Source organism: Azonexus sp. R2A61 (assembly GCF_021401135.1).
In the GTDB taxonomy this organism is placed as follows: domain Bacteria; phylum Pseudomonadota; class Gammaproteobacteria; order Burkholderiales; family Rhodocyclaceae; genus Azonexus.
Map to the genome: position 1 here is coordinate 112,037 of NZ_JACBFO010000003.1, position 111,794 is coordinate 223,830.

Sequence of the window (111,794 nt, forward strand, 5' to 3'; positions counted from 1 at the left end):
GGCCGCGCCTGGCGCGTGGCCAGTGCCGCAGGCGCGGCCGGTGGCAGGCATTCGGCTCGTGTCGGCGGTGGTGTCGTCCGCCCCAGTCCTTTGCGTCCCTTCAGCGCTTGAGCTTGAGCCCGGGCGCGCTGCCCGGGATTTCCGCCAGTTTGCCCGGTAGCGCCGGCAGCGGCGGCTCGTTGCGAACCAGGATGTCGTAGTAGCTGCGGATGTTCTCGACCAGGATCACCGCCTCGCCGCCGCGCGCGCGGCCCGATTTGAGCCGGCTGTAGTACTGCGGTTTGGCGAGCAGCGGCAGGATGCGTTTCATGTCGTACCAGGCGTCGGGATCGGCCTTCTGCTGGCGGGCGATGGTGCGCGCCGCACTGAGGTGGCCGGGGCCGATGTTGTAGCCGGCCAGCGCCAGCCAGGTGCGATCCGGTTCTGGGATGTCGGCCGGCAGCATGTCCTTCAGCAGATTCACGTAACGCGCGCCGCCGATGATGCTGTCGCGGGTGTCGAGCCGGTTTTCCACGCCGAGCCGGTCGGCGGTTTCCTCGGTCAGCATCATGATGCCGCGGACGTTGGTGTAGCTGGTGGCGAACGGGTCCCAGTGCGATTCCTGGTAAGCCAGCGCGGCCAGCAGTCGCCAGTCGATGCCGGTCAGTCGCTCGGCGGCGTGGAAATGCGGGCGCAGCCGCGGCAGCGTGCTTTCGATCTGGCCGAGGAACTTGACGATGTCGGCCTGCTTGAGTCGCCGGACATGGCCGAAATAGCGTTCTTCCAGCCGATCGAGCGTGCCGTCGCTGCGGATGCGTTCGATGAAGGCTTCGATGCGCGCCTTCATCTCCGGATTCGGTGCCGGTCCGAGCAGCCAGACGATCGGCGCCGGTTCGCTCAGCGCCAGCGTGGCGCGCAGGTTGGGCACGTACTGGTTGGCCACGTCTTCGAGCCGGGCATCCATCGCCACGTAATTGACCTTGTGCTCGCCCAGCGCTTCGACCAGGTCGAGTACGTCGCCCTGACCGACTTCGACCAGCCGCAGCTCGGGAATCGTCGCGGCCAGCCGGCGGATGGTGGCCGCCTGGCGCGAGCCGGCCATCGCATGCACGGTCTTGCCGGCCAGTTGCGACAGTTCGGTCAGCGGCAACGAGGCTTCGTTCTGGGCCAGCACGTCGTGCGTTTCGAACAGCGGCAGGCTGGCCTGCTGGCTGCCGTCGTCCGGCGGGGACAGCCAGGCGGCGGCCAGGTGGTACTGCTCGTCTTGCAATTGGGCCTGCAGCGTTTCCGGCGTTGCCAGCTGGTGCTGCACCCGCACACCCAGGTCGGCGGCCAGGGCGCTGACCAGATCGTGCTCCAGGCCGCTGATGTTGCCGGCCTCGTCGCTGAGGTAGCTGAGCGGGCCGGGGCGGGTCAATACCACCAGGTCCTGCTTGCCCGGCGTCGGGAAAGGCAGCGGCGTCCGGTTACAGGCGAGCACCGGCAAAAGGGCGATCAGCAGGAAAAAGCTATGAATCCGGCGCATTTGTTGTGTTATGATTCGCCCCCGCCGCGGAGAGGTGGCAGAGTGGTCGAATGTACCTGACTCGAAATCAGGCGTAGGTGTGAGCCTACCGAGGGTTCGAATCCCTCCCTCTCCGCCAGCGGCCCTACGAACAAGCGTCCTCCGGGACGCTTTTTTGTTTTCTGCTGCACTGTATTCATCGGGTCGGTCCGGCGTGAGACGAAGCGGGGCGATTATGCCTGATCAATAAGATTCCCGGCGCTTGGCCGGGCCGCTTTTACCATTTTTCAGAATTTGCCGCGAACGGGGCGTCGACCGCAGGATCAGCGCGAGCCGGCCGGTGTTGCGCCGGCCACTGCCGCGATTTCGTCGGATAGCCGGGCCAGCGCCTGGTTCATCGCTGCGACGGTGGCCGCGGGCGTCGCGCCGTCGGTGGCGATGCGGATCCGGCTTTCGTGGGCGTCGGCCTGCTGCTTGCCGCGGCTCAGCGTCCATCGTGCATCGAGTCGGAGTTCGTTGTCCGGGCCGGTATCGAAACGCGAAATATCGACCTGCAGGCGCTGGCCGATCGACAGCCCCGGGGGCGGCGGCAATTGCTGGACCTGGCCGGGACCGAGCCGGCGGCCGAGGTTTTCGGCGAGGACCCGGCGCACGCCATCTTCCAGCGGTTCGCTCCAGCGATCCTGTTCGTGGAGTTGCAGCCGGGCACCGTCGCTGCGGGCGACGATCTGCGGCCGGGCAAGGTATTCGGGCAGGCGCACGATGCCGATGCCCAGGCTGCCGGTGTCGATGCGGCTGCCGGCCGCCGGCTGGGCCAATGTGTCGAGGACGTAGTAGCGGCTGGGCGGCGTCGTCGAACAGGCAGCAAGCAGGGTGACGGCGAGGGCGCCGAGGATGGCCTTGGTCATCTCATTCTCCGGTGCGGCCGCGCAATAGCGACTCGGGTTGGCGTTCGATGGATTCCGACAATTGCCGGACGGCAGTGGCGGCCCGGGTGGTTTCCTTGAGCGCACGGTGGATGTTCTGCTGCAGCAGCGAGTTGTCGGCAGTGCTCTCGCGCATTTCGCTGGCCAGCGTCGAGATGTTGCGCATGGCTTCCTGCGCCGAGTGCATGGCCTGGCGGGTTTCCTTCAGCGTGTCGTGGGCGTCGGCGAGCAGCGGTCCGCTTCCCTGTTCGAGGCGGGCGGTCAGCTTCTCGATGTTGTCCAGCGTCCTGGCCAGCGTCGCCAGGCTGCGGTCGAGTTCCTTGCTTTCGCTGCGGCTGCGCAAGCTGGCGGCAACCGCCGAAATGTCCTGCACCAACTTCTCGACGTCGATGTTTTCGAAATGCCGCTTCAGCCGTTGCACCGGCGTCGGGACGGTGGGGATTTCCGGGATGCCGTCGTCGCCCTGCAGGCGAAGCGTGTCGGCGGTGTCGGTGTGGAAATCGAGGTCGATGTAGAGTTGTCCGGTCAACAGGCTTTGCATGGCCAATTGCGCGCGCAGGCCGTTCTTCACCAGTTGCTCGCCGGTGATCACGCTGTCGATTTCCAGCGTGCGTCCCTCGAGGTCGGAAGCCGAGGTCGAGAAGAGTTCGGCCTCGACCGGGACGTAGAAGGCCCGCGATGCCGTGTCGAGCGCGATGCCGATGTGTTTGACGGTACCGATCGTCACGCCGCGGAAGACGACCGGCGCGCCGACCTGCAGACCATAGACCGAGCCTTCGAAATACATCACGTAGCGCGATTTCTTCTTCCACAGATCGCCGCCGCTGAGCAGGAAGATGGCGGCCATGGCCAGCGCCAGCGCGCCGATCACGAAGCCGCCGATCAGGGTCGAATGGGTTTTCTGGCTCAAGTGGTTTTCCCCCTGCTGAGAAAGGCGCGCACGGTATCCGGTCCGGATTCGGCGAGGATTTTCGGGTCGCCGGTGGCGATCATCGTCCGGCTGTCGGCGTCGAGAAAGACGGCGTTGTTGCCGATGGCGAAGATGCTGGGCAGTTCGTGGGTGACGACGACGATGGTGGCCCCCAGGCTGGCCCGCAATTCGAGGATCAGTTCGTCGAGGTGGGCCGAGCTGAGCGGGTCGAGGCCGGCCGAAGGTTCGTCGAAGAACAGGATGTCCGGGTCGAGCGCCATGGCACGGGCCAGTGCGGCGCGCTTCTTCATGCCGCCGCTGATTTCCGACGGATAGAACTCCGCAAAACCGGCCAGCCCGACCAGCGCCAGTTTGACCTCAGCCAGTTCGCGCGCCAGTGCATCGTCGAAGCCGCCGATGCGCTTCATCGGCAGCATGATGTTTTCGATCAGCGTCAGCGAGCTCCACAACGCACCGCTCTGGAACAGCACGCCGCAGCGGCGCTGGATGGCGTTGCGCGTTGCCTCGTCGCTGTGCCACAGATCGCGGCCGGCGAAGCGTACGCGGCCGGCGGCCGGTTCCTGCAGGCCGATCAGGTGGCGCAGCAGCGTGCTCTTGCCGCAGCCGCTGCCGCCCATGATGATGAAGATGTCGCCGCGCGCAACGGTGAAGCTGAGGTCGCGCTGGATCAGGCGGTCGCCGTAGCGCATGGTCAGCGCGTCGACTTCGATGGCGGCGTCGATCGCTTGCATCTCAGATTCCCAGCCGCTGGAACAGGATGGTCAGCAACGAGGCGGAAACGGTGATCAGCAGGATGCCGAGCACCACCGCCGCCGTCGTCGCTTCGCCCACCGCCTGTGCGCTGCGTCCGCAGCGCATGCCGCACAGGCAGCCGGCGACGGCGACCAGTGCGCCATAGACGGTTCCCTTGATCAACCCGACCGCGATGTGGGTCAGCGACAGGGCCTGCAGGGTTTGCGTGTAATAGGCATAGGCGCCGACGTCGAATACCGTGGTGGCAATCAGCATGCCGGCGACGATGCCGACCAGGCCGGCGTACAGCGTCAGCAGCGGGGCCATGGCGACCAGCGCCAGGAAGCGCGGCAGTACCAGGAAGTCGCTGGCCGGCAGGCCGAAGGTCCGCAGCGCGTCGATTTCCTCGTTGACCTGCATGGTGCCCAGCTGGGCGGCGTAGGCGGCGCCGGTGCGGCCGGCCAGGATGATGCCGGTCATCAGTGCGGCGATCTCGCGCACCATGCCGACGCCGACCAGGTTGGCGATGTAGATCTGGGCACCGAACATGGCCAACTGGGCGGCGCCCATGTAGGCCAGGATGGTGCCGACCAGGAAACTGATCAGCGAGACAATGGGCAGCGCGCGCGGTCCGGCGTCTTCGAGGAAGAGCAGCAGGTCGGCGCGCTGGAAGCCGGCCTTGCCGCCGGCCAGCCGGGCCAGCGAGCGGCTCAGTTCGCCGACGAAGGCCAGGGTCTGCGGGATTCTCGACCAGATCGCCAGCGCCACCCGGCCGACGTGGTCGAGCACGCCGTTTTCATGGACGGGGACAGGCTGTTCCCGACGCGGGACGGCTGCCGCCAGCCGGACCAGCCGCGCCAGTCCGCCCGGCAACCCAGCCAGATCGACCTGGCAGCCAGCCGCGCCGGCGGCGCCGGCGATCTGCAGCACGCGGGCGAGCAGGCTGCTGTCCCACTCGCCGAGGGCGCTGCAGTCGAAGTCGAGCGCCGTGCCGGCCTGCCACGACGGTGGCGCGGTCTCCGGCTGCCGGGCGTCCGCCCGCCAGTCGCCGGCCAGCAGGCAGGTCGTCCGTTCGGGGGTTTGCCGGTAGGAAAGGGCGGCGGCCGTGGCCGTCATGGCGGGGGTGTCCTCGTGTTTTTCCGGCGGTCATTGTGCCCGAAGTCGGCGGGCTGGCAAAAATCCGCATTTCCGCGCGGCCGGCGGTGCGCCGTACGGCCGGCGAGTTCTGCCATAATCCGGCCGATGCTCGCCTATCTCGTCCGTCGCCTGCTGTACGCGATTCCGATCCTGATCGGGGTGAACCTGATCACCTTCGCGCTGTTCTTCGTCGTCAATACGCCCGACGACATGGCGCGCATGCAACTCGGCGTCAAACGCGTGACCCCGGACGCCATTGTCCAGTGGAAGGCGGAGCGCGGCTACGACAAGCCGCTGTTCGTGAATTCTGCCGCCAGCGGGCTGTCGACCGTGACCGACACCATCTTTTTCGAGAAATCGGCACGCATGTTCGTCGGCGATTTCGGGCGCGCCGAAGACGGCCGCGATATCGCCCGGGAAATTGCCACCCGGATGGGGCCGTCGCTGGCCATCGCCCTGCCCACTTTCGTGCTCGGCCTGTTCGTCGCCGTCGTCAGTGCGCTGGCGCTAGCCTTCTTCCGCGCCACGCCGCTCGATGTCTGGGGTGTCGTGCTGTGCGTCGCGGCGATGTCGGTGTCCGGGTTGTTCTACATCATCGGCGGCCAGTTCCTGTTCGCCAAGCTGTTCCGGCTGGTGCCGATCTCGGGTTACGCCGATGGCCTCGACGCCTGGCGTTTCCTGGTGCTGCCGGTGCTGATCGGCGTCGTGTCGGGCATCGGCGGGTCGACGCGCTGGTACCGGACGATCTTTCTCGAGGAGGTCGGCAAGGATTACGTACGCACGGCGCGCGCCAAGGGGCTGGGCGAACATGCGGTGTTCTTCCGGCACATCCTGCGCAACGCCTTGATTCCGATCCTGACCGGCGTGGTGGTGGTCATCCCGACGCTGTTCATGGGCTCGCTGCTGACCGAATCCTTTTTCGGCATCCCCGGGCTCGGCAGTTACACGATCGACGCGATCGGCGCCCAGGATTTCGCAGTCGTGCGTTCGATGGTCTTCATCGGCTCGCTGCTCTATATCGTCGGGCTGATCCTGACCGACATTTCCTACACGCTGGTCGATCCGAGGATCCGCTTCTCATGAAGGACTGGCAGTTCGTCATGCTGTGGTCGGACCTGCTGGTCTGGCTGCTGGTCGCGGCGGCCGTCGGCATTGCCGTGCTGATTGTCCGCACCCCGCCGCTGCTCGCTGCCTGGCGACGGGTCGGCGCCAACCGCCTGGGCATGGCGGCGGCCACCGTGCTGCTGGCTTTTGCCGCAGTCGGCCTGCTCGATTCGCTGCATTACCGGCCGGCGCTCGATGGCCAGCCGGGCGAGCCGTTGCGTTATTCAGTCGAGGTGCTGTCGGCGCTCGATGCATTGGCGGTGCGGTTGCGGACGCAGCAGGAGAAGAGCTATTCGGCGCCTTTCGCGACGCATGCCTTCGCCAGGGAAACCGTCGATGTGCCGGGCGTCGGCAGCGTCCGCGAGTTTCCCCGGTTGAAGCATGGCGGGGCGCATCTGGCCGATCCCCGGCTGGCCCCGGCGGACATCGCGCTGACCGCCGGCCGCGCCACGCTGTTCGCGGTGCTCGCCTGGCTGGCCGTGGCGGCGGCCGTGGCTGCCCGGCAGGGCGGCTGGCGGCAGGTCTGGCAGGGACGCACGCCGTTTGCCTGGAACGCGGTGCTGGCGGCGCTGGGCGGGTTGCTGCTGGTGCTCGTGCCCATGTTCGCGCTGGCCGGCGACTACCATGTGTTCGGCACCGACAAGGTGGGGCAGGATGTGCTCTATCAGATTCTCAAGAGCGTGCGCACGGCGTTGATCATCGGTCTGGTGACGACGCTGGTGATGTTGCCGCTGGCCGTGCTGCTGGGCATCGTTGCCGGCTATTTCCGCGGCTGGGTCGACGATCTGATCCAGTACGTCTACACGGTGCTCAACTCGATTCCCGGCGTGCTGCTGATCGCTGCGGCGATCCTGATGATGCAGGTGCTGATCGACACCCATCCGCAATGGTTCGCCACCGCCGCCGAGCGGGCCGACCTGCGCCTGCTGGCCCTGTGCCTGATTCTCGGCGTGACGTCGTGGACCGGCCTGTGCCGGCTGCTGCGCGGCGAGACGCTGAAGCTGCGCGAGCTCGAATACATCCAGGCAGCGCAGGCCTTCGGCGTGTCGAGCGGGCGCATCATCCTGCGCCACATCCTGCCCAACCTGATGCACATCGTGATCATCTCGCTGGTCATGGACTTCTCCGGGCTGGTGCTGGCCGAGGCGGTGCTGTCCTACGTCGGCATCGGTGTCGATCCGACCACCAACAGCTTCGGCACGATGATCGACAACGCGCGCATGGAGCTCGGCCGCGAACCGGTCGTCTGGTGGTCGCTGACCGCCGCCTTTGCCGCCATGTTCCTGCTGGTGCTGGCGGCCAACCTGTTTGCCGACGCGGTGCGCGACGCGTTCGATCCGAGGGCCGCCTGATGTTGAAGATTGCCGACCTGCGTCTGGGCTTTTCGGTGGGAGAACGCACGCTGCTTGCGGTCGACGGCGTTTCTTTCACGATTTCGCGCGGTGAAACCTTTGCTCTGCTTGGCGAATCCGGGTGCGGCAAGTCGGCGACCGCGCAGGGCATCCTGCGTCTGCTGCCGCCGGCCGGCCGGGTCGCCGGCGGGCGTGTCGAATTCGACGGTGTCGATCTGTTGGCGCTGCCGGAAGCCGAATTGCGCGACTATCGCGGCGGCCGGCTGGCGATGATCTTCCAGGAACCGGGCACCAGTCTCAACCCGGTGCTAACCGTCGGCCGGCAGATCGGCGAGGTGCTCGAACGCCATCGCGGCCTGCGCGGCGACGCGGCCCGCGGACAGGCGCTGGCCTTGCTGCGCCAGGTCGGCATTGCCGATCCCGAGCGACGGCTCGACGAATATCCGTTCCAGCTGTCCGGCGGCATGAAGCAGCGGGTGATGATCGCCATCGCGCTGGCCGGCGAGCCGGAACTGCTGATTGCCGACGAGCCGACCACCGCGCTTGATGTCACCGTGCAGGCGCAGATCCTCGATTTGCTGGCCAAACTGCAGGTCGACCGCGGCATGGCCATGCTGCTGATCACCCACGACCTCGGCGTGGTCGCCCGCATGGCCCGGCGCATCGGCGTCATGTACGCCGGCGAGCTGGTCGAGGTGGCCAGCCGCGAGGCCTTCTTCAGCGCGCCGCGCCATCCCTATACCCAGGCGCTGTTCGCCGCCTTGCCGGAGGTTTCGCGCCGGGGCGCGGCGCTGGCGACGATTCCCGGTCAGGTGCCGTCGCTGGCGGCGATGCCGGCCGGTTGTCGTTTTGCCGAGCGCTGTCCGCAGGCGATGCCGGTCTGTCGCACGCAGTCGCCGGCCTGGCGCGAGGTGGCGGACGGCCATGTCGTGCGCTGTCACTGGCAGGCACCGCCGGCGACCGGGGAAAAAGCCGCCATTGCTGCGGTCGACCGCAGCAATCCCTCGGAAATTCCGCCTCAGCCCCTGCTGGCGATCAATGCGCTGCAGGTGCATTTCCCGATCCGCAAGGGCATTCTGCAACGGACGGTCGGCCAAGTGCGTGCGGTCGACGGCGTGTCGCTGGCCATTTCGCCGGGGCGCACGCTGGCGCTGGTCGGCGAATCGGGTTGCGGCAAGACGACGGTCGGCAAGGCGCTGCTGCAGTTGATCCGGCCGACCGCCGGCAGTGTCCGCCTGGCCGGCCACGAACTGGTCGGGGCCGACGCCCGCCGGTTGCGCGATGCCCGGCGCCTGGCGCAGATGGTCTTCCAGGATCCGTTTGCGTCGCTGAATCCGCGTTTGCGCATCGGCGAAATCATCGGCGAGGGGCTGACGGCGCTCGCCGTCGGCGGCAAAAACGCCGCCGGGCCGCGCGTGGCGATCGCCGCACTGCTGGCCCAGGTCGGTCTGCCGGCCGATGCGGTCGACCGTTTCCCGCACGAATTTTCCGGCGGCCAGCGCCAGCGCATCGCGATCGCCCGCGCGCTGGCCGTGCAGCCGCAACTGCTGGTCTGCGACGAGCCGACCTCGGCGCTCGACGTCTCGGTGCAGGCGCAGATCCTCAACCTGCTGAAGACGCTGCAGGCCGAGCTGGGCGTCGCCTACCTGTTCATCACGCACAATTTCGCCGTCGTCGAGTACCTGGCGCACGACATCGCGGTGATGTACCTCGGTCGTATCGTCGAGCAGGGCGGGGCGGAAGAGGTGCTCGGCCGGCCGCGCCATCCGTACACCCGGGCGCTGCTGTCGGCGGTGCCGGTGCCGCGGCTGGATGGTGGCGGGCAGCGTATTGCGCTGGCCGGCGAAACGCCGTCGCCGGCAAAACCGCCGGGCGGCTGCCATTTCCATCCGCGTTGCCCGAAGGCCGATGCGCGTTGTCGCGAGGTCTATCCGGCGGTCGTCATGAGCTCGGCGACCCACGCGGTCGCCTGCCATCACCCGGACTGAGGGCGCTTATTTCCGCTTGACGGGTTTCTTGTCGGCGCTCTTCTTGGCGGCCGGCTTGGGGCTTGCGGCCGACTTGCCGCTGGCGGCAGATTTGCTGCCGGCGGTTTTCGCTTTGCCCGCCGGGCTTTCCTTGGCAGCGACCTTGCCTTTGCCCTTGCCGTCCCTGGCGGTGGCCTTGCCCTTCTTGCCGCGTGGCGCGGGTTCGGGCTGGATGATGGCCGGCGACGATTCCATGCCGAGCATGCGCTGCAGGCTTTCCTGGTTGCCGTGTCCCGGCACCAGCAGCTTCGATCCGGCGGCCAGGCGGACGTTACCGGGCAGGCTGTTGGCGCGGATCAGTTCGCTGGTCGAAATGTTGAAGCGGGCGGCGATCTGGTCCACGCGCTCGGTCGATTTGACGGCATAGGCCTGCCACTGGGTCAGCGGGGCATCGGTGCTCTGCAGGTTGCGGCGGAACAGCGCGACGCGGTCGGTGGGCAGCACGACCGCGGTGTCCGGCTTGATGATCGGCCGGTTGTGCGACGGATTCAGCCGGCGGAACTCGTCGAGCGACATGTCGGCCAGCCGGGCGACGGTGGCCACATCCATCGGCCGGTGCGTCGAGAAAGTCGTGAAATAAGGCTCGTTGGCGATGTCCGGCAGGCCGAGACGGGCGAAGGTGACGGGATTGCCGAGGATGTTCTTCAGCGCCTGCAGCTTGGGGACATAGTGCCGCGTCTCGTTCGGCATCGTCAGGTTCGGGTAGTCGGTCGGCAGGCCGCGCGCCTCGTTCTTCTCGATCGCCCGTTTGACCGCGCCTTCGCCCCAGTTGTACGAAGCCAGCGCGAGGTGCCAGTCGCCGTGCATGTCGTAGATGGTCTGCAGATAGTCGAGGGCGGCGTTGGTCGAGGCGACGATGTCGCGCCGATCGTCGTTCCACCAGTTCTGTTCAAGGTTGAAGCGTTTGCCGGTCGAGGGAATGAACTGCCACAGGCCGGAGGCCTTGGCCGGCGAATTGGCCATCGGATTGAAAGAGCTCTCGACCATCGGCAGCAGCGCCAGTTCGGTCGGCATGCCGCGGGTTTCCAGTTCCTCGACGATGTGGTGCAGGTAAGGCCGGCTGCGCTCGATCATCCGGCGCAGCGCTTCCGGACGGTTCTGGTAGTACTGCTGATAGTAGAGCACCAGATCGTCGTTCAGGTTGATCATCGCAAAGCCGTTGCGGATGCGCTCCCACAGATTGCTGGTCTGGGCGGTCAGATCGATCGTGCTGGGCAGGATCGGGACGACCGGCAGTTCCTGAACGACCAGGCCTTCGCCGGCGGACGGCGGCATCGATTTGAGCAGGCTGTCGAAGGTGGCCTGGGCGCGGAGCTCAAGGTCGGCTCGGGCCGGGCCGGTCGCCAGCAGCAGGAATCCCAGGCAGAGTCCGGTCAGATAACGGTGCAGCGACCGAACGTGGGATGACGGCATGGGCGGGGCTCCTGACGCTTTCGGAAAACGGGCGAAGGGGCGATTATAACCGGGCAGCGATCCCTGCTGCCCCGCCTAGGGAGAAAACGGGAGATGAAAAGAAAAAAACCAGCCGAAGCTGGTTTTTTTTAAGGGTTGGCGGAGTGGACGGGACTCGAACCCGCGACCCCCGGCGTGACAGGCCGGTATTCTAACCGACTGAACTACCACTCCGCGCTTTGACCTGCTGGCGTCCCCACGGGGATTCGAACCCCGGTTACCGCCGTGAAAGGGCGGTGTCCTAGGCCTCTAGACGATGGGGACCCGGACTTCTGCAACTTGTCGGTTCGGTTGCCTGGTGGAGGTAAGCGGGATCGAACCGCTGACCTCTTGCATGCCATGCAAGCGCTCTCCCAGCTGAGCTATACCCCCAACGGAGAACAGCCGAACCTTCTGCTTCCGGGGCGATCGCTTTTGCGGTCGACCCGAAAAAAAAACCGGAAACTTCCGGTTTCGGTGAAACTGGCGGAGTGGACGGGACTCGAACCCGCGACCCCCGGCGTGACAGGCCGGTATTCTAACCGACTGAACTACCACTCCGCACTTTAACCTGTTGCTACCAAATTCTTGGCGTCCCCACGGGGATTCGAACCCCGGTTACCGCCGTGAAAGGGCGGTGTCCTAGGCCTCTAGACGATGGGGACCCGGACGTTTTCTTTCGCGCTTTGGTGGAGGTAAGCGGGATCGAACCGCTGACCTCTTGCATGCCATGCAAGCGCTCTCCCAGCTGAGCTATACCCCCGCCGCGAAAGAAGGCCGCATTATAGGGACCGACTTTCCCCTTGTAAAGGGCCTTTCACGTTTTTCAGAGATATTTTTTCAGGGCGGTCAGCACGGCATCCCGACCGATCAGTTCGATCACTGCATCGACCGACGGTGTCTGCGTCTGGCCGACGAGGATGGCACGCAACGGCATGGCCAGCTTGGGCATTTTCAGGCCGTGCTTGCCGATGGTTTCCTTGATCAATGCCGAAATGGCCGGAATTTCCCAGTCGACCGCAGCGATGCCGGCGGCGAAGTCGGCCAGTGCCGGGCGGGTTTCGTCGGTCAGGTGTTGAGCCAGCAATTCGGCCGACGGCGCCACTGGCTGGTAGAACACCGCAATCGCATCGGCCAGCGCGTTCAGCGTATTGCTGCGGTCGACATAGAGCGCGACGGCTTTTTCCAGATCTGCACCGGTACTGCTGTCGATGCCGCGTGCCGTCAGGCGCGGCTTGACCTTTTCTGCCAGCGTCGCGGCCGGCAGCGCCTTCATGTATTGCTGGTTCAGCCACAACAGTTTTTCGGTGTTGAACTGAGCGGCAGAAGCGGTGATGTGATCGAGATCGAACCACTCGACGAACTGCTGGCGCGAGAAGACTTCGTCGTCGCCGTGCGACCAGCCGAGGCGGGCCAGGTAGTTGATCACCGCCTCGGGCAGGAAACCGTCCTCGTCGTACTGCATCACCGACACCGCGCCGTGGCGCTTCGATAGCTTGGCGCCGTCGTCGCCGAGGATCATCGACAGGTGAGCATAGGTCGGCACCTCGGCGCCCAGCGCCTTGAGAATGTTGATCTGGCGCGGCGTGTTGTTGACATGGTCGTCGCCGCGGATGACGTGCGTGATACCCATGTCCCAGTCGTCGACGCAAACGCAGAAGTTGTAGGTCGGCGTGCCGTCGGCGCGGGCGATGATCAGGTCGTCGAGCTCGGCATTGGCGATCTCGATGCGGCCCTTGACCGCATCATCCCAGGCGACGACGCCGTCCTTGGGATTCTTGAAGCGGATCACCGGCGGCATGTCGGCCGGTGGCGTCGGCAGCGTCTTGCCGGCCTCCGGACGCCAGCGTCCGTCGTAGCGTGGTTTTTCCTTGCGCGCTTCCTGTTCGGCACGCAGCGCGTCGAGTTCCTCGCGCGTCGTGTAGCAGTAATAAGCCGTGCCGGCCGCCAGCATCTCCTGGATCACCGCCTTGTAGCGGTCCATCCGCTGCATCTGATAAAACGGGCCTTCGTCGTGCGTCAGTTCCAGCCAGGCCATGCCGTCGATAATCGCCTGCACCGCTTCGGGCGTCGAACGGGCGACGTCAGTATCCTCGATACGCAACACGAAAGTGCCGCCATGACGACGGGCGTAGGCCCACGAGAACAGCGCGGTGCGGGCACCGCCGATATGCAGGTAACCGGTGGGGCTGGGAGCGAAACGGGTACGGACGGGCTTCATGAGGCGTTCTGTGATTACGTGAAAAGATCGCTATTCTAGCCGACGCAGGGTTTGACCGGCCCGCCGTCTTGTGGTTAAATGCGCGCCTCTCAAGGGGGCGGTTAGCTCAGCGGTAGAGCACTGCCTTCACACGGCAGGGGTCACTGGTTCGATCCCAGTACCGCCCACCAGGGACACCTTCTTGAGAATTGATTTGGACCCGCTCAGCTATTGGCTCGGCGGGTTTTTTGTTTGCCGTTCACTTGTTTTGCTGGTGTCGCCAGGGGGTTCCTGCACCCCTTTCTCTTGCTCGATTCAGCAAACTGAAGTGAAGGCGCAATAGCGAATTTCCTTGGCGAGATTGGCTCCTGCATGGTGTCCGAAAGCCTCCTGGTTGATCTGGTTTCGCTGAACATGTCCGGTAACTGCGTGCTGGGCCTCGCCCCTGTTTATTTGGGTTTTCTCATGTCATTTTCTATGGCAATAGTATATTGAATTGCAAAAATTAATTGGCGAAAATCAAAAAATCAACAATAATATTTGTTGTTTTTGATGAATTTTGGAGCCAAAAATGGACGCCAAGGTTGCACATCTTCCTGTGGAATGCTTCCTCGAACCGGGTAAGCCCATCGTGACGAAAACCGATCTGCAAGGGCGGATCATCTATGCGAACGACTCTTTCGTCCGGATCAGCGGTTTCTCCCGGGAGGAGCTGATCGGAGCGAATCACAATATCGTCAGGCATCCTGACATGCCGTCCGAAGCTTTTGCCGATCTATGGCGAGTGATCCGCCTGGGGGCGCCGTGGCGCGGTCTGGTCAAGAACCGCACGAAAGGCGGCGATTATTACTGGGTGGAAGCGTTCGTCACGCCGATTACCGAAGACGGCAGGATCGTCGGCTTCATGTCGGTCCGTAGTACGCCGGAACGTCAGCAGGTGGATGCCGCGGAACGTCTGTATGCCGAACTGCGCGCAGGTCGGGGGATGTTGCCGGCGACGCGTCTGCCGAGGTCATTCAACGGCTTGCGGCGTGGCGTGTTTGCGATTTGCCTGGCCGGCGGCGCCAGTGCCGTTGTGGCGGCGGCGCTGGGGCAGGGTGCAGCGATGCTGGGCGGTGTTGCGGCTGCATTGAGTTTTCCGCTACTTGCCGTTGTTTGTGAGTTTCAGTTGTTCCGGCCATTGAACAATGTATCCACCGCAGTTCGGCAACTCGACGAAGGCAAACTGGATCGTCCGATCCGGCTCGGTGGTTTTCTGGATGGTCTGTCGGCGCAACTCGAGGCGACACGCATTCATCTGCGTGCCATCTTTGCCGATGTGCTGGTTTCCGCACGGGCGGTTGAAGATCGGGCGCACAGCCTGGATTCGGCGATGGCGACACTGATTGCCGAGTCCGGGCGGCAGCGGGAACGCATCATGCAGATGGCTGCGACCATGGAGCAGATGAGCGTCTCGATCAACGAAATATCGAGCAACACGCAGTTGTCTCTGGATGCTGCCACGCATACCGAGACCGAATCGACGTCGAGCATGAACAGCATGAATGAGGGGGTGCGTCTGAGTCATCAGGTGACGGCAACGGTCGAACAGTCGCAGGCCCGGATAGGCGAAGTCAATACGTCGATTCAAGGAATCACGCGTGTGTCGCAGATCATTCGGGATATCGCCGATCAGACGAACTTGCTGGCGTTGAACGCCGCAATCGAGGCTGCGCGGGCCGGCGATCAGGGGCGGGGATTTGCGGTGGTGGCCGACGAGGTGCGCACGCTGGCCGAAAGAACGGCGACCAGTACGCTGGAAATCGGCCGGCTGGTGTCGGACATTTCCCGGCAATCGGAAGTGGCGGTCGAAACCATGCGTCAGGTGGTGAGCAATGCGACGATGAGTCGCGAAGCCATCGAGGAAAACGGCGGGCATCTGGCGTTGATTCAGGAAGCCAGCCGACAGGCGACAAAATTCGCGCAGGAGATCACGCTGATGCTTGAAGAGCAGTCTGCCGCGTCGCATCAAATCGCCAATTCCATGGAAGAGATTTCATCGTCGGTGGAAACGAGTAGCCACGAAATTTCCACCGTTGGCACAGCAACCCGCGACCTGCGGGATACTTCCGTCGAATTGCGATCCTTGGTCAAGCATCTGGAAGCTTCGATCAGTGCCTGAATCCGCCAGCCGCAAAGTGACTCGCGGCTGGCAAGATTCCGGAAATGGTGTAAAGTCAAAGTGTGTTTTCAGGTTTTGTGGAGGCAATCATGGAAGTCGCATCCGTTGGCGCATCCGGCGCCTACAGCAACAACACCGTTCAATCGGCCCGCCCCCAGCCTGCCGCTCAGGAGCAGCAGCAGGTCGAGCGTCGCGAACAGCAACGTCAGGAACGCCCTGTCGAGCAGACCGAGTCCACCGCACGTCCGGTCACGAACGCCCAAGGACAGCAGACGGGCACGACGATCAACGTGACGGCCTGAGGTTTCGGGATTCCAGGGGCGCATCATGATTTCCAGTGCGTCGACGGCCGGCGCTGCTGTCTGGGGCCAGATGCAGCAACAGCAGGCTCAGCGTAGTGCCGAGCAGGCCGAGCAGCGTGCGCGTTCACTGCGAGCCGAGGCCCAGAATGCCCAGGGCGAAGCTGATCAGGCTCAGGCCAGGGCCCGCGACCTGAATGTCCGCTCGGATCAGGCGCAGAACGATGCTTCGTCGGCCAAGCGCAATACCGTTGCCTTGGCCTCGCTGAACGAAGTTCAGCAGGGACTGGGAGAAATGCGGACCCAGATTGGCAAGGTGGTCAGCGATCTGTCGAGCGGGGTTTATTCAGCGTCGGGAACCTCGGGCAGTGCCGGGGTGTCCGAGTCGCAGGGTTCGGCGGGGGCATTGATCGACGTGACCGCCTGAGTTGCCTGAAATATCGTTTTCCCGCGGCGCGCAAGCGCTTTTTTTTCGTCTGGCCGCAGACTTGCGGTCGACCGTCTGTCGAGGAAAAAATGCAGGACAATCACTGGTGTGCATCGGTGGATGCGACCATCCAGTTGCGGACTGGTTGCAATCCGCTTGAACAGCATGGGCCGCAGGCCGTCATCGTGCATGCCGATGCCTGGGCGCCGATCGAATCGGTCGGGAATCCGCACGACATTCGCGAAGTCGTCGACTATGAAGTGATCTTCCTGGCCATCCGCGCCCTTGAGGCCGACCCGCATGCCGAATGTCTGGAATCGAGCATCCTGAAGGTCATGGATGCCATCTTTTCCATTTCCATCGTCAGTTCCGCTTTCGTTTCAATGCACAAGCCCCATGTTTATAACGGCCAGGGGATGCCGGCGATTTCGCTGAGGCTGACGCGCGAGCGCTGGCGGAAGATGCGTTCGTGATTGCCGCGATTGCCGCTGTTTCGGCCAACGGCATGCTTGGGCTGGAAAACTGGCTGCCTTGGGATATTCCCGAAGAACTGGCGTATTTCGAGCGCACCGTAGCCGGTGCCGCCTTGGTCGTCGGCCGGCTGACCTATGAATCGATGCCCGAAGTGCCGCCGGATACCTTCGTCATTTCGTCGAGGGATGATTGGGTGCCGCGCACCGGTTGTCGGCGCGAGTCGTCCGTCGAAACAGCGTTGCTGGCGGCGCTGGCAACGGGGAAAGCAGTGTTCGTGATTGGCGGAGCATCGGTCTATCGGGCAGCCTGGCCGTATTGTCAGCGCTTTTATCTGACTCGCATCGAACGCGAGTTTTCGGGCGATACCCTGTTTCCCCAGGAGATTCCGCTGCACGAATGGCAGGTGCTGGACGAGCGGGTCGAGACCTATCTCGAGCGAAAGTCCGCGCAGCCGGTTCGTTGCCGCTTTCTTTGCTACGCCCAGAAATCCCCCCGAAAACCGGGTCGACCGTGATTGATCTTTGCCGGTTCGTTGCGCAGAATGGGGGCGCCAATTCCTGGGAAGATTCAAGGTGTTGCCGACCTGGCTGAAAATCCGTATTGATCGCCGTCTCTGGGGCTTGCTCGCTGCGCTGGTGGTGGGCGGTTTCATGCTGCTTGCCTATGTTCTGTGGACGTCTTACCGGGACGCTGCGGACGAAGCCGGCAAGCGGGCGCTTGCGCAATCGCTGGCTTTCGAGACTTATTTCGATGCGACCTTGCGCCGGATTGACGCCACCCTGGGCCTGGTTGCCACGCGCAAGCAATTGCCCCAGCTGCTGGCCGGTCACGATGAAGCTGGACGTGCCCTTTTCGAACAGGAAATGGGCGCCTTGCTGAAGGGCTTTCCCGAGCTTTCCAATCTCCGGGTCATGGATCGCGAAGGGCGGGTCAGCTTGCTGGCCGGCGAGGGGGCGTACATTCAACTTGCGGACCGGGGGTATTTCCGGGAATTGCAGGAGTCTTCCGGCGACAGACTGGTTTTTTCCGGTGCGGTTGCCTCGCGGATGAACGGTCGGCATACCTTCGTCGCGGCCCGTGCCTTGCGCGATGCCGGCGGGGATTTTGCCGGCGTGGTGGCGGCTGCCATCGATATCGCTTATCTCGAACAGCGGATGGAAACGCTGCGTGAGCGACCGGCCGGCTTCATCGCCATCCTGGGCGGCGAGCACGAACTGCTGGTCCGGCAGCCATCGCGTCCCGGTCTGCATGATGGCGCCCAGCCCGACCCGCAAGAACTGGCCGGACGGATCGCCCGCGGCGAGCATGCCGGAGTGCTGCGCTCCGTGGGGCAGGGGGACGATGCCGGCGCGCATGTGCTGGCGTTCAGACGTCTGGCGGCCTATCCCTTCGAGATTGTCGTCGGCGTATCGCGTGCCGATGGATTGCCGGATTGGCGCAACCGTGTGTTGCTGTCGAGTTTCGTCGGCATCGTCCTGTTTGTCGCGCTGGCCGGGCTGGTCGTCTGGATGGCGCGGGTGCTGCGTCAGGAGCGGCGGGCGCTTGACGAGTTGAAGACGCATCGCCGCCAGCTTCGCGAAGCCCAGCGGCTGGCTCAGGTAGGCAGTTGGGCGCTGGATATTCCGGCGGGTCGGCTTATCTGGTCGGACGAGTTGTACCGGATATTCGAGACCGATCCGGCGCTCGGTCCCTACAGCTATCAACGCTTTCTCGACAGCATTCACCCGGAGGACCGGCAGCGGGTCGACGATGCCTATCGCTGGGCCTTGAAACATCGCCAGGCCTACGAGGTGGAACATCGCATGATCATGCCCGACGGGCGGATCAAGGTGATCCGGGAGCGTGGGGAAACCCAGTACGACGATGCCGGCAATCCCTTGCGGACGATCGGCACCACGCAGGACATCACCGACCTGCGCCGCATGGAATCCCAGATGGAGCTGCTGGGCAGCGTGTTCGAGTACAGCGGTGAAGCCATCGTGATCACCGATCAGAACAACAACATCGTCGCCGTCAATCCGGCCTTCACCCGGCTGACCGGTTATGTGCTCGACGAGGTGCGCGGCAGCAATCCCCGGGTGCTTTCCGCCGGCCGGACCAGCGAGGCCGAGTACGAGCGGATGTGGACGGCGATCCGTGAGACCGGGTTCTGGCAGGGCGAGGTCTGGGATCGACGCAAGGATGGCGCGGTCTACCCCAAATGGCTGTCGATTTCCGTCATTCGCAACAAGGATGGCGGTGTCCGTCACTACATCGCACATTTCACCGATATCTCAGCGGAGCGAGCGGCCGAGGCCAAACTGCACCACATGGCGCACCACGACATGCTGACCGGTCTCTACAACCGTTTCAGCCTGAAGGACAGCCTCGACCATACGCTGGCCGTCAGTCGTCGGCAGGGCGGCCGTCTGGCGTTGATGTTCATTGATCTCGATCGTTTCAAGGTGATCAACGACACATTGGGGCATCACGTTGGTGACGAACTGCTGATCCAGGTGGCCAATCGCCTGCGTTCCGGCGTTCGCGAAAGCGATGTGGTGGCCCGCCTCGGCGGTGACGAATTCGTGGTCATGCTGTGCAACATCGAGCACACCAGCGCTGTTGCGCTGATCGCCGAAAAGCTGATCGGCAGCCTCGGCGAGCCTTACGTGGTGTCCGGCCATACGCTGTATGCAACGCCGAGCATCGGCATTGCCATTTTCCCGGTCGACGGCAACGACGGCGATGCCTTGATGAAGAATGCCGATGCGGCGATGTATCACGCCAAGACGGCGGGACGGAACAACTTCCAGTTCTTCGACGCGCGGATGAACGATGCAGCGCTGGAGCGACTGAGCATCGAGCATGCGCTGCGCCAGGCCCTCGGGCGGGACGAGTTCCGGTTGCATTTCCAGCCGGTCATCGACGTCCGCAGCGGCCGGGTGGAAGGCGTCGAGGCCCTGGTTCGCTGGCAGCATCCCGAGCGTGGCCTGTTGCCGCCGGGCGTGTTCATCGGTGTGGCGGAAGAAACCGGGTTGATCCAGCCGCTGGGTGAATGGGTGTTCTGGGCGGCCTGTCGCCAGTTGGCCGATTTCCGGGCGGCCGGAATCGACGATGTCCGCATGGGCATCAATATCTCGGCAGTGCAGATGCGCAATGGCAACCTGCCGGTACTGGCCAGGGGGGCCATCGAGGCGTTTGCGCTGAATCCGGGCGATCTGATGTTCGAGATCACCGAATCGGTGGCGATGGAGCAGCCGGATGAAACCGTGCGTGCACTCGATGTCCTGCACGACATGGGCGTGACGCTGGCGCTGGATGATTTCGGTACCGGCTATTCGTCGCTGAGTTACCTGCGCATGTTCGCCCTCGATCATCTGAAGCTGGATCGCAGCTTCGTCGAGGAAATCGGCCAGGACATCGATGGTCAGGTCATCTGCGATGCAACCATCGGTCTTGCCCACAACCTCGGGCTGCGGCTGATCGCCGAAGGCGTCGAGACCGAAGCCCAGCTGGCCTACCTGAAGAACAAGGGTTGCGATCTGGTTCAAGGTTATCTGTTCAGCAAGCCGCTGCCGGCCGATGAGGTGCTGGCTTTCATCAGGCAACGAAATTTCTGAGCGAAAGGGCTTGCGTTGCCGGGCTGCTTTTCCTATGATTCAAACGAACGTATGAATCACTTGAGGAAAGCATGGCCGAAGTCCGCAACATCGATACCCGCGAACGCATTCTGGATACCGCCGAGCGCCTGTTCATGGCGCACGGCTACGACGGCACGTCGATGCGTCAGATCACCAGCGAAGCCAACGTCAATCTGGCGGCGGTGAACTATCACTTCGGCTCCAAGGAGTCGCTGATGCAGGAGGTCTTCCGGCGGCGGCTCGACTGGCTGAACGACGAACGGATGCGCGTGCTCGACCACCTGGAAGCCGAAGCCGCCGGCCAGCCAGTGAAACCGTCGCTGATCGTCGATGCCTTTTTCGGCACCTTGCTGCGCATGGCCGACGACAAATCGCGGGGCGGCATGACTTTCCTGCGCCTGCTCGGTCGTACGCTGACCGATCCGTCGGAATTCATCCGCGCCTTTCTGGCGCACGAATACCAGCACGTGATGGATCGCTATAAAGAGGCGCTGTTCCGCGCGCTGCCCGAGGTGCCCAAGGCCGAGATCGTCTGGCGCTTCCATTTCATGCTCGGTGCCACGTCCTACGCCATCGCCGGGACCGATGCGCTGCGCCTGGTCACCGACTGGCAGATCGAGGCCGAAGACTCGGTCGACCGGCTCGATCGCCTGGTGCCGCGCCTGATGTCTTTCCTGATCGGCGGCCTGCGCGCGCCATTGCCGCAATTTTCATGAATTTCTGCGGTCGACCGTAGAAATCGATAAAAAAGACCTGAAAAAGGAGACAAACATGCAAACCCTGCTGATCGGACTGCTTGCCCTGCTGATCACCGTGCTGCTGATCCTGGCGCTGCCAGCGCTCCGTCGCGCGTTACTCACCCGGTCCATTTTTTCCGCCTACCGCAAGGTCCTGCCGCAGATGTCCGACACCGAGCGCGACGCCCTCGAAGCCGGCACCGTCTGGTGGGAAGGCGAGTTGTTCCAGGGCAAGCCGGACTGGCGGAAGCTGCATGCCTACCCGGTGCCGACGCTGACCGCCGAGGAGCAATCCTTCCTCGACAAGGAGTGCGAGGAAGCCTGCCGTCTGGTCGATGACTGGAAAGTCACCCACGAGCTCTACGACCTGCCGCACGAAGCCTGGCGCTACATCAAGGACAAGGGCTTCCTCGGTATGATCATCCCGAAGAAGTACGGCGGCCTGGAGTTCTCGGCCTACGCCCATTCGCAGGTGGTGACCAAGCTGTCCACGCGCTCCTCCGCCTTGTCGGTGTCGGTGATGGTGCCGAACTCGCTCGGCCCGGCCGAACTGCTGCTGCACTACGGTACCGAAGCGCAGAAGAACCACTACCTGCCGCGTCTGGCCAAGGGCATCGAGGTGCCGGCCTTCGCGCTGACCAGTCCGTGGGCCGGTTCCGATGCGGCGTCGATTCCGGATAGTGGCGTCGTCTGCAAGGGCATCTACCAGGGCAAGGAAGTGCTCGGCATGCGCGTCTCCTGGGACAAGCGCTACATCACGCTGGCACCGGTGTGTACAGTGTTCGGCCTGGCCTTCCATCTTTATGATCCGGACGGCCTGCTCGGCGACAAGAAACATATCGGCATCACCTGCGCGCTGGTGCCCTACGATCATCCGGGTGTCGATACCGGTCGCCGCCACTTCCCGCTCAACGCCATGTTCATGAACGGCCCGACGCGCGGCAAGGAAGTCTTCATGCCGCTCGATTTCATCATCGGCGGCCCGGCGATGGCCGGGCAGGGTTGGCGCATGCTGATGGAGTGCCTGGCCGCCGGCCGCTCGATCTCGCTGCCGTCGTCGAACACCGGCATGGCGCAGATGACGGCGCGCGCCGTCGGCGGTTACGCCCGCGTGCGTTCGCAGTTCAAGATGGCGGTCGGCAAGTTCGAAGGTGTCGAGGAAGCGCTGACCCGCATCGGCGCCTACACCTACATGATGGACGCGGTGCGCAAGATGACGGCTGGCGCCGTCGATCTTGGCGAGAAGCCGTCGGTGGTCTCGGCGATTGCCAAGTACCACGTCACCGAGCGCGCCCGCGTCGTCGTCAATGACGGCATGGACGTCATCGGCGGCAAGGGCATCTGTCTTGGCCCGTCGAACTTCCTCGGCCGCGCCTACCAGCAGATTCCGGTGGCGATCACTGTCGAAGGTGCCAACATCCTGACCCGTTCGCTGATCATCTTCGGCCAGGGTGCGATCCGCTGCCATCCGTATTTGCTGCCGGAAATGCGCGCCGCGCAGAATCCGGACGTTCGCCAGGGGCTGGTCGATTTCGACCGGGCGTTGTTCGGCCACATCGGTTTCACCATGAAGAACGGCTGGCGCGCTTTCCGCCAGGGCCTGACCGGTTCGCACTTCGTCACGGTCAACACCGACGTGGCGCCGGAAATGAAGCGTTACTACCAGCAACTGACGCGCTTCTCGGCCGCCTTTGCCTTCCTTTCCGACGTCTCGCTGCTGGTCCTCGGCGGCAGCGTCAAGCGCCGCGAAAAGCTGTCGGCGCGCCTCGGTGACATCCTCGCCCAGATGTACCTGATTTCCTGCACGCTCAAGCGTTACGAAGCCGAAGGCCGCAGGCAGGAAGACGCGCCGCTCGCCCACTGGGCGATCTGGGACGCGATGTACAAGGCGCAGCAAGCCTTCGACGGCGTCATTGCCAATTTCCCGGTGCGCTTCATTGCCGCCGCCGTCAATCGCCTGATCTTCCCCTGGGGCCACCCGTATGTCGTGCCGTCCGACGAAGTCGGCCACCAGGTGGCGAAGGCGCTGATCGCGCCGTCGGCGACGCGCGACCGGCTGACCGCCGAGTGCTATCTGCCGCTCCAGGAAAACGAGCCGGTCGGTGCCATCGAACTGGCACTGAAGGCAACGCTGGAAGCCGAGCAGATCGAGGCCAAGATCCGCGCCGCCGAGAAGGATGGGCGCTTTGACGGCAATCCGCAGGCCAATGTCCGTGACATCGCCATCGTTGCTTTCGAGGCTGGGGTCATCAACGCCGCCGAATACGAGGTGATGAAGCGGCGCAACCACCTGCGCGACATCGTCGTGCATGTCGATGATTTCCCCTTCGATTACGGCGTGGCGACGGCCAACAAGCCGGCCGAATGCCGGATGGCGGCGTGAGCATGAGCAAAACGATTTACGTGGTGGACGGCGCCCGCTCGCCATTTTTGAAGGCCCAGAAAGGGCCGGGCGTCTTCGCCGCCTCCGACCTCGCCACGCAGGCCGGCCGCGCCTTGCTGCTGCGCCAGCCCTTCGCGCCGAGCGATCTCGACGAGGTCATCCTCGGCTGTGCCGCGCCGTCGCCGGACGAAACCAACATCGGCCGCATGGTCGCACTGCGTCTCGGCTGCGGCAAGAAGGTGCCGGGCTGGACGGTCATGCGCAACTGCGCTTCCGGCATGCAGGCCATCGATTCGGCCATCGCCAACATCCAGTGCGGGCGTTCCGAGCTGGTGCTGGCCGGCGGCGTCGATGCGCTGTCGCGGGCGCCGCTGCTGTACTCCGACGCCATGGTGCGCTGGTTCGCCGGCATGATGTCCATGCGCACGGTGAACCAGAAAATCGGCCATTTTTTGAAATTGCCGTTCGGTGAACTGCTAAAGCCGGTGATTGGTTTGATGAAGGGCCTGACCGATCCGGTCGTCGGCCTCTTGATGGGCCAGACGGCGGAAAACCTGGCCTGGAAGTTCGGCATCGACCGCAAGCAGATGGACGAATTCGCCGTGCGCAGCCATCAGCGTGCGATGGCCGGGCGGCAGGCCGGGCATCTGGAAGAAATCGTCCCGCTGGTCGATGGCGACGGCAAGGTCTACGCCGAGGACGACGGCGTGCGCGCCGATGCCGACCTCGCCGGCATGGCCAAGCCCAAGCCGTTCTTCGACAAGAAATACGGCAACATCACCGCCGCCAACAGCTCGCAGATCACCGACGGCGCCGCCTGGGTGCTGCTGGCTTCCGAAGAAGCGGTGCAGCAATGGGGCCTGCAACCCATCGGCAAGATCGTCGACAGCCAGTGGTCCGGGCTGGAACCGGAACAGATGGGCCTCGGTCCGGTGCATGCGTCCACGCCGCTGCTGCAGCGCCACGGCCTGACGCTGGCCGACGTCGATTACTGGGAACTCAACGAAGCCTTCGCCGCGCAGGTGCTCGGCTGCCAGGCGGCCTGGAACGACGAGGCCTACTGCCGCGAGCAGCTCGATCTGCCGGGCGCCTTCGGCAAGATCGACGAGGACCGTCTGAACGTCGACGGCGGCGCCGTGGCCATCGGCCACCCGGTCGGCGCCTCGGGCGCGCGCATCGTGTTGCACCTGCTGCACGTGCTGCGGCGCAACCAGGCCAAGCGCGGCGTCGCGACGATCTGCATCGGCGGCGGCCTGGGCGGCGCCATGCTGGTGGAGGCCTGCCAATGACTATTTTTTGCCTATTTTTGCGGTCGACCGCAGGATTTTGCCGCCACGCGGCCACTCAGCCCGGAGGCCGCGCATGAAACACTGGCAACTGAACAAGGAAGACAGTGGCATCGTCGTCGCCGTGCTCGACCGCGCTGGCGAGTCGACCAACGCGCTGTCCACCGAAGTCACCGACGAATTCGCGCAGATTCTCGACCAGCTCGAACTGTATCCGCCCAAGGGCCTGATTGTCCGTTCGGCCAAGGCGGCCGGTTTCATCGCCGGCGCCGATATCGGCGAATTCTCGCAACTCGACACGCCGGAAAAGGGCAGGGCGCTGGTCGCCCGCGGCTGGGACCTGTTCAACCGGCTGGCGGCGGTCAAGTACCCGACGCTGGCGCTGGTGCGCGGCCACTGCCTTGGCGGCGGCCTGGAGCTGGCACTGGCCTGCCGCTACATCCTGGCCGTCGATGAACCGGGCACGAAGATGGCGCTGCCGGAAGTCATGCTCGGCATCTTCCCCGGCTGGGGCGGCATGCTGCGCCTGCCGCAGCGCGTCGGCCCGGCGGCGGCGCTGGACATGATGCTGACCGGTCGCACGGTCGACGCCAAAAAAGCCAAGAAAATGGGGCTGGTCGACGACTGTGTACCGCCACGCGTTATGGAGATGGCGGCGCGGCAACTGCTGCTGTCGAACCAGCCGCGCCGGCCGCTGCCCTTCATGCAGAAGCTGCTGGCCGGTCCGCTGAAAAGCGTCGTCGCCAACGGCGCGCGCAAACAGGTGGCCAGGAAGGCACGGCCGGAACATTACCCGGCGCCCTACGCGATCATCGACCTGTGGCAACAGCACGGCGGCAACGCGCTGGCCGCGCCCGAGGTGGTCGACCGCATCATCTCCTCGCCGACGGCAAAGAACCTGCTGCGCGTCTTCCGCCTGCAGGAACGCCTGAAGGGCTTCGGCAAGGATGGTGACTTTGCGACGAAGCACGTACACGTCATCGGTGCCGGCGTCATGGGCGGCGACATCGCCGCCTGGTGCGCGCTGCGCGGCCTGACGGTGACGCTGCAGGACCAGAGCCTGGAGCGCATCGCGCCGGCCATCCAGCGGGCCAACACGTTGTTCAAGAAGAAGCTGCGCGAACCGCTCAAGGCACGCGCCGCCTTCGACCGGCTGATTCCCGACCCGACCGGCTCAGGCGTCGCCCATGCCGACGTGGTCATCGAGGCCATTTTCGAGAACGTCGAGGCCAAGCACGCGCTGTTCCGCTCGCTGGAACCGCGCATGAAGCCGGGCGCCATCCTCGCCAGCAACACGTCCAGCCTCAGGCTCGAAGACCTGCGCACGGCGCTGGCGCGGCCGGAGCGCCTGGTCGGCATCCACTTCTTCAACCCGGTGGCGATGATGCCGCTGGTCGAGGTCGTCGAGGCCGAAGGCGCCGATCCGGCCGCCGTGCGCGCCGCCTGCGCCTTCGTCAAACAGATCGACAAGCTGCCGCTGCCGGTGAAAAGCACACCGGGCTTCCTGGTCAATGCGGTGCTGGCGCCCTACATGCTGGCGGCGATGCGCGCCGTCGACGAGGGCGTCGCGCCGGAAACGGTGGACGAAGCCATGCTGGCTTTCGGCATGCCGATGGGCCCGATCGAACTGGTCGACACTGTCGGCCTGGACATCGCCATGGCCGCCGGCCGGCAGCTCGCCGACGGCGCCGAAGCGCCGCGCTGCCTGCTGCAGCGGGTGGAGAAAGGTCAGCTCGGCAAGAAAAGCGGCCAGGGGTTTTATGCCTGGCAGCAGGGTCGACCGCAGAAGGGGGCGACGGCTGCCGTGCCGGCCGGCCTGGCCGAAAAACTGGTGCAACCGCTGGTTGACCGCACACAGCGGCTGGTCGCCGAAGGCATCGTCGCCGACGCCGATCTGGCTGACGCCGGCGTCATTTTTGGCACCGGTTTTGCACCGTTTACGGGAGGGCCGCTGAACCGCCTGAATTCGTCCCGCTGAGCTTGTTGTTTTCAAACAACATCCCCAGCGGGTTTTTTTGAATCAAACAATATTTCAAACGTTTGTTTGTTGTTCAATCAAGCCAGCAGTACCGGGAATCATTCCCGAATAAACATAACGAGGAGACTATCAATGAAACATCACACCTTGCGTCTGTTGCCGGCCCTGGTCGGCATGGCTTTTTCCGGTAGCGCCCTGGCCGCCGGTTTCCAGTTGCAGAACCAGAACGGTGCCGGAACCAGCACTGCCTATGCCGGTGCTGCGGCCAGCGCGGAAGATGCCAGCACGATCTTCTTCAACCCGGCCGGGATGACCTATCTGCCGCTCGGACATAGCCTGTCGCTGGGCGGGACGGTGATCGACCGTTCGGTGAAATTCCGGGACACGGGGACGACCCCGATGCCGGTGATCAACCCGCTGACCGGTTTGCCGACCGGCGCCTTCCACCCGGTCGGTGACAACGGCGGCGATGGTGGCGGTGCATCGCTGGTGCCGGCCTTCTTCTACAGCTATGCGATTTCTCCGGCCTTGCGCGCCGGTCTTGGCGTTTCGGTGACCTATGGCAGCGAAACCGAGTATGGCGATAATTTTGCCGGGCGTTTCTCCGGGCGCTATACGTCGATTCATCAGATCAACATTAACCCGTCGCTGGCGTATCGCATCAACGACATGATTTCGATCGGCGGCGGCATCAATTTCGCCAAGAGCGAAATCGAGTTTCGCCAGAATGCGCCTTTCGTCGGCGCGCCGCTCGGCGTTCTGAAAGGGGACGATACCGCCTGGGGCTACAACCTGGGGGCGATGTTCCAGTTGACGCCGGAAACCCGGATCGGCGTGAGTTATCGCTCGAAGATCAAGTTCAAGCTGGAAGGCAATCAGACGGTCGAGGCGCCGATCAACCTGCACCAGGCGATCACTGCCGAACTGGAAACGCCGGACAACTTTTCGCTGGCGATCAGCCAGAAGATCGGCGATCGCCTCGAATTGCTGGCCGACGCCACCTGGACCGGCTGGAGTTCGGTCAATGCCTTGACGCCGATCGTTGCGGCAACCGGTCAGCGGGCGACTGCGCCGCTGCGCTACAACTTCAACAATACCTGGCGTTTTGGTCTGGGCGCGAAATACCGTCTGAACGATGCGTGGAGTCTGCGCGCCGGGGTTGCCTACGACGAGACGCCGGTGCCCGACGACGCCAGCCGGACAATGACCGTGCCGGATTCCGATCGGACCTGGCTGGCCTTCGGTGCCCGCTGGCACTTGTCCAAGACCTTGTCGCTGGACATGGGTTATGCGCATATCTTCTTCAAGGATGCGTCGACCGCACGGGCGGTCATGAACACAACTGAAACGGCCACGCTGCAAACCGTCCATGGCGATTTCAAGACCAAGGCGGATCTCTACTCCCTGCAGCTCAACTACAACTTCTGAGTTCCTGCCAGGCTTGCGTCTTCGTCCCCGGCTTCGTCCGGGGATTTTTTTGAAAACTTTCCCAAAAAACCCGTTGACCGCAGCAGTGTCGATTCTATAATTCAAACGTTCGTTTTATTTTCGGACGTCACCCACAAGAAAGCGAAAGGAGACAAGCCTTGAACAAACTGATCGTCAGAAAAGCCGCCGTGCTCGGTGCCGGTGTGATGGGCGCGCAGATCGCCGCCCATCTCGCCAACGCCGGTGTCCCGGTCGTGCTGTTCGATCTGCCGGCCCGCGAAGGCGAGCGCAACGGCATCGTCAACAAGGCCCTGGACGGCCTGAAGAAGCTCGACCCGACGCCGCTGGCGCGCAAGTCGGTGCTCAAGCACATCGATGCCGCCAACTACGACGAGCACCTGCCGCTGCTCGCCGACTGCGACCTGGTCATCGAAGCCATCGCCGAGCGCATGGACTGGAAGACCGATCTCTACGCCAAGATCGCCCCGCACCTGTCGGCCACCGCCGTCGTCGCCTCGAACACCTCCGGCCTGTCGATGAACGCCCTGGCCGAGGCCCTGCCGGCCGCGCTGCGCCCGCGCTTCTGCGGCATCCACTTCTTCAATCCGCCGCGCTACATGCATCTGGTCGAAGTGATCGCCACGCGCGGCACCGACGCCGCCACGCTGAACGCGCTGGAAACCTGGCTGACCTCGCGCCTCGGCAAGGGCGTCATCCGCGCGCTGGACACGCCGAACTTCGTCGCCAACCGCATCGGCGTCTTCTCCATCCTTGCCGTGATGCACCACACGCAGGCCTTCGGCCTCGGCTTCGACACGGTCGACGCGCTGACCGGCCCGAAAATCGGCCGCCCGAAGAGCGCCACCTACCGCACCGCCGACGTGGTCGGCCTGGACACGCTGGCGCACGTCGTCAAGACCATGCAGGACACGCTGCCTGGCGACGCCTGGCACGCCCACTTCAAGGTGCCGGCCTGGCTGAGCCTGCTGATCGAGAAGGGCGCCCTGGGCCAGAAGACCCGCTGCGGTATCTTCCGCAAGCAAGGCAAGGAAATCCAGGTGCTCGACCTGGCCGCACAGGATTACCGCGCCTCGGCCGGCGAAGTCGCCGAGGAAGTCGCGGCGATTCTGAAGATCAAGCATCCGGCCGAGAAATTCGCCGCGCTGCGCGCCTCCGCCCATCCGCAGGCGCAGTTCCTGTGGGCCATCTTCCGCGACGTCTTCCACTACTGCGCCGTGCAGCTCGAAAACGTCGCCGACAACGCCCGCGACCTCGATCTGGCCATGCGCTGGGGCTTCGGCTGGGCGCAGGGGCCGTTCGAGACCTGGCAGGCCGCCGGCTGGGCCGACATCGCCCAGGCCGTCGCCGCCGACATCGCCGCCGGCAAGTCCATGGCCGCCGTGCCGCTGCCCGCCTGGGCGCTGGAAGCCGGACGCAACGGCGTGCACAGCGCCGAAGGCTCCTACTCCGCCAGCAAGAACACTTACGTGCCGCGCTCGACGCTGCCGGTCTATCAGCGCCAGCTCTTCCCCGAGCGCGTGCTCGGCGAGACGGCGGCCGGCCCGGCGCAATCCGGCGAGACGCTGTTCGAGAACGAGGGCGTGCGCCTGTGGCGTCTGCCGACGGTCGACGCCGGCATCGGCATCCTTTCCTTCAAGTCGAAGATGCACACCATCGGCGACGAGGTGCTGGACGGCGTGATCGCCGCCGTGCGCCAGGCCGAGGGCACGCTGGACGGCGTCGTCGTCTGGCACGAAGCGCCCTTCGCCGTCGGTGCCAACCTGCAGCAAGTCTCGGAAGCCATCGCGGCCGGCCGTTTCGACCTGCTGGAGCAGACCGTGGAGAAATTCCAGCGCGCCTCGCAGACGCTGAAGTATGCACAGGTGCCGGTGGTCGCGGCGGTGCAAGGCATGGCCCTGGGCGGCGGCTGCGAGTTCGTCATGCACGCCGCCAAGCGCGTGCTGGCGCTGGAGAGCTACGTCGGGCTGGTCGAGGCCGGCGTCGGGCTGATCCCGGCCGGCGGCGGCTGCAAGGAATTCGCCGTGCGCGCCGCCGACTGGGCCGCGCAATCGGCGACGCCGGGCGAGGTGTTCAACTTCCTGCAGCCGGCCTTCCAGACCATCGCCATGGCCAAGGTGGCCAAGAGCGCGCACGAAACCATCGATTTCGGCTTCGCCAAGCCGACCGATACCGTGCTGTTCAACGCCCACGAGCTGCTCTTCGTCGCCATCCGCGAAGCCCGCGCGCTGGCCGAGGCCGGCTACGCGCCGCCGCAATTGGCGCGCGCCGTGCCGGTGGCCGGCAAGACCGGCATCGCCACCTTCGAGATGATGCTGGTGAACATGAAGGAAGGCGGCATGATCTCCGCGCACGACTATCTGGTCGCCAAGTCAGCCGCCATCGCGCTGTGCGGCGGCGAGGTCGAGACCGGCAGCCTGGTCGACGAGGAATGGCTGATCACCGTCGAGCGCCGCCTGTTCGTCGAGCTGTTGAAGAACCCGCTGACCCAGGCCCGCATCAAGCACATGCTGGACACCGGCAAGCCCTTGCGCAACTGACCGGACGAGGAGACAAAAATGAGCAAACAGATTCAAGACGCCTACATCGTCGCCGCCACCCGCCTGCCGGTGGCCAAGAAGAACGGCGCTTTCAAGCACGTGCGGCCGGACGACATGCTGGCCCACGCCATCCGCTCGGTCGTCGCGCAGGTGCCGGGCATCGATCCGGCGCGCATCGGCGATGTCATCGTCGGCTGCGCCATGCCGGAAGCTGAGCAGGGCATGAACGTCGCCCGCATCGGCGCGCTGCTGGCCGGCCTGCCGATCACCGTCCCGGGGCTGACGATCAACCGCTTCTGCTCGTCCGGCGTGCAGGCGGTGGCCGACGCCGCCAACCAGATCCGCCTGGGCCTGGCCGACGTGATGATCGCCGCCGGCACCGAGTCGATGACCATCATGCCGCAGATGATGGGCAACAAGATGGCGATGAACCCGGCTTTCTTCACCGACGAGCACGTCGCCATCGCCTACGGCATGGGCCTGACCGCCGAGAAGGTCGCGCAGCAGTGGCAGATTTCGCGCGAGGACCAGGACGCCTTCGCCGTCGAATCGCACCGCCGCGCCAGCGCCGCCATCGCCGCCGGTCACTTCAAGGCCGAGATTTCGCCCTATACGGTGCGCGCCAGCCTGCCCGACCTGAACAGCGGCGTCGTGCGCCTCGCCGAACGTCTGGTCGAAAACGACGAAGGCCCGCGCCCGGACTCCAGCCTGGAGAAGCTCGCCAAGCTGAAGCCGGTGTTCAACGTGCGCGGCTCGGTGACGGCCGGCAATTCCTCGCAGATGTCGGACGGCGCCGGGGCGGTGATGCTGGTCTCGGAAAAGGTGCTCAAGGAGCACAACCTGACGCCGCTCGCCCGTTTCGCCGGCTATGCCGTCGGCGGCGTCGCGCCGGAGATCATGGGCATCGGCCCGATCGCGGCGATTCCGAAGGTGCTGGCGCAGGTCGGCATCAGCCAGGACGACCTCGACTGGATCGAGCTCAACGAAGCCTTCGCCGCGCAGTCGCTGGCGGTGATCCGCGAGCTGGGCCTGAATCCGCAGAAGATCAATCCGCTGGGCGGCGCCATCGCCCTCGGCCACCCGCTCGGCGCCACCGGCGCGATCCGCACGGCGACCGTGGTGCATGGCCTGCAGCGCACCGGCGGCAAGTACGGCATGGTGACCATGTGCATCGGCACCGGCATGGGCGCCGCCGGCATTTTCGAGCGGGTCTGAGGATGCGCGGGCCGGTGTTCCGGAAAAATGGCCGAATGCTGCGGTCGACCGCAGGATCGGCGATGTTTTCCGGCGTCCGTCGTTTGGCGGAGGCGGTGTGAAACCCGCCTGGCTGGCAAAGCTCTCGCCGGCCTGGCGCGCCCGCATGGTGCGCCTGGGCTTCAACCTGCATCCGGCCTTTCGCGGCACCGGCGGGCGGGTCGTGCACGTGGCGCGCGACCTGCGCCACATCCGCGTCGCCCTGCCGCTGTCGTGGAAGACGAAGAACATCGTCGGCTCGCTGTACGGCGGCTCGCTGTTCGCCATCACCGACGGCGCGCATCCGATGATGCTGATGGCGGCGCTCGGCGACGGCTACATCGTCTGGGACAAGGCAGCCAGCATCCGCTACCGCAAGCCCGGCTACAGCACGCTGTTCGCCGATTTCAGGCTGACCGACGAGACGCTGATCGACATCCGCCGCGCCTTGCTCGAATGTCCGGAGCTTGAGCGGACTTTTACGGTCGAACTGAAGGACATCCACGGCACGGTCCATACCGTCGTTGAACGGACCGTCTATATCGCTGAAAAAAATCACTACCGGCAAAAGACCGGTGGAGGAGACAAACCATGATTGCATCCCATACCGTCCGCCGCGCCGCCTTGCTGGCGGCCTTGCTCGCCGTACCCGGACTGCAGGCGGCGGAAGTCGCCGGCGTCCGCGTGCCCGACGTGCAGCGTGTCGGCGACCGCGAACTGCTGCTCAACGGCGCCGGCCTGCGCAGCAAGTTGTTCATCAAGGTCTATGTCGGCGCGCTCTACGTCGAGCGCAAGGCCGCGTCGCCGGAAGCCTTGCTCGACGGCGCCGGCCCGCGCCGGATGAGCCTGCGCCTGTTGCGCGACCTCGATGCCGGCAGCCTGCAGTCGGCGCTCGCCGACGGCCTGCGCGACAACCACACGCCGGCCCAGCTGGCGGCGATCCAGCCGCAGGCCGACGCCCTGGCGGCTATCATGAAGGGCATCGGCCAGGCCCGCGAGGGCGACATCATCGCCCTCGATTTTCCGGGCGACGGCGTTGCCGTCTCGGTCAACGGGCAGGCGCGCGGCGAGGTGCGCGACGCGAAGCACGGCGCCGCGTTTGCCCGGGCGCTGCTCAAGGTCTGGCTCGGCGACAAGCCGGCGGATGCCTCGCTCAAGAAGGCACTGCTCGGTCAATAAAAACCATCAGGAGGAGACAATCATGGACAGGATCTGGCTGAAGAGTTACCCGCAGGGCGTACCGTCCGACATCGACATCGAGCACATTCCGTCGCTCGTCGCGCTGTTCGAGGACGCCTGCCGCAAGTACGCCGACAAGGTCGCCTACATCAGCATGGGCAAGGAAATGACCTACCGGCAGCTCGACGAGGACAGCCGGGCCTTTGCCGGCTGGCTGCAATCGCTCGGCCTGCAGAAGGGCGAGCGCGTCGCGCTGATGATGCCCAACCTGCTGCAGTATCCGGTGGCGCTGTTCGGCACGCTGCGTGCCGGCTGCGTGGTGGTCAATTGCAACCCGTTGTACACGCCGCGCGAACTGGAGCACCAGTTGAAGGATTCGGGGGCGACGGCGATCGTCATCGTCGAGAACTTTGCCGCGACCTTGCAGCAAGTGATCGGGCATACCGCGCTGAAGCACGTCGTCGTCACGCCGCTGGGCGAAATGCTCGGGGCGCTGAAGGGCACGCTGGTCAATCTGGCGGTGCGCCACGTCAAGAAGATGGTGCCGGCCTGGAGCCTGCCGGGCAGCCTGCGCTTCAACGCCGCGCTGGCCGCCGGCCGGGCGCATGGCTGGAAGCGGGTGGCGCTGGACCGCGACGACATCGCCTTCCTGCAATACACCGGCGGTACGACCGGCGTCTCCAAGGGCGCCATGCTGACGCATGCCAACATCGCCTCCAACGTCGTCCAGGCGCATGCCTGGATTTCGCCGGTGGTGCGCGAGGGGCAGGAACTGATCGTCACCGCCTTGCCGCTGTATCACATCTTCGCGCTGACGGCGAACTGCCTGACCTTCCTGATGATCGGCGCGAAGAACCTGCTGATCGTCAATCCGCGCGACATCCCCGGCTTCGTCAAGGAATGGGCCAAATACCCGGTGACCGTGGTGACCGGCGTCAACACGCTGTTCAACGCGCTGCTCAACAACGACGATTTCCACAAACTGGATTTCTCGACCATGCGCGTCACGCTCGGCGGCGGCATGGCGGTGCAGGCGCCGGTCGCCGAGCGCTGGCTGCAGACCACCGGCGTACCGTTGCTGCAGGCTTACGGGCTGACCGAAACCAGCCCGGCGGCGACGATCAATCCGCTCGACATGCACGAGTTCAACGGCGCCATCGGCCTGCCGATCTCGTCGACCGAAATCGTCATCCGCGACGACGACGGCATCGACGTGCCCGGCCGCCAGGTCGGCGAAATCTGCATTCGCGGGCCGCAGGTCATGAAGGGCTACTGGAACCGTCCCGGCGAAACCGAGAATGCCTTCCATCCGGATGGCTACCTGCGCACCGGCGACATGGGCTACATCGACGAAAACGGCTTTGTTTTCCTGGTCGACCGCAAGAAGGACATGATCCTGGTGTCTGGCTTCAACGTCTATCCGAACGAGGTCGAGGAAGCCGTCGCGATGCATCCGGGGGTGATCGATGTGGCGGCCATCGGCGTGCCCGACGAGCGCTCCGGCGAGGCGGTGAAGATTTTCGTCGTGCGCAAGGACCCGCGGGTTACCGAACAGGATCTGATCGAGCACTGCCGCGGCCTGCTGACCGGCTACAAGATTCCCAGACACGTCGAATTCCGCGACGACCTGCCGCGTACCAACGTCGGCAAGATCCTGCGTCGCGCTTTGAAGGAGCAAGGCTGATGCCGATTCCCACCTCGTTGAACCGCAATCTCCGCCTGCCGGTGATCTGCGCGCCGATGTTCATCGTTTCCAATCCCGACCTGGTGATCGCCCAGTGCAAGAGCGGCGTCATCGGTTCGTTTCCGGCGCTCAACGCGCGTCCGGCCGACCTGCTCGACGACTGGCTGCTGCGCATCAAGCGCGAGCTGGCAGCCGATCCGGCGGCTGCGCCGTTCGCGGTCAACCAGATCATCCACGCCTCGAACACCCGGCTGGAGCACGACATGGCGCTGTGCGTGAAGCACGAGGTGCCGCTGATCATCACCAGCCTGTCGGCGCCGACCGAAATCGTGCCGGCGGTGCACGCCTACGGCGGCCAGGTCTTCCATGACGTGATCTCGGTGCGCCATGCCGAGAAGGCCATCGAAGCCGGCGTGGACGGCCTGATCCTGGTCTGCGCCGGGGCCGGCGGCCATGCCGGCACCTTGAGTCCGTTCGCGCTGGTCGGCGAGATTCGCAAGTTCTGGGACGGCCCGATCGCGCTGTCCGGCGCCATCGCCAACGGCGATGCGATCCTCGCCGCGCAGGCGATGGGCGCCGATTTCGCCTACATCGGCACGCGCTTCATCGCCACCGACGAAGCCAACGCGGTGCCGGAATACAAGCAGGCGCTGGTCGACGCGGCTGCGGTCGACGTGGTGTACACGCCTTATTTCACCGGCGTACACGGCAATTACCTGAAGCGGAGCATCGTCGCCGCCGGCCTCGATCCGGCCAACCTGCCGCAGCGCGACAAGTCGGCGATGAATTTCGGCGCGGCTGCCGACGCCGGGCCGAAAGCCTGGAAGGATATCTGGGGCGCCGGTCAGGGCGTCGGCCGGATCGACGACGTTCGACCGGCGGCCGAGGTGATTGCGCAACTGGGCCGCGAATACGCCGCGGCACGCAGCCGGCTTGGCGCTGCCGCCTTCTAGTCGCTTTTTCCCGCATTTCCGCGGTCGACCGCAAAAAACAGCAAAAAAACAGGAGACAAACCATGGATCACTACATTGCCCCGGTGCGCGACATGCGCTTCGTCATGGATGAAATCGCCGGCCTGCCGGAGATCGCCGCGCTGCCAGCCTATGCGGAGGCGACGCCGGACGTTGCCGACGCCGTGCTCGACGAAGCGGCCAAATTCACCGGCGAAGTGCTGGCACCGCTCAACCGCGTCGGCGACCGCGCCGGCTGCACGCTCGGCGCCGACGGCGTACGCACGCCGGCCGGCTGGAAGGAAGCCTATCGCGCCTTCCGCGAAGCCGGCTGGAACGGCATCACCACCTCGCCCGAATTCGGCGGCCAGGGCCTGCCGGATGCGCTGGGCATCGCCGTCAAGGAAATGGTTTGCTCGGCCAACCTGGCCTTCTCGATCGGCCCGCTGCTGACCACCGGCGCCATCGAGGCGCTGCTCACCTGCGCCAGCGACGAACTGAAGGCGATCTACCTGGAAAAGATGGTGTCCGGCGAGTGGACCGGCACGATGAACCTGACCGAACCGCAGGCCGGCTCCGACCTGGCGCTGATCCGCTCGCGCGCCGAGCCGCAGGCCGACGGCAGCTACAAGGTGTTCGGCCAGAAGATCTTCATCAGCTACGGCGACCACGACATGACTGACAACATCGTGCATCTGGTGCTCGCCCGCCTGCCGGACGCGCCGCCGGGCGTGAAGGGCATCTCGATGTTCCTGGTGCCGAAATTCCTGGTCAATGCCGACGGCTCGCTCGGCGCGCGCAACGACGCGCACTGCGTGTCGCTCGAACACAAGCTCGGCATCCACGCCAGCCCGACCTGCGTGATGGCCTACGGCGACCACGGCGGCGCCACCGGCTGGCTGCTCGGTGAAGCCAACCGCGGGCTGGAGTACATGTTCATCATGATGAACGAGGCGCGCCTCGGCGTCGGCCTGCAGGGCGTTGCGCTCGGCGAGCGCGCCTACCAGCAGGCGCTGGCCTACGCCCGCGAGCGCCAGCAGGGGCGCGACGCGCTGACCGGCGAGGCGCTGGTCACGCTCGATCGCCACCCGGACATCCGGCGCATGCTGATGAGCATGAAATCGCGCGTCGAAGCCTGCCGCGCGATGACCTACACCACCGCCGGCCTGCTCGACCGGGCGCATGCGGTCGACGACCCGGAAGCGGCAAAAAGCGCGCTCTACCTGGCCGAATTCCTGATCCCCATCGTCAAGGCCGGCAGCACCGAAATGGGCATCGAGGTCACCTCGCTCGGCATCCAGATTCACGGCGGCATGGGCTTCATCGAGGAAACCGGCGCCGCGCAGCACTGGCGCGACGCGCGCATCACCACGATCTACGAAGGCACCACCGGCATCCAGGCCAACGACCTGCTGTTCCGCAAACTGATGCGCGACCAGGGCGCCACCGCACGCCGGCTGTTCGCCGACATCCACGCCACCGTCAAGACGCTGGCCGCGGCCGACAACGCCGACCTGCAGGCCATCGCCGGCAAACTCGGCCCGGCGCTGCAGGCCTGGATCGGCGCCACCGAATGGCTGGCGGCCAATGCCAAAAACGACCTGTCCGGCGTGTTGACCGCAGCCGTGCCGTACCTGAACCTGGCGGTCACCGTCTGCGGCGGCTGGCTGATGGGCAAATCGGCGCTGGCCGCCGCCGGGCAACTGGCGAGCGGCAGCAGCGATCCCTTCTACCGCGCCAAGCTGGCCAGCGCCCGTTTCTACGCCGAGCAGCAGTTGCCGTTCGCCGCCGCCCATGCCGCCAGTGTGCGCGCCGGCGATGCCGGCCTGCTGACCGCCGACCTGTTCTGACGATTCGCGCCGGCCTTGTTATGCTTCGCCCTGTGTTCGCGCAGGGCGAAGTCTTTTTGAGGTGACGAAAATGCCGATCGGCTGGGGAACCATACTGGCCAATGTGCCGTGGTCGGATGTGATCAAGAACGCGCCGGCGGTTGCCGAGGGCGCCAAGAAACTGTGGAAAAAGGTCGGCGGCAAGGCGTCGACCGCAAGCACCGCCCCGGCGCCGGCCGACGATACGCCGGAAGGCCGGCTGGCCTCGCTGGAAGCGCGCGTCGCCGAACTGCACGGCCAGATGCAGACGGCCGGCGAAGTGATCCAGTCGCTGGCCGAACAGAACGCGCAGTTGATCGCCCGCGTCGAGAAGACGCGTCGGCGGTTGCTGGCGCTGGCGGTGGGCAATGTCGTGGTGGTCATCGTTGCGCTGTCGGTCTGGCTGAGGTAAGCCGATGAAACTGCAACATCTCGCGATCGGCGCCCGCTTCGAATACGAAGGCGAGGTTTTCGTCAAAACCGGACCGTTGACCGCAAGTTCCGAGAACGGCGGGCAGCGCATCATTCCGCGCTACGCGGTGTTGCGGCCGCTCGATCTGCCGGCCGCCGAGCCGGCCCGCAAGGGGCGCGGGATGATCGAGCGCGAGCGGGCGCTGCGCGCGTTCGAGAATTTTTTCGCGCAATGCGAGCCGCTGGTGGACGACGGCCGACGGGCCGACCTGCTGGCCGCGCGCGAGGTTTTCCTGAAGGCGTTGGGCTGAGCGGTCGGCTTACTGCTGCAGCGTATCGATCAGCGTGAACAGCCGGCGGTAGAACTCGGGATCGGTGACGGTTTCCTCGCCGACCTTGACCAGCGAGCTCTTGTCGGTCGGCCAGGGCAGCGAGATCGAGCCGAAACCGGTGACCGACAGGCCGGTGCTGCTGCCGCTGGACTTGAGTTCGTAGCGGGTCTGCAGCGCGTTGGCGTAGATCATCGAATCTTCCTTGCCCGGCATGCACACCAGCGTCAGGCGCAATTGCACCAGGTATTCGGATTCCGGCTGGAAGTGCTTGGCGCCGCGGATGCTCTGCGGCGCGCTGCTGTCTACCTCGTAGCCCTGGCTGAGCAGCGCGCGCTTGCCCAGTTCGCAAAGCATCAGCGGCGGCAGGTCGCTGTGGAACTGGAACGGGCTGTCCGCGTCGAACTGTTCGTTGCGCCAGGCCGGTGCCGGTTTGCCGGCACAGCCGGCCAGCAGCACGGCGGCGAGACAGGCGACAGGCAGGGAGCGGCGGAAATCGGACATCGGGCGGGTCGGTGCGGAGCGGCAAGAGACGAGTCGCCGATCTTACCGCAGCTCGCCCGGCGATTGCGTGACAGGGTGTTGCAGAAGGCCGGACGGCATTAAGATGTCCGCGACCCATCCCGAGCACAGGAGCAAAGCATGACTCTCGCCAAGGCCTACGCCGCCCAGGACGCCAGCAGCCCGCTGGCCCCCTTCGCCTTCGAAACGCGCCCGCTCGGCGCCGACGACATCGCGCTCGACATCCTCTACTGCGGGGTCTGCCATTCCGACCTGCACACCGCCCGCAACGAATGGCGCAACACCCTCTATCCCTGCGTCCCCGGCCACGAGATCGTCGGCCGCGTGCGCGCCGTCGGCAGCGCGGTCAGCGCCTTCAAGCCCGGCGACCTCGCCGGCGTCGGCTGCATGGTCGACAGCTGCGGCCATTGCCCGGCCTGCGCCGAAGGCGAGGAGCAGTACTGCGGCGAAGGCTTCACCGGCACCTACAACGGGCCGGCGCGCCCGGACGGCGGCAACACCTACGGCGGCTACGCGCAGGCCATCGTCGTCCGCGCCGCCTTCGCGCTGCACATCCGGCATCCGGAAAAGGACCTCGCCGCGGTCGCACCGCTGCTCTGCGCCGGCGTCACCACCTACTCGCCGCTGCGCCACTGGCGGGTCGGGCCGGGCAGCCGCGTCGGCATCGTCGGCCTCGGCGGCCTCGGCCACATGGGCGTCAAGATCGCCAAGGCGATGGGCGCGCGGGTGACGTTGTTCACCACCTCGGCCGGCAAGGTTGCCGACGGCCTGCGCCTGGGCGCCGACGAAGTCTGCATCTCGACCGACCGCGAGCAGATGGCCCGGCTCGCCGGCAGCCTCGACTTCATCCTCAACACCGTCGCCGCGCCGCACAAGCTCGACAACTACCTGCGCCTGCTCCGCCGCGACGGCACGATGACGCTGGTCGGCATCCCCGCCGAACCGCACCCGTCGCCCTCGGTCGGCAGCCTGATCATGGGCCGCCGCCAGCTCGCCGGCTCGCTCATCGGCGGCATCCGCGAAACCCAGGAAATGCTCGACTTCTGCGCCGAGCGCGGCATCGTCTCCGACATCGAGATGATCCGCATGGACCAGATCAACGACGCCTACGAGCGAATGCTGAAAAGCGACGTCAAGTACCGCTTCGTCATCGACATGGCCAGCCTGGCCTGAGCCTTTGGAAAATTGCCGGATTTTGCGGTCGACCGTGAGAACGGCAGGAAAATGAAAAATGGCGCGGGGAAACCTCGCGCCATTTTTTTTGAAATCCGGGGGGAAGAGTTTTTTTACAGTTTGAACGTTTGACGTGAGGGGCCGCTGTAGCGGCGAAGCCGCGAAGGGCACCCACAAGCGCAGCTTGTGGGCGGTCCCTCTCGACGGAACTGTTAGAGCGCATGTGCCTTGAGCCGTTTTCGAATGGCGCGCAACACAACGGATTTTGTATCACTCCACGGCTCTTTGAAATCAGCCGCAGCCTCAACAAACTGAATTGCACTCCGATCTCCAACGCCCCGAAGCGCCAGTAGGCATGTGGCCCGCTTGGCTTCAGCTCGAAGATCGGGATACACACCAATCAAGAAATTTTGAATTGCTGCGGTTTGGGCGGCAGAGACGGGAGCGGCTTGTTTGAAGGAAAGCAATAGATTAAACGCGGACGCGATCCGGACAGCAAGCTCTTCAGAGGCTTCACCTCTAAGGTACTGAGCGGATATTTCTAAAACGAAGGCTACTGCATCGGAGGACTTGATTTCTTCAGCCAAACCTAAAACGAACGGAATGTCTTGTGGCTCTTGAACCTGTGCTCGAAGACCATCGAATCCACTATCTGCATATGCACTCGCGACTGCGGCCCACTTCGCGAGAGGGACTACCCGTGTGCCGTTGGACTGAAGCCCCTGCGTTTGCCAACCATACACCGTCGCCAAGCGAACCAGTTCTCCCGATAGGCCAGGCTGCTTTTCAATTGCGGCCTGTAGTAGGTCCTCGACCTCTAGCAGCCCTCCTTGAGCTTTCTTGCGAAGAGTAGCGATATTCATGCGCTCTAACGTTGAAAATCACTGGACGCAGGCAAGCGCAGCTTGCCGGAGGTCCGGTGGATTGTAGTGTTAGGCTCCAGGAGTTTCATTTAGAAGCTCTTTGATCAGTGGCTCCTCCGCGTGCAGAGGGCTGAGAAGTTGTTGGACGAAATGGGTGCGCTCTTCGCGAGACCATTTTGACCAGACGCGTTGCGGGCACTCCCTAATTCTTTCGCGCACAGCCGCAACAAGAATTGGGTTTTCCTCTGCACGTTTCCATCTATCGCAGTTCGATACCATCGTTTCGTTTCCGGAGGCGATTGCTTCATTTCGCACTGCCTCAAATATGCGTTCAATCATGGCAACAACAAATGGACTGCCGGAAAGATCGCGATCCGGAATGGCGGGCTGAAACTTGGCCTGAATCAACGCGCGAAAGAGGGCATTGAGTTCGTTGGTGTCGCTAACAGCGAAGGGCGCCTGAGGCAGCATATCTGGGGCCTAACGTGAAAGCTCAGCCGACGGCAGACAGCGTAGCTGGCCGACGGTCCGCTGGAGCGTGATGTTAGAAGGGGATTCATGTTGGTTAGTGAGAACTGCGAGTTAAGAAGCCAATGAAAACGAATAGAACAAATGGTGCCAAGCAAAGGGCAATGACCAAATAATTAATGATTTTTGGATTAGTGCGAGCGCGTGGGGTATTCGGTGGTGCAGGTTCTTCACAAGACCGACATACCTCTATAAATGGAGGGTTTTCTTCGTTACAGGACGGGCACAGCCAAGAATGGGATGGCATAAGACGCCTTCTAATGTGGAAGCTCAGCCGATGGCAAAAAGTGTAGCTTTTTGACGGTTGGCTGGAGCGTATTGTTGGGCGTTACATGTACTGGCTGGAAGTAAAAGCTATTGGCCGGCATGTTCTATCCTACTTTGAGCGCGACCAATGATTACGATAGCAAGGCCGAGAGGAATAGAGAAAAATGAACCAACGAACGCGATAGTTGAAGCTGTTATTAGCCAGTTTAAGTCGATACCGAAAAGCAAACACCCTCCTGCCGGAGCACTTGCAGCCCATTGGCAGCTAGGCATAAATTCTGAGAGTACCAATCCGAGACCGAACATCAGCGGGCACGAGAATGCAACCACTAGCGCGGCGACGATAATCCTACGCATCATTAGACGCCCAACGTGCAAGGTAAGGGGCGGCCCGCTTTCGGGACGTCCCAGCAGCCGAAGGCTGCGCCTTGAGCTGGTTGTTAGGATTGAGATGTCTGATTGTCATGTGCGTTTCTTTGTGGCGATTTGATTAGCTCAATCACTCCGGTGACTACGAGAATAAAGCCGATGGGGCCAGTGAGAACAAGGCCAAATGCAGACAAGTAGTGCCACATAAGGATGGTGTTACTACTGAAAATGCCTGGAAATGCGGAAACGAACAGAAATATCGCGATAGGCCCAAGGGGGAGAACTAAACCAATTGCAATTCGTGCCAATGGCATAAATTCCCTAACTAAAAGTAGACGGCACTATTGCCATATAGGCTGGCAGCCCACCGTATATCCTGAATGGCGCAACGCTCCGGCAGCCTTGCCAAAACAGGCTGCTCGAAGGTTTCCTGGAATATTCTCGGGAATGCATGGCAGTCAGGCAGGGGGCGGGCCAGTGATGTCCGGATTGTGCCAGCGGCATTCCCGTCTGTCATCCTGCTGGCTTCTCCTGCTGTCGCGGTTTTTCGTCTGTTCTGACGGTCGACCGTGAAAATGGCAGGAAAAAGGGGAAGCCGGCTGGCTTCCCCTGTTTGTCGGTGCTGTTGCGGATCAGCCGCCGAGCGCCACCATCAGTTCGCCCTGGGCGCTGTGCGGTTTGCTGCGCGGCGAGCGGCGGCGCTGGTAGACGCCGTGGCTGTTCATGTCCCAGCCCTGCTGGTTGTCGGCCAGGTAGAACTTGAGGCCTTCGGTGATCACCCGTTTCTTCAGTCGGGGATCGAGGACCGGGAAGGCCAGTTCGATGCGCTTGAAGAAGTTGCGGTCCATCCAGTCGGCTGACGACAGATAGACGTTTTCCTTGCCGCCGGCATGGAAGTACATCACCCGGTGGTGTTCGAGGAAACGGCCGATGATCGAGCGAACGCGGATGTTCTCCGACAGCCCCGGCACGCCCGGCCGCAGCATGCACACGCCGCGCACGATCAGTTCGATGTCGACGCCGGCCTGCGAGGCTTCGTAGAGCGCCTGGATCACTTCGCGTTCGACCAGCGAGTTCATCTTGGCGACGATGCGTGCCTTCTGGCCGCTGCGCGCCGCTTCGGCTTCGGCGCGGATCGCTTCGACGACGTTGGGCTGCAGCGTGAACGGCGCCTGCCACAGGTGCTTCAGCGTGCGGGCCTTGCCCAGGCCGGTGAGCTGCTTGAAGACTTCGGAGACGTCGTGGGTGATTTCCTCGTTGGCGGTGAGCAGGCCGAAGTCGGAGTAGAGGCGGGCGGTGCGCGGGTGGTAGTTGCCGGTGCCGAGGTGGGCGTAGCGCTTCAGGCCGGCTTCTTCGCGGCGGACGATGAGCAGCGCCTTGGCGTGCACCTTGTAGCCGACGACGCCGTAGACGACATGGGCGCCGACCTGTTCGAGCTTGGTTGCCCAGCTGATGTTGGCTTCCTCGTCGAAGCGCGCCATCAGTTCGACGACGACGGTGACTTCCTTGCCGTTCTGGGCGGCGCGGATCAGCGATTCCATCAGCACCGAGTCGGTGCCGGTGCGGTACACGGTCATCTTGATCGCCACCACGCTGGGGTCGGTCGCCGCCTGGCTGAGCAGTTCGATGACCGGGGCGAACGACTGGTAGGGGTGGTGCAGCAGGATGTCGCCCTTGCGGATGCTGTCGAAGATGCTGGCGCCCTTGCTCAGGCCCTTCGGGGTGCCCGGCACGAAGGGGCGGAATTTCATGTCCGGGCGGTCGACCCAGTCCGGCACCTGCATCAGGCGGACCAGGTTGACCGGGCCGTTGACGCGGTACAGATCGACCGGCTGCAGGCCGAATTGCGAGAGCAGGAATTCGGTGATCGCCGGCGAGCAGTTGTCGGCCACTTCGAGGCGCACGGCGTTGCCGAAATGGCGTTGCGGCAGTTCGCCCTGCAGCTTGGTGCGCAGGTTGGTGACTTCTTCTTCGTCGACGAACAGGTCGGAGTTGCGGGTGGCGCGGAACTGGTAGCAGCCGAGCACGCTCATGCCCATGAACAGCTCGCCGACGAATTCGTGCAGGATCGACGACAGGAAGACGAAGCCGTAGGCACAGCCGGCCAGTTCCTCGGGCAGCTGGATGACGCGCGGCAGCACGCGCGGGGCCTGGACGATGGCGATGTTGGAACTGCGGCCGAAGGCGTCCTTGCCTTCCAGTTCGACGGCGAAATTCAGGCTCTTGTTGAGCACGCGCGGGAAGGGGTGCGACGGGTCGAGCCCGATCGGCGTCAGCACCGGCACCATCTCGCGCAGGAAGTAGTTGCGGATCCATTCGCGCTGCGCGTCGTTCCAGGTCGACCGGCGCAGGAAACGGATGCCCTGTTCGGCGAGCGCCGGCAGGATCACCTCGTTCAGGTGCTGGTACTGCTCGGTGACCATCGCGTGTGTTTCGGCAGAGACCAGCCGGAAGGTTTCCTGCGCGGTCTTGCCGTCGATGGTGGCCACCGAGGTCTTGGCGCGGATCTGCTCCTTGAGGCCGGAGACACGGATTTCAAAGAATTCGTCGAGGTTGCTGGAAACGATGCACAGAAAGCGCAGCCGTTCGAGCAGCGGCACGCGTTCATCCTGCGCCTGGGCCAGCACGCGGCGGTTGAACGCAAGCAGACCGAGCTCGCGGTTCAGGTAGTTTTCGGCAGGAAAATGGGGATGGTGGGCGGTCAGGCTCATCGGGGCGCTCCGGAAGCGATTTCTCAAGTATAGGCTTCAAGCCTCTCATTTTGTTGCGCTTGTATTTCAGGCGCATGACAGGACGGCAAAATCCACGACCCGGATGCCGTTGGCTTCTGGTCGGCAAAATGCACTGTACTGGTGCGTCGACCGCAGCCAGAGCACAGCCGGCGGGCATGCCCGTGGTCTGGAGGACGCCGCGGCGCCACCGGCCGACAGGCACGCGGCTTGCTGGATAAAGGAAAGCAACGCTCAGAGAGACAACCAATGGCGAACTACAAAGGTATCGAGGTGGACGATACGGTCCGTCCCTTGCTCCCGCACATGGCGATGGTCGAGGATTACCGCGAATCGCTGCAGGCGCTGCAGGCGGTCTGGGACAACCTGAACCTGCTCGGGCAGTTGTCCGGGACGACGGCCGAAATGGGCAGCACGCGCGAGGCGTTCTCGGCGCTGACCGGCGACCTGCTGAACAGCCTGGCCGAAAGGACGCTGGCCAAACGCTGTCAGGAAATGGATGCCAAGGCGCAGATGGTCATCGACATCCTGATCCGCAACCTGTTCGAACGGACGGCGGACATCGGTTTTCTGGCGACCGACGACGATATCCGCAGCTTTGCGCTGCGGCCGGCCGATCCCTTGCGGTTGCAGCAGCGCTTCCGCGAATACGTCGCCAAGTACTCGGTGTACGAGGACATCGTGCTGCTGTCGTCGGGGGGCGAAGTCCTGGTTCGCCTGCAGGATGACGCGCAGGTCAGCGCCATCGGCGAAAGCTGGGTGCGCGAGGCGTTGACCACACGCCAGGGCTATGTCGAACGTTACGGGCGCAGCCAGTTGTTTCCGGGGCGTCCGCCGGCGCTGATCTATGCCTACCGGATTGCGTCGAGCAGCGGCGAGACGATCGGCGTGCTGGCGCTGAGTTTTCGTTTTGCCGACGAAATGCAGCGCATCTTCCGCAGCCTGTCACAGGCCGGCGATCCCGGCGTGCTGGCCTTGCTCGACTGCAACGGGCAGGTGATCGCCTGCAGCGACCGCTGGCAGGTGCCGCTGGGAGCGGAAATCGACATTCCGCGCGGCGGCGTTCAGCGCATCCGTTTTGCCGGACGCAGCTATCTGGCCGTCGCCTGTCCGACCAAGGGCTATCAGGGATATTTCGGGCCCGGCTGGCGCGGACTGGTGATGCTGCCGCTGGCCCAGGCTTTCGAATTCCAGGAGGAAGAAGCGCGTGGGGGCGTGCCCGAACGATTGTTGCCGTCGGTACTGGCCGGCCGGGCCTTTCCGGAAAGCCTGCGGGCGATTCCGCGCAAGGCCGATGCCATCCAGCGCGACCTCAACCGCTCGGTATGGAACGGCACCGTCCGCCACAGCAGCGCGGCGAGTACGGCGAGCAATCCGGCATTCTCGAAAATCCTGCTGTGGGAAATCAGCCGTACGGCGATGCGCATGCGCGAGGTGTTCGCCCGTTCGATCGGCAATCTGCAGACGACGGTACTCTCGTCGCTGCTCGCCGATTGCCGCCATTTTGCGTCGCTGGCCATCGACATCATGGACCGCAACCTCTACGAGCGCGCCAACGACTGCCGCTGGTGGGCGCTCGACCCGACGATGCGCCGGCTGATGGCCACGGCTTCCGGCAGCGCGCGGCGCGAAGGGCTGGAGCGGGTGCTCGGTTACATCAACGGCCTGTACACCGTGTATGACAACCTGCTGGTCTTCGATACGGCGGGCGTCGTTGTCGCGGTGTCCAATCCGGCGCACGGCGAACTGGTCGGGCATGTCCTCGGCGAACCGTGGGTCGAGGCTTGCCTGAAACTCGACGACAGCCAGCGTTACGCGGTCACGCCGTTTGCGCCGACGCCGCTGTACGCCGGCCGGCCGACCTATGCCTACCTGGCCGCCTTGCGCGCGCCCGAAGCGCATGAAGTGGTCGGCGGCATTGCCATCGTCTTCGACAGCGCGCCGCAATTCGCCGCCATGCTGGCCGACGCGCTGCCGCACGAGACGTCCGGCGAAACGGTGGCCGGCAGCTTTGCGCTGTTCGTCGATCCCGCCGGCAATGTCGTGTCGTCGTCCACGGCGGACTGGCAGCCCGGTCAGCATGTCGATCTGCCGTCCGAATTGCTTGCCCCGCCGGCCGAGGGACACGCTACGCTGATCGAATTCGCCGGCCAGGTGATGGCCGTCGGTGCCCGGCGGTCGACCGGCTATCGCGAGTACAAGGGAGTCGACGACAGTTATCGCAACGAAGTGACGGCACTGGTGTTCATGCCGCTCGGCGCATTCGATCCGCTGGCGGTGCTGCCGGCGGAGAATGCGGAAGTCGGGCGGCAGCGGGCGGCGGTCGAAGCCGGCAAGGCCAGCCAGGAAATCGCTACCTTCCACCTTGGCGGCTACTGGCTGGGTTTGCCGATCGACGTCGTGGTCGAGGCGGTCGAACTGATCAGCGCGGCTCGCCTGCCCAATGCCCCGCCGCAGGTTTATGGTGCTTTCCTGCATCGCGGCGAAACCCTGCCGCTGTACAATCTGCACGCGGCACTCGGCCTGCCGGCGCCGCCCGAAGAGGGCGTCCGGGGGCAGGTGGTGGTGATCCGCGGCGAGGATGGCGCCTGTTTCGGCATCCTGGTCGATGCGCTGGGCGAGATTCCGGAAGTGCCGCTCGATGCCATCGCGGACGTTTCCAGCATCTATGTCGGCGTGACGCCGGTGCTCGCCTCGCTGGTCAAGGTCTCGGAAGCGCGGGGGGCACCGATGCTGACGTTGTTGTCGGTGGCCAGCATGGCGCAGAGTCTGCGCAGCTGAATCAGCGCATCTGCGAGGCGATGCGCAGGGCGTCGGCTTCCAGCACCGTGGTGTCGGTGCCGACGCACTTGGTCATGTCGATTTCCTCGATGTGGTCGAGGTCGGCCGGGTCGAGCACCGGTGCGGCCGAGCATCCGTCGCGCCGGGCTTTCCACTGGGCGATCAGGACTTCGTTGTCGGTCAGGCCGGTGGCCATGCCGGCCGGCAGTTCGGCACCCAGTTCGAGCAGCGTGCGCACGACTTCGACCCGTTTGCCGCGTATCGCCATCGACAAGGGCGAGATCGAAGCGCGATTGTCGGCCAGATTGATCCTGGCGCCGCGCTGGACGAGTTCGCGAACGATGTCCACGTAACCCAGAAAGCAGGCCATGCCCATCGGCAGGCCGGGATCGCCCTGATCGTCGGCCTGTTCGATCGGTGCTCCGGCGTCGAGCGCGGCGCGGACTTCGGCCAGCTTTCCGCTACGGATCGCCTGAATCAGCAAGAGTTGCGAGGACATGTCTTTCTCCCGGAGGGTGCGGGTGAAATCTTAGCGCTTTTGCCGGCTGTCGGTCTGTGCCCGGATCGTGATGGCGTGTAGGTTTTTGTTAAATCGCGTCAGGCCGCAAGCACCGTTCCTGCCGCATTCTGACGCGCCCACGGCGCCGGTCGGCGGACGGCCTGCCACACCGGGCTTTCCATCGACAGCGCCAGCTGGCGGGCCAGCTCGCTCATGCCGGCATAGCCGGCATAGCCGAATTCGCGTTCCTGATTGATGTCGAGGAAGGGGATGCGGGCTTTCAGTGCGGTGTACAGGTTGCGCCCGCCGGCGATCAGGATGTCGGCCTTGTACTCGTGATAGGTCGACAGCAGTGCCTTCGGACTGCCGTCGTCGATCATCTTGGTGTCCTCGCCCATCAGTTCGCGGATGCGCGCTTTGTCCTCTTCGGTGGACTTCTTGGTGCCGGTGGCGACGACCTTCATGCCCAGATCCTGGAGGGCGGAAACGATGGACCAGGATTTGACGCCGCCGGTGTAGAGCAGCACGCGCTTGTCTTTCAAGCGGGCACGCCAGGGTTCGAGGGCGGCGTGCGCCTTGGCTTCCTCACGGGCGATCAGCGCCTCGGTACGGGCGCTCAGGTCGGGATCGCCGATCAGCCGCGCGAAGTCGCGCAGTGCGGTCGACACGTCCTGGACGCCATAAAAGCTGCCTTCGAAATAAGGGATGCCGTAGTTTTCCTGCATCTTGCGGGCGACGTTGAGCAGGGCCTTGGCGCAGACCACCATGTTCACCTTGGCCCGGTGCATGGTCTGTACTTCATGGAAGCGGGAATCGCCGGATAGCGTGCACAGGATGCGCAGGCCCAGTTCGTCGAACAGCGGCGCGACGTGCCAGAACTCGCCGGCGATGTTGTATTCGCCGATCAGGTTGATGTCGTAGGTCGGCAGGCCGTCGGCGCGCGGCTTGGCCGGGGCCGGTTCGCGGGTGCCGATGACGTGCTTGAACATGGCTTCGCCGGCGAGCCGGTTGCCGAGGTTCTTGGTGCCGTAGAAACCGGCCGCATCGACCGGCACCACTGGCACGCCGACGCGCTCGGCGGCCGCCTTGCAGACGGCGTCGACGTCGTCGCCGATCAGCGCGGTGACGCAAGTGTTGTAGACGAAGACGGCGGCCGGCGAGTAGCTGTCGACGGCCTGCTTGATGGCGTGAAACAGCCGCTTTTCGCCGCGGCCCATGACCACGTCGGTTTCCGACAGGTCGGTGGTCATGCCGATGCGGTACAGCGTGACGCCGCTCGAGCGCGTGCCGCGGTTGTCCCAGGACGATCCGGCGCAGGCAATCGGCCCATGCACGATGTGGGCGACATCGGCGATCGGCAGCAGTGCGATCTGGGCGCCGTCGAAGGAACAGCCGCCGGCCGTGGCGCCCGGTTTCGGCTTGGCACAGCCGGACTTTTCCTTCTTGTTGTGGTCGCAAGCCGGTTCGTCGAGCAGGGCCTGGATTTCGCTGGCTTTCATGGGCATCTCCCGCGTTGTCTGACTATCAGGTCAGCAAGATCGATGCCACGCGAAGTTTTTTTATAACTTCATGTTTATGAAGGTTTATCCGGTTTTGATGGATGTCGCGAAAGCGACAAGCCGGTGCCTACTGCTCGACGAAGGCGCGTTCGATGACGTAGTCGCCCTGTTCGCCGATGTGCGGCGAAATCCGGAAACCGAAATTGTCGAGCATTGCCGAGATTTCCTTGAGCATGGCCGGGCTGCCGCAGATCATGCCGCGGTCGGTGGCCGGGTCGAGCGGCGCCTCGCCAATATCCTCGAACAGTTTGCCGGAGAGGATCAGGTCGGTCTGCCGGCCTTCGTTGCGGAAGGGCTCGCGGGTCACGGTCGGGTAGTAGATCAGCTTTTCACGGATTTCCTCGCCGAGGTATTCGTGTTCCTTCAGATCGTGCTCGATGTAGTCGTGATAGGCCAGCTCGTTGGTCCAGCGTACGCCGTGGATGAGGATGATCTTCTCGAACTTCTCGTAGGTCTCGGGATCGTGGATCAGGCTCATGAAGGGGGCCAGGCCGGTGCCGGTGGCGAACAGGAACAGGCGCTTGCCCGGTTTCAGGTCGCGCAGGACCAGGGTGCCGGTCGGCTTGCGGCTGACCAGCAGCTTGTCGCCGGCTTTCAGGTGTTGCAGGCGCGAGGTCAGCGGACCGTCCTGCACCTTGATGCTGAAGAATTCGAGATGTTCCTCGTAATTGGCGCTGGCCACGCTGTAGGCGCGCATCAGCGGTCGTCCCTCGACTTCGAGGCCGATCATCACGAATTGCCCGTTGATGAAGCGCAGGGACTGATCGCGGGTGGTGCGGAAGGTGAACAGGCTGTCGTTCCAGTGATGAACGGACAGAACGGTTTCGTGATTGAAGGCGCTCATGGCGATTGCTCCGGGAAAATTTTCCCTGAGTGTAGCGCGCCGGAAAATATATAAAAGCGGATAATATTTGTATCTATTATCTGTTTTTTGAATATGAAATTTACCTTGCGCCAACTGGCGATTTTCTCGGCAGTGGCTCGCCTGCAGAACGTTTCGCGTGCCGCAGCGCAGCTCGCCATGTCCCAGTCGGCGGCGAGCAATGCGCTGGTTGAGCTGGAGCGGCAGATCGGGCAAGCCTTGTTCGACCGGATCGGCAAGAGCCTGCATCTCAATGCGCTGGGGCGCGGGGTGTTGCCGCAGGTGGAAAACCTGCTGGCGCAGGCGGAAGCCGTCGAAGCCTATCTTGGCGGCGACGGACTGGCACCGATCACGGTCGGTGCGACGCTGACCATCGGCAATTATCTGGGGACGCTGCTGATCGCCGAATACATGACCCAGCATCCCGATGCCGTCGTTCATCTCCAGGTCGCCAATACCCAGACGGTGCTCGACCGCCTGCTGGCTTTCGAATGCGATCTGGCGCTGGTCGAAGGCGAAGTCAGTCATCCGGATCTGGCGGCGGAACCCTGGATGGAAGACGAACTGGTCGTGTTTTGTGCGCCGACGCATCCGCTCGCCGGCAAGGCTGCGGTCGACGCCGCCGATCTCGATAATCAGCCGTGGATCCTGCGCGAACGGGGCTCGGGAACGCGTCGCCAGTTCGACCGCTCGATCGGCGCTCATCTCGCCGGTTTCCGGTTGCGCTTGGAACTGGAACATACCGAGGCGATCAAGCGGGCGGTGGAGTCGGGGCTGGGCATCGGTTGTCTGTCCCGGCTGGCGCTGCGCGAAGCGTTGAGACGGGGCAGTCTGGTCGAATTGCCGACACCGGCTTTCGATCTCAGGCGCAGCTTTTACATCGTCAGTCATGCATCGCGCCACGCCGGCCGGGCCGGCCAGGTGTTTCGCGAACTCTGCCTGCACATCCGCGGTGATGCCCGTCACACCGCCGATCTGAAAATGCCCTTCATTCCCTGATCAGATCGCGTAGGGGCGGTGCAGCCAGCCGCGCACGACGTCGACATCCTTCTGCGGCAGGTAGGCAAAGCCGGCCAGCGCGTCCTCGACAACGGTCTGGGCAACCCAGTGCGGTACCGCCTTGCTGCCCAGCATGTGGAAGTACCAGGCCATCGGATAGCCGGCGTGACGGTCGAAATGTTGCAGGGCTTCGTGCAGCTTGAGGCCGCTGTTTCCGGCTTCGGCCTCGAATTCGGGCGGCTCGCCGGCCAGCGTGGCGATCGGCTGGGCGCGGAAGACCGGCTGGTGATAGCGATCGAGATGTTCGCGGGTCGAGATGACCCAGTGATTGGTGTAGTCGGAAGCCGAACCGGCACTCGATTTCGACCAGTCTTCGATCATCCGGTGAATCGCCGCCGGTTCGGGTTTCTGGGTCAGCATGCGCGCCAGGAAAGCACCGACGTGCTGCAGGCGACGGAAGGTGTAAACCGGCAGGCCGATCGGCTGCAGCGCGGCCTGGCCGATCCGCGGGTCGACCAGTTCCTCGATCGTCGCCGGCTCGTTGGCGAACAGCCGGTGGGCGCGCATTTCCTGCAGGTCCTCGATTTCAAGCTGCAGGAAATCGTCGGCACCGTCGCCCACCGCAGCGACCAGGTAATGCGTCTGGCCGACCAGGCGGGTGGCGTACAGCGCACGATCGGCATGATCGTCGATCAACTGGGCAATATCGCCGTCACGGGCATCGAGTTCCTGTTCGATCCATTGTTCGACGCTGTCGCTGATGCGTTGCCCGTCACCGTCCACAATGCCGCCGAGGCGATACCAGCCACCTCGTGCCAGCGCGTGGCGGAATTTCCATTCCGGCAGCGCACTGCCGAGTCCCTTGACCAGTGCGCCGGGGCCGGCGCTGACCGGGGTGTGGCTGCAGGTTTCGACGATGGCGGGGGCCAGGGATTTGCAGTATTCGGTCCAGGCCTGGGCGGTTTTCATGAGTCGTTCCTATGGTGTCAGGCGGCTTGTGAATCGGCGAGCCGCTGCTTCACGGCATCGCGCACTTCGGGTTCGGGGTCGTCGGCGAGCATGGGCAGATAATCGACCGGCGCGTTGGCGACAGCGGCCAGGCGCACCCACCATTCCTGATCCTGCAGAAGGCTGGCGGCCAGGCCGGGCAAGGCGCGTTCGGCGACGATGGCACGCACTTCCGGTTCGCTGTCCCTGGCCAGCAGGTGCAGGGCGAACGGCGGCAGCCGCGAGGCGACCACCTTGCGTACCTCGCGTTCGTCGTCGCGGGCCAGTCTGGACAGCAGGCCATGCGGCAGGCGGCGGGCGACGGTGGCACGGATCAGGTAATCGGGGTCATCGACGAGGCGTATCAGCAGACCTTCGGGCAGGCGGGAGGCGACCGACAAGCGGACTTCGCGATCCGGATCGCCGATCATCCCCTCGAGCTGTTCGACCGGCAGCCGGGTGACGACGACGCGGCGGACCACTTCGTCGGGGTCGGATTTCAGTCGAAAAATGGTGTCGACCGGAGAATAGCGGGCGGCGATTGCCCGTCGCTCCCAGAAAATGTCGTCGAGGAAATGCACCGCTTCATCGCGGTTCTGGCGCAGGAAACGATCGATCTGCCGACCGCTGTGGGCGCGGATGCAAGCGTCGCCGGGCATGCAGCGGCGGCTGTTCAGGTAGTCGGGATTGTAGTTGCAGCCCGAACAGAGGCCCTGTTTGCCGACGCCGGTTTCGGCGGTTTTCTGTTCAATCGTCATCGACCTTGCTGGCCAGCAGGATGCCGGTTGCCATGCCGACATCGTTGGTCAGTTCGAGGCAGTGACCGCTGGCGCCGGTCACCAGATAGATGGCGTGTGCTTCCAGTTCGCAGGCCGGGCGGTAGCGGGGCGACACATCGTCTTCGCTGCACTCGGTGAAATGCTGCTCCGGAAAAGCGGCCCGCAAGGCGGCCAGATTCGGTTCGCTGCGCGCCGCGCCGGCGATGCGTTCGAGCAGTTCCGGGCTCATGCGGATTCCTCCTCGGCGGCCAGGCCTTCCTCGAAACGGGCCAGGGAAGCGGCAGGGACACCCATGATCTGGGCCAGCCAGGGCGGCGGGTTCGTCAGCCGGCCTTGCAGCTCGGCCAGCACTTCACGCGCCTGGCCACCGCCCGGCTTCTTGACCGGGTGGACGCCGGCACGCACCACCTTGGCGGCGGCCGGGCCGCCGATCGACTGGACGTAGACGATCTGACAATCGCCGATCAGTGCCGAGCGGGCAGCATTTTTGTCTTCCGCGGCATCGGCTTCGGCCGTGCTGCGGATGTCGATCAGCTTGATCGCTTCCTGGCCGACCTGATAGATCAGGAAACGGTCGCACGAACCGAAGTGTCCGTCGAGATTCTGGCCGCGGTTGGCGGCGACGGCAACGCGGATCGAGCCCGGCATTTCTCCTTCGGCATAGGCGTCGACCGCAGGAAAGTCATGGTTGTCGATGCCCTGTCCCCAGAGCAGGCGGACGGCTTCCTTGAGCTGCTCGCCTTCGACGCCGACATGGCAGCCCTGTTCGGCGAAGTCGCCGGCCAGGATGCTGCGCAGGTCCTCGACGGTCAGGCTTGCCAGCTTGCTCTCGGTGAGCGGAGCTTCGAGCTTTTCGAGCAGGGCGCCGACCAGGGCACGGACATCGAGACCGTTCAGGGTGCGGGCGGCCAGTGCGATGCGCAGGGCGGCTTCACGGGAGGCGACGGGTGAGGGCGACATGATGGGCTCCTGAGAGGGTCTTCAGTGGAGCGCCGCCGGAAAGTTGATTCCCGGCGACGCTCGGCTCAAGACTCAGGCCGGGCTGATGCAGCCGGACGGACAGGCGTCGACGCACAGCGGCGAATCGGCGTGGCCGTCGCATTCGGTGCAGGTGCCGCCGTCGATCTTGTAGAAGATCTTGCCGGAGCTGATTGCGCCGGTCGGGCAGACCGGTTTGCAGTCACCGCAGGCGGTGCACATATCGGAATCAATCTTCATTGCCATGATGCTTCTCCTTTCAAACCGCCTTGACCTGGCTGTAAAGCTTTGGCTGGGCGGGCTGGTTCAACGGACTCTCAGTCTTCGGCAGCGCCGAGACGCTTGGCACGCAGGGAAATGGGCAGCCGTTCCGGCTTGGCCATCGGGTCGATGTAGTAGGCACCGCCGTTGTCCAGCTTGAGTTCGCCGCCCCATTTTTCCGGGCTGTCGAATTCGATGGACTCGATGGAAGCTTCCAAGTCGCGTTTCGGCAGATAGAAGACGAGACCCTTGTCGCCCTGGCGGATCATGATGTTGGCCATTTTATGCTCCCTGTGTATTTGGCAAGTCGCTTACGCGGCGGTACCCCGCAACCCGGGCGGGTTGTCGGGGTACCGTTGGAACCGGCTTAGCGGACCAGGTCGAAGTTGTAGTCGGTGGTGCCCATGCCGATCGTTTCCTTGTCGAGTTGCTCAAGGACGGCGTTCGTCAGTTGGGTGACCACGGACATCATGCCTTCGTAGCCCAGCGTGGTGGCACGGTGCATGTGGTGACGGTCGAAGATCGGGAAGCCGATGCGGATCAGCGGCACTTCGAATTCGTCGCCCTTGTACTTGGTGTCGCGCTGGATGTACTTGCCGTAGGAGTTGCCGATCAGGAAGTCCGGCTTGTCCGTGAAGCACAGGGAGCGCATGTGCCAGAGGTCGTTACCGGCATACACCTTGCCATTGACGCCGAAGGGGCTGGCGTCGAGCACCTTCTGCACGGCCTTGGCCCAACGCTTGTTGCCGTTGTGAGCCAGGATGTGGGTCGGCTCGGCGCCGACTTCCAGCAGGATCTTGACCATGCCCATGACGAAGTCCGGATCGCCGTACAGGGCGAACTTCTTGCCGTGCAGCCAGGCGTGGCTGTCGGAGATCAGGTCCATGCAGCGGCCGCGTTCCAGTTCCAGGGAGGCCGGGATCGGCTTGCCGGTCAGTTCGGCGACCTTCATCAGCAGCTCGTCGGTCCATTCCACGCCCATCGGGATGTTCAGCTTGGGCACGTCGTGGTTCCAGGTGTTCTCGACGTACTTCTTCGTCTTTTCCAGCTGGAAGGGTTGCAGCAGGAGCGTGGTGATGGCGTTCGGTGCATCCTTGATCTGGTCGATCGTGGTGCCGCCCGAGTACATGCGGTATTCACCGTCGGCCGGCGTGTCGAAGGCATCGGTCGGGTCGGACAGCATGGTGTAATCGACGCCCATTTCGGTCAGCATGCGCTTCATCACGCGGTAGTTGCCGAGGTAGGTTTCGAAACCCGGGACCAGGTTGATCGACACCTTGGAACCCGGCTTCTTGCCTTCCATGTCGTTCAGCGTGAAGTACTTGAGGATGCCTTCTTCCATGTTGTCCCAGCCGGTCGTGTGCGAACCGACGAAGGACGGGGTGTGGGCGAAGGGAACCGGGTATTCCTGCTCGATGTGACCTTCCTTCTTGGCGTTGTTGATGAACGCGTTGAGGTCGTCGCCGATGACTTCGGCCATGCAGGTGGTCGACACGGCGATGATGTCCGGCTTGTACAGCGCCTTGGCGTTGGCCAGGCCGTCGAACATGTTCTTCTGGCCGCCGAACACCGCGGCGTCTTCGGTCATCGAGTCGGAAACGCAGGAGCACGGTTCCTTGAAGTGACGGTTGAAGTAGGTGCGGAAGTAGGCGACACAACCTTGCGAGCCATGCACGTAGGGCAGGGTCTTGTGGAAGCCGGTGGCGCAGAGCACGGCGCCGAGCGGCTGACAGGCCTTGGCCGGATCGACGGTCAGGGCTTCGCGCTGGAAGTTGAGGTCCTGGTATTCCTTGGTCGTAGACCACAGGAAGGTTTCCTTGACCTTGTCGGCGGCATGGCCTTCTTCGAACAGGTCACGCTTTTCGGCGAGGTTCTTCTTGTAGTCCTCGTCGCGGAACAACGGATAACACGGCTTGATCTTGTCTGCGGTTTGCATTGCTAGCTCCTTGCCCGGTCCGCCCATTTGCGGCACCCGGCGAAAGGTTGTCGATTCGGTCCCGGTCGGCCGGGCAGATGAAGGACACGCAGTCCGCAATCATCTGCCGTCGCCGGCCGGTTCCAATTTCCTGGTGCTTAGGCGGCCTTCTTGACTTCCTCGGCTTCGACCTTTTTCCAGGGCGGGACGAGGTTCTTGAAGGTCGGGTTGGACAGGGCGATGTCCATGTCACGGGCGAAGATCGCGAAACCGTCGTAACCGTGGTACGGACCCGAGTAGTCCCAGGAGTGCATCTGACGCAGCGGAATGCCCATCTTCTGGAAGATGTACTTTTCCTTGATGCCGGAGCCGACCATGTCGGGCTTCAGGCGCTTGACGAATTCTTCCAGTTCGAAGCCGGTGACGTCGTCGTAGAGCAGGGTGGCATCACCCATTTCCTTGATCGTGCGGTCGTAGTCGTCGTTGTGGGCGAATTCGTAGCCGGTGCCGATGACTTCCATGCCGAGGTCTTCGTAGGCGCCGATCACGTGACGCGGGCGCAGACCGCCGACGTAGAGCATGACCTTCTTGCCTTGCAGACGCGGCTTGTACTTGGCGATCACGGCATCCATGATCGGCTGGTAGCGGGCGATCATGGCTTCGGTCTTTTCCTTGACGGAATCGTCGAAGAAGGCGGCGATCTTGCGGCAGGATTCGACGATCTTCGTCGGGCCGAAGAAGTTGTATTCCATCCAGGGAATACCGTACTTCTCTTCCATGTGACGCGAGATGTAGTTCATCGAACGGTAGCAGTGCAGCAGGTTCAGCTTGACCTTCGGCGTGTTCATCATTTCCGCCAGGGTGCCGTCGCCGGACCACTGGGCGACGACGCGCAGACCCATCTCTTCGAGGAGGATGCGGGTGGCCCAGGCGTCACCGCCGATGTTGTAGTCGCCGATGATCGCGACGTCGTACGGGGTGCTGTCGTAAGCCTGGCCGTCGCGCTTGTCGAGGACCCAGTCGCGGATCGCATCGTTGGCGATGTGGTGGCCGAGGGACTGCGAAACACCGCGGAAGCCTTCGCAGCGAACCGGGATGATCGGCTTGCCGATGGCGGCGGAGCCCTTCTTGGAGACGGACTCGATGTCGTCACCGATCAGACCGATCGGGCATTCGGATTGCACGGAGATGCCGTTGTGCAGCGGGAACAGTTGTTCGACTTCCTCGATCAGCTTGGCGAGCTTCTTGTCGCCGCCGAAGACGATGTCCTTTTCCTGGAAATCCGAGGTGAAGTTCATCGTGCCGAAGGAGTTGATACCGGTCGTGCCGACGTAGTAGTTACGACGGCCGGCGCGCGAGTACTGACCGCAGCCGACGGGGCCGTGGGAGATGTGGATCATGTCCTTGATCGGACCCCAGACCACGCCCTTGGAACCGGCGTAGGCGCAACCACGGATGGTCATCACGCCCGGCAGGGACTTGCGGTTGGAAGTGATGCACTTCTTGGATTGTTCGACGGATTGATCGTTGACCGCAAGATGCTTCTTGCGATCCTTTTGAGCCTTTTCCGGATAAACCTCAAGCACCTCGGCGATGAGGGCTTCGGTTTCTTCGCGAGACAGAGTCGTCATGTTTTCCTCCTGACGTCGCCACCAATCTGTGACCGACGTACTGGTTGAAATTGGCGGGAGCCCAAGCTCCCACCTTCCTGCGGGTAGTGCTTAGGCGGCCAGGTCGGCGGCGGTCTTGCCGACGATCGACTCGTCTTCCTGTTCCATGACACCGAATTCCATCAGCAGGTCTTCGAGCTGTTCCATCTCGATCGGGGTCGGGATGACCAGCTTGGTGTTGTTCAGGACCTTCATGGCCAGCTGACGGTATTGGTCGGCCTGCTTGTGCTTCGGATCGTATTCGATCACGGTCATGCGGCGGATTTCGGCGTGTTGCACGGCGTTGTCGCGCGGCACGAAGTGGATCATCTGCGTACCCATGGCAGCGGCGAGAGCCATGATCAGCTCGTCTTCGCGGTCGGTGTTGCGGGAGTTGCAGATCAGGCCGCCCAGACGGACGCCGCCGGAGTTGGCGTACTTCACGATGCCCTTGGCGATGTTGTTGGCCGCGTACATGGCCATCATTTCGCCGGAGCAAACGATGTAGATTTCCTGAGCCTTGTTTTCGCGGATCGGCATGGCGAAGCCACCGCACACGACGTCACCCAGCACGTCGTAGAAAACGAAGTCGAGTTCGTCGTCGTAGGCGCCTTCTTCTTCCAGGAAGTTGATGGCGGTGATGACGCCGCGGCCGGCACAGCCAACGCCAGGTTCCGGGCCACCGGATTCAACGCACTTGACGCCACCGAAACCGACGGACAGGACGTCTTCGAGTTCGAGGTCTTCAACGGAGCCGGCTTCGGCAGCCAGGTGCATAACGGTGGTCTGAGCCTTGCTGTGCAGGATCAGGCGGGTCGAGTCGGCCTTCGGGTCGCAGCCAACGATCATGACCTTCTTGCCGGCTTCGGCGAGGGCGGCCACCAGGTTTTGAGTGGTGGTGGACTTGCCGATACCACCCTTGCCGTAGATGGCGCATTGACGCAGTTTTGCCATGGTGTAATCTCCTTAGTCTGTCAGTCGATTTGCGAGGAATCAGTGAGAGTCGCACCTCACCTTCTGCACGGACCGTGCCAGGTCGACTGGCAGTCAGTAAGCGACTGAATCAACAATGAAATATCCCGATAGCCCGGTTTTGCCGGATGCGCTGACATCCGACACTCACGACAAAAGCCCTACGCTTTGTAGGGGTGGCGACAAAGCCTCCCTGCCGCGCGACGCCCGCCTGCCGATCAATCGCTGCAATCTGCCCGCCGTCGTGCTCGGTAGCCTGACCTTCCAGCGGCATCCGTCGCCGCTGCTGCTGGATGGCGTCGCCGAACTGCATCACGATCTGTTCCGGCGTCTGTCGATCGCGCCGGAGGACAGGCACGACGAAGTCTTCCGCGATTACATGACGGTCCGGTTCCAGCTCGAGTGGCTGGAGGAAATGGGTTACACCGGTGGCGGCAAGGCCCGGGCAAAGGCCAACTATGTGCGGATGATCCGTGGCTGGAGCTTCGATTCGGACAGCCGCGAAGGGGCCGTCCTGAAAGCCTGGGTCGAGTCCCGTTTCGGCTTGATCCCGCGCTGGCATGGCCAGCCGATCCGCGATCCCGGCGACGAAGCCTACGCCCGCTACATGGAGATGCGCTGCCAGGGGTTGTACGGCACCAATGCGCTGGAAGCGCAATTCGATCTGGTGTACACCTTCTGTCAGTACGAACTGGCCCGCCGCCATCCGGCCGCCCGCCACGTCACGCTGTATCGCGGGGTCAACCGGGTGGCCGATCACGAAATCCTCGCCGATCACGGTGCCGGCCGTTACACCCTCCTGCTCAACAACCTCGGCTCGTTCACCTGCAGCCGCGAGCGGGCTTGCGAATTCGGCGACTACATTCTTGCGGTCGACGTGCCGCTGACCAAGATTTTCTTCCACTGCGGCCTTCTGCCCGGCGTGCTGCAGGGCGAAGACGAGTTCCTGGTGATCGGCGGCGTGGTCGATGTCGCACTGTCGACATTGTGATTGTCGACAAAGATTCGTCCGCCGATAGTACCTAAGTACTACACCTTGCCCGGTGTGCAGGGTATCCTAGCGGCTGTTGCCTTTCCGTCAGGTCCCGATTCCCATGAAGATATTGCTGGTCGACGATTCCCGGGCCATTGCCATGGTGACCACGGCACGCCTCGAATCTTTCGGCCACGAGGTGCGCCACGCCATCGACGGCCCGACGGCGATCGAACTGTTCCAGAAGGAGCATTTCGATCTGGTGCTGATGGACATCGAAATGCCCGGCATGAACGGTTTCGAGACCACTACCCGCATCCGTGCGCTGGAAGGGCATGAGCCCTGGGCCTGGACGCCGATCATCTTCGTCACCGCGACCGATACCGATACCAATCTGGTGACCGCCATCGAGGCCGGCGGCGACGACTTCATCTCCAAGACCGTGCCGGAGAGCGTGCTGCAGGCCAAGATGAAGGCGATGTCGCGTATCGCCCGCTTGCGTACGCGGCTGGCGCTGGCCAATGGCAAGCTGCAGGAACAGGCCAATTGCGATGCGCTGACCGGTCTGCTCAATCGCCGGGCGATGGACCTGCGGGTCGATACGTTGTGGGAAATCGCCGAACATCAGGGCAAGCCGTTCAGCCTGCTGATGATCGACGTCGATAATTTCAAGAAGTACAACGATCACTACGGCCACCCGGCCGGCGACGAGTGCCTGCGGCGGGTCGCCGAGTGCCTGCAGAAGGAGGTCGACGCCGTCAACGCCGACCAGACGGCCCCCGGCGCCTTCGTCGCCCGCTACGGCGGCGAGGAGTTTTCGGTGATCATCCCGGACGCGCCGCATGGCGTTCATGCCGGTATCGCGCTCGGGCTGATCGAAGCAGTGGCCGGCATGCAGATTCCGCATGTGCAAAACGCCGGTTACGGCGTTGTGACGATTTCGGTCGGTACCATCTGCATGACGCCGGCGTCCGGTGCGGTCAAGCTGCTGTTCCGGCGGACCGACGAACTGCTTTACCGGGCCAAGGAAAACGGCCGCAATCGCGTCGAGTTCCTTTGAACGGCCTGTCGCAAAGTCGACATCCCCGCTGACCCCGTTCCGGCATGCCCGCCGGAAACCCGCTTCTTCCGGTCGTTTCGCATTGGGCCTGGATTTTGCTGAGTTACGGTCCACCCCGTAAACAGAGCAAAAAACCATGACACCAGAAATGCGCTCCAAACTGCTCGCCGGCCTTCAGGACGGCAGCATCGTTCCCTACCTCGGACCGGGCGTTCTCGCCGACGTGAAGCATGCCGTTACCGGCGCGCCGATTCCTGCCGACAGCGATTCGCTGATCTATGCGATGAACGACGGCAAGCCGATGGCGCCCAAGCTGATGTACGAATTTCCGCGCGCCGCGATGAACGTCGAGTTGAAGCGCGGGCGGACCACGGTGACCAAGTTCCTGACCCGCACCTACGGCGAGACGCCTTGGACGCGCGGCGCGCTGCACGACTGGCTGAAGGAGATCGCCCCGCACTACGTGATCGACATCAACCGCGATACGCAGTTGCAGGATTCCTACGCCGCCGTGCCGCACACGCTGATCGTCGGCATCGCGCGCATCGGCGGCACCGATTACCGCTACAAGATCTACGCCTGGGACGGCAGCGCCTACCGCCGCGTCGAAACCATCGATACGAGCAAGCCGATCCTGTTCAAGCCGATGGGCACGCCGCGGCCGGAGGCGGTGTATATCGCCTCCGACGCCGATTACGTCGACTTCATCACCGAGCTGATGGGCGGTTTCTCGATTCCGCCGGAGGTCAAGGAACTGCGCAAGGGCAAGCAGTATTTGCTGATGGGCATGCGCCTGAACCGCGATACCGAGCGCATGGTGATGGCCGACATGATCTACTCGGCGGCCGAACCGTCCGGCTGGGTGTTCATCAAGGAACCGACCGACAAGGAGCGTCGCTTCTGCCGCAAGGTCGGCCTGGAAATCCTCGAGGAAGACGTCTTCGAATTCATCGGCGCCGCCGTCGCCGCCTGAGCGCCGCAAGCCGTTGTACCGGCCCGCCGCCGGTCGTTCTCCGGAACGCCGCGGCGGGCTTTCCTTTTGCGGTCGACCGCCGTTTTTTGCCGATTTCCGCGGTCGACCGCAAAAGTGTCGCAAATCCGACAAACGGCTTCCGGCAGGAAAGCGGGAAGCACGCAACCATGCGGTTTTCCCGGCCGGCAAGGAAATTGCTCGACAGGGGTTCGAACACCATTTTCATCTCAGGGAAGGAATACAAAAATGTTGCTGGATCGCTACGAACATCTCTTCTTCAACGCCAACTTCAGCGAAGTCTTCAGTGGCGCCGTTGCCGCCTATCGCGGCGAACTGATCGTCAAGGAAGGCGAAATCACCGACGAACAGGGCCGTCGCAAGCCGCCGGTCGAAGTCATGAAGCAGGCCATCGTGCTGGCCGACGGCGACAAGCTCAAGTTCATTTCCGGTTCGCTCGACGAATTCCAGTACTTCCACGGCTTCATGGACAAGTTTGGTGCCGACATCACGGCCGACACCCTGGTCATCCTGTTTGTGGTCAATATCGACAATCCCTTCATCGCCGACGTCAATGGCGCCAAGGCGGTCTTCATTCCGCTGGTCCAGGGCATGACCTGGAATGAACTGGGCGATCTGGCTGCGCTGGAAAAGGGCGACTTCAAGGGGCAGGGGGCCGCTGAAAAGGTCGTCACCATGTACGACGCCCTGAAGGGTAACAAGTACAAGTATCCGGAATCGACCGTCGAGCTCGAACTGACCAAGACCAACAGCAACAAGCGCGTTAACCACGGCGCCGTCTGATGCCTTGGGAAGCGCACATGGCGCTCGGGGTGGCGGACATGGACGCCACCCATCGCGAATTCGTCGAACTGCTCGAAGCATTGCGCGGGGCCGACGACGCGAGTTTTCCCGGACAGTTCGCGCAATTGCGCGAACATACCCGGCTGCATTTCGAGCACGAGGGGCGGCTGATGAAGTCCTGCCGCTTCCCGGCGACCGGCGAGCACAACAGCGAACATCTGCGGGTACTCGGTGAAATGGCGCAACTGTCGCGCAGCGTTGCCGCCGGCCGGCTGATGGCTGCGCGCAGCTACGTTGCCGGCCTGCCCGGCTGGTTTTCCACCCATCTGCAAACGATGGATGCCGCGCTTGCCGCGCGGCTGAAGGCGACGACCGCCGCCTGAATCCTCAGGCGACGGCGAGGGCGGCGCTTTCCCGGCGCTGCACCGACTTCAGGACGAACAGCAGCAGCGTGCCGACGGCCATCACGCCCGCCGCCAGATAAAGTCCCGGTACATAACCGCCGAAATGCGTCGCCAGCCAGCCGGTCAGCGCCGGCGCGGCAATCTGCGCGACGCCGTAGGAAATCGTCATCTTGCCCATCATCTTGGCCGGCTTGGTCGGGTAGAAGCGCCCGGCCATGGTCAGCACCAGGCTGACCATGCCGACGAAGGTGCCGCCGAACAGCAGCGCGCCGAGCAGCGAGGCGATCAACCCGCCGACGACGACCGGCAGCAGGATGCCGACGATCTGCAGCAGGGAGGCGAGGATCAACGCGTTGATGTCGCCGGTGCGGCGGGCGATCAGGTCCCAGTTGAAACAGGCCGGCGCGGCACCGATGCCGATCGCCAGGAAGACGATGTTGCCGAGGCCGGACATGCCCGGCAGCTGGTTGATGATGGCGACGATGAAGGTGGCGCTGACTACGAAGCCGACGCCGGCGCAGAAATAGGTGGCCATGAACAGGCGCAGGAACAGCGCGGACGGCGGGTTGTCCTCCAGTTTCTGGCCGGTCTTGCTGACCGTGCTGCTGTCCGGCGCCGGCAGCCAGCGCAAGGCGATCACTGCCAGCAGGCAGCCGATGCCGCTGAGCGCGAACCATTGTTCGCGCCAATCCAGAAAATGGCGCATGACTTCGGCGGCCAGCGCGCAGCCGGCAATGCCCAGGCCGATACCGGCGAAATGGATGCCCAGTTCGGCGCGGTGTTCGTGGCGGATCAGCCAGTTGAGGATCAGCCCGGTACCAAGCAGCATCGCCGCAGCGCTGCTCAGGCCGGCGACGAAACGCGAGATCGCCCAGAGCGCGAAGCTGTCGCTCAGCCCCATCAGCACGGTACTGGCCACGGCAACCAGCATGCCGATGCGGAACAGGCGGTCCTTGATCGTCAGGTCGCTGATCGATGCGGCGAGCAGCGCGCCGGACAGGTAGCCGCCATAGTTGATCGCCGCCAGCCAGCCGGCTTCGGCAATGCCCAGACCGGCCTGTTGCTGCATCAGCGGCAGCAGCGGGGTATAGGCGAAACGGGCAATGCCCAGGGCCAGTACCAGGCTGCAGATACCGGCCCCCATCACCTTCAGACGCGCTTTTTGTTCGGGGTTCATCGCTTGTTGTCCTTGTTTTGAGTCGATGGGGAGAAGATAAACGGCGATTAATATCTGTACAATTGATTTATCAAGAATGAAATATTCTTTTTTGGAGAATGGTATGGAACTGCTCGCGCTGAAGACTTTCCAGGCCGTCGTCGAGGAAGGCGGCGTGCTGGCCGCCTCGCGTCGCCTGAATACCGTGCAGTCGAACGTCACCGGCCGGATCCGCAAACTGGAAGAGGAACTGGGCACCGAACTGTTCATCCGCAAGGGACGCGGTCTGGAGCTGGCGCCATCGGGGCGGGTGTTGCTCGATTACACGCGGCGCATGCTGATGCTCGAGCGGCAGACCGCCAGCGCCGTCCGGCTGGCCGGCGAGAATGCCGGCGAGTTGCGAATCGGGGCGATGGAGACCTTTGCCGCACTGCACCTGCCGGCCGCGCTGAAGGTGATGCGGACGACGCATCCCGGGCTGGAATTGCGCGTCTATACCGATACCAGCCTGACGCTGGCGGACAAGGTCCTGCATCACAAGCTCGACTGCGCCTTCGTCGCCGGGCCGGTGGCGCATCCGGCGCTGAGTTTCGCCCAGACGGCGGTCGAGGAACTGGTCCAGGTCCATGCGGCCGATGCCGATCCCGCGCTGCTGCCGTTGATCCTGTTCCGCGAGGGGTGCGCCTACCGGACGCGGGCGCTGGCCTGGCAGCGGACCCAGGGATTCACCGCCGGCGAGGCCATGGAGTTCGGTACGCTGGAGGGCATTCTCGGTTGCGTGGCAGTCGGTCTGGGCTGGACCTTGATGCCCCGACGCAGCGTCGAACAGTCCCTGCATCTGCCGGATCTGGTGATCGAGACCTTGCCGCCGGAAATCGCGCAGGTGCCGACCGGCATGATCGTGCACCGCGACGCCCCGGTGCTGCCGGCGCTGGAAACCCTCAGAACTGCCCTGATCGGGCAGTTTGTCCGCTGATCACATGCCCAGCGACTTGAGCAGGTCCTCGTGGTCGTCGCCAGCCGCCGGGGCCGGTTTGGCCACGCCCGACGGGCTGCCGGCCTGGGCGATCAGTTCGTCGGGATCGGGCACTTCGTTGGGTTCGAAATCGTAGAGCTTGATGAATTCGGTACGGTCGGTCGCCAGTTCCAGATAGAAAATGTTGTTGCGACCGGTGTAGAACGTGACGCGGCGCGCTTCCGGATGGTCGAGATGGGTGTCCACGCTGAGGATGACCTGCTTGTTCAAGGCCAGCATCTTCGGCTGGTTCTGGGTGATGTGCGTCTGCAGTTCGCGGCCGACCTTGCCGGTGAAGTCGCCGACGATCTGGTTCATCAATTCGCCCATGACGTTGGCGACCTCGTCCGAGGTATGGCTGGTGGCCAGTTCCTCGCGGGCCATGCCCATGTTCAGCAGGTAGTCGGCGTACAGTTCCATCGCCGCCTGGGCCGAGAAATTGATCACCACCAACCCGGAGAATCCGCCATCGAACAGCACGAAGCAGCCGATATCCGGCTTCAGGCAGGTCTTGGTGATGCGCTGGACCATGCCGGAGTAGCGGATTTCGCTGTGCGTCGCGAAGTTGAGAACCTTGGTCACCGATTCGCACAGACCGCGCAGCAGGTCTTCCGTGCCGAAAACGGCGGGATGGGTGGGAGGATTCATGAACGGGCACTCCGGCAGGGCAATGATGGCCGTATGTATAGCACAGCTTTTCGCCGGATGACCGGACGGTGACAGGGTTTCAGCACGAACCCGAGAGTTGCAGCAGGGCTTCGGCCTGCTTTTCGCAGCGCGCGCGGGTCGTCTCGTCGAGGTTGCGCAGCCAGCGCTTCGGGATGTCGGCCAGGCCGTAACGGGCGCCGGCCAGCATGCCGGCGATGGCGCCGGTGGTGTCGGCGTCGCCACCGCGGTTGACCACATCGATCAGGCAGTCCTCGAAACACTCGGTGGCGAACAGCGACTGGAATACCGCCTGGATCGTGTCGACGATGTAGCCGGAAGGGTTTTCCACCGGCTTGCGGTCCCAGGTGAAGACCGGAAAATCGCCGACCAGGCGGCCGGCGCGTTCGCGTTCGACGGTCAACGCATCGCCGCCGAGCAGGAAGTCCTGCACCATGAAGACCAGCGTTTCGCAGGCAGCGTCGGATACCGTGTTGTGGTGCGTCACGTGTGCCTGTGCGCGGCAGGCGGAAATCACCGTTTCCGGCGGTTGACCGCAGGTGGCCAGTGCCACCGGCAGGATGCGCATCGCGGCGCCGTTGCCGGCATCGTGTTCGGAGGCCGGCGCCTGCGGATCGCCGCTGCGTCGGAAGGCGATCAGGTTGCGCCGTACGGTGTTGCCGATGTCGACCGGTTTGCCGCGCATCCAGGCGTCGAAGGCGTGGGCGGCGGCCAGCGCATCGACGCGGCCGACACCGAGAATGGCGTCGCCGAGCGCCAGCGACATCGTCGTGTCATCGGTGACCTGGCCGGCTTTCAGACGCAGCCAGCCGCCGCCGCGGATTTCGTCATGGACGCCGTACTGGGTGCGGATTTCCTGCGGTGTCATGAATTCGACGGTGGCGCCGAGCGCGTCGCCGATGGCCAGTCCGAGGTAGGCGGCCAGCGCACGCTCGACCCGCGGCGGGCGTGCCGCCCGGCGCCGGACCGGCGCATTGCGGGCGATCAGTTCTCCGGTCCAAAACATTTGGCGTGATCGGCGCAGACGCCGCAAGAGGGGGCGGGGCAGACGTAGATGCCTTCGCGGGCGCAGAACTGGCGATAGAGGAATTTCTTCCACTTCATGTCGCCGGTGTTGGCGCGGGCCAGGGCGGGAAAGTTGATCCACATCAGGCGGGAGAGTTCGTCGCGTCCGTTCAGGCCGAGATCCTGCCACAGATGGTCCTTGCCGGCGCAGGCGGCGACCAGGATGTCGATCATCCATGTCTCGCTGGCGAACTCGTGGGCGCGGTGGTCGGTGAGCAGGCGTTGCAATTCTTCGCTTTCCGGCAGGTCGACCGCAGCCGTCGGCGCGAAGTCCGGCAGGCAGCCCGGAAACAGGTGGTGCATCAGTTCGGTGTGGCGCTGCTCGCCCAGCCCGAGATGCGCCGGCAGGCAGCCGTAGCCGGCGGCCTGGCCGGCGATCAGGCTGGCCAGCAGGGGACGGTTCGGATCGCGTGCCGCCGCACCGGCCGCTGGCGCGGCCAGCAGCTCGGTTTGCAGCAGCATGCGGTAGGGCAGGCGATCCGGACCGTTCATGTCGCGCTTACTTGCTGGGGTACTCGACCAGGATGTCCTCGTCGCGGACGATCATCTGGCAGGCCAGGCGCCATTGGGTCGGCGGAATGTCGTCGACGTACATCTGCTCGACCTCGGCCTTGGTGATGTGGCCGAGCTCGAGCAGCGCCGCGACTTCGCGCGGGTTGAGCGGGCCACCCATCGGACGGCGCTTGCCATCGACCGACGAGACCTTGACCAGACAGGTGCCGCAGTTGCCTTCCTGGCAACCGAAATCGATCGGGATGTGATGTTCCTTGGCCAGCGACAGGATGGTCTGGGTGTGGCTGCCAGCCACGGCGTAGACCGTCTTGTCCTTGTGCATCGGGCTGCTGAAAGTGATGAGAGCCATTGCTTGTATCTCCGTTGTTTGAGCGGTGGTTTCGAGTTTCTCTGTTGTGGCCGGGCGTTCCGTGCTTTTAATCTTGTCCTGGGTTGCCCGTCAGGCGGGCTTGACGACGATTTCGCCGCCGATGATCTGGGCCTGGCAGGCCAGGCGATGATTGCGTGGCGCCATGTTGTCCTTGAGCACCTGGTCTTCCAGGATGCTCGGCGGGGCGAGGTTTTCGCCGCCGGAGACGATCTTGGTCAGGCAGGTGCAGCATTCGCCTTCGCGGCAGCCGTAGGTGATGCCGGCGCCGACCTTTTCCGAAACCTCGATCAGCCGGGTGCCGGCCGGTACGGTGACCGATACGCCGATATCCTCGAAAGTGACTTTTGCCTTGGGCATGTTGTTTTCTCCCTGTGGTTAAGCAAGCGAAGCCATATCGACTTCGCGATGTTCGACCCGGCCGGTCAGGTGACGGGCCAGCTTGTCGCCGAGTTCGCGGCAGGCGTCGAGTTCGCCAGCGTCCGGCACCAGCTTGATGCGCAGTCCTTCGACCGGCACGCGCAGCTTCAGGCCGCGCAGGCGATCCTCGATCAGCCGCACCGCTTCGCCGCTCCAGCCGTAGGATCCGAAGGCGGCACCGAGCTTGCCCTTGACGTTGACGGTGGTCAGCGACGAGAGCACGTCCCACACCGGCTTGACCGCGTCGGCGTTGATCGTCGGGCTGCCGAAGGCCAGCCCGTCGGCTTCCTCGATCAGGTCGGTGAACACGCCCGACTCGCCGCCTTCGAGGTCATACAGCGAAACGCGCACGCCGCCGATCTGTTCGGCACCGGCGGCCAGCGCTTCGGCCATCCGGCGGGTGTTGCCGTAGGCCGAGATGTAGAAGACGACCAGTGTCTTCTCGTTGCGTGCCTCGTTGAACAGCCGCGGCGTCGCCAGTTCGCGGTAGCGATGCACGTAGTCGCGCGGCTGGTGGCGCAGGATCGGGCCGTGTGCCGGGGCGATCATCGCCAGTTCGTTCGGTTCGATCAGCGCGATGGCGTCGAGCACGTACTCGCGGAACGGCCGCATGATGTGCGCGTAGTAATACTCGAACGAGAAACGGAAATCGCCGACCTGGTCGTTGAACAGTCGCGCATCGCAGAAATGGCAGCCGAACACGTCGCCGGAGAACAGGATGCCGTCTTCGACCAGATAGGTGCATTGCGTGTCCGGCCAATGCAGGTAGGGCGTGTGCAGGAAACGCAGCGTACGGCCGCCGAGGTCGACGGTATCGTCGGTGGTCACCGGGATGTACTCGGGCGGTGCTTCGCCGGTTGGCTTGAGCAGTGCCTTCAGCATCATCTGTGCGCGGCTCGATAGATAGACCTTGGCCTGCGGCGCGCGCTTGAGCAGTTCGGGCAGCGCGCCGCTGTGATCGGGCTCGAGGTGGTTGAGCACGATGGTGGTGATCTCGTCGTAGCGGGCGACCGATTCGAGACGCTGGAAGAAGGTGTCGGCAAAACTTTCCTTGACCGTGTCGATCACCGCGACGCCGGTCTCGCCGCGCACGACGTAGCTGTTGTAGCTGGTGCCGTTGGCGGTCTTCAGGATGATGTCGAAACTGCGCAGATGCGGGTCCAGGGCGCCCACCCAGTGGACGCCCGGGGCGATTTCAACGGCGCTGTCAGTGAGTGCCGCAGCCGGCATGCTCCCCTTCTTCCTCGTGTTCGGCGCTGCCGCATTTGCCGTGACCTTCCGGTCCATGCACGCAGGCCTCGATGTTGCCTTGCGGCAACTCGACGTTTTTCAGTCCGATCCAGGCGTCGACCGCAGCCGTGTCGAAGCCGACCATCCGCGTCTCGCCGACTTCCATCAGCGGGCGGCGGATCAGCAGCGGGTTCTCCAGCAGCATGTGCAGCGCGTCCTCGAAGCCGAGGGCTTCGGGAACGATCTCGCCGGCCTTGATCGCCGGCGCGGCGCGGTTGAACCAGTCGGCAACCGGCAGCGGGCCGAGAAACTGCAGCAGGCGTTCTGCGGTCCACGGTTCGCCCTTGAGGTTTTTCGCCTGGACGGTGTGCCCGGCTGCGGCGAGCAGCGTTTTCTGACGCAGGTTGCCCTTGCAGCCGGGTTTCTCGTAGAAGGTGACGGTTGCCATCAGGCCGCCTCGCGCCACAGACCGAATTCCTTCAGCTTTTCGATCGGGATGCCGGTCAGCGAGCCGGGCGGGTTCAGGAACTCGCCCAGTTCGTTGACGATGGCCATCTCGATCGGACAGATCGCGGCGCACTGGGGATCGGCGTGATCGCCCAGGCATTCCGTGCATTTCATGTCGTCGATCAGGAAGTGCGGCTTGTCCTGGAAGATCGCGTCGTTCGGGCAGACATCGACGCAGGCCCAGCAATTGACGCAGGATTCGGTGATCTGGAGTGCCATTTACGCCACCTTCAGGGTTTCGGGTTGCGGCAGCAGCTTGCCGGTGGCGGCGATGTCCTCGTACACCTTCATCACCGCTTCCTCGATCGGCTCCATCGCATGTTCGCCGTTCGGCGCGATGCCGGCGGCTTCCAGCTTGGCCCAGGGTTCGTAGCCGACCTTGGAACACAGCACGACCTCGCAGCCGGAAAGAATCCGGATGTTGCGGTCGAGCAGCGATTCGGTCTCGCCCGCGCCGACCACGTCGCCGTCGCCGCAGCTGTCCATGCCGCCGCAGTACAGCTCGGTCTTGCGATGGCCGATGAAGCGGACGCCGTCCGGCGAGGCTTCGTAGATCAGGAACTCCTTGGCATGGCCGAAGTGTTCGGCGACGACGCCGTTCTTGCCGGCCACCGCCATCAGCACCGGTCGCGAACCTTCCGGAATGCCGGTCGGCTTGGGCTTGACGATGCCGCGTTCGGCGTCCAGCTTGACCATGATCTCGTCGTGCACCGCCTTGCGGCGAACCATCGCGGCTTCGTAATCGACATCCATCACGTCGATCTTGTCCATGGTGAATTCGTCGCCACGATCCTCGCCGAGCAGGCCGACCGCGTCGGCCCGACACTGGCGGCAGTGACGCATCATCGACATGTCGCCGGCGCATTCGTCCTGTAGCGCCTGCAGTTCCTCGTCGGTCGGGCTGCGCTGTTCCATCAGGCCGTAGTAGGTGCCGTGCTCGGCTTCGGCGATCAGCGGCATCACGTTGTGCAGGAAAGCGCCCTTGGCCTTGACGATCTTCGAGACTTCCTTGAGGTGCTCGTCATTGACGCCCGGGATCATCACCGAGTTCACCTTGACCAGGATGCCGCGCGAGGTCAGCGCTTCGAGCCCCTTCTGCTGCTGCTCGATCAGGATGCGCGCGCCTTCGATGCCGAAGATGCGCTTGTTTTCCCAGTAGATCCACGGGTAGATCTTGGCGCCGATCTCGGGATCGACGCAATTGATCGTGATCGTCACGTGATCGATGTTGTGCTTGGCGATCTCGTCGGCATACTGCGGCAGGTTGAGGCCGTTGGTCGACACGCAGAGCTTGATGTCCGGGGCTTTTTCCGAGAGTTGCTGGAAGGTCTCGAAGGTGCGGGCCGGGTTGGCCAAGGGGTCTCCGGGTCCGGCGATGCCGAGTACCGTCATCTGCGGGATTTCGGCGGCGACGGCCATCACCTTCTTGATTGCCTGGTCCGGCGTCAGCAGTTCCGAGACGACGCCCGGCCGCGATTCGTTGGAGCAGTCGTACTTCCGGTTGCAGTAGTTGCACTGGATGTTGCAGGCCGGCGCGACGGCGACGTGCATGCGGGCGAAGTAGTGGTGCGCCTGCTCGGAATAGCAGGGATGGTCCTGCACCTTGGCCCGGATGTGCTCCGGCAGGTGGGCCAGCGCGTCCGGTGCGGTGCCGCAGCCGCTGGATGAGCAACCGCCGCCTTCCGCTGCCGGCGCGCTGCTGCTGATGACTGGAAGTTCCACGATGAAAGCTCCTCAATGATCGGTACGCAGCCTGTTCAGCAATCGCTGTGCCAGAGGTCAAATCGATGGAAAAACAGGGGTTTAGCTTTTTCCGGTGGTCTGCCTGTCGGGGCCTTGTCGCAAACGCGACAGCGGTTTGCGTACGTAAATGTATGATTTGAGAAGGTTTCTCATTGGCACTGGTTTTGCGTGCCGCTTTGTCATGAAAACCTATCTCGACTGGTCGGCCTACGATACCTACGGGGTCGGCGACGCCTATGCCGGCATTCCGGCCACCGGCGGCAACTACGCCAAGGCAGTGGCCGTCTGCATGAACAATCACCAGTGTCAGCGCGACGGCAAGGGCGTGATGTGCCCGAGTTACCGCATCACGCACGATCCCGCCCATTCCACCGGTGCCCGGGTCAAGGCGTTCAAGGCGGCGCTGAACGGCGAACTCGGCGACGATCCTTTCGCCCATCCCGATCTGGCGGCGGCGATGGAGCTCTGCGTGTCGTGCAAGGGCTGCAAGAAGGAATGCCCGAGCGCCGTGGACATGACGCTGATCAAGACCGAATACCTGGCGCAGAAGAACGCCCGGCTCGGCGTTTCGCGGCGGATCCGGCTGATCGCCGCCTTGCCGCGCTGGCTCCACGAATGGCGACCGACGCTGAAATTCCTGGTACGCCGGCGCAATGCCTGGCCGTGGCTGGCCCGGCTGGCCGAACGCTGGCTGGGGCTGAGCGCGCAGCGGCCGATCCCGGAAATCGTCGCCGACGGCTATCTCGCCCCGCCGGCCGAATCCTGCGGTCAACGCGGCAAGGTGGTGCTTTTTGTCGATACCTTCACGCATTACTACCAGCCGGAAGTGGCCGATGCGGCGATCGAGGTGTTGCGTGCCGGCGGTTATGCGGTCGACGTGCTGCAACCGGCAAAAACCGACGGCGAACCGAATCGGCCGCTCTGTTGCGGGCGAACCTACCTGTCGCAGGGGCTGGTCGACGAGGCGAAGCAGGAAGCGCAGCGGGTGATGGCGGCGCTGGCCCCGGCGCTGGCCGACGGTACGCCGGTCGTTGGGCTGGAGCCGTCCTGCCTGCTGGCGTTGCGCGACGAGTTCTACAGCCTGTCGCTCGGGCCGGAGGTCGGCCAGCTGTCGAAACAGGCTTTCCTGTTCGAGGAATTCCTGATGCGTGAAGGCAACCGCGGGCTGAAACTCGATCTCAAACCGATCCCGGGTGGCCGCGCCGTCGTGCATGGCCATTGCCACCAGAAGGCCTTCGGTGCGATGAAGTCGGTCAGGAAGGTGCTCGGCTGGATTCCGCAGTTCGAGTTCGACATCGTCGATGCCAGTTGCTGCGGCATGTCCGGCAGTTTCGGCATGGAAAGCGAGCATTACGAAGCATCGCGGGCGATGGGCGAACTGGCGCTGTTGCCGGCGGTGCGCAACGCGTCGGCCGACGCCGTCATCGTCGCCGACGGTTTTTCCTGTCGGCATCAGATCAAGGACGGCAGCGGCCGCGACGCGGTGCACGTCGCCGTGCTGCTGGCCCGCGCCTTGCACTGAGCGCCCGATTGCCCGCCGGGGGCGTGCTCTGCTAGTGTTGTCGGGCTTGCTCGCCAGGGAGGGTACCCGATGAACGCCAAGCGCTGGATTCTGCCGTGGGTGCTTCTGTCGCTCGCTCTCTGCAACCCGTCGGTTGCCGCGCCTGACGACGACGAGGGCGGTGAGGATGCCTCGGTCAGCCTGCTGCGCGACGAAACAGCGGTACTGCAGCGTGTGCTGCCCGACCCGGCATCGCCGCTGGTACGCTGTGCTTTCCTGCATCGCCGGGCTGCGGCATTGAGTCGCCTCGGCCGCGGCGAAGAAGCGCAGGCCGAACTGCGCGAAGCCTTCGCGGCGACCCGTCCGCCGGACAGGACCGATGACGGCTGGTGCGAGCGCTGGCGCATGCATAGCCTGCAGGTCAAGATATACCGACAGATCGGCGATCCGCTGGCCCGCGTGGCCTTCCTGCAGCAGATCGGCCCGGAATGGCGGGCGACCAACCCGCGTCGCTATTTCTTCACGCTGATCTGGCTGATGTACGACCATGTCGATCTCGGCATGCTGAGCTCGGCCGAGGAGACGATGAAGCAGGCCGAAGCGCTGCTGCCGTCGTTGCGCCAGTTGGGCAGCTGGCGAAGCGAGGCGGAAAACATCCAGAACCAGTGGACGCTGGCTCAGGCCTATTACCAGATGCTCAACGGCAATTACGCCGAAGCCGAACGTCTGCGGCGTGCGTCGCTGGCGCACGCGATCGCTTACCGCGAATCGCTGGAGCGCGGGCGGGCCCGGGAAGACGAACAGTTGCGGCGCGTCGCGCGCAGCAACATCGTTTCGGCCCGCTGGCTGCTGGCCAGCGCCCTGTCCGCGCAGGGGCGTTTCGCCGAAGCAGAAGGGCTGGTCCGCGAGAGCCTGCGCGAGCTGGGCGAACTACAGGCGGCCGATTCGCCGGAAATGGCGCGGGTCAGCCTGGTGCTGATCCGCATCAAGCGCGAGCAGGGGCAGTTCGGCGAAGCGGAGCGCCTGGCACGGCAGGCCCTGGGGGATATCGAAAAGGGACAGGTGCGTGCGTCATCACCGTTGTTGGCCGATCTGCGTGCCGAACTGGGGTTCACGCTGCAACTGCTCGGGCGCTGGGAGGAGTCGGTTCTGCTGTTCGAGGCGCGCGAACGCGGCCTGCGCAGCAATGCCGCCCAGGCGGCCCGCGTCGGCACCTTGCGGACCGACTGGGCTTACGCGCTGGTGCGGACGGGCCGGAACGACGCGGCAATCGACATGATGCAGCGCATCGTCGGCTATTATCGCCGTCAGCCCTACGCCGACCCGATGCTGGTCGCGCGGGCCCGGGGCTATCTGGCGGTCGCACTGGCCGCCGCGCATCGCGATGGCGAGGCCTTGCCGCTGTTTCGCGAGGCCTTGCCGGAACTGCAGCGTCTTTCCGCCGGCGACGGCGACGACGAGGCATGGGGCGCGGGGCGTCAGTTCCGGCTGAGCAACATTCTGGAATCCTACCTGGCGTTGCTGGCCCGGATGCATGTCCGACAGGAAACCATCGACGGTACCGGCGCAGCGGCCGAGGCTTTCCGGGTTGCCGACATCCTGCGCCGCTCGACGGTGCAACGGGCAGTGCAGGCGAGCGTCGCCCGGGCCAGTCTGCCCGATCCCGAACTCGCCGAACTGGCCCGCCGGGAGCAGGATTTCGGTCAGCGCCGGGCGGCGCTGGTGCGCCTGCTCGCCCGGTTGGCGTCGACCGGCAAGGGCGAGGGAAGGATTTTCAGCGATCTGCAGCGCGACATCGGTAGGCTGGAGGAAAGTCAGGCCGGATTGCGTCGTACGCTGTCCAGCCGCTTTCCCGATTACCTCAACCTGATCGACCCGCAACCGCCGACGCTGGCGCAGGTGCAGGAGGAAATCGCTGGCGACGAGGCGGTCGTGGTGATTTATTGCGCTCACGATCAATCGTATGTGTGGATCGTCCGCCGGACGGTCGCCAGCTTCCGCGTGGTGCCGGTCGATGCGGCCAGGGTTGCCCGGGAGGTGAGCAGGCTGCGTGGCGGGCTGGACCTGTCTGGCGGCCGGCTGCCCCGCTTCGACGCCGCCGCCGCGTTGGCGCAGTACCGCTGGTGGCTGGCGCCGGACGAAGCGCTCTGGAAGGACGCAACAGTGCTCGACGTGGTGCCGCACGGTGCATTGGGGCAACTGCCGTTCGGCCTGTTGCCGACGTCGGACAGCAAGGCGGCAAAGCGCGACGACTGGCTGATCGAGCGGATCGCGCTGACTCAGCAGGCCTCGGTCAGCAGCTTCCTCGCCTTGCGGCGCCAGGTTCGCCTAGCGCCTGGGCAGCAGGCCTTTGCCGGTTTCGGCGATCCGGCTTTCGGCAATCCGCCGTCGGCAAGCGGCGGCGTTCGCAGCCTGCGTTTGATGACCTTGCCGGCGGGTCGGCCGCCGGTCAACGAGGAACCTTTCGTGCGCCTGGCCCAGTTGCCGGACACCGAGCGCGAACTGAAGGAGATCGCCCGGGTACTGGGGGCGCCGGAACAGGCCCTGTTCCTCGGGGCACAGGCCAGCGAACGCAATGCCAAGACCTTGCGTCTGGCGGATTACCGGATTCTGGCGTTCGCCACTCACGGTCTGGTGCCCGGCGAGGTCGCCGGCCTGGATCAGCCGGCACTGGCGCTGGCCAATCCGCGCCTCGCCGACGACCGGGCAAACGATGGCCTGCTGACGCTGGACGAGGTACTCGGCCTGCGCCTCAACGCCGAGTGGGTGCTGCTGTCGGCGTGCAATACCGGGGCTGCCGATGGCGCCCAGGGCGAGGCGCTGTCCGGCCTGGGGCGCGGTTTTTTCTTTGCCGGCGCGCGCAGTCTGCTGGTGTCCAACTGGGCGGTCGAAACCGTTTCGGCCCGGCTGCTGACCACCGGCGTTTTCCGGCAGCAGGTCGAACATCCCGAGATTTCCCGGGCCGAGGCGCTGCGGCGTTCGATGCGCGAACTGATGCGCAGCGAGGGCGGAAAATACGCTCATCCCGCCTATTGGGCGCCTTTCGTACTGGTCGGCGACGGCCGGGGGTGATCAGTGCTGGCGGGTGCTGGCTGAAATGGCCAGCCACACGCCGTCGCGTTGTTCGAGGACGAAGCGCTCCTCGGATTCGAAGCGATAGCTGCGGCCGTCCATCCGGCCCTGTTCGATCGAGCGCGAACGTATCTCGATGCGCGGACAGCGCCCATCGGCTGCGCCAAGCGGTGCGATGTCGGTGCGCGGTCGTTGCTGGCGGTAGTCTTTCAGGCTGCGGACCGCCTGCAGGGTACTGGCGACCAGGTCGTCGCGCTGGAAAGTCCGGGTGTCGAGGTCGCCGTTTTCCAGCATGACGCTGGCCGTGGCTTCCAGGTCGCCGGCGAACAGGGCCAGCAGCCCGGGGGCGTCGCCGCGCGCCAGTGCCCGGTCCAGTCGTGTCAGCCATTCCCGGCCGGTTTTTTGTGGATCGCAGTGCGTCGACCGCAGGCCTTCGGCGGTTGTCGGCGTCGGTGCGTTTTCCTGTGCCGGCGGGGGCGCCGCACCGCTCAGCCGGTCGAGTTCGCCATCGAAGCGACCGGGCACGAAGAAGGCGGGGGTCTTTTCGAGCAGGCGCGGCATCAGCAAGGTCATCAGGGCGCGTGTGCGGATCGTCACCGATGCCGGATCGCGGGCGAAACCGGTCCGTCCGGCATCGATATCGACCTGGCCGCCGCCGGCCGCCAGTCGCGTACCGCCGCGATTGACCCGGTCGTAGGTTCCCGCCTGTTCCGGCTTGCCCGAGGCGCCATCGGACAGGATCAATACCTCGTGATCGGTGCCGCGGATGCCGATGGTCGCCGTCGGGGTGGTCAGCCGGTGCCGCTCCGGTTTCAGGCGTCCCAGCCAGCCGGTGATCACCCGCAGGGCGCCGGTGGCCAGGTGCAGTGCCTGGGTATCGGGTTGCATGGTTTCGTCGGTGGCGTAGTTGTCGATCCGCAGTTCGCTGTTTGGGCGCAGGGCCAGGTAGGCGTCGTCGCGGGTCCGGATCACCAGTTCGCCGGTGCGGCCGCTGCGGATCCGATCGCCGGGAAATACGGCGTCGCCGGCCTTCAACGGTTGGCTGGGGCTGTCCTGGCCCGTTCTGGTGATCTCGCCATGCAGTCGCCAGACTTCACCGAAGCGTTCGGCCGCCGTAGCGATGCCGACCGGCAGGCACAAGGCGAGCAGCAGGCCGAGGCCCGCGACAAAGTGCGCGATGCCGCGCGGGAAGGGAAAGAGGAAGGCCGGTCGCAGCGTCGTCACGGCCTTTCCCGTCGGGGATCAGTCGGGCAGAAAGGTCGGGCAGAGCGGCACGTGCCCGGTGTTCAGATAGGTTTCGCAGCGCTCGATGAAATCCTGTGTGCTCTTGGGCATCGGCGTCCGGGCGCGGGTGATGTAGAAGATCAGGTCGCGGCCCTGGCGGATCAACTGCAGCCCCTGGGTGACGTCATGCTGGACGGCGTCGGCATCGGCCGATGCCGGATGCGGCGTCAGGTTGGCAAGCCGTTCGCCGGCCGTTGCCATGATCGCCCAGACGTCGAAAATATCGGGATCGGTGCGCAAGGTTTCGGTCTTGATCTTGGCCGCATTGGCCAGGTCTCGGATTGCCGTATCGATGCCGGCGAAGGCCGGCAGGCAGGCGAAATTGTGCAGCATCGCGCCGGCGATCCGGTCGATGTCGCGCATCGTCTGGCCGATCTTGATGTAGCGGCTTTCGTAGAAGTCTTCGAGCGGAATCGAGAAGGCGCGGAAAGGTTCGCCCCACAATTCGTCGATGCCTTCCTCGCCACTGCGGTGCAGGACGTTGCGGCCGAGCTCCATGGCTTCGAGCAGGCAGCGCCCGCATTCCCGCATCAGCGGGTTGTCGCTGAGGATTTCGATGCCGCAGGCCTGCAGTTCGACCAGCTTGCGGAAGATGTCGGCGGCGCGGTTGAACATCGCCCCGGCCAGCATGGCACCCTTGACGCGCTTGCGCGCCGGATCGGTTTCGCCTTCGTAAGTGGCCCGGGCTTCGGCCAGACGGGTCCCGGGAATGTTCAGTCCGTGCTCGGTGTGGTTGAACAGGCGTCGGGTCAACGCGTCGATCAGGCGTTTTTTCGCCTCCAGCGTATCGGCCGGCACCGGGTAGGTCTTGATCCAGTAACCGTCGTAAAAAACACGCTCCTCGCCGGCGATGATGCGGCGGGTGCCTTCCTCGGGGTGGTCGTCCTTGTTCGGCACGCGGTCCAGTCGTAGCACATTGATCATGGTTGGCGGAGTATTACAAAAGGCAGAGTCGGCTACAAGTGCACCCGCGCTTCGCCGTGCAACATTTTCTTACCGTCGTGCGGGTCGATTGTTACGGTCCACTGCCGTTAATATGCCGTTTTGATTGTCTGGAGAAAGCCATGAACATCCGCTACCTGTTGCCCCTGCTGCTGTGCTGTGCGGTGCTGCCGGCCCGGGCTGCGAGCACCGTCGAACTTGCCGCCGAGGCCTCCCGGCCGGCGGCCAACGACCTGGTCAGGGCGGTCGTTTTCAGCGAGGCGAGCGGCGCCAGTCCGGCGGCGCTGGCGCGCAAGGTCAACGGCGAGATCGCTGTGGCGCTCGGGTTGGCCAAGGCCAGGGCCGGGGTCACCGTGAAGAGCGGCGCGCAATCGACCTGGCCGGCGTACGGCCGGGAGCAGCGGATCGAAGGCTGGCGCATGCGCAGCGAACTGATCATCGAATCACGCGATCTGGCCAGCGTTTCCGAGCTGCTGGGGCAATTGCAGCAGATGAAGCTCGGCGTGGCCTCGGTCAATCAGTCGCCGGCGCCGGAAACCCGCCGTCAGGTCGAGGATGAAACGACCCGCGATGCGCTGAAGGCGTTCCAGGCCCGTGCCGAGGTCGTTGCCGGTGCGCTCGGCAAGCGCTGGCAGATCAAGTCGCTGTCGGTGCAGCAGGGCGGATCGGCGCCGATGCCGGTGTTCCGGGCCCAGGGCATGCTGGCTGCCGACGCAATGGCGGCACCGCTGGAAGCGGGGGAGAGCCAGGTGCTGACGACGGTCAGCGGGCAGATCGAACTGCTCGACTGAATTCGCTTTCAAAGTCCGCAAACCCAGGCCCGACAAGGAAAAAAACGATTTTATCCATGCTTTGTCATAGCGCTTCTGGTAATCTCGCAGGTCGGGAAAACAGCCAGTGCGGAGTGACGGAAAAGATGCGGATTCTGATCGTCGATGACAACGCCTCGATGCGCAAGGTGCTGGCGGCATTGTTCTCCAGCCTCGGGCATCAGGTGGTGGCCGCACTGCCGGACGGCAGCGCTGTCGAATCGACGGTGCAGCAGACCGCGCCGGATCTGGTCTGCCTGGATTACCACCTGCCGGGCCGCGACGGCCTGAGCATCCTGCGGGCCATCCAGACGATGGCGCCGGAAATCGACGTGGTGTTCATGACGGCTTCCAGCGAAGCCGGCATCGAGGGCAAGGCGGCCGATGCCGGGGCTTCCGGCTTCATCCGCAAGCCATTTGGCCAGGAACAGATCATTGCCGAACTGAAGGCGGTCGAGGAAACCCGCAAGCTGGAAAAGGCCTCGGCACAGCGCGCGGCTTCGGGCGGTGCGGCCCGCAAGGGCCGCCGCGGTACGGCGGTGATTGCCGACGACAACGGTTCGGTGCGGCTGGTGCTCAAGGCCCTGCTGGAAGAGTCGGGGCTGCAGGTGGTGCAGATGGTTTCGAACGGCAACGAAGCGGTGGTTGCGGCGAAAGCGCATCAGCCCGGTCTGCTCTGCCTCGATGTGAACATGCCGGTGATGGGCGGCATCGATGCCCTGCCGCTGATCAAGGAAGCCAGTCCGCAGACCGCCGTGGTGATGGTCACCGGCGAGGCCGACAAGACGATGGTCGCGCAGGCGGCGGGGCTGGGCGCCGTTGGCTACATCCTGAAGCCGCTGCGGCCGGCCTATGTCGAAGGCTTCATCCGCCGCTTGTTCGGCTGACGCTGTCCGGCGCCGTCAGTGGCGCGAGAACAGGTCGCGTACCTTGCACAGCGTCGTGGTGATGTCGAAGCGCGGGTCGGGCATCGCTTCGCCGGCCAGGATCCGGGAGATCGCCACCGTCGGATCGCTGTCGCCGGTGAGCAGCACGTCGCAACGGCGTTGGCGCATGTGGCGGATGAAACCGTCGCCGGCGCTGGCGCAGACGGCGATGTCGATGCCGTCCAGCGGATGCGCCCGGTCGTCCGCGAAGACGTGCAGCACCTCGTCCTTGTCCAGTTCGATGCGCAGCGGGGCGGGCAGCAGCTGGCCGCTGCGGTGTTCGCTCAGGTCGTAGAGCAGCCAGTGCCGGCACTGGCCGGCGTGGCCGCTGACTTCGAGGAAATTCTTGGTGGCGATGGCGATCTTCATGACGGTCTTGTCGGAAAGATGACAGGGGCTACGACGCGGACAAGCTCACCGCAACATCGCGCGGACCGGCGAAATACGGCGCGCTGGTGACCAGGATACGGCTTCCGGCGCGGGCATAGGCGGCTGCGTTGGTGGCATTGATGCCTCCCGCTGCAGCAATTCGCGTGCCCGGAATTTGCCGGGCGATGCGGTCGACCGCATCCACCGGCCATTTTTCCAGTTGCAGGATGTCGGCACCGGCCGCTGCCCAGCGCAAGGCTTCAGCTTCGTCGGCGACTTCGACGACCAGGCTGCGCTCCGGCCACTGGCGGCGCAGCCGGCGCACGCTGTCGGCCGGGGCTTCGTCGAGGAAGGCGCGGTGTTCGGCAAAGACCAGCAGGGTTTCCGACAGGCTCAGCCGGTGCGGCGTGGCGCCGCCGGCGAGTACCGCCTTGACCGCTGCCGCCTTGGTGCCGGGGAAGTTCTTGCGCGTACATACCACGGCGCAGTCCGGGTCGCCTTGCCGCGCGGCGGCGACGATATCGGCCGTCGCCGTGGCGATCCCCGACAGGTATTCCATCAGCGTCTGCGCGGTCTTCCAGACGACATGCAGCGCTGCCGCCCGGCCTTCCAGCGACAGCAGCAGGGTGCCGGCGGCGGCCCGGCTGCCGCTGGCGAGCCGCGGGCCGACCGCTTGCAAGCCGCGCAGTTCGCCCATCCGTTGCGCTTCCTCGCTGCCGCAGACGACCATGTCGAAACGTGCCCGGAAATCGAGTCGACCGCGGCATTCGCCGATGGCCAGCGCAGCCGTCGTGGCGTCGCCGCTGGGGACATCCTCGCCCAGCAGGCGGTCGAGTTCGGCATCGGGCAGGGTGTAGGGGTTCATCGCGTCACTCCATCAGGGCGACCGATTTTATCTGGATGTATACCGGCTGGCCGGCGGCGATGCCGAGCTGGTCGGCCGAGCGTCGGGTCAGCCGGGCCAGCAGCCGGCTGTCGCCGAGTCTGACGCGGACCAGGTGGTTGGCCGGGTGATCGTCCGGCGCGATGGTTTCGATGATCGCCGGATGAACGTTCTGGATGCTGCTGCGACCGGGATCGTCCAGCGCCAGGCTGACGTCCCGGGCGAGCACGCGGACGCGGACCTTCTTGCCGATCGGCAGTTCACGGTCGCGGGTCCACAGGCTGCCGCCGGCGAAATCGACGCGCGCCAGATTCCAGGTCGGGTCGATCGCGCTGATCGTCGCGTCGAGCACGACGCCGGCGTCTTCGCCGAGGCGGATCGGCAGATCGACGCGGGCCAGCGTTTCGCCGATCGGCCCATGGGCGACGACCCGGCCGCCTTCCATGGCGACGATGTGGTCGGCCAGCCGCGCCACTTCGTCCGGCGCATGGCTGACGTAGATGACCGGAATGTCCAGTTCATCGTGCAGCCGTTCGAGATAGGGGAGAATTTCCCGCTTGCGCTTGAGATCGAGCGCGGCCAGCGGTTCATCCATCAACAGGATTTCGGGACTGACGGCCAGGGCGCGGGCGATGCCGACTCGCTGCCGTTCGCCGCCGGATAGCGAATCCGGTTTGCGCTCGAGCAGATGGCCGATGCCGAGCAGTTCGACCGCCTGGTCGAGCGCGATGCGTCCTGCGGTCGACGTGCGCTTGCGGCCGAAATTCAGGTTGCCGAGCACCGACAGGTGCGGAAACAGGCTGGCTTCCTGGAACACGTAACCGAGCGGCCGGCGGTGCGTCGGCAGCCAGGTTTTTTCGTCCTGCCAGGTTTGGCCGCGGAAGACCAGTCGACCGCGACCGGCGCGTTCGAGGCCGGCGATGCAGCGCAGCAGCGTCGTCTTGCCGGAACCGCTGTGGCCGAACAAGGCGGTGACGCCGCTGGCCGGCAGCGACAGGTCGACATCCAGCGCAAAGCCTGGCCAGTCGAGCTTGAAACGGACTTCGATCGGGGTCATCGCTCAGGCTCCCTTGCGGGCGCCCGGGCGCCAGACGTACATGGCGAGCAGGACGAGGAAGGAGAAGATCAGCATGACGGCGGCCAGACGATGGGCGTCGGCATATTCCAGGGCTTCGACGTGGTCGTAGATCTGGACCGAGGCCACGCGACTGACGCCGGGGATGTTGCCGCCGATCATCAGCACGACGCCGAATTCGCCGACCGTGTGGGCAAACGACAGGATGCCGGCGGTGATGAAGCCGGGTAGCGCGAGCGGCACGGCGACGCTGAAGAAGGTGTCGAGCGGCGAGGCGCGCAGGGTTGCGGCAACCTCCAGCGGCCGGTCGCCGACGGCTTCGAACGCCGTCTGCAGCGGCTGGACCATGAAGGGCAGCGAATAGAACACGGAGGCGACGACCAGCCCCCAGAATGTGAACGGCAGGGTGCCCAGGCCGATCGACTGGGTGAACTGACCCACCGGGCCGTTCGGGCCCAGTGTGATCAGCAGGTAAAAACCGATCACCGACGGCGGCAGGACCAGCGGCAGCGCGACGACGGCACCGATCGGCTGTTTCCACCAGGCCCGGCTGCGCGCCAGCCACCAGGCCAGCGGCGTGCCGAGCATGAACAGGATCGTCGTCGTTGTGGCGGCCAGCCGGACGGTCAGTCCGAGGGCCTGCAGGTCGGAATCGGTCAGCATGCGTCTATCCGCTCAGCGCAGCGCGTAGCCGTAGGACTTGATCACCGCGTGGGCGTAGGGCGACTTCAGGAATTCCATGAATGCCTTGGCCGCCGGGTTGTCCTTGCCCTTGGCGAGGATCACCGCGTCCTGCAGGATCGGCTCGTGCATTTCGCCCGGTACGATCCAGGCCGAACCGCTGTTCAGCTTGTTGTCCTTGAACACTTGCGACAGCGCGACGAAACCGATATCGGCGTTGCCGGTGCTGACGAACTGGTGGGTCTGCGAAATGTTTTCGCCCTGAACGAACTTCGGCTGCACGGCGTCGAGCAGTTTCAGCCGGGTCAGCGTTTCGATCGCCGCGGCGCCGTAGGGTGCGGTTTTCGGGTTGGCGACGGCGAGCTTGTTGAATTTTCCGCTCTTCAGGACATCACCCTTGGCATCGACGAAGTCCGGCTTCGACGACCACAGCACCAGCGTGCCGACGGCATAGGTGAAACGGCTGCCGAGGACGGTCTGGCCTTCCTTGTCGAGCTTGGCCGGCGTCGTGTCGTCGGCTGCGAGGAAGACCTCGAACGGCGCGCCGTTGGTGATCTGGGCGTAGAACTTGCCCGTGGCACCGAAGGCGAGTACCGCCTTGTGACCCGTCTTGCGTTCGAATTCGCCGGCGATCTGCTGGACCGGAGCGGTGAAGTTGGCGGCGACGGCCACCTGGACTTCGGCGGCGTGTACGCCGGCGGCGGCGAGCAGGGCGACGATGAGCGTGGAAAGACGTTTCATGGAGGATCTCCTGAGGTGGTTGAAAACTGGATCAGATCTGTTTGCAGAGAATGACCGACGAGGCCTTGAATACCGCGCAGGCCTGACCGCCGACGACCAGCCCGAGCCGTTCGATGCTGTCGTGCGTGACCACGGCACAGACCGACTTGCCGTTCTTCATTTCGAGCGTGACTTCCGAGTTGACCGGACCTTCGTGGATGCGCGTGATTTCGCCCCACAGATGATTGCGGGCGGTAGTCCTGATCGTCGGGTCGTTGAGCAGCAGCACCGACGACGACTTGACCAGCGCAGCGATCTCGCAGCCGATGCTCAGACCGAGCATCTCGGCGGAGTCGTGGGTGATGATCGCGACGATCTCGTTTTCTTCGTCGAGCTTGATGCGGACCTCGAAATCGACATGCCCCTCGCGCAGGCCGACCACCTGGCCGACGAACTGGTTGCGCGCGCTGGTCTTCATCGACATGTTCCGGAGCAGTCGCTTGAAGCCCTGCAGGTCGCTGGCCTGGCCATCGTTCATGCTGGCCGTCAGGCGATCCAGCGCCGACTGGTATTCGGCTTCCAGCGCCCGGTAGAGCGCGATGATCTTGTGCCCGTAGGCGGTCAGTTGCGTGCCGCCGCCGTGCTTGCCGCCGGTCGAACGGACGACCAGGGCTTGTTCGGCCAGATTGTTCATCGCATCGACGGCATCCCAGGCTGCCTTGTAGGACAGCGGCACGGCCTTGGCGGCCTGCGAAATGGAACCGTGGCGGTCGATCGCCTCGAGCAGCCGGATCCGGGTGTCGCCGAGGAAGGTGCCGAACTGGCCGTCGAATTCGAGTTTGCCACGCAGGCGAGGGGCGGATTGGTCCATGGATTGGGTGTTTGTGTATATAACGGTGGTCGATGTTACCGGAAAAACCTGGGTCTGTTCGGCTTGCGCTATGCTTGGTTACGAATAGGGAATATCGCGGGATTGTCGGGAAAGTGAAAAAGCCGGGCTATTACTTTCGTACATAGCGAAAAATGGGCCAGAAAACGATGTACTGCGGGAGCGATGCGATGAATGTCAGTGCACGCAATGTTTTTAAAGGGAAAATCTCGGCATTGACCGAAGGTCTGGTCAACGTCGAGGTCGCCGTCGATCTGTCGGGGGGCGATACGCTTGTCGCAATTGCGACAGTGGAAAGCCTCCGCGGCCTCGGGCTGCAGCCGGGGTGCGAGGTGATGGCCTGGGTCAAGGCGCCCTGGATCATCCTGATCAGCGGCGGCCAGGCCGGCACGCCGGGTTTTTCGGCGCGCAACCGGTTGACCGGAACGGTGCGCCAGTTGATCCGCGGCGCCCTGAACTGCGAGGTCACGCTGAGCCTGGCCGGCGGCAGTCTGCTGCATGCCGTGGTGAGCAACGAGGCGGTACGCGACATGGGCTTGCAGCCGGGACTTCCCGCGACCGCGATGATCAAGGCGAGCGACGTCATTCTCGGCGTGCGTGGCTGAACGACTCACCAGCCGAGCGGCGCCCGGGCGTTGCGCCGAAGCACGACGAACAGCCCGCCGGTGACCAGGCCGAGCAGGACGGAGATGGCCGCGGCGCGTTCGAATTCGCCGTTGATCACGGCGTTGTAGATGTCCAGTGAAGCGGTCACGGTGCGTCCTTCGATGTTGCCGCCAAGCATCAGCGTCATGCCGACCTCGCCCAGCGAACGGCCGAGAGCCAGCACCAGGCCGCCGATCAGCGCATTGCGCAGGTTCGGCAACAGCACGAACCAGAAGATTTGCCATTCCGTCTTGCCCAGCGTCCTGGCCGCTTCCGCATAGATTTTCGGGATGTTTTCGAACGCCGACTGGACCGGTTTGACGACCAGCGGCAGGCCGGCGACGAAGGCGGCCAGTACCAGGCCGGAAAACGAAAAGATCAGGTCGATGCCGAAGTGCTCGCGCAACGGCTCGCCGAGCGGACCGCGGCGGCCGAAGATCATCAGCAGCAGGAAACCGGTGGCCATCGGCGGAAAGACCAGCGGCAGCGTCACCGCGATATCCAGCGCCGTTCGGCCGCGCCAGCCGGGGCGGGCCAGCGCGTAGCCGAGCGCCAGTCCGAAAACGACGTGCAGCAGGCTGCCGGCCAGCGCCACCCGGGCCGTCAGCCAGAGCATTTGCTGCGTCTCCGGGCTGACCAGCAGGCTGGCGAATTCGCCCACTCAGAGACCGTGCCTGGCGAGGATGGCCTTGGCTTCCGGTGTTTCGAGGAAACGGCCGAGCGCCTGAACTTCCGGCCGCTGCGCATGGTTGCGCAGGACGCCGCCGACGATGCGGATCGGCGAATACAGTTTGGCGTCGATTTCGCGATAGCCGCCGATCTTCGGCTGGATGGCCAGCGCTTCCGTGAGGTTGATGAAGCCCGCGTCGACTTCGCCGCTGATCAGGTAGGCCGACACTTGCGGTACCGTCGCGACGACCTGCAGCCGGTCCTTGAGCGGGGCCGCCAGGCCGCTGCGTTCGAGGAATTCGCTGGCGGCGATGCCATAGATGGCGGCTTTCGGGTTGGGCAGCGCGATGCGCGCGAATTTTGCCGTTTTCAGGTCGTCGACCGCAGCCAGCTGGCCGCCGCTCGGCCAGGCAACGACCAGGCGGCCGTTGCCGAGCGGCAGATAATTCGCCACGTCGAGGCCGTCGACCGCAGCCAGGTAAGCGTGGTCGCCGAAAACGACGGCGATTTCGCCGCTCTGCCTGATCTGGGCGACGATGTTGCCCATGTTGCCGTAAATCTGGTCGACCTTCTGGCTGCTGTGCTTCTGGAAGGCTTCGCACAATTCGGCGACCGGCCGTTTGTAGCCGGCACCGGCAGCGATCAGCAGGCTATCGGCGAAAGCCGGCAGGGCGGCCAGCAGACCGAGGGTCAGGAATAGGCGGCGACAGAGGCGCATGGAGGCTCCTTGGGAACGAAGAGTGGCGGATGAATGGATTGCAGGTCGTGCGCCGGGCCGTCGCTGAAGATCCGGCCGCGATGCAGGCGGACGATGCGTTCGGCCAGTCGGCGGGCCTCCGGCAGGTCGTGGGTGACGACGATGGCGTGGTCGGCCAGGCCGGCTTCGCGCACGGTCTGCAGCAGCGTCTGCATGGCCTGGCGCAGTTCCGGGTCGAGTGCCGACAGCGGCTCGTCGAGCAGCAGGATGCGCGGCTCGGCAGCCAGTGCCCGGGCCAGCGCCAGCCGCTGTTTCTGACCGCCGGACAGCGCCGACGGGTAACGATCCGCCAGTTGCGCCAGGCCGACCAGTTCGAGCAGCTCGTCGAGGCGCGCCGACGGCGTTTCGGGGCGGCGGGCGAAGGCCAGCTGCTGGCGTGCCGTCATGTGCGGGAACAGGGCATGTTCCTGGAAGACGTAGCCGATGCGGCGCAGCCGGGTTGGCAGGACGATACCGCGCTCGCTGTCCAGCCAGCAGTCGTCGCCGACTCGGATGAATCCGCTTTCCGGCGATTCGAGCCCGGCCAGCAGGCGCAGCAGCGAGGTCTTGCCGGCCCCGGAGGGGCCTTGCAGGGCCAGCCATTCGCCCGGCCCGAGCGTCAATTCGACATCGAGCCGGGACGATCCGCTGGCGAAGGCCAGCGTCCGCTGCAGCCGGAAATGCAGGGCGCTCACGATTCGGCGTCCCGTGTCGGAGGGGTTTCGTCCGTTGGCGTGAGGGTTTGCCCGGCGGGTTTTTCCGCCGAAAAGTCGACGTGGATGATCTCGGCCGACGGCAATGGACGGGCCATCCGGAAACCGCCGCAACAACCGTGGGCCATCGCGGCGCCGGGGCTGATGCGGGTAAGCGGGAGCGTGGGGCGGTTCATGCGGTCTCCTTTCGGGGCGGGGTCACAGGGCGTTCAGGAAGGCGATCAGTTCGTCGCGGGTCTGCCGGTCGGCGGCGGCATAGCGCTGGCGCGCCGCGAGTGCTTCGCCGCCGTGCCACAGGATGGCTTCTTCGAAGTTGCGGGCGCGGCCGTCGTGCAGGTAACCGACCTTTTCGTTGATCGCTGCCAGGCGACCGATGCCCCACAGCGGTGCCGTCCGCCATTCGCGGCCGGTGGCTTGGTGATCGGGGCGATGGTCGGCGAGCTCGGCGCCCATGTCATGCAGCAGCAGGTCGGTGTACGGGGCGATCTCGCGTTCGGCCAGATGACGTGACGCGCCGGGTCCGGTGCGCAGGCTGGGCAGATGGCAGAGCTGGCAGCCGAAGGCGGAAAAATGCGCGGCGCCGCGGTCGACCGCAGGATTGCGGTTGTCCGGTCGTGGCGGCGGTGCAAGGTGGGCGACGTAGAAGGTGATGTCGCTCAGTTGCTGCATGCTCAGTTCCGGACGGCCGCCATCCGGCGCCTGGCGGCAGGCGCGCTGGGCCGGCGTGCAGTTTTCTTCCGGAAAGCGCGGCGAGGTGATGCTCATGTCGCCGTGGAAGGCGCCGGCGATCTGGAATTCCAGGTCATGGGCATTGGCCTTCAGGCCGAAGCGGCCGACCGGTCCTTGCGGGCTGTTGATGCGGTTGACCCGGCCGCGTACGCCGTCCGGCTTGGCGGCCGCTGCCAACGCCAGCAAGGTGCTGTCGGGCACCGCGTCGAGCAGGCCGAGGCCGGCCACCGGCGGGCCGACGCGCAACGAGGTCATGACCGGACCGAGCGGCCCGTAGGCCAGTTCGGTGAAGCGGACGAGCGGGCTGCGCAGTTCGACGAGCGTGCCGTCGGCGAGCTTTTCGTGGCGGGTCTGCCAGCGGATTTCGGCACGCCCTTCGCCGGGAACGCCGGGAATGCCTTCCTCGTTCAACTGGTCGCCATAGACCGGGTGCGGCCTGGCACCGCCCGGCGCTTTTACCGACAAGCGCACGAGCATGGTCTGCATGCGTTGTGCCGGGCCTTCGGGAGCGCCGCCGCGGCCGTTCTTCGGGTGGCAGGAAATGCAGGCGAGGCGGTTGTACAGCGGTCCCAGCCCGTCGAATTCGCGGTCGCTGGCCGGCGCGATCACCCAGCTCTGCCGGAACAGGCTGCGGCCGCGCAGGAAGCTGGCCATTTCCGTTTCGTCCAGGCCGGGTAACGGGCGGCTCAGGATGTCGCGGTCGACCGTGCCCGGATCGGCAAAAAGCGGCACGGCAGCGAGCAGTGCGAGCAGCGGCAGGCGATGCCGGGCCTTCATGCCTCGATCTCCGCCAGCAGGCGGCGTGCTTCCTGGCGCTGGGTGGCGCAGCTCAGCCGCCAGCCGGCGATCAGGCCGCGCTCGCCCTTCTCGTTGTCGGCAAAGATTTTCCGCAGTTCCGGGGCATCGGCGCCGGCTTCGTCGATCGGCGGGCGGCTCAGCGCCCGACGGACCGCGGAGAGGTCGCGGCCGCTCGCCTCCAGGCGATGGACGCGCTGCCACAGCGGACGCAGTTCGTCGTGTACCTCGGCCAGCATGTGCTGGAAGATCGCGCTGCTGATCGCCAGCCGGTCGCGCGCCCGGTTGCCGTCGAACTGCAGTCCGCCCCGGTCGGCGGCCTGGAAGGGGTTGTACTGCGTTTCCGGCAGGTCGGCATAAACGTCCGGGCGGACCGGCAGGCGCCGGATGTCGGGGTGCAGCAGCAGGCGCTGGCCGGCCGGCGACAACACGAAATCGATGAAGGCCTTGCCGCCGTCGGGATTGGCGCTGTCCCGCGTCGCCGCGATGTGCGCCGGGTTCAGGCCGGTGTGCCGCGGGTAGGCGAAGCCGATGCGGGCGCCGTTGGCAATGGCCGAGTTGACGAAGAAGTCGATCGACAGGCCGAGGCAGCAGCGGCCGTCGGCGATGTGGTCGGTGACGAAGGTGGCGCCGCGGTCGACCAGCAAGGCGTTGCCGGCGATTTCGCTCCACAGCGCCCAGCCTTTGTCCCAGCCCCAGGCCTGCAACACGATTTCCACCATCGGTGGCGCGAAGCCGACCTGTTGCGGTACCGGCAGGGCGATCAGGCCGGCCAGGCGGGGATCGGTCAACTGGTCCCAGTCGGTTGGCGGGCGCATCTGCCGGGCGGCAAACCACGCGGGATCGTAAGCGAAACCGAAACCGGCGATTTCGCTGGCGGTGTAGAAACCTTCCGCGTCGCCCAGCCGGGTGTTGCCGATGCGGGCGGGCAGCGGCTTGCGGTCGACCGGCAGCGGACGCCAGATTCCGGCGGCGGCCAGCCGGGCGAAATTGCGCGGCGACGGCGACCAGTAGACATCGGCGCCGCCGTGCCCGGGTTGTTCCAGGAAGGGGGCCGCATCGCGCGCGTTGCGCCAGATCACCTGCAGGCGGTATTGCGGATGGGCGGCTTCGAAGCCGGCCTCGAGACGCGACACGAATTCGTCCGGATAGCTGGTCACGACGGTCACTGTCTGGCGCCTGGCCGGCTCGCCGGCCCGCCCGAGGGCGGGCAGTCCGGCGAGCGCGGCGGCGAGCAGCAGGCGTCGCCGGATCGGGGAAAAGTCAGAAGCGGTAGGCGACATTGGCGAAGTAGTTCCGGCCGGGGTTGGGGAAGCCGTAGGCGAGCTGGTAGTTCTCGTCGGTGACGTTGTTTACGCCGCCTTCGACGGTCACGTCCTTGAGCGGGCGCCAGGCCAGCTTCAGGTTGAGCGTGGTGAAGCTGTCCAGCTTGACGGTGTTCGACGCCCAACGGCCCGAGTCGTATTCGACGAAGGGAATGAAATCGACCTGGCTGCCGAGTCTGGCGATGGCGAAGGCGGTCAGCTTGTGGCGCGGAATGTCGGTGATGCGCATGCCGGGATTGCTCTTGTTGCTGAAGCTGATGTAGGTGTAGCTGCTGCCGATTTCCAGGTTGTTGCCGATCGGCGTGCGCAGGCCGAGTTCGATGCCGGTCGAGTCGACCTTGCCGACGTTCTGCATCTGGCAGGGCGTGGCCGGGCTGCAGTTGGCGGTGCCCGGCTGATAGACGGTCTGGATCTTGTCGTCGATCCGGCTATGGAAGACGGCCGCCTCGGCCCGGGCGCCGGCCCAGGGCGTGCCCTGGTAGCCGACTTCGTAATTGAGCGAGGTTTCGGCTTTCAGCATCGGGTTTTCGACATAGTTGCCGAAACGCAGCGAGAAACGGTCCTTCAGGGTCGGCAGGCGGGTCTTCTCGGCAATGCTCGCGTAGAAGCGGGTGCTGTCGTTCAGATCGAAATAGAGCGCGGCCTGCGGATTGGTCGCGGTCTTCTTGTCGGAGGTGTCGAAGGCCGGCCAGCCGCTCTTGTACACGTGGTCGGCCCGCAGGCTGTGGTGGGAGAGGCCGAGCGACAGCAGCCACTGCGGCGAGAAGCGGATGTTGTCCTCCAGCGCAACGCTGGTCAGGATGTCCTTGAACGACTCGTCGGTGGCGCCGGCACCGTTGGTGTTCACGTGCTTGTCCACCTTGTACAGCGTGTACAGCTTGATTTCCTGATGGCTCAGGCGGACCGAGCTGAGTTCGACCGAGGCGCCATAGCTTTTGTCGTTATAGACACTGACCCCGGTCACCGGGTTGTAGGTGGTGTAGGTATTGTTGCTGTAGATGCGCAGGTCGTTGTCGAACTTGTCGCCGAAAACGCGGACCTTCAGGGTTTCCTTGCCGCCGAGCGCGGTCTTCGAGACGAAATAAAGGCTCTCCTTGTCCCAGTAGGGCCAGCGCCAGTAGCGGGCGGTCGGTACGGTGGAGGGCGGCTGGTCTTTCTGGCCGTTCTGCTTGTAATAGCTCAGGCTGTATTCGTCGGTGGCGTTCGGCGTCAGGCCGAGCTTGAGCGAGACCCGGCTGTCCTGGCGGCTGGAGTTTTCGCGGCGGCCGCCATCCTCGGTGGCGGTCGGCGTGAAGTCGGACGACAGCTTGAAGTAGTCGGATTCGATGTAGGAGGCGCCAAGCTGGGCGTACCACATGCCCTGGTTGGTACCGACGTTGAATGCCGCCTTGCGCTCGTTGCCCGAGGCGATGCCGGCGCTGATGTCGCCCTCCAGTGCCTTGCGCGGCTTGCGGGAGATCAGGTTGATGGCGCCGCCGAGCGCATTCGGTCCGAAGGCGACCGAACTGAAACCCTTGACCACCTGGATGGCCGACAGGTCGGCGGTGGTGAAGCGGTTCATGTCGACATAGCCGTCGTACGGCACATAGACCGGGATGCCGTCGATGAACAGCGGTGCCTGGCGGGCGTCGTAGCCGCGCACGTAGACCATCTTCTCGTTGCGCGAATTGGTCGAGATCGAGACGCCGGACAGCAGATTGACCGCATCGCCGACGTTTTCGCGGTTGAAGCTGTCCATGTCCTTGCGGGTGACCACCGAGGCCACCTGTTCCGACTCGATTTCGCCGGTGGCGGTAGCCTGTCCGGTGACCAGGACGGTCCCCAGTTCGAAGACGGAAGCGGTATCCGCCGCCCAGCTCGGCGCACTGCCGATGAGGCCGGCGATGGTCCCGGCCAGGATGCTCAGACGAGCCGGATGTTTGGTCGATTGCATGAAACCCCCTTGTTTCCCTGTGTTTGATTGAATTCTTCGGTGAAGTCCGGTGCCGTTTTCATGGCCTTGCCGAGGTCGACCTCGCGCGTTTGTCCGGGCAGCGTGACGACCAGGTGCAGTTCCCCGCCCAGCCCGGCGAGGTAGCGGCGCAAGGTCGAGATGTGCATGTCCAGCTGCCGTTCGATCTTGGCCACGTGGGGCTGGCTGATGCCGAGGCTGGCCGACAGCGCGATCTGCGACAGCCCGAGCTCGCGGCGGAGTTCGCCGAGCGGCGTGGTGTTTTCGGCGTCAGCGCGGCATGTCTGGATGGATGGCATAGAAACCTCGCGGCGAATTGCAATGACCGACCTGATGAATGCGATACACCAGCCAGCGTTCGTCCCGCAGCCGCCAGGCGTGCAGTTCCTCGCTGAACAACGTTTCCTCGTAGAACTCTTCGTCGTCGTCGGTAGCCGGCCGGGTCAGCACGTAACGATGGGTGATGAAGCACGGCTGGTCGTCGGCGTCGTAACCCAGCGAACGGCGGGCAGCGATTTCGTATTCGTGGTGGTGGCGGAAATACAGCGGCGCGTCGATCGCATCGCTCCAGTCGGCCGGCAGATGGCGGTTCCAGGTGCGTTCGATCTCGTCGCATTGGCCGGGTGGCGTGTGCTGCGTTGCCGCAGGGCGGCTCGATGAATGCAGGGCGTTCATGTTTGTATAAATAGATATATAACGTAGGCCATGCCTTGCAAGACCGGTGCCAGGTATTTACTCGGTTTTTTGCGCGGTTTGCCGGCTCTTTGTCGTCAATGCAACGATGTGTTGTCGACTATATAACGATAGCCGACAATTTGTCCGCAGTGAGTCGACTCAGCGTTCGGGGTGGCTTTGCCGGAACCAGGCGTTCAGGGCGTTGTGCTCGGGGAGAATCTCGTCGGCCAGGTCGCCGGTGAAGCGACGCCAGGCCGGTAGCCAGAATTCGCGGACGATGGTCAGGACCGGCAGGCCGCGGCTCATGATGTCCAGCATTTCCTGGGCAAAGCCCTGGCCTTCGGCTTCCAGGCCGGAAAAGCGGTTGAAGACGACGAGATCGGTCGTCGCGTCCTCCACCCGGCGGATTACTTCGCTGGCTTCGGCGAGGCCGGCCGGATCGAGCGCGCAGGCGCCCGAGTCGTTACCCAGGTCCTGCGAGATCGGGTAGCGCTTGCCGGTGACGATGTCCTGCAGCTGATACTTGCAGTGCCCCGGATTCGGGCAGATTTCCTGCAGCAGGCCCTGCACGCGGATGCCTTTGGCCCGCAGGCCGTCGACAAAATCACGCACGACCGCGTCGGTTGCCTGGCCTGGCCGGGAGACGACTGCGGCAATGCGGGGGGCGTCGGGATCGAACATTGTCGGGGCAGGAAAAAAGCGCATTTTAGCCCGTCGACCGCAGCAGCGGCGGCTCAGGTGTCGAAATGCAGTGCCAGGCTGTCGAGGGCGGCGGGTAGCGGCAGGTTTTCCTCGGTTTCGAGCATGCCGGGCACCGGGTGGGGAAATTCGTAGAACACGCCGTAGGTACCCGGGCGTTGGCCGTGCAGGTAGACGTGGGCGCGCAGCCGGGACAGTTCCGGGTGACGCAGCGTGACGATGCGCGGGTCGCTGCCGTCGGCCGGGTCGATGTCGCAATGCTCGCCGGCACGTTCGTCGAGCGACAGCAGCAGGCGCCGCAGGGCGCGGTCCTTGGCCAGGGCCCAGGGGTTGGCATTCATGGCTGCAATGCCGGGGTGATCCGGGCCAGCCAGGCGTCGATCCGCGCTTCGGTCTGCATTGCCTGGTGATGCTGGTCGATCGCCAGGCCGAGGAATTCGTCGCGGTCGACGGCCTTCGATGCCGAAAAATCGTAGCCGGCGACCGGCCAGCGACCGATCACCGTCGCGCCGCGTGCGACGAAGGCGTCGTGCAGGATGCCGATGGCGTCGACGAATTCGTCCGGATACTTCTTTTGATCGCCGAGACCGAAAATGGCGAAGGTCTTGCCGGTGAGGTCGGCGTCGGCCAGTTGCGGCAGGAATTCTTCCCAGCTCGGCTGGCTGAGGCCGGTCGATTCGCCGGGCAGCATGCCGTCGCCGAGCGTCGGGCTGCCGACGATCAGGCGGTCGTAGGCGAGAAACTCGACGAGCGTCGTGCGGCCGATGTTGACCGGCGCCGCGGCTGCCTCGCCGAGCTTCTTCGCGATCTGCTTGGCGACCAGCCGGGTGCGGCCAGTATCGGTACCGAAGAAGATGCCGATTTTTGCCATGGTTCAGGCGTCGACCGCAGCCGGTTCCTGGGTCAGTTCGTCGGGCAGCACGCCGACCGGATTGCCGAGGTCGCCACCCGGTTCGCTCTCGAAACGGACGAGGTAGATTTCCTTGCTCGGATCGAATTCGGAATGGCCGAACTGAACCACCACGCCGCGCGCGCCGGCCGCCACGATCAGGCCTTCCTCCTCGTCGATGCCGGGCATCGTGCCGTCGTTGAGGATGTCTTCGGCGGCGTAAACCATGTCGCCGATCTCGTATTGAACGGTGCTCATGATCTCAGGCCCAGACATCGGCCGGCGCCTTGAGGCGTTCGACCGGTTGATCGAAGAGCAGGTGCTCGTCGATGATGGTGGCGACATCTTCCGGCTTGACGTTGGTGTACATCACGCCGTCCGGGTAGACCAGCACGCTTGGACCGAGATTGCAGGGGCCGAGGCAGCCGGTGTTGGTCAGCTGGTAACCGGAGGCCCACAGGTTGCGGGCGGTGAATTCGTCCGAGAAGGCCTGCCAGGTCTGGCCGCAGCCCTTTTCCTGGCAGGAGCCGCGCGGGTGGCCCTGCGGGCGGCCCTGGACGCAGACGAGGACGTGCTTTTTCGGTTTTGGCATGAAAGTTCTCCTGAAAGATGCGGTTCTCCATGCAAGGGAAGTGCCAGTGAAAAAGGCTTTTTCGTCAAAGGTTTGCGCTCGGTTGTCATTGTCCGCTTTGCGACAATCGGCGACGACTTGCGTGCCATCGCCTTTCTCCATATAGTTACCTGAGTAACTATTTCCCGGGGAAGTACCGATGCTGAGCCTGCAGGCCTACGAACAGCGGGTCGCCAGTCTGAAAATGCTGCACCCTGAATTGCCCGATCAGGCGGTGACGCTGGTGCGCATGATCGGCTTTTTGCAGCGACGTCTGGAAGACGCTTTGCAAGCGCGGCTGGCCGACCGGCAATTGACCCATTCGCAATGGGCCTTGCTGATGCTGATCTACAGCGATCCGGCGCAATGCATTCATCCGTCGTGTGCCAGCGAGGTGCTGCGGCAGTCGCGTCCGCACATGACGCGAATGACCGATGAACTGGTGGCGCGCGGCTGGGTCGAGCGGGTGCGCGAGGACAACGACCGGCGGACCGTGAAGATCCGCTTGCTGCCGGCCGGCCAGGCGGCAATCGATAGCCTGTTGCCGGTCATGTGGCAGCGCTATGAACAATTGACCGGCGGTATTGCCGAAGACGAGGTGCGCGGGCTGGATCGCCTGCTGCGCCAATGGCTGCTGGCGCTGGAATCGTCCGGTGGGGAAGGTCTGGAAGGAACGAAGCAATGAACGAACGAAGCGATGATGTGAACCTCGCCGGCAACGGGCGTCGGCGCCGGGTGCTTGGCGGTCTGGCGGTGATCGTCGGGCTGCTGGCGCTGGCGGCGCTGGCCTGGTGGCTGCTGTTTGCGCGCGGTACGGCGACGACCGACAACGCCTACGTGTCCGGCAACGTGGTGCAGATCACGGCGGCGGTCGGCGGCACGGTAACGGCGGTGCGCGCCGACGACACGCAGTTCGTCCGCGCCGGCCAGATCCTGGTCGAACTCGACGATGCCGATGCCCGTATCGCCTTGCAGACCGCCGAAGCCAATCTGGCCGAAGTGGTGCGCAATGTGCGCGGCCTTTACGCCGGTGCCGATCAGTCGGCGGCGGTGGTCGAGCAACGCCGGGCCGACGTCGACCGGGCGCGCCAGGATGCCGCCCGCGCCGATGCCGAACTGGCCCGCATCAAGGCCGATTTCACGCGCAAGGAAGCGCTGTGGCGCAAGAACTTCATCTCGGCCGAGGCGTTGCAGATGGTGCAGACCGAAGTCCGTTCGGCGGAAGCTGCCGCATCGGCATCGCGCGCGGCGATTGCGCAGGCGACGGCTGCGGTCGACGCCGCCCGCGAGCAGAAAACCGGTGCGCTTGGGCGGGTGGATCACACCACGCTGGAAGCGCATCCGCAGGTGATGGCCGCCGCCGCCCGGGTGCGCGAAGCGGCGCTGGCGCTCAGCCGGGCCCGCGTCGTGGCACCGGTCGACGGCTATGTGGCGCGGCGCAAGGTTCAGCTCGGCGAGCGCATCGCGGCCGGCAACCCGCTGATGGCGGTGATTCCGGCCGATCAGCTGTGGGTCGATGCCAATTTCAAGGAGACCGATCTGGAGGATGTGCGCATCGGTCAGCCGGTGACCTTGAGCGCCGATTTCTGGGGCGACGGCACGCAGTATCACGGCCGGGTGCTCGGCCTGGCCGCCGGTACGGGCGCTTCGTTCGCCGTGCTGCCGGCGCAGAATGCGTCGGGCAACTGGATCAAGATCGTGCAGCGCGTGCCGGTGCGCATTTCGCTCGATCCGGCCGAGCTTCAGGCGCGCCCGCTGCGTGTCGGCCTGTCGATGCGGGCCCGCGTCGATACGCGCGACAGTTCGGGAGCGCTGCTGTCGCCGGCCGCCGACCCGGCCGGCGGCATCGCCACCGATGTGTTCGCCGCGCAGGGACGGGAAGCCGATGCGCTGATCGAGCGCATCATCGCCGGCAACCGCGGTGCGACGATGCCGGAAAAAATGCCGCGCGCGCTGGTCGACCGCAAGGACGGCAAGGCATGAGCCTTTACCGCAGGCAAGCCGGGCCGGGCGCGTCGCCGTCCGCCTGGCAACGGTCGTGCCGCGACCGGCGGGGACGCAGGTGAACGCAGTCGCAACGACGCAGCCGATGTCGCGGGCGCGGCTGATCCTGGCGACCATTGCCCTGGGTTTCGGCTCCTTCGTCAACATCCTCGACATGTCGATCGCCAACGTGTCGGTGCCGACGATTGCCGGCGATCTGGGCGTCAGCTATACCCAGGGCACCTGGGTGATCACTTCGTATGCGGTGTCCGAAGCCATCGTCATGCCGCTGACCGGCTGGCTGTCGCTGCGTTTCGGACAGGTCCGCATGTTCGTCATGTCGACGTTGCTGTTCACGCTGGCCTCGGCGCTGTGCGGCCTGGCGCCGAGTTTTCCGGCACTGGTTGCGGCGCGCGTGCTGCAGGGGGTGTTCGGGGCGTCGATGATTCCGCTGTCGCAGGCCTTGCTGACCACCATCTATCCGCCGCAGAAACGCGGCCTGGCGCTCGGATTATGGGCGATGACCACGATCCTGGCGCCGATCGTCGGTCCGCTGGCCGGCGGCTGGCTGACCGAGGCCTTGTCATGGCACTGGATCTTCCTGATCAACCTGCCGTTCGGCCTGGCCGTGGCCGGCGGCGCCTGGCTGCTGTTGCGCGACCGCGAGAGCGAGCGGCGCCGGCTGCCGGTCGATTATGTCGGCTTGATCCTGCTGGCGATCGGCGTCGGCGCCTTGCAGATCCTGCTCGACAAGGGCAACGAGATGGACTGGTTCGGTTCGTCCGAGATCGTTGCACTGGCTTGCGTCGCGCTGGTCGCGCTGCTGTTCTTCGTGGCCTGGGAACTGACCGACGAGCACCCGGTGGTCGACCTGCGGCTGTTCGCCCGGCGCAATTTCCTGGTCGGTTCGCTATGCCTGCTGCTCGGTTCGATGGCCTTTTTCGGCACCGTCGTGCTGATTCCCTTATGGCTGCAGAGCTATCAAGGCTATACGCCGCTGTGGGCGGGCAAGGTGGTGGCCTTTGGCGGCGTGCTGGCAATGCTGCTCGGGCCGGTGATCGGCGCCAACATCCATCGCATCGATGCGCGTCTGGTGGCCAGCTTCGGTTTCACGGTGTTCGCCGTCGTCGCTTTCTGGAGCAGCGGTTTCACCCCCAACGTGGATTACTGGACGGTGGCCATCTCCCGCTTGCTGATGGGGATCGGCATCAGCTGTTTCTTCCTGCCGATCATCACGATCAACCTGTCCGGCCTGCCGCCGTCACGGATCGCCAGCGCTTCCGGGTTGTCCAGCTTCATGCGCAACCTCGGGTCGAGCTTCGGGACGGCGATCATGGTCTCGCTGTGGGACCACCGCGGCATCGCCCATCATGCGGATCTGGCCGAACGGGTCACCGACTACGATCCGGCCACCGACCGCTATCTGGAAGCCCTGCGTGCCGCCGGCCTGAGCCTCGACCAGGCCTGGGCTTCGCTGAACAATACGATCAACGCCCAGGCCTACCTGATGGCAACCAACGATGTCCAGCTGGCCAGCGGCCTGATCATGCTCGCGCTGGTCGTGCCGATCTGGTTTGCCCGGCCGCCGTTCACCGTGCAGGGCGCCGGCGGCGGCCATTGAGGCCGCTGTCGGTCGCTAGAACTGCTTGACTTCGATGTTCAGCGTCTGGATGCGGTAGGCGATCTGGCGCGGCGTCATGCCCAGGATGCGGGCTGCCTTGGCTTGCACCCAGCCGGCCTGTTCGAGCGCGGCGATCACCCGTTCGCGCTCCGACAGCGACGGATCGTTGATGTCCACTTCCGGTGGCGGGGCGGCCGGCGTACCGGCCGCTGGCGGGGCAGTCTTCAACGGGCGTGCCGAACTGCGTTCGCGGGCGCTCGGGAAGCGAATCAGATCGACGTCGATGCGTCCGTCGTCGGACAACACGGCGGCGCGTTCCAGGCAGTTCTCCAGCTCGCGCACGTTGCCCGGCCAGTCATGGCTGGCCAGCCGGCGCTGGGCCATGTCGGTCAGTGTCAGCTTGCGGCGCTGCTCGTTGCCGATCTTGCCGAGCAGATGGCGGGCGATTTCCGGGATGTCCTCGATGCGCTCGCGCAGCGGCGGCAGGAACAGCGGCATCACGTTCAGCCGGTAGAAGAGGTCTTCGCGGAAGTCGCCCATCTCGACGGCCGTTTCCAGATCGCGGTGGGTGGCGGCGATGACGCGCACGTCGACCTTGATCGTCTTGCTGCCGCCGACCCGTTCGAACTCGCCCTCCTGCAGGATGCGCAGCAGCTTGGCCTGGAAGGCCGGCGAAACTTCGCCGATTTCGTCGAGGAAGATGGTGCCGCCGTGTGCCTGTTCGAAGCGCCCCTTGCGCGCTTCGACGGCGCCGGTGAAGGCGCCGCGCTCGTGGCCGAACAGTTCGGATTCGAGCAGGTTTTCCGGCAGCGCCGCGCAGTTCAGCTTGACCAGCGCATTGCGCGCGCGTGGTGAGTTGTAGTGGATGGCATTGGCGATCAGTTCCTTGCCGGTACCGGTTTCGCCGCGGATCAGCACGGTGGTGTTCCACTTGGCGACCATCCGCGCCTGATCGAAGACCCGCCGCATCACCGCCGAGCGGCCGACCATGTTCTCGAAACCGAACTGGTGGCGGACCGTGCGGCGCAGCGAATCGCGCTCTTCCAGCAACGAGGATTTTTCCTGCTGCACGTCGAGCGACAGCTTCAGGCTCTGCCCGATCAGGTTGGCGACCATTTCGACGAACTGGGCGCGCTCCTCCAGCAGGCCGTCCTCCGGTGCTTCCGGCTGGACCGCCAGGATGCCCTTGAGATCGCCGCCGACCTTGATCGGCACGGCGATGAACGGCAGTTCCGGCGCATAGATGCCGAGCCGGTTCAGAAAACGGGGTTCGTCGCCGACCCGCGCCAGTTTGACGGTATAGGGCTTTTCCAGGATCAGGCCGACGATGCCTTCGCCGGGCTGGTACTGCTCGCCGACCAGCGCCGGCCCGTCCGGATTGTGCGTGGTGTGGATGGTCAGGTTGCCGTTTTCCGGATTGACCACGCCGATCAGGCCGCGGCTCAGGCCGGCCTCGTCGTTGAGTACGCGCAGGACGTCGCGCAAGGTTTCGTTGAACGCCAGCGAGCGGCTGAGTACCCGGCTGACCGCGTAGAGCGCGGCGAGCAGCAGGATGTTCAGTTCGTGCGTCCGGCAATAGCCGCCCGGCGGGGGACAGGTGTCGTTGTCGGCGTTATGGATGGGATGGGTATCGTGCATGCCGTTCTCGTTATTTATTGTTCTCAGATCGGGTCGCCGTCGACGCGGAATTCGACAATTGCCGCGCAACCGCCGCTCGGACTGTCGATCAGGTCGATGATGCCGCCGTGATCGGCGACGACCTGCTGGGCGCGCGACAGGCCGGTGCCGATGTGTTTGCCGCTGCCGTTCTTGGCAGTGAAGAAGGGTTCGAACACCTTGACCCGCCATTCGGGCGGAATCCCGGGACCGCTGTCGATCACCGAAATCACGATGCGATCCTCGTCGACCGCGGAAGACAGCACGATTTCGCGGTGCCGCCAGCCCTTGACGTTCATCGCCTCGATGGCGTTATCGACCAGCGCCTTGAACAGCATGCGCAACTGCAGCGGCCGGCCGGCCAGCGGCGGTAGCGTCGCCGCCGGCTGCCAGTCGACGGTGATGCCGGCCGACAGCAGGCGCGGCGTGCAGATTTCGAGCACGTCGCGCAGGATTTCGTTGAGATTGACCGGGACGACGATTTCCTGCGGGCTTTGCGGGATCACCTGGCGCAGCGTTTCCATGTGTTCGCGGCTGGCCTGCAGTGCGTCCTGCAGCACGTTGGCACTGGCCGGATCGCGGCGCTGCAGCACGAGGATCGCCGAACTCATCACGTTCATCGGTTCCTCAAGCCGGAACAGCGCGGCCGACAGGCCTTCGCGGATCGCCGCGGTGCGCTCTTCCTCGGCCAGCACGGCCTGCAGTGCGGCGGCGCGTGAGCGCTCCTGCTCCTCGCGCAGGCTGGTCACGTCGGACAGCACGAGCAGCAGACCGGGCTGGCCGGCAGCGCAGAAATAGCTGTCGATGCAGTCGCTCTGCAGGTCGATGGCCGAGGCGGTCACCGACAGCCAGCGCGGTCGGGAGCCGGGGCGGTCGATGCGCATTTCGCGGTTGGCGAAGGCGCATTTGCCCGGCGTCGTGGCCAGCAGTTCGCGCCAGCCGGGCTGCAGGCCGTCGAGTAGCGTGTGCGCCGGTTCGGCCAGGCGCAGGTCGGTCAGCAGCTTCTTGTATTCCTGGTTGTCGAGGATCACCCGGCCGCCCGGATCGAGCAGCGCGAAGGCGATCGGTGCCGCATCGACGACCGATTCGATCAGGTGCTTCTGATTGCGCACCATGCGTTCGAGCTGGTGCAGCGCGGTGACGTCGCGGTGCATGCCGAGGAAGTGCGTGGTCTGGCCGCTGCGGTCGACGACCGGCGAGATCGATAATTCGGCCAGGTACAGCGAACCGTCCTTGCGGCGGTTGAGCAGCTTGCCCGACCACGGCCGCTGGGCCGACAGTTCGGCCCACATCGCCTGGTAGATTTCCGGCGGCGTGGTGTGGTTGGACAGCAGCGATTCGTTCTTGCCGACGATTTCATCCGGTGCATAACCGGTGACCCGGGTGAAGCTTTCGTTGGCGTAGAGGATGTTGGCCTTGGGGTCGGTGATCGAGATCGCCAGATCGGCCTGCCCGACGGCCTGGCGATAGGCTTCCGGGGGAAGGGCGGGTTCGGTGATGCTCGGGGGCGCGGACTGATTACGCTGGGGGGCCGACATGGCTCTTTCCTCGAAATGGCGTCGTAAGTTTGTTAGCAGAATCCGTGCCGCGCCCCGGAACGACGAAGCGAAAGGCTTGTGCAGCAAGGCTTGGGAGCAAATGCGACGAAATGGCTGTCGGCTTTGCGACATTTGTGTTCGAAAAAACGCACCGATTTCGTGCGTTTTTTCGGCGGGATGCATCGGAATGGCTTTCCACGGTCTTTCCGGACCTTGGCACGCCTTATGCAGTAACCGGTCCAGTAAAACTTGCCGTCACTGACATGAGCGAAATCCTTCTTCTGTTGCTGTCGACCGCACTGGTCAACAACGTCGTCCTGATCAAGTTTCTCGGGCTGTGCCCGACGATGGGCGTGTCCAAGAGCGTGGATAGCGCGTTCGGGATGGGGCTGGCGACGACCTTCGTGCTGGTGCTGGCCAGCGCCGCCTCGTGGATGCTCGACAACTGGTTGCTGCAGCCGCTGGGGCTCGGCTACCTGCGCATCCTGGCCTTCATCCTGGTCATCGCCTCGGTGGTTCAGTTCACCGAGATGTTCGTCAAGAAGACCAGTCCGGGCCTGTATCAGTCGCTCGGCATCTACCTGCCGCTGATCACCACCAACTGTGCCGTGCTCGGCGTCGCGCTGCTTAACGTGCAACAGCAGTTCAGCCTGTTCAAGAGCCTGCTCTACGGGTTCGGTTCGGCGCTCGGCTTCACGCTGGTCCTGCTGATCTTCGCCGGCCTGCGCGAACGTATCGCACTGGCCCGGGTGCCGGCAGCTTTCGCCGGTGCGCCCGTCGCTTTCATCACCATCAGCCTGCTGGCCCTGGCGTTCATGGGCTTCTCGGGCATGAACGTCTAAGGAGGTCGAGATGATCGCAGCCATCCTCAGCATGACCGTGCTCGGCGCCGCGCTGGGCGTCCTGCTCGGCGTCGCCAACAAGTTCCTCAAAGTCGAGGGAAATCCGGTGGTCGAGGAATTGACCGCCATGATGCCGGGCTCGAACTGCGGGCAGTGCGGTTTCCCCGGGTGCAGCGGTGCCGCGTCGGCGATCGTCGACGGCAGCGCACCGGTGACCTGCTGTCCGCCGGGCGGCAAGGCGCTGGCGACGGCGATCGCCGCCCGGCTCGGCATCACCGTCGATCTGTCGGCGATGGCCGACGACGGCCCGAAGATCGCCATGGTCGCCGAAGAACTGTGCATCGGCTGCTGCCGCTGCAGCAAGGTCTGCCCGACCGACGCGATCATCGGCGCCGCCAAGCAGATCCACAACGTTTTCCGCGAGGCCTGTACCGGTTGTTCGTCGTGCATCGAAAAATGCCCGACCGAAGCCCTGAGCATGAAGCCGGTACCGGTCACCCTGCAGCACTGGGTCATGCCGCGCCCGGCCACCGCCTGATCACAGGAACGAGATCGACATGGGATTCATGAATTTCCTCAAGCACCTGACCGGCGACGACTGGGGGGTGCATCCGGACGACCACAAGCGCCCGGCCGCCGATCAGGCGGTGCGCGTGATGCCGGTACCGGAAAAGCTCTATCTGCCGCTACAGCAGCACCTTGGCGGCGCGGCACGCGCGGTCGTGCTGGTCGGCCAGAAAGTGAAGAAGGGCGAATTGCTGGCCGAGGCGCAGGGGGCGGTATCGGCCCCGATTCACGCGCCGACCTCGGGAACCATCGCCGCGGTGACCGAAATCACCGCGCCGCACCCGTCCGGGCTGACGCTGCCGGCGATCATCCTCGAAGCCGACGGCGCCGACGAATGGTGCGAATTGCAGGGCTGCGACGATCCCTTTGCCCTGGCGCCCGGTGAAATCGGCAAGCGGGTCGCCGCCGCCGGCGTAGTCGGCATGGGCGGCGCCGCCTTTCCGTCGGCGGTCAAGCTGATCGGCGCTTCGCGGGCCAAGGTGACGACGCTGGTGATGAACGGCGGCGAATGCGAACCCTATCTGTCCTGCGACGACCGGCTGATGCGCGACCGCGCCGAGGGCATCGTCGACGGTATCCGCATCATGCTGCATGCCACCGGTGCCCGCGTGGCGCTGGTCGGCATCGAGGACAACAAACCGGAAGCCGTCGCCGCGATGCGCACGGCCGCCGCCGCGTTCCCGGAGGTCGAGGTTCGGCCGGTGCCGGCCCGCTATCCGATGGGCTCGGAAAAACAGCTGATCCAGGTGTTGACCGGCACCGAAGTGCCGGCCGACGGCCGGCCGGCCGATATCGGCGTGATCGTCCATAACGTCGGTACCGCGCTGGCCGTTCGCGCCGCGGTGCGCGAGGGCAAACCGCTGATTTCGCGGTTGCTTACGGTCAACGGCAACTGTGCGGCAAATCCGGGCAACATCGAGGTGCGCATCGGCACCCTGGCCGAGGAGGTGCTGGCCTTTGCCGGTGGCCTGAAGGGCGACGGCCTGGGACTGGCCCGGCGGATCATGGGCGGGCCGATGATGGGCATGCAGATTCCGCATTGGCGCGTGCCGGTGGTCAAGGGCAGCAGCGGCATCCTGGCACTCGATGCGGGCGAAGTGGCGGAGCGCGAGCCGGATCCGTGCATCCGCTGCTCGTCCTGCGTCAAGGCCTGTCCGGTCGGCCTGCTGCCGCTCGAAATGAGCGCCCGCATCCGCAACGAAGCCTACGCCGAGGCGATCGACATCGGTCTGAAGGACTGCATCGCCTGCGGCTGCTGCGCTTATGTCTGTCCGTCGAAGATTCCGCTGGTCCAGTACTTCGTCCATGCCAAGGGCGAACTGGCGGCACAGGATCGCGCCAAGCTGCGCAACGACGCAACCAAGAAACTGGCCCAGCAACGCCAGGAACGTCTCGAACGCGAAGCACGCGAGAAAGCCGAAGCTGCGGCCCGCCGCAAGGCCGAGCGGGAAGCTGCAGCCGCCGCCAAGGCCGCGGCCGAAGCGGCTGCCAAGGCGCTTGCGGTCGACCCGGCCATTCAGGGAGAAAACGCATGAGCACCCATCACCTTGGTCAGCCGGTCGCTTCGCCGCATGCGCATGGCGGCAATTCGGTCGGCCGCACGATGTTCCGTGTCCAGCTGGCGCTGCTGCCGGCAACGCTTTACGGCTTCTGGCTGTACGGCTGGCCATCCTTCTTCATGTGGCTGCTGACGGTCGGTTCGTGTATCGGTTTCGAGGCCCTTTCGCTGAAATTTGCCGGTGGTGGAAGAATCCGCCAGGGGCTGCTCGACGGCTCGGCGGCGCTGACCGGCTGGCTGCTGGCGATGACCCTGCCGCCTTGGGCGCCGTGGTGGGTGGCCGTGGTCGGCGCCTTCATCGCCATCGTGATCGGCAAGCAGGTGTTCGGCGGCGTCGGCCAGAACGTCTTCAACCCGGCGATGGTCGCCCGCGTCGCACTGCTCGTCTCCTTTCCGCTGCCGCTGACGCTGTGGGTGCTGCCGTTGCCGATGAACGGCGCGCCGGCGCCGGATTTCGTCGCCAGCATGCACATCTTCCTGACCAGCCAGCCGGTGCCCGATGCGATGACCAGCGCTACGCTGCTCGGTCATGCCAAGACCGAACTGTCGCGCGGCGTCGATCTCGGCCACGCGCTGGCCGACAGCGGGTCGCTGCTGTCGTGGCTGGGCATGCGGCCGGGCAGCTTCGGCGAATCGGCCTCGTTGCTGATCCTGGCCGGCGGCATTTTCCTGCTGGTTTCCCGCATCATCACCTGGCATGCGCCGCTCGGCGTGCTGCTCGGCGTGGCGATTCCGGCGCTGATCGGCCATGCCGTCGATCCCGGCCGCTTCCTGTCCGCCGAATCGCATCTGATGTCGGGGGCGTTGATGCTCGGCGCCTTCTTCATCGCCACCGACTACGTGACATCGCCCAATACCTCGCTCGGCCAGCTGATCTTCGGCCTGGGCGTCGGCCTGCTGACCTGGATCATCCGCACGGTCGGCGCCTATCCCGAAGGCATGGCCTTCGCGATCCTGCTGATGAATGCGCTGACGCCGGTCATCGACCGCTTCGTCAAGCCGCGCATCCTGGGCCGCGACCGCAAGGGCCGGCCGCTCGACATCCCGGAGAATGCCTGATGAACCTTGATGCCATTCGCGACAAACTGGGCTATCAGCCGCTGCTGCTCGGCATCTTCGGTCTGCTCGCCAGCGGCGCGCTGGCGGTGGTTTCGAATGCCGCCGGACCGGCCATCGTTGCCGCCGAAGCCAAGGACCTGCGCGACTCGCTGGCCGACGTGCTGCCCGCCGGGCTGGCCGACAACGATTTCCTGAACGATACGGTCGACGTCGATCGCGACGGAAAAACCGTGACCATCTACCGTGCCCGCCACGGCAGCGACCTGAAGGCGGTGTTGTTCAAGGTTGCCGAGCGCGGTTATTCGGGGGAAATCCAGGTGCTGATGGCGGTCGACCCCGCCGGCAAGATTCTCGGCGTGCGCGTGCTCAAGCACAGCGAAACGCCGGGCCTGGGCGACAAGATCGAAGCGAAGAAGAGCGACTGGGTGCACGCCTTCGCAGGCAAGTCGCTGGGCGAACCGGCGGCCGACAAGTGGGCGGTTAAGAAGGACAACGGGGTCTTCGACCAGTTCGCCGGGGCGACGATCACGCCACGGGCGGTGGTCAGGGCGGTCAAGGGCGGGCTGCAGTTCTTCGCTACCCGCAAACAGGAAATCACCGGCCAGGGAGCCTGAAGATGAGCGAAACCGGAAAACTCTTCAAGGAAGGTCTGTGGGACCAGAACGTGGTCTTCGCGCAGATGCTGGCGCTGTGTCCGACGATGGCGGTGACCACCAGCGGCACCAACGGCCTCGGCATGGGGCTGGCGACCACGGCCGTGCTGGTCGTCTCCAACGTGCTGGTGTCGCTGATCCGCAAGACGGTCAGCGATCAGGTCCGGATTCCCGTGTTCGTTGTCCTGATCGCCACGCTGGTGACCGTCGTCGACATGGCGATCAATGCCTGGTTGCACGATCTGTACAAGGTGCTCGGCCTGTTCATCGCGCTGATCGTGGTCAATTGCGCGATTCTCGGGCGTGCCGAGGCGTATGCCGTCAAGAACGGGGTCTGGGTCAGCGCCGTCGATGGTCTGGCGATGGGGCTCGGGTTTACCGGGGCCTTGGTGGTGATCGGCCTGATCCGCGAGTTCCTCGGTGCCGGTACCTTGTTCGCCCAGGCGTCGCAACTACTCGGTCCGGCCTTTTCCTTCCTTGAAGTCCAGGTGCCGCATTACGGCGGTGCGCTGCTGATGATCCTGCCGCCGGGCGCCTTCGCCGTGCTCGGTTTCCTGCTGGCCGGCAAGCGCATCCTGGACCGCCGTCTGGAAGCCCGCGCCGCCGCGGCGCCCGAAGACAGCACGCCGGCTGTCGCCTGAAGGAGAAAGCAAGATGCAGATTGGTGTCGCCTATTCCGAACCCGGTAACCAGATCTGGATGAATATCGAGGTGCCCGACGAGTCGACCGTGCAGCAGGCGATCGAACGTTCCGGCATCCTCGGCCAGTTTCCCCATATCGATCTCGCCGCGCAGAAGGTCGGCGTGTTCGGCAAGCTGGTCAAACTGGATGCAGCCCTCAAGCCGGGCGATCGCATCGAAATCTATCGTGGCATCATTGCCGACCCGGAAACCGTGCCGCGCCGCGACACCGAGGGCGATTGACAGAACGGATCCGCGACTGGTCGCCGGTCGTTCAAAATGACAACGAAAACCAAGGAATACAGCATGTACAACCTGTTGCCGGCGCTGCTGCTTGCCCCGTTGCCCGCCCTGGCCGATACGGCCGGCGCCGCGCCCGGCGGACAGACCTTGCAGTTCGTCGCCACGGCGATCTTCGTGATCGCCATCCTGCATACCTTCTCGACCAAACTGTTCGCCCATCTCGCGCACATCCAGCCCAAGCATGCCGGGTTGTGGCATCTGCTTGGTGAAGTCGAGGCAGTGTTCGGGTTCTGGGCCTTCGTGCTGATTGTCTTCATGGTCTGGCAGTTCGGCAGCGAGGCTGCGGTCGACTATCTGGAAAGCCTGAATTTCACCGAGCCGATGTTCGTGTTCGCGATCATGGTGATCGCCGCCAGCCGGCCGATCCTGAACGGCGTCATCATGCTGGTCGGCGGGCTGTCGAAGCTGATTCCGGTCAATCGCGGCCTGTCGGTCTATTTCCTGGCGCTGGCCGGCGTACCGCTGCTCGGTTCGTTCATCACCGAGCCGGCGGCGATGACGCTGGCGGCGCTGTTGCTGCGCGAGCGCTTCTTCCAGTACGACCTGTCCGAGCGCCTGAAGTACGCGACGATCGGCTTGCTGTTCGTCAATGTCTCGATCGGCGGCACGCTGACCAACTTCGCCGCACCGCCGGTGCTGATGGTGGCGAGCAAGTGGCAGTGGGATTCCTGGTTCATGCTCTCGCATTTTGGCTGGAAGGCGGCAACCGCCGCCGCCGTCGGCACGCTGGCGGTGACCTGGCTGTTCCGCCAGGAGATTGCCAGCAAGGGCGTCGCCTCGACCCGTATCGGCGAGCCGGTGCCGCTGTCGGTCAGCGCCATCCATGTCGCCTTCCTCGCGCTGGTCGTCGTCTTTGCCCACCATCCGGTGGTCTTCATGGCGCTGTTCCTGTTCTTTCTGGGCTACACCGAGGCCTACAAGGCATTCCAGGATCGTCTGATCCTGCGCGAAGGCCTGATGGTCGCCTTCTTCCTGGCCGGTCTGGTGGCGCTGGGCGGCCTGCAGCAATGGTGGCTGCAGCACGCGCTGACCGGCGTCCAGCCGACCGCGCTGTACTTCATCGCCACTGGCCTGACGGCCATCACCGACAACGCCGCGCTGACCTATCTGGCGTCGCTGGTGCAAGGGGTCGGCGACGACTTCAAGTACGCGGTGGTGGCCGGTGCGGTGACCGGCGGCGGTCTGACGGTGATCGCCAACGCGCCGAACCCGGCCGGCATGACCATCCTGAAGCCGTGTTTCAAGGACGAGGCGGTCAGCCCGCTGGGGCTTTTCCTGGCGGCGACGCCGCCGACGCTGCTGGCCGTTTGCGCCTTCATGTTGCTCTGATCGTACACCCGCACGACCGGGTTCGCTTCGGATAGAATTCGCCGCCGTTCCGCATGGGCTTGAGCGGATAATCGGCGCATTCGAACGATAACGGATGGCAGCTTTCAACCTGCCTGGGGGTAGCAGCATCATGCAGCACAGTCGATCCTTGTCCGCGGTCACTCTGGCCGCGATCGGCGTCGTGTTCGGCGACATCGGCACCAGTCCGCTCTACGCGCTGAAGGAAATCTTCGCCGGCCACCACCCGATGCCGGTGACGCCGGAAAACATCCTCGGCATCCTGTCGATGATCTTCTGGTCCATCGTCATGCTGGTGTCGCTCAAGTACGTGCTGATCATCATGCGGGCCGACAATCGCGGCGAGGGCGGTTCGCTGGCCTTGCTGGCGCTGGTCACCGAGCGCGCCAGGAACCCGCGCATCGCCTGGGCGGTGACGCTGCTCGGCATCTTCGCCGCCGCCCTGTTCTACGGCGACAGCATGATCACGCCGGCGATTTCGGTGATGTCGGCGGTCGAAGGGATCGAACTGGTGACGCCGGCGCTCAAGGCTTACGTGATTCCGATCACGGTGGCCATCCTGACCGTGCTGTTCTTCATCCAGCGGCGCGGGACCGGGACGGTCGGCATTTTCTTCGGGCCGGTCATGACCTGCTGGTTCGCCGTGCTCGGCCTGCTCGGCATCCTGCACATTGTCGACAATCCGTCGGTGCTGTTCGCGCTGAATCCGGTCTATGCCGTGCATTTTGCGGTCGACCACAGTCTGATGGCGTTTTTCGCGCTCGGTTCGGTGGTGCTGGCGGTGACCGGCGGCGAGGCGCTGTATACCGACATGGGCCATTTCGGCCGCTTTCCGATCCGGCTGGCCTGGTTCGGTTTCGTCATGCCGGCGCTGGTGCTCAATTATTTCGGTCAGGGGGCGATGCTGCTCGCCGAGCCGGAAGCGGTGGTCAATCCCTTTTTCCACCTGGCGCCCGACTGGGCCTTGATCCCGATGCTCTGCCTGGCCACGCTGGCCACCGTGATCGCATCGCAGGCGGTGATTTCCGGCGCCTTCTCGGTGGCCCGCCAGGCGGTGCAGATGGGCCTGCTGCCACGCATGCAGATCATCCATACCTCCGGCCACGAGCAGGGGCAGATTTATGTGCCGCTGACCAACTGGACCTTGTATTTCGCCGTCGTCACGCTGGTGGTCGGTTTCAAGTCCTCGTCCAACCTGGCCGCCGCCTACGGCATCGCGGTGACCGGCACGATGCTGATCGACACCATCCTGCTGGCTTTCGTGATGGTCCTGATGTGGCGCTGGCACTGGCTGGTGGTCGGTCTGGTCGCGCTGGCCTTCATCAGCGTCGACATCGCCTTCTTTGCCGCCAACGCGATCAAGATTCCGGACGGTGGCTGGTTCCCCATCGTGATGGGCGTCGTGTCGTTCACCGTGCTGACCACCTGGCGGCGCGGTCGACAACTGGTGGCGCAGGAAATGCGCAAGCAGAGCATTCCGATGGACGATTTCCTGCTGGCCATCGACGACGTGCATCGCGTGCAGGGCACCGCGGTGTTCATGACCAGTTCCAAGGAAGGCGTGCCGCCGGCATTGCTGCACAATCTCAAGCACAACCAGATCCTGCACGAGCGGGTCGTGCTGGCGACGGTGCAGACGGCCGACACGCCGCACGTCAACGACCTCGACCGCATCTACCTGCACCGCATGGGCAAGGGTTTCATGCGCATCGTCGTCCGTTACGGCTTCATGGAAAGCCCGGACATCCCCGGTGCGCTCGAACTGTGCAAGCACCACGGCGAACGTTTCGACATGATGGAGACGACTTTCTACCTGTCGCGCGAAACCATCGTGCCGGCGCTGACCCGCAAGATGACGATGCTGCGCGCCCGCCTGTTCTCGCTGATGAGCAAGAATGCGACGACGGCCAGCGACTTTTTCAAGATTCCCAGCAACCGGGTGGTGGAACTTGGCACGCAACTGGTCATCTGAGACGGTGCCGGCGCCGAAAACCCGTAAAATGCGCGCCGCTTTTGCCATTTCCGCCGTTGCTTACGGTCAACCCGGTTTTTTCTCAGGTTTTCAAGCATGAATCTCGAAGTCAAGGCGCCGACCATCGGCATCGTCTCGCTCGGCTGCCCCAAGGCATCGACCGATACCGAACATATCCTGACCAAGCTGCGCGCCGAAGGCTACCAGTTGTCGCCCAACTATGACGATGCCGATCTGGTCATCGTCAACACCTGCGGTTTCATCGACGCCGCGGTCGAGGAATCGCTCGATGCGATCGGCGAGGCCTTGAGCGAGAACGGCAAGGTCATCGTCACCGGTTGCCTCGGTGCCAAGGGCGACATCGTCCAGGTTACCCATCCGTCGGTGCTGGCGGTGACCGGTCCGCATGCGGCCGACGAGGTGATGGCGCACGTCCATGCCCACCTGCCCAAGCTGCACGACCCCTACACCGATCTGGTGCCGCCGCAGGGTGTGCGCCTGACGCCGGAGCATT

The 111,794-nt window shown here is 64.6% G+C and carries 106 protein-coding genes, 8 tRNA genes and 1 pseudogene (1 of these 115 cut by a window edge); 52 read left to right on the forward strand and 63 right to left on the reverse strand.

What is annotated here, in order from left to right; genetic code table 11:
- Window positions 1–100: 100 nt before the first annotated feature.
- Window positions 101–1,504, reverse strand: coding sequence for a membrane-bound lytic murein transglycosylase MltF (mltF, locus tag L0962_RS10240; RefSeq protein WP_234086333.1), 1,404 nt, complete (start codon window positions 1,502–1,504; stop codon window positions 101–103).
- 28 nt (window positions 1,505–1,532) lie between these two features.
- Between mltF and L0962_RS10245 the strand changes: the two genes are divergently transcribed.
- Window positions 1,533–1,622: transfer RNA gene (locus tag L0962_RS10245), tRNA-Ser, on the forward strand.
- A gap of 184 nt (window positions 1,623–1,806) precedes the next feature.
- On the opposite strand, the gene L0962_RS10250 is transcribed toward L0962_RS10245, so the two are convergent.
- Genes L0962_RS10250 through L0962_RS10265 form a run of 4 tightly spaced genes read right to left on the reverse strand, consistent with a single transcriptional unit; the run spans window position 1,807 to window position 5,188 of the window.
- Complete coding sequence (locus tag L0962_RS10250; RefSeq protein WP_234086334.1) at window positions 1,807–2,391, reverse strand: membrane integrity-associated transporter subunit PqiC; 585 nt, start codon at window positions 2,389–2,391, stop codon at window positions 1,807–1,809.
- Between the two features lies 1 nt (window position 2,392).
- Entirely contained in the window at window positions 2,393–3,319 is a 927-nt protein-coding gene (locus L0962_RS10255; RefSeq protein WP_234086335.1) for an MlaD family protein, read from the reverse strand.
- A complete protein-coding gene (locus L0962_RS10260) occupies window positions 3,316–4,071 on the reverse strand; it encodes an ABC transporter ATP-binding protein (protein ID WP_234086336.1) in 756 nt (251 codons plus the stop codon). Before L0962_RS10260 ends, L0962_RS10255 begins: the two co-directional genes overlap by 4 nt.
- Window position 4,072: 1 nt before the next feature.
- Window positions 4,073–5,188: an ABC transporter permease gene (locus L0962_RS10265; RefSeq protein WP_234086337.1), complete on the reverse strand. Its 1,116-nt coding sequence runs from the start codon at window positions 5,186–5,188 to the stop codon at window positions 4,073–4,075.
- A gap of 126 nt (window positions 5,189–5,314) precedes the next feature.
- Between L0962_RS10265 and L0962_RS10270 the strand changes: the two genes are divergently transcribed.
- From L0962_RS10270 to L0962_RS10280, 3 genes are read left to right on the forward strand one after another with little or no spacing between them, the layout of a single operon-like run.
- Window positions 5,315–6,292 (forward strand): ABC transporter permease, encoded by a 978-nt coding sequence (locus L0962_RS10270; protein ID WP_234086338.1) that lies wholly within the window; start codon window positions 5,315–5,317, stop codon window positions 6,290–6,292.
- Entirely contained in the window at window positions 6,289–7,665 is a 1,377-nt protein-coding gene (locus L0962_RS10275) for an ABC transporter permease (protein WP_234086339.1), read from the forward strand. The genes L0962_RS10270 and L0962_RS10275 overlap by 4 nt, the downstream gene beginning before the upstream one ends.
- Complete coding sequence (locus L0962_RS10280) at window positions 7,665–9,653, forward strand: ABC transporter ATP-binding protein (protein ID WP_234086340.1); 1,989 nt, start codon at window positions 7,665–7,667, stop codon at window positions 9,651–9,653. Before L0962_RS10275 ends, L0962_RS10280 begins: the two co-directional genes overlap by 1 nt.
- 6 nt (window positions 9,654–9,659) lie before the next feature.
- Here the strand turns inward: L0962_RS10280 and L0962_RS10285 are convergent, their stop codons facing one another.
- The 8 genes from L0962_RS10285 to gltX form a co-directional block, all read right to left on the reverse strand.
- Window positions 9,660–11,105, reverse strand: coding sequence for a transglycosylase SLT domain-containing protein (locus L0962_RS10285; RefSeq protein ID WP_234086341.1), 1,446 nt, complete (start codon window positions 11,103–11,105; stop codon window positions 9,660–9,662).
- A gap of 136 nt (window positions 11,106–11,241) precedes the next feature.
- A tRNA-Asp gene (locus L0962_RS10290) sits at window positions 11,242–11,318 on the reverse strand.
- A 14-nt stretch (window positions 11,319–11,332) separates the two neighbouring features.
- Window positions 11,333–11,408: transfer RNA gene (locus L0962_RS10295), tRNA-Glu, on the reverse strand.
- A gap of 32 nt (window positions 11,409–11,440) precedes the next feature.
- A tRNA-Ala gene (locus tag L0962_RS10300) sits at window positions 11,441–11,516 on the reverse strand.
- A gap of 91 nt (window positions 11,517–11,607) precedes the next feature.
- Window positions 11,608–11,684 (reverse strand) — tRNA-Asp (locus tag L0962_RS10305).
- Window positions 11,685–11,712: 28 nt separating this feature from the next.
- Window positions 11,713–11,788, reverse strand: a tRNA-Glu gene (locus L0962_RS10310).
- Between the two features lie 22 nt (window positions 11,789–11,810).
- Window positions 11,811–11,886, reverse strand: a tRNA-Ala gene (locus L0962_RS10315).
- Window positions 11,887–11,949: 63 nt separating this feature from the next.
- Window positions 11,950–13,344 carry a glutamate--tRNA ligase gene (gltX, locus tag L0962_RS10320; protein WP_234086342.1) on the reverse strand — a complete coding sequence of 465 codons (1,395 nt, stop codon included), beginning with the start codon at window positions 13,342–13,344 and terminating at the stop codon, window positions 11,950–11,952.
- A 95-nt stretch (window positions 13,345–13,439) separates the two neighbouring features.
- On the opposite strand from gltX, the gene L0962_RS10325 reads away from it, so the two are divergent.
- The 21 genes from L0962_RS10325 to L0962_RS10425 all read left to right on the forward strand — a co-directional run bounded on the left by L0962_RS10325 (window position 13,440) and on the right by L0962_RS10425 (window position 38,310).
- Window positions 13,440–13,514, forward strand: a tRNA-Val gene (locus L0962_RS10325).
- 380 nt (window positions 13,515–13,894) lie between these two features.
- Window positions 13,895–15,484 carry a PAS domain-containing methyl-accepting chemotaxis protein gene (locus tag L0962_RS10330; protein WP_234086343.1) on the forward strand — a complete coding sequence of 530 codons (1,590 nt, stop codon included), beginning with the start codon at window positions 13,895–13,897 and terminating at the stop codon, window positions 15,482–15,484.
- Window positions 15,485–15,573: 89 nt separating this feature from the next.
- On the forward strand, window positions 15,574–15,786 hold the full coding sequence (locus L0962_RS10335) for a hypothetical protein (protein WP_234086344.1): 213 nt from the start codon (window positions 15,574–15,576) through the stop codon (window positions 15,784–15,786).
- 25 nt (window positions 15,787–15,811) lie between these two features.
- Window positions 15,812–16,210, forward strand: a complete 399-nt coding sequence (locus tag L0962_RS10340) for a hypothetical protein (RefSeq protein WP_234086345.1) — start codon at window positions 15,812–15,814, stop codon at window positions 16,208–16,210.
- Window positions 16,211–16,299: 89 nt separating this feature from the next.
- A complete protein-coding gene (locus L0962_RS10345) occupies window positions 16,300–16,683 on the forward strand; it encodes a dihydroneopterin aldolase (RefSeq protein WP_234086346.1) in 384 nt (127 codons plus the stop codon).
- Window positions 16,680–17,198, forward strand: a complete 519-nt coding sequence (locus L0962_RS10350) for a dihydrofolate reductase (protein WP_234086347.1) — start codon at window positions 16,680–16,682, stop codon at window positions 17,196–17,198. The genes L0962_RS10345 and L0962_RS10350 overlap by 4 nt, the downstream gene beginning before the upstream one ends.
- A gap of 58 nt (window positions 17,199–17,256) precedes the next feature.
- The gene (locus L0962_RS10355; RefSeq protein WP_234086348.1) at window positions 17,257–20,283 is read left to right on the forward strand and encodes an EAL domain-containing protein; all 3,027 of its coding nucleotides are present in this window, start codon (window positions 17,257–17,259) and stop codon (window positions 20,281–20,283) included.
- A gap of 71 nt (window positions 20,284–20,354) precedes the next feature.
- Window positions 20,355–21,020, forward strand: coding sequence for a TetR/AcrR family transcriptional regulator (locus tag L0962_RS10360; protein WP_234086349.1), 666 nt, complete (start codon window positions 20,355–20,357; stop codon window positions 21,018–21,020).
- Window positions 21,021–21,075: 55 nt separating this feature from the next.
- The gene (locus L0962_RS10365; protein ID WP_234086350.1) at window positions 21,076–23,424 is read left to right on the forward strand and encodes an acyl-CoA dehydrogenase; all 2,349 of its coding nucleotides are present in this window, start codon (window positions 21,076–21,078) and stop codon (window positions 23,422–23,424) included.
- 2 nt (window positions 23,425–23,426) lie between these two features.
- Window positions 23,427–24,713: an acetyl-CoA C-acetyltransferase gene (locus L0962_RS10370; protein ID WP_234086351.1), complete on the forward strand. Its 1,287-nt coding sequence runs from the start codon at window positions 23,427–23,429 to the stop codon at window positions 24,711–24,713.
- Window positions 24,714–24,786: 73 nt separating this feature from the next.
- Entirely contained in the window at window positions 24,787–26,688 is a 1,902-nt protein-coding gene (locus tag L0962_RS10375; protein ID WP_234086352.1) for a 3-hydroxyacyl-CoA dehydrogenase NAD-binding domain-containing protein, read from the forward strand.
- Window positions 26,689–26,820: 132 nt separating this feature from the next.
- The gene (locus tag L0962_RS10380) at window positions 26,821–28,116 is read left to right on the forward strand and encodes an OmpP1/FadL family transporter (protein WP_234086353.1); all 1,296 of its coding nucleotides are present in this window, start codon (window positions 26,821–26,823) and stop codon (window positions 28,114–28,116) included.
- 158 nt (window positions 28,117–28,274) lie between these two features.
- Window positions 28,275–30,674, forward strand: a complete 2,400-nt coding sequence (locus L0962_RS10385) for a 3-hydroxyacyl-CoA dehydrogenase/enoyl-CoA hydratase family protein (protein ID WP_234086354.1) — start codon at window positions 28,275–28,277, stop codon at window positions 30,672–30,674.
- An 18-nt stretch (window positions 30,675–30,692) separates the two neighbouring features.
- Window positions 30,693–31,889 (forward strand): acetyl-CoA C-acyltransferase, encoded by a 1,197-nt coding sequence (locus tag L0962_RS10390; RefSeq protein WP_234086355.1) that lies wholly within the window; start codon window positions 30,693–30,695, stop codon window positions 31,887–31,889.
- Window positions 31,890–31,986: 97 nt separating this feature from the next.
- Window positions 31,987–32,502, forward strand: a complete 516-nt coding sequence (locus L0962_RS10395) for a DUF4442 domain-containing protein (RefSeq protein WP_234086356.1) — start codon at window positions 31,987–31,989, stop codon at window positions 32,500–32,502.
- On the forward strand, window positions 32,499–33,086 hold the full coding sequence (locus L0962_RS10400; protein WP_234086357.1) for a chalcone isomerase family protein: 588 nt from the start codon (window positions 32,499–32,501) through the stop codon (window positions 33,084–33,086). The genes L0962_RS10395 and L0962_RS10400 overlap by 4 nt, the downstream gene beginning before the upstream one ends.
- A 22-nt stretch (window positions 33,087–33,108) precedes the next feature.
- On the forward strand, window positions 33,109–34,770 hold the full coding sequence (locus tag L0962_RS10405) for a long-chain-fatty-acid--CoA ligase (protein WP_234086358.1): 1,662 nt from the start codon (window positions 33,109–33,111) through the stop codon (window positions 34,768–34,770).
- Entirely contained in the window at window positions 34,770–35,723 is a 954-nt protein-coding gene (locus L0962_RS10410) for a nitronate monooxygenase family protein (RefSeq protein ID WP_234086359.1), read from the forward strand. Before L0962_RS10405 ends, L0962_RS10410 begins: the two co-directional genes overlap by 1 nt.
- Before the next feature lie 62 nt (window positions 35,724–35,785).
- Window positions 35,786–37,570 (forward strand): acyl-CoA dehydrogenase, encoded by a 1,785-nt coding sequence (locus L0962_RS10415; RefSeq protein WP_234086360.1) that lies wholly within the window; start codon window positions 35,786–35,788, stop codon window positions 37,568–37,570.
- 70 nt (window positions 37,571–37,640) lie between these two features.
- Window positions 37,641–38,000 carry a hypothetical protein gene (locus tag L0962_RS10420; RefSeq protein WP_234086361.1) on the forward strand — a complete coding sequence of 120 codons (360 nt, stop codon included), beginning with the start codon at window positions 37,641–37,643 and terminating at the stop codon, window positions 37,998–38,000.
- 4 nt (window positions 38,001–38,004) lie between these two features.
- Window positions 38,005–38,310 carry a hypothetical protein gene (locus L0962_RS10425; RefSeq protein WP_234086362.1) on the forward strand — a complete coding sequence of 102 codons (306 nt, stop codon included), beginning with the start codon at window positions 38,005–38,007 and terminating at the stop codon, window positions 38,308–38,310.
- A 9-nt stretch (window positions 38,311–38,319) separates the two neighbouring features.
- On the opposite strand, the gene L0962_RS10430 is transcribed toward L0962_RS10425, so the two are convergent.
- Window positions 38,320–38,832, reverse strand: coding sequence for a DUF2242 domain-containing protein (locus L0962_RS10430; protein ID WP_234086363.1), 513 nt, complete (start codon window positions 38,830–38,832; stop codon window positions 38,320–38,322).
- 138 nt (window positions 38,833–38,970) lie between these two features.
- On the opposite strand from L0962_RS10430, the gene L0962_RS10435 reads away from it, so the two are divergent.
- Window positions 38,971–40,023: an NAD(P)-dependent alcohol dehydrogenase gene (locus L0962_RS10435; RefSeq protein WP_234086364.1), complete on the forward strand. Its 1,053-nt coding sequence runs from the start codon at window positions 38,971–38,973 to the stop codon at window positions 40,021–40,023.
- 212 nt (window positions 40,024–40,235) lie between these two features.
- Here L0962_RS10435 and L0962_RS10440 read toward each other — a convergent pair whose 3' ends face one another.
- The 3 genes from L0962_RS10440 to ppk1 all read right to left on the reverse strand — a co-directional run bounded on the left by L0962_RS10440 (window position 40,236) and on the right by ppk1 (window position 44,761).
- The gene (locus L0962_RS10440) at window positions 40,236–40,886 is read right to left on the reverse strand and encodes a hypothetical protein (protein WP_234086365.1); all 651 of its coding nucleotides are present in this window, start codon (window positions 40,884–40,886) and stop codon (window positions 40,236–40,238) included.
- A 69-nt stretch (window positions 40,887–40,955) separates the two neighbouring features.
- Window positions 40,956–41,357, reverse strand: coding sequence for a hypothetical protein (locus L0962_RS10445; protein WP_234086366.1), 402 nt, complete (start codon window positions 41,355–41,357; stop codon window positions 40,956–40,958).
- A 1,325-nt stretch (window positions 41,358–42,682) separates the two neighbouring features.
- On the reverse strand, window positions 42,683–44,761 hold the full coding sequence (gene ppk1 / locus L0962_RS10450; protein ID WP_234086367.1) for a polyphosphate kinase 1: 2,079 nt from the start codon (window positions 44,759–44,761) through the stop codon (window positions 42,683–42,685).
- A 267-nt stretch (window positions 44,762–45,028) separates the two neighbouring features.
- Here ppk1 and L0962_RS10455 point away from each other — a divergent pair, with 267 nt between their 5' ends.
- Window positions 45,029–47,560, forward strand: a complete 2,532-nt coding sequence (locus L0962_RS10455; protein WP_234086368.1) for a chemotaxis protein CheW — start codon at window positions 45,029–45,031, stop codon at window positions 47,558–47,560.
- Between the two features lies 1 nt (window position 47,561).
- Here L0962_RS10455 and L0962_RS10460 read toward each other — a convergent pair whose 3' ends face one another.
- From L0962_RS10460 to L0962_RS10470, 3 genes are all read right to left on the reverse strand, one after another.
- Window positions 47,562–48,059 carry an ankyrin repeat domain-containing protein gene (locus L0962_RS10460; RefSeq protein ID WP_234086369.1) on the reverse strand — a complete coding sequence of 166 codons (498 nt, stop codon included), beginning with the start codon at window positions 48,057–48,059 and terminating at the stop codon, window positions 47,562–47,564.
- A gap of 98 nt (window positions 48,060–48,157) precedes the next feature.
- Window positions 48,158–49,558: a nitrogenase iron-molybdenum cofactor biosynthesis protein NifE gene (gene nifE / locus L0962_RS10465; RefSeq protein ID WP_234086371.1), complete on the reverse strand. Its 1,401-nt coding sequence runs from the start codon at window positions 49,556–49,558 to the stop codon at window positions 48,158–48,160.
- Window positions 49,559–49,685: 127 nt separating this feature from the next.
- Complete coding sequence (locus L0962_RS10470) at window positions 49,686–50,462, reverse strand: ferredoxin--NADP reductase (protein ID WP_234086372.1); 777 nt, start codon at window positions 50,460–50,462, stop codon at window positions 49,686–49,688.
- Between the two features lie 93 nt (window positions 50,463–50,555).
- Between L0962_RS10470 and L0962_RS10475 the strand changes: the two genes are divergently transcribed.
- On the forward strand, window positions 50,556–51,479 hold the full coding sequence (locus L0962_RS10475) for a LysR family transcriptional regulator (protein ID WP_234086375.1): 924 nt from the start codon (window positions 50,556–50,558) through the stop codon (window positions 51,477–51,479).
- Here the strand turns inward: L0962_RS10475 and L0962_RS10480 are convergent, their stop codons facing one another.
- The 9 genes and pseudogenes from L0962_RS10480 to nifH form a co-directional block, all read right to left on the reverse strand.
- Entirely contained in the window at window positions 51,480–52,448 is a 969-nt protein-coding gene (locus tag L0962_RS10480) for a hypothetical protein (protein WP_234086376.1), read from the reverse strand.
- A gap of 17 nt (window positions 52,449–52,465) precedes the next feature.
- Window positions 52,466–53,224 (reverse strand): 4Fe4S-binding leucine-rich repeat protein, encoded by a 759-nt coding sequence (locus L0962_RS10485; RefSeq protein WP_234086377.1) that lies wholly within the window; start codon window positions 53,222–53,224, stop codon window positions 52,466–52,468.
- Complete coding sequence (locus L0962_RS10490; protein ID WP_234086378.1) at window positions 53,214–53,474, reverse strand: DUF6129 family protein; 261 nt, start codon at window positions 53,472–53,474, stop codon at window positions 53,214–53,216. The genes L0962_RS10485 and L0962_RS10490 overlap by 11 nt, the downstream gene beginning before the upstream one ends.
- Complete coding sequence (locus tag L0962_RS10495; RefSeq protein WP_234086379.1) at window positions 53,471–54,205, reverse strand: dinitrogenase iron-molybdenum cofactor biosynthesis protein; 735 nt, start codon at window positions 54,203–54,205, stop codon at window positions 53,471–53,473. The genes L0962_RS10490 and L0962_RS10495 overlap by 4 nt, the downstream gene beginning before the upstream one ends.
- Before the next feature lie 72 nt (window positions 54,206–54,277).
- Window positions 54,278–54,481 (reverse strand): annotated as a pseudogene (locus L0962_RS10500) (DUF362 domain-containing protein); the annotation flags it as partial.
- A 59-nt stretch (window positions 54,482–54,540) separates the two neighbouring features.
- Window positions 54,541–54,765: a putative nitrogen fixation protein NifT gene (gene nifT, locus L0962_RS10505; protein WP_234086381.1), complete on the reverse strand. Its 225-nt coding sequence runs from the start codon at window positions 54,763–54,765 to the stop codon at window positions 54,541–54,543.
- A gap of 86 nt (window positions 54,766–54,851) precedes the next feature.
- Window positions 54,852–56,420 carry a nitrogenase molybdenum-iron protein subunit beta gene (gene nifK / locus L0962_RS10510; protein ID WP_234086382.1) on the reverse strand — a complete coding sequence of 523 codons (1,569 nt, stop codon included), beginning with the start codon at window positions 56,418–56,420 and terminating at the stop codon, window positions 54,852–54,854.
- A gap of 137 nt (window positions 56,421–56,557) precedes the next feature.
- Window positions 56,558–58,030, reverse strand: coding sequence for a nitrogenase molybdenum-iron protein alpha chain (gene nifD, locus L0962_RS10515; RefSeq protein ID WP_234086383.1), 1,473 nt, complete (start codon window positions 58,028–58,030; stop codon window positions 56,558–56,560).
- A 90-nt stretch (window positions 58,031–58,120) separates the two neighbouring features.
- The gene (gene nifH, locus L0962_RS10520; RefSeq protein ID WP_234086384.1) at window positions 58,121–59,002 is read right to left on the reverse strand and encodes a nitrogenase iron protein; all 882 of its coding nucleotides are present in this window, start codon (window positions 59,000–59,002) and stop codon (window positions 58,121–58,123) included.
- A 115-nt stretch (window positions 59,003–59,117) separates the two neighbouring features.
- Here nifH and L0962_RS10525 point away from each other — a divergent pair, with 115 nt between their 5' ends.
- From L0962_RS10525 to L0962_RS10545, 5 genes are all read left to right on the forward strand, one after another.
- Window positions 59,118–60,011, forward strand: coding sequence for an NAD(+)--dinitrogen-reductase ADP-D-ribosyltransferase (locus L0962_RS10525; protein ID WP_234086385.1), 894 nt, complete (start codon window positions 59,118–59,120; stop codon window positions 60,009–60,011).
- A gap of 103 nt (window positions 60,012–60,114) precedes the next feature.
- Entirely contained in the window at window positions 60,115–61,053 is a 939-nt protein-coding gene (locus L0962_RS10530; RefSeq protein ID WP_234086386.1) for a diguanylate cyclase, read from the forward strand.
- A 148-nt stretch (window positions 61,054–61,201) separates the two neighbouring features.
- Window positions 61,202–62,026 (forward strand): SIR2 family protein, encoded by an 825-nt coding sequence (locus L0962_RS10535; RefSeq protein WP_234086387.1) that lies wholly within the window; start codon window positions 61,202–61,204, stop codon window positions 62,024–62,026.
- A 246-nt stretch (window positions 62,027–62,272) separates the two neighbouring features.
- Entirely contained in the window at window positions 62,273–62,827 is a 555-nt protein-coding gene (locus L0962_RS10540) for a hypothetical protein (RefSeq protein WP_234086388.1), read from the forward strand.
- Window positions 62,827–63,210: a bacteriohemerythrin gene (locus tag L0962_RS10545; protein WP_234086389.1), complete on the forward strand. Its 384-nt coding sequence runs from the start codon at window positions 62,827–62,829 to the stop codon at window positions 63,208–63,210. Before L0962_RS10540 ends, L0962_RS10545 begins: the two co-directional genes overlap by 1 nt.
- Window positions 63,211–63,214: 4 nt before the next feature.
- Here L0962_RS10545 and L0962_RS10550 read toward each other — a convergent pair whose 3' ends face one another.
- On the reverse strand, window positions 63,215–64,408 hold the full coding sequence (locus L0962_RS10550) for a YbfB/YjiJ family MFS transporter (RefSeq protein ID WP_234086390.1): 1,194 nt from the start codon (window positions 64,406–64,408) through the stop codon (window positions 63,215–63,217).
- Window positions 64,409–64,511: 103 nt separating this feature from the next.
- Here L0962_RS10550 and L0962_RS10555 point away from each other — a divergent pair, with 103 nt between their 5' ends.
- Window positions 64,512–65,363 carry a LysR substrate-binding domain-containing protein gene (locus L0962_RS10555; RefSeq protein ID WP_234086391.1) on the forward strand — a complete coding sequence of 284 codons (852 nt, stop codon included), beginning with the start codon at window positions 64,512–64,514 and terminating at the stop codon, window positions 65,361–65,363.
- Here the strand turns inward: L0962_RS10555 and L0962_RS10560 are convergent, their stop codons facing one another.
- The 9 genes from L0962_RS10560 to nifB all read right to left on the reverse strand — a co-directional run bounded on the left by L0962_RS10560 (window position 65,364) and on the right by nifB (window position 71,892).
- A complete protein-coding gene (locus L0962_RS10560) occupies window positions 65,364–66,050 on the reverse strand; it encodes a DUF3334 family protein (protein WP_234086392.1) in 687 nt (228 codons plus the stop codon).
- A gap of 79 nt (window positions 66,051–66,129) precedes the next feature.
- A complete protein-coding gene (gene draG, locus L0962_RS10565; protein WP_234086393.1) occupies window positions 66,130–67,074 on the reverse strand; it encodes an ADP-ribosyl-[dinitrogen reductase] hydrolase in 945 nt (314 codons plus the stop codon).
- On the reverse strand, window positions 67,053–67,625 hold the full coding sequence (locus L0962_RS10570) for a nitrogen fixation protein NifQ (RefSeq protein WP_234086394.1): 573 nt from the start codon (window positions 67,623–67,625) through the stop codon (window positions 67,053–67,055). The genes draG and L0962_RS10570 overlap by 22 nt, the downstream gene beginning before the upstream one ends.
- A gap of 7 nt (window positions 67,626–67,632) precedes the next feature.
- Window positions 67,633–67,995 carry a 2Fe-2S iron-sulfur cluster-binding protein gene (locus L0962_RS10575; protein ID WP_234086395.1) on the reverse strand — a complete coding sequence of 121 codons (363 nt, stop codon included), beginning with the start codon at window positions 67,993–67,995 and terminating at the stop codon, window positions 67,633–67,635.
- Between the two features lie 90 nt (window positions 67,996–68,085).
- Window positions 68,086–68,373 carry a 2Fe-2S iron-sulfur cluster-binding protein gene (locus L0962_RS10580; RefSeq protein ID WP_234086396.1) on the reverse strand — a complete coding sequence of 96 codons (288 nt, stop codon included), beginning with the start codon at window positions 68,371–68,373 and terminating at the stop codon, window positions 68,086–68,088.
- A gap of 18 nt (window positions 68,374–68,391) precedes the next feature.
- Window positions 68,392–69,663 (reverse strand): FprA family A-type flavoprotein, encoded by a 1,272-nt coding sequence (locus L0962_RS10585; protein WP_234086397.1) that lies wholly within the window; start codon window positions 69,661–69,663, stop codon window positions 68,392–68,394.
- Complete coding sequence (locus L0962_RS10590; RefSeq protein WP_234086398.1) at window positions 69,641–70,111, reverse strand: ArsC/Spx/MgsR family protein; 471 nt, start codon at window positions 70,109–70,111, stop codon at window positions 69,641–69,643. The genes L0962_RS10585 and L0962_RS10590 overlap by 23 nt, the downstream gene beginning before the upstream one ends.
- Window positions 70,111–70,389, reverse strand: a complete 279-nt coding sequence (locus L0962_RS10595) for a 4Fe-4S binding protein (RefSeq protein ID WP_121459371.1) — start codon at window positions 70,387–70,389, stop codon at window positions 70,111–70,113. Before L0962_RS10595 ends, L0962_RS10590 begins: the two co-directional genes overlap by 1 nt.
- Window positions 70,390–71,892, reverse strand: coding sequence for a nitrogenase cofactor biosynthesis protein NifB (gene nifB, locus L0962_RS10600; protein ID WP_234086399.1), 1,503 nt, complete (start codon window positions 71,890–71,892; stop codon window positions 70,390–70,392).
- A 202-nt stretch (window positions 71,893–72,094) separates the two neighbouring features.
- Between nifB and L0962_RS10605 the strand changes: the two genes are divergently transcribed.
- Together L0962_RS10605 and L0962_RS10610 are read left to right on the forward strand one after the other, a co-directional pair.
- Complete coding sequence (locus L0962_RS10605; protein ID WP_234086400.1) at window positions 72,095–73,435, forward strand: (Fe-S)-binding protein; 1,341 nt, start codon at window positions 72,095–72,097, stop codon at window positions 73,433–73,435.
- Window positions 73,436–73,504: 69 nt separating this feature from the next.
- Window positions 73,505–76,486 carry a CHAT domain-containing tetratricopeptide repeat protein gene (locus L0962_RS10610; RefSeq protein WP_234086401.1) on the forward strand — a complete coding sequence of 994 codons (2,982 nt, stop codon included), beginning with the start codon at window positions 73,505–73,507 and terminating at the stop codon, window positions 76,484–76,486.
- Here L0962_RS10610 and L0962_RS10615 read toward each other — a convergent pair whose 3' ends face one another.
- Both L0962_RS10615 and L0962_RS10620 read right to left on the reverse strand, forming a co-directional pair.
- On the reverse strand, window positions 76,487–77,710 hold the full coding sequence (locus tag L0962_RS10615) for a FecR domain-containing protein (RefSeq protein WP_234086402.1): 1,224 nt from the start codon (window positions 77,708–77,710) through the stop codon (window positions 76,487–76,489). It lies immediately after the preceding gene.
- Window positions 77,711–77,728: 18 nt separating this feature from the next.
- Window positions 77,729–78,694: a hypothetical protein gene (locus L0962_RS10620; protein WP_234086403.1), complete on the reverse strand. Its 966-nt coding sequence runs from the start codon at window positions 78,692–78,694 to the stop codon at window positions 77,729–77,731.
- A gap of 140 nt (window positions 78,695–78,834) precedes the next feature.
- Between L0962_RS10620 and L0962_RS10625 the strand changes: the two genes are divergently transcribed.
- Entirely contained in the window at window positions 78,835–79,503 is a 669-nt protein-coding gene (locus L0962_RS10625) for an SIMPL domain-containing protein (protein WP_234086404.1), read from the forward strand.
- A 125-nt stretch (window positions 79,504–79,628) separates the two neighbouring features.
- Complete coding sequence (locus tag L0962_RS10630; RefSeq protein WP_234086405.1) at window positions 79,629–80,408, forward strand: response regulator; 780 nt, start codon at window positions 79,629–79,631, stop codon at window positions 80,406–80,408.
- Window positions 80,409–80,423: 15 nt separating this feature from the next.
- Here the strand turns inward: L0962_RS10630 and L0962_RS10635 are convergent, their stop codons facing one another.
- From L0962_RS10635 to L0962_RS10660, 6 genes are read right to left on the reverse strand one after another with little or no spacing between them, the layout of a single operon-like run.
- Window positions 80,424–80,816 carry a hypothetical protein gene (locus tag L0962_RS10635; protein ID WP_234086406.1) on the reverse strand — a complete coding sequence of 131 codons (393 nt, stop codon included), beginning with the start codon at window positions 80,814–80,816 and terminating at the stop codon, window positions 80,424–80,426.
- A 28-nt stretch (window positions 80,817–80,844) separates the two neighbouring features.
- Window positions 80,845–81,681, reverse strand: coding sequence for a ModD protein (gene modD / locus L0962_RS10640; RefSeq protein WP_234086407.1), 837 nt, complete (start codon window positions 81,679–81,681; stop codon window positions 80,845–80,847).
- A 4-nt stretch (window positions 81,682–81,685) separates the two neighbouring features.
- Window positions 81,686–82,756, reverse strand: a complete 1,071-nt coding sequence (modC, locus tag L0962_RS10645) for a molybdenum ABC transporter ATP-binding protein (protein ID WP_234086408.1) — start codon at window positions 82,754–82,756, stop codon at window positions 81,686–81,688.
- A gap of 3 nt (window positions 82,757–82,759) precedes the next feature.
- Window positions 82,760–83,437, reverse strand: a complete 678-nt coding sequence (gene modB, locus L0962_RS10650; protein ID WP_234086409.1) for a molybdate ABC transporter permease subunit — start codon at window positions 83,435–83,437, stop codon at window positions 82,760–82,762.
- A gap of 12 nt (window positions 83,438–83,449) precedes the next feature.
- Window positions 83,450–84,196 (reverse strand): molybdate ABC transporter substrate-binding protein, encoded by a 747-nt coding sequence (modA, locus tag L0962_RS10655; protein WP_234086410.1) that lies wholly within the window; start codon window positions 84,194–84,196, stop codon window positions 83,450–83,452.
- A gap of 31 nt (window positions 84,197–84,227) precedes the next feature.
- Window positions 84,228–85,046 carry a TOBE domain-containing protein gene (locus tag L0962_RS10660; protein ID WP_234086411.1) on the reverse strand — a complete coding sequence of 273 codons (819 nt, stop codon included), beginning with the start codon at window positions 85,044–85,046 and terminating at the stop codon, window positions 84,228–84,230.
- A gap of 188 nt (window positions 85,047–85,234) precedes the next feature.
- Between L0962_RS10660 and L0962_RS10665 the strand changes: the two genes are divergently transcribed.
- Window positions 85,235–85,669: a molybdopterin-binding protein gene (locus tag L0962_RS10665; RefSeq protein ID WP_234086412.1), complete on the forward strand. Its 435-nt coding sequence runs from the start codon at window positions 85,235–85,237 to the stop codon at window positions 85,667–85,669.
- Window positions 85,670–85,674: 5 nt separating this feature from the next.
- On the opposite strand, the gene L0962_RS10670 is transcribed toward L0962_RS10665, so the two are convergent.
- The 14 genes from L0962_RS10670 to L0962_RS10735 all read right to left on the reverse strand — a co-directional run bounded on the left by L0962_RS10670 (window position 85,675) and on the right by L0962_RS10735 (window position 95,482).
- Complete coding sequence (locus L0962_RS10670; protein ID WP_234086413.1) at window positions 85,675–86,370, reverse strand: molybdenum ABC transporter permease; 696 nt, start codon at window positions 86,368–86,370, stop codon at window positions 85,675–85,677.
- Entirely contained in the window at window positions 86,371–87,096 is a 726-nt protein-coding gene (gene modA / locus L0962_RS10675; RefSeq protein ID WP_234086414.1) for a molybdate ABC transporter substrate-binding protein, read from the reverse strand.
- The gene (locus tag L0962_RS10680) at window positions 87,069–87,809 is read right to left on the reverse strand and encodes an ATP-binding cassette domain-containing protein (protein WP_234086415.1); all 741 of its coding nucleotides are present in this window, start codon (window positions 87,807–87,809) and stop codon (window positions 87,069–87,071) included. The genes modA (L0962_RS10675) and L0962_RS10680 overlap by 28 nt, the downstream gene beginning before the upstream one ends.
- On the reverse strand, window positions 87,806–88,003 hold the full coding sequence (locus tag L0962_RS10685; protein ID WP_234086416.1) for a hypothetical protein: 198 nt from the start codon (window positions 88,001–88,003) through the stop codon (window positions 87,806–87,808). The genes L0962_RS10680 and L0962_RS10685 overlap by 4 nt, the downstream gene beginning before the upstream one ends.
- A gap of 22 nt (window positions 88,004–88,025) precedes the next feature.
- Window positions 88,026–89,333, reverse strand: coding sequence for a di-heme oxidoredictase family protein (locus L0962_RS10690; protein WP_234086417.1), 1,308 nt, complete (start codon window positions 89,331–89,333; stop codon window positions 88,026–88,028).
- Entirely contained in the window at window positions 89,330–90,634 is a 1,305-nt protein-coding gene (locus L0962_RS10695; protein ID WP_234086418.1) for an ABC transporter substrate-binding protein, read from the reverse strand. Before L0962_RS10695 ends, L0962_RS10690 begins: the two co-directional genes overlap by 4 nt.
- A complete protein-coding gene (locus tag L0962_RS10700; protein ID WP_234086419.1) occupies window positions 90,615–92,609 on the reverse strand; it encodes a TonB-dependent siderophore receptor in 1,995 nt (664 codons plus the stop codon). Before L0962_RS10700 ends, L0962_RS10695 begins: the two co-directional genes overlap by 20 nt.
- Window positions 92,579–92,926 carry a helix-turn-helix domain-containing protein gene (locus tag L0962_RS10705; RefSeq protein ID WP_234086420.1) on the reverse strand — a complete coding sequence of 116 codons (348 nt, stop codon included), beginning with the start codon at window positions 92,924–92,926 and terminating at the stop codon, window positions 92,579–92,581. Before L0962_RS10705 ends, L0962_RS10700 begins: the two co-directional genes overlap by 31 nt.
- Window positions 92,898–93,302 (reverse strand): hypothetical protein, encoded by a 405-nt coding sequence (locus L0962_RS10710; protein WP_234086421.1) that lies wholly within the window; start codon window positions 93,300–93,302, stop codon window positions 92,898–92,900. Before L0962_RS10710 ends, L0962_RS10705 begins: the two co-directional genes overlap by 29 nt.
- Window positions 93,303–93,461: 159 nt before the next feature.
- On the reverse strand, window positions 93,462–93,983 hold the full coding sequence (locus tag L0962_RS10715) for a DUF2478 domain-containing protein (protein WP_234086422.1): 522 nt from the start codon (window positions 93,981–93,983) through the stop codon (window positions 93,462–93,464).
- 53 nt (window positions 93,984–94,036) lie between these two features.
- Window positions 94,037–94,342, reverse strand: a complete 306-nt coding sequence (locus L0962_RS10720) for a hypothetical protein (protein ID WP_234086423.1) — start codon at window positions 94,340–94,342, stop codon at window positions 94,037–94,039.
- Window positions 94,339–94,872, reverse strand: a complete 534-nt coding sequence (locus L0962_RS10725) for a flavodoxin (RefSeq protein WP_234086424.1) — start codon at window positions 94,870–94,872, stop codon at window positions 94,339–94,341. Before L0962_RS10725 ends, L0962_RS10720 begins: the two co-directional genes overlap by 4 nt.
- Window positions 94,873–94,875: 3 nt before the next feature.
- Complete coding sequence (locus tag L0962_RS10730) at window positions 94,876–95,148, reverse strand: nitrogen fixation protein NifZ (RefSeq protein ID WP_234086425.1); 273 nt, start codon at window positions 95,146–95,148, stop codon at window positions 94,876–94,878.
- Between the two features lie 4 nt (window positions 95,149–95,152).
- Window positions 95,153–95,482: a ferredoxin gene (locus L0962_RS10735; RefSeq protein ID WP_234086426.1), complete on the reverse strand. Its 330-nt coding sequence runs from the start codon at window positions 95,480–95,482 to the stop codon at window positions 95,153–95,155.
- Window positions 95,483–95,660: 178 nt separating this feature from the next.
- On the opposite strand from L0962_RS10735, the gene L0962_RS10740 reads away from it, so the two are divergent.
- The 3 genes from L0962_RS10740 to L0962_RS10750 all read left to right on the forward strand — a co-directional run bounded on the left by L0962_RS10740 (window position 95,661) and on the right by L0962_RS10750 (window position 99,104).
- Entirely contained in the window at window positions 95,661–96,185 is a 525-nt protein-coding gene (locus L0962_RS10740) for a MarR family winged helix-turn-helix transcriptional regulator (protein WP_234086427.1), read from the forward strand.
- Window positions 96,182–97,483 (forward strand): HlyD family efflux transporter periplasmic adaptor subunit, encoded by a 1,302-nt coding sequence (locus L0962_RS10745; protein WP_234086428.1) that lies wholly within the window; start codon window positions 96,182–96,184, stop codon window positions 97,481–97,483. The genes L0962_RS10740 and L0962_RS10745 overlap by 4 nt, the downstream gene beginning before the upstream one ends.
- A gap of 79 nt (window positions 97,484–97,562) precedes the next feature.
- The gene (locus L0962_RS10750; RefSeq protein ID WP_234086429.1) at window positions 97,563–99,104 is read left to right on the forward strand and encodes a DHA2 family efflux MFS transporter permease subunit; all 1,542 of its coding nucleotides are present in this window, start codon (window positions 97,563–97,565) and stop codon (window positions 99,102–99,104) included.
- A 15-nt stretch (window positions 99,105–99,119) separates the two neighbouring features.
- Here L0962_RS10750 and nifA read toward each other — a convergent pair whose 3' ends face one another.
- Together nifA and nifL are read right to left on the reverse strand one after the other, a co-directional pair.
- Window positions 99,120–100,742, reverse strand: coding sequence for a nif-specific transcriptional activator NifA (nifA, locus tag L0962_RS10755; protein WP_234086430.1), 1,623 nt, complete (start codon window positions 100,740–100,742; stop codon window positions 99,120–99,122).
- 23 nt (window positions 100,743–100,765) lie between these two features.
- Window positions 100,766–102,298 carry a nitrogen fixation negative regulator NifL gene (gene nifL, locus L0962_RS10760; RefSeq protein WP_234086431.1) on the reverse strand — a complete coding sequence of 511 codons (1,533 nt, stop codon included), beginning with the start codon at window positions 102,296–102,298 and terminating at the stop codon, window positions 100,766–100,768.
- A gap of 263 nt (window positions 102,299–102,561) precedes the next feature.
- Between nifL and rsxA the strand changes: the two genes are divergently transcribed.
- The 10 genes from rsxA to rimO form a co-directional block, all read left to right on the forward strand.
- The gene (rsxA, locus tag L0962_RS10765) at window positions 102,562–103,140 is read left to right on the forward strand and encodes an electron transport complex subunit RsxA (RefSeq protein ID WP_234086432.1); all 579 of its coding nucleotides are present in this window, start codon (window positions 102,562–102,564) and stop codon (window positions 103,138–103,140) included.
- A 10-nt stretch (window positions 103,141–103,150) separates the two neighbouring features.
- Window positions 103,151–103,678 carry an RnfABCDGE type electron transport complex subunit B gene (locus tag L0962_RS10770; protein ID WP_234086433.1) on the forward strand — a complete coding sequence of 176 codons (528 nt, stop codon included), beginning with the start codon at window positions 103,151–103,153 and terminating at the stop codon, window positions 103,676–103,678.
- A gap of 19 nt (window positions 103,679–103,697) precedes the next feature.
- Window positions 103,698–105,242 carry an electron transport complex subunit RsxC gene (gene rsxC, locus L0962_RS10775; protein WP_234086434.1) on the forward strand — a complete coding sequence of 515 codons (1,545 nt, stop codon included), beginning with the start codon at window positions 103,698–103,700 and terminating at the stop codon, window positions 105,240–105,242.
- Window positions 105,239–106,324 carry an RnfABCDGE type electron transport complex subunit D gene (locus L0962_RS10780; protein ID WP_234086435.1) on the forward strand — a complete coding sequence of 362 codons (1,086 nt, stop codon included), beginning with the start codon at window positions 105,239–105,241 and terminating at the stop codon, window positions 106,322–106,324. Before rsxC ends, L0962_RS10780 begins: the two co-directional genes overlap by 4 nt.
- Entirely contained in the window at window positions 106,324–106,938 is a 615-nt protein-coding gene (gene rsxG, locus L0962_RS10785; protein ID WP_234086436.1) for an electron transport complex subunit RsxG, read from the forward strand. The genes L0962_RS10780 and rsxG overlap by 1 nt, the downstream gene beginning before the upstream one ends.
- A gap of 2 nt (window positions 106,939–106,940) precedes the next feature.
- Entirely contained in the window at window positions 106,941–107,618 is a 678-nt protein-coding gene (locus tag L0962_RS10790) for an electron transport complex subunit E (RefSeq protein WP_234086437.1), read from the forward strand.
- A 13-nt stretch (window positions 107,619–107,631) separates the two neighbouring features.
- Complete coding sequence (locus L0962_RS10795) at window positions 107,632–107,901, forward strand: RnfH family protein (protein WP_234086438.1); 270 nt, start codon at window positions 107,632–107,634, stop codon at window positions 107,899–107,901.
- 63 nt (window positions 107,902–107,964) lie between these two features.
- On the forward strand, window positions 107,965–109,290 hold the full coding sequence (locus L0962_RS10800) for a putative Na+/H+ antiporter (RefSeq protein ID WP_234086439.1): 1,326 nt from the start codon (window positions 107,965–107,967) through the stop codon (window positions 109,288–109,290).
- Window positions 109,291–109,420: 130 nt separating this feature from the next.
- On the forward strand, window positions 109,421–111,280 hold the full coding sequence (locus L0962_RS10805) for a potassium transporter Kup (RefSeq protein ID WP_234086923.1): 1,860 nt from the start codon (window positions 109,421–109,423) through the stop codon (window positions 111,278–111,280).
- A gap of 96 nt (window positions 111,281–111,376) precedes the next feature.
- On the forward strand, window positions 111,377–111,794 hold the 5' end (the start) of the coding sequence (gene rimO, locus L0962_RS10810; protein ID WP_234086440.1) for a 30S ribosomal protein S12 methylthiotransferase RimO. Its footprint extends 905 nt past the window's final position; only the first 418 of its 1,323 coding nucleotides appear in the window; its start codon is at window positions 111,377–111,379; its stop codon lies beyond the right edge, outside the window.

Excerpts from the sequence above, each read along its gene's own strand:
- L0962_RS10265 (WP_234086337.1), bottom strand. The coding sequence starts at position 5,188 with ATGACGGCCACGGCCGCCGCCCTTTCCTACCGGCAAACCCCCGAACGG.
- L0962_RS10365 (WP_234086350.1), top strand. The coding sequence starts at position 21,076 with ATGCAAACCCTGCTGATCGGACTGCTTGCCCTGCTGATCACCGTGCTG.
- L0962_RS10435 (WP_234086364.1), top strand. The coding sequence starts at position 38,971 with ATGACTCTCGCCAAGGCCTACGCCGCCCAGGACGCCAGCAGCCCGCTG.
- L0962_RS10665 (WP_234086412.1), top strand. The coding sequence starts at position 85,235 with ATGAATGTCAGTGCACGCAATGTTTTTAAAGGGAAAATCTCGGCATTG.
- rsxG (WP_234086436.1), top strand. The coding sequence starts at position 106,324 with ATGAACCTTGATGCCATTCGCGACAAACTGGGCTATCAGCCGCTGCTG.
- L0962_RS10485 (WP_234086377.1), bottom strand. The coding sequence starts at position 53,224 with ATGACGATTGAACAGAAAACCGCCGAAACCGGCGTCGGCAAACAGGGC.
- L0962_RS10685 (WP_234086416.1), bottom strand. The coding sequence starts at position 88,003 with ATGAACCGCCCCACGCTCCCGCTTACCCGCATCAGCCCCGGCGCCGCG.
- L0962_RS10710 (WP_234086421.1), bottom strand. The coding sequence starts at position 93,302 with ATGAACGCCCTGCATTCATCGAGCCGCCCTGCGGCAACGCAGCACACG.
- L0962_RS10800 (WP_234086439.1), top strand. The coding sequence starts at position 107,965 with ATGTACAACCTGTTGCCGGCGCTGCTGCTTGCCCCGTTGCCCGCCCTG.
- L0962_RS10335 (WP_234086344.1), top strand. The coding sequence starts at position 15,574 with ATGGAAGTCGCATCCGTTGGCGCATCCGGCGCCTACAGCAACAACACC.
- L0962_RS10530 (WP_234086386.1), top strand. The coding sequence starts at position 60,115 with ATGAAGATATTGCTGGTCGACGATTCCCGGGCCATTGCCATGGTGACC.
- L0962_RS10390 (WP_234086355.1), top strand. The coding sequence starts at position 30,693 with ATGAGCAAACAGATTCAAGACGCCTACATCGTCGCCGCCACCCGCCTG.
- L0962_RS10370 (WP_234086351.1), top strand. The coding sequence starts at position 23,427 with ATGAGCAAAACGATTTACGTGGTGGACGGCGCCCGCTCGCCATTTTTG.
- L0962_RS10705 (WP_234086420.1), bottom strand. The coding sequence starts at position 92,926 with ATGCCATCCATCCAGACATGCCGCGCTGACGCCGAAAACACCACGCCG.
- modC (WP_234086408.1), bottom strand. The coding sequence starts at position 82,756 with ATGACCCCGATCGAAGTCCGTTTCAAGCTCGACTGGCCAGGCTTTGCG.
- nifH (WP_234086384.1), bottom strand. The coding sequence starts at position 59,002 with ATGGCAAAACTGCGTCAATGCGCCATCTACGGCAAGGGTGGTATCGGC.
- L0962_RS10375 (WP_234086352.1), top strand. The coding sequence starts at position 24,787 with ATGAAACACTGGCAACTGAACAAGGAAGACAGTGGCATCGTCGTCGCC.
- modA (WP_234086414.1), bottom strand. The coding sequence starts at position 87,096 with ATGCGCCTCTGTCGCCGCCTATTCCTGACCCTCGGTCTGCTGGCCGCC.
- L0962_RS10475 (WP_234086375.1), top strand. The coding sequence starts at position 50,556 with ATGAAATTTACCTTGCGCCAACTGGCGATTTTCTCGGCAGTGGCTCGC.
- L0962_RS10590 (WP_234086398.1), bottom strand. The coding sequence starts at position 70,111 with ATGGCAACCGTCACCTTCTACGAGAAACCCGGCTGCAAGGGCAACCTG.
- L0962_RS10575 (WP_234086395.1), bottom strand. The coding sequence starts at position 67,995 with ATGGCTCTCATCACTTTCAGCAGCCCGATGCACAAGGACAAGACGGTC.
- L0962_RS10580 (WP_234086396.1), bottom strand. The coding sequence starts at position 68,373 with ATGCCCAAGGCAAAAGTCACTTTCGAGGATATCGGCGTATCGGTCACC.
- L0962_RS10740 (WP_234086427.1), top strand. The coding sequence starts at position 95,661 with ATGCTGAGCCTGCAGGCCTACGAACAGCGGGTCGCCAGTCTGAAAATG.
- L0962_RS10455 (WP_234086368.1), top strand. The coding sequence starts at position 45,029 with ATGGCGAACTACAAAGGTATCGAGGTGGACGATACGGTCCGTCCCTTG.
- L0962_RS10420 (WP_234086361.1), top strand. The coding sequence starts at position 37,641 with ATGCCGATCGGCTGGGGAACCATACTGGCCAATGTGCCGTGGTCGGAT.
- L0962_RS10585 (WP_234086397.1), bottom strand. The coding sequence starts at position 69,663 with ATGCCGGCTGCGGCACTCACTGACAGCGCCGTTGAAATCGCCCCGGGC.
- L0962_RS10745 (WP_234086428.1), top strand. The coding sequence starts at position 96,182 with ATGAACGAACGAAGCGATGATGTGAACCTCGCCGGCAACGGGCGTCGG.
- L0962_RS10445 (WP_234086366.1), bottom strand. The coding sequence starts at position 41,357 with ATGCTGCCTCAGGCGCCCTTCGCTGTTAGCGACACCAACGAACTCAAT.
- L0962_RS10460 (WP_234086369.1), bottom strand. The coding sequence starts at position 48,059 with ATGTCCTCGCAACTCTTGCTGATTCAGGCGATCCGTAGCGGAAAGCTG.
- L0962_RS10555 (WP_234086391.1), top strand. The coding sequence starts at position 64,512 with ATGGAACTGCTCGCGCTGAAGACTTTCCAGGCCGTCGTCGAGGAAGGC.
- L0962_RS10725 (WP_234086424.1), bottom strand. The coding sequence starts at position 94,872 with ATGGCAAAAATCGGCATCTTCTTCGGTACCGATACTGGCCGCACCCGG.
- L0962_RS10630 (WP_234086405.1), top strand. The coding sequence starts at position 79,629 with ATGCGGATTCTGATCGTCGATGACAACGCCTCGATGCGCAAGGTGCTG.
- L0962_RS10470 (WP_234086372.1), bottom strand. The coding sequence starts at position 50,462 with ATGAGCGCCTTCAATCACGAAACCGTTCTGTCCGTTCATCACTGGAAC.
- L0962_RS10730 (WP_234086425.1), bottom strand. The coding sequence starts at position 95,148 with ATGAGCACCGTTCAATACGAGATCGGCGACATGGTTTACGCCGCCGAA.
- nifL (WP_234086431.1), bottom strand. The coding sequence starts at position 102,298 with ATGTCGGCCCCCCAGCGTAATCAGTCCGCGCCCCCGAGCATCACCGAA.
- L0962_RS10535 (WP_234086387.1), top strand. The coding sequence starts at position 61,202 with ATGCGCTCCAAACTGCTCGCCGGCCTTCAGGACGGCAGCATCGTTCCC.
- L0962_RS10260 (WP_234086336.1), bottom strand. The coding sequence starts at position 4,071 with ATGCAAGCGATCGACGCCGCCATCGAAGTCGACGCGCTGACCATGCGC.
- L0962_RS10620 (WP_234086403.1), bottom strand. The coding sequence starts at position 78,694 with ATGATCAATGTGCTACGACTGGACCGCGTGCCGAACAAGGACGACCAC.
- L0962_RS10780 (WP_234086435.1), top strand. The coding sequence starts at position 105,239 with ATGAGCACCCATCACCTTGGTCAGCCGGTCGCTTCGCCGCATGCGCAT.
- L0962_RS10285 (WP_234086341.1), bottom strand. The coding sequence starts at position 11,105 with ATGCCGTCATCCCACGTTCGGTCGCTGCACCGTTATCTGACCGGACTC.
- L0962_RS10690 (WP_234086417.1), bottom strand. The coding sequence starts at position 89,333 with ATGAAGGCCCGGCATCGCCTGCCGCTGCTCGCACTGCTCGCTGCCGTG.
- L0962_RS10540 (WP_234086388.1), top strand. The coding sequence starts at position 62,273 with ATGTTGCTGGATCGCTACGAACATCTCTTCTTCAACGCCAACTTCAGC.
- L0962_RS10480 (WP_234086376.1), bottom strand. The coding sequence starts at position 52,448 with ATGAAAACCGCCCAGGCCTGGACCGAATACTGCAAATCCCTGGCCCCC.
- L0962_RS10790 (WP_234086437.1), top strand. The coding sequence starts at position 106,941 with ATGAGCGAAACCGGAAAACTCTTCAAGGAAGGTCTGTGGGACCAGAAC.
- L0962_RS10330 (WP_234086343.1), top strand. The coding sequence starts at position 13,895 with ATGGACGCCAAGGTTGCACATCTTCCTGTGGAATGCTTCCTCGAACCG.
- nifA (WP_234086430.1), bottom strand. The coding sequence starts at position 100,742 with ATGCACGATACCCATCCCATCCATAACGCCGACAACGACACCTGTCCC.
- L0962_RS10440 (WP_234086365.1), bottom strand. The coding sequence starts at position 40,886 with ATGAATATCGCTACTCTTCGCAAGAAAGCTCAAGGAGGGCTGCTAGAG.
- L0962_RS10250 (WP_234086334.1), bottom strand. The coding sequence starts at position 2,391 with ATGACCAAGGCCATCCTCGGCGCCCTCGCCGTCACCCTGCTTGCTGCC.
- L0962_RS10360 (WP_234086349.1), top strand. The coding sequence starts at position 20,355 with ATGGCCGAAGTCCGCAACATCGATACCCGCGAACGCATTCTGGATACC.
- gltX (WP_234086342.1), bottom strand. The coding sequence starts at position 13,344 with ATGAAGCCCGTCCGTACCCGTTTCGCTCCCAGCCCCACCGGTTACCTG.
- L0962_RS10490 (WP_234086378.1), bottom strand. The coding sequence starts at position 53,474 with ATGAGCCCGGAACTGCTCGAACGCATCGCCGGCGCGGCGCGCAGCGAA.
- L0962_RS10700 (WP_234086419.1), bottom strand. The coding sequence starts at position 92,609 with ATGCAATCGACCAAACATCCGGCTCGTCTGAGCATCCTGGCCGGGACC.
- draG (WP_234086393.1), bottom strand. The coding sequence starts at position 67,074 with ATGTTTTGGACCGGAGAACTGATCGCCCGCAATGCGCCGGTCCGGCGC.
- L0962_RS10270 (WP_234086338.1), top strand. The coding sequence starts at position 5,315 with ATGCTCGCCTATCTCGTCCGTCGCCTGCTGTACGCGATTCCGATCCTG.
- rsxC (WP_234086434.1), top strand. The coding sequence starts at position 103,698 with ATGGGATTCATGAATTTCCTCAAGCACCTGACCGGCGACGACTGGGGG.
- ppk1 (WP_234086367.1), bottom strand. The coding sequence starts at position 44,761 with ATGAGCCTGACCGCCCACCATCCCCATTTTCCTGCCGAAAACTACCTG.
- L0962_RS10795 (WP_234086438.1), top strand. The coding sequence starts at position 107,632 with ATGCAGATTGGTGTCGCCTATTCCGAACCCGGTAACCAGATCTGGATG.
- L0962_RS10605 (WP_234086400.1), top strand. The coding sequence starts at position 72,095 with ATGAAAACCTATCTCGACTGGTCGGCCTACGATACCTACGGGGTCGGC.
- nifE (WP_234086371.1), bottom strand. The coding sequence starts at position 49,558 with ATGAAAGCCAGCGAAATCCAGGCCCTGCTCGACGAACCGGCTTGCGAC.
- L0962_RS10430 (WP_234086363.1), bottom strand. The coding sequence starts at position 38,832 with ATGTCCGATTTCCGCCGCTCCCTGCCTGTCGCCTGTCTCGCCGCCGTG.
- L0962_RS10720 (WP_234086423.1), bottom strand. The coding sequence starts at position 94,342 with ATGAATGCCAACCCCTGGGCCCTGGCCAAGGACCGCGCCCTGCGGCGC.
- L0962_RS10805 (WP_234086923.1), top strand. The coding sequence starts at position 109,421 with ATGCAGCACAGTCGATCCTTGTCCGCGGTCACTCTGGCCGCGATCGGC.
- L0962_RS10715 (WP_234086422.1), bottom strand. The coding sequence starts at position 93,983 with ATGTTCGATCCCGACGCCCCCCGCATTGCCGCAGTCGTCTCCCGGCCA.
- L0962_RS10635 (WP_234086406.1), bottom strand. The coding sequence starts at position 80,816 with ATGAAGATCGCCATCGCCACCAAGAATTTCCTCGAAGTCAGCGGCCAC.
- mltF (WP_234086333.1), bottom strand. The coding sequence starts at position 1,504 with ATGCGCCGGATTCATAGCTTTTTCCTGCTGATCGCCCTTTTGCCGGTG.
- L0962_RS10275 (WP_234086339.1), top strand. The coding sequence starts at position 6,289 with ATGAAGGACTGGCAGTTCGTCATGCTGTGGTCGGACCTGCTGGTCTGG.
- nifK (WP_234086382.1), bottom strand. The coding sequence starts at position 56,420 with ATGCAAACCGCAGACAAGATCAAGCCGTGTTATCCGTTGTTCCGCGAC.
- L0962_RS10625 (WP_234086404.1), top strand. The coding sequence starts at position 78,835 with ATGAACATCCGCTACCTGTTGCCCCTGCTGCTGTGCTGTGCGGTGCTG.
- modA (WP_234086410.1), bottom strand. The coding sequence starts at position 84,196 with ATGAAACGTCTTTCCACGCTCATCGTCGCCCTGCTCGCCGCCGCCGGC.
- L0962_RS10495 (WP_234086379.1), bottom strand. The coding sequence starts at position 54,205 with ATGTCGCCCTCACCCGTCGCCTCCCGTGAAGCCGCCCTGCGCATCGCA.
- nifT (WP_234086381.1), bottom strand. The coding sequence starts at position 54,765 with ATGGCCAACATCATGATCCGCCAGGGCGACAAGGGTCTCGTCTTCTAT.
- rsxA (WP_234086432.1), top strand. The coding sequence starts at position 102,562 with ATGAGCGAAATCCTTCTTCTGTTGCTGTCGACCGCACTGGTCAACAAC.
- L0962_RS10595 (WP_121459371.1), bottom strand. The coding sequence starts at position 70,389 with ATGGCACTCCAGATCACCGAATCCTGCGTCAATTGCTGGGCCTGCGTC.
- L0962_RS10400 (WP_234086357.1), top strand. The coding sequence starts at position 32,499 with ATGATTGCATCCCATACCGTCCGCCGCGCCGCCTTGCTGGCGGCCTTG.
- modD (WP_234086407.1), bottom strand. The coding sequence starts at position 81,681 with ATGAACCCCTACACCCTGCCCGATGCCGAACTCGACCGCCTGCTGGGC.
- L0962_RS10405 (WP_234086358.1), top strand. The coding sequence starts at position 33,109 with ATGGACAGGATCTGGCTGAAGAGTTACCCGCAGGGCGTACCGTCCGAC.
- L0962_RS10345 (WP_234086346.1), top strand. The coding sequence starts at position 16,300 with ATGCAGGACAATCACTGGTGTGCATCGGTGGATGCGACCATCCAGTTG.
- L0962_RS10280 (WP_234086340.1), top strand. The coding sequence starts at position 7,665 with ATGTTGAAGATTGCCGACCTGCGTCTGGGCTTTTCGGTGGGAGAACGC.
- L0962_RS10550 (WP_234086390.1), bottom strand. The coding sequence starts at position 64,408 with ATGAACCCCGAACAAAAAGCGCGTCTGAAGGTGATGGGGGCCGGTATC.
- modB (WP_234086409.1), bottom strand. The coding sequence starts at position 83,437 with ATGCTGACCGATTCCGACCTGCAGGCCCTCGGACTGACCGTCCGGCTG.
- L0962_RS10560 (WP_234086392.1), bottom strand. The coding sequence starts at position 66,050 with ATGAATCCTCCCACCCATCCCGCCGTTTTCGGCACGGAAGACCTGCTG.
- L0962_RS10380 (WP_234086353.1), top strand. The coding sequence starts at position 26,821 with ATGAAACATCACACCTTGCGTCTGTTGCCGGCCCTGGTCGGCATGGCT.
- L0962_RS10570 (WP_234086394.1), bottom strand. The coding sequence starts at position 67,625 with ATGAACGGTCCGGATCGCCTGCCCTACCGCATGCTGCTGCAAACCGAG.
- L0962_RS10660 (WP_234086411.1), bottom strand. The coding sequence starts at position 85,046 with ATGGACCAATCCGCCCCTCGCCTGCGTGGCAAACTCGAATTCGACGGC.
- L0962_RS10525 (WP_234086385.1), top strand. The coding sequence starts at position 59,118 with ATGAAATATCCCGATAGCCCGGTTTTGCCGGATGCGCTGACATCCGAC.
- L0962_RS10545 (WP_234086389.1), top strand. The coding sequence starts at position 62,827 with ATGCCTTGGGAAGCGCACATGGCGCTCGGGGTGGCGGACATGGACGCC.
- L0962_RS10410 (WP_234086359.1), top strand. The coding sequence starts at position 34,770 with ATGCCGATTCCCACCTCGTTGAACCGCAATCTCCGCCTGCCGGTGATC.
- L0962_RS10425 (WP_234086362.1), top strand. The coding sequence starts at position 38,005 with ATGAAACTGCAACATCTCGCGATCGGCGCCCGCTTCGAATACGAAGGC.
- L0962_RS10340 (WP_234086345.1), top strand. The coding sequence starts at position 15,812 with ATGATTTCCAGTGCGTCGACGGCCGGCGCTGCTGTCTGGGGCCAGATG.
- nifD (WP_234086383.1), bottom strand. The coding sequence starts at position 58,030 with ATGACGACTCTGTCTCGCGAAGAAACCGAAGCCCTCATCGCCGAGGTG.
- L0962_RS10770 (WP_234086433.1), top strand. The coding sequence starts at position 103,151 with ATGATCGCAGCCATCCTCAGCATGACCGTGCTCGGCGCCGCGCTGGGC.
- L0962_RS10695 (WP_234086418.1), bottom strand. The coding sequence starts at position 90,634 with ATGTCGCCTACCGCTTCTGACTTTTCCCCGATCCGGCGACGCCTGCTG.
- L0962_RS10415 (WP_234086360.1), top strand. The coding sequence starts at position 35,786 with ATGGATCACTACATTGCCCCGGTGCGCGACATGCGCTTCGTCATGGAT.
- L0962_RS10610 (WP_234086401.1), top strand. The coding sequence starts at position 73,505 with ATGAACGCCAAGCGCTGGATTCTGCCGTGGGTGCTTCTGTCGCTCGCT.
- L0962_RS10735 (WP_234086426.1), bottom strand. The coding sequence starts at position 95,482 with ATGCCAAAACCGAAAAAGCACGTCCTCGTCTGCGTCCAGGGCCGCCCG.